Origin of the sequence: Flavobacterium sp. DSR2-3-3, assembly GCF_049896585.1 — a bacterium.
Taxonomy (GTDB): Bacteria; Bacteroidota; Bacteroidia; order Flavobacteriales; family Flavobacteriaceae; genus Flavobacterium.
On record NZ_JAFCUP010000007.1, the window covers coordinates 1 to 115,343 of the forward strand.

Sequence of the window (115,343 nt, forward strand, 5' to 3'; positions counted from 1 at the left end):
ATTGGGTTATTCAAGCTTTTTAAACACTTTTTTTTGACCTTTTCTTAACTTTATCTTTAACTAACTGATATCATGTTTTTTGAAAGAACAAGTTTTTTAAACAAATCTACAATCAAATACACCTTAAACTCGTTTTCTTGTCAAAATAGCCAATTTCACTAATGAAAGATTACCTTCATAAGCATTTCTTGGTTCAGCAAATCTTGATGAATTTAAACATTATTGCATTATTTGTAGCTCATCACTACGCTTTGCTTCATCAGATGTTACTTCAGTGCTATTATTCAAGCACAAAATTAAACTAACAAAGGGTTTTGTCCCATACATTATATTGTACTATTACTTTTTTAGTCCTATATATAAGGTAACATAATATATCGTGTGGAAGTAATTTTAAAACTAATGGCGTTCGTGGCAATCAATCTTAATCTTAAAAAAATAGTCGAATATATCTCTTTAAATCCTTATCATCAACTATTTTTTTACTCTATGGAATATCATCGTGAAAGCCACTATTGCTTTATTATTTTTTTACTGATTACACCTTTATCAGTAAATATTTTTACTATGTAAACACCACTTTGTACATTGAAAGGAATTTCCACTGTATTACCATTTGGCACCTTTTTAAGAATACTTAGCTGTTGACCGACGATATTGTAAATTGAAACTTCTATAATATCTACTGATTGATTTTTACTAATAACTAATTTCTTTTTGATTTCATTATTGTAAACAATTATCATTGATTCAGGAAATTCATTCTCGCCTGTTCCAAGTGCTTTATCTATTTGAAAAGTTAATTCAAAACGAGAATTATATGTTCCTGCGGATAAATTAACAGCTGCAGGTTCTTTAGTAATATCATAGTAAATTGAAGTTTCCTTATCGTGAATATATACATTTTGATTTGCGGGTAAAAATTCCGCAGTATCAATGACAAATTGAACATTACCTGTTATATCTGTTTTTACTCCTAGTAGATACGATTTAGTAACATCGAATGAACCAACACCTTGAATAGTATATTCGGCATTATCAATCAAAAAATATACATCATTTTTTTGTGTGTCAATCTGATAACCATCATAACCTCTATCCACTCCATCAGTCGCCAGATCATTCATGAATCCGATTAATAACTGTCTGTGATAATTATTTGCTGTGTTAAAACCTAACCTGATTTTTGTATTATAGTTATTATAAATTACATCATTACTATTGTCTTTAAAGTGGTCAATTATAGCTGTTTTATCTTTCTTTTTTGGCACCATTTTAAATAATGTATTGGAAATTGGCAGAGACAAATCGTCAACATCATTTTCCTTTACAAAAGCCCGTTGATTATTATTAAAAATAATTGGTACAGCTCCAACAATCCCTAGTTTTCCTGCTACAAAAAATCCTTGACCAACCGGGATATGTTGGTATGATAATTTAGTACTTACCCCTACACCTGCAATTCCTGCTGGAAAAACTGGAGGCGTTCCTCCGGTTAAAGTCAATGTAGCATAACCACCAGTATATCCTCCGACTACGTGAGTATTGTTGTCCGGAGAATGTTGCCAAAAATAAAGTTCTCCAGAAATAATGCCATCGATCGGGCCATCAATAGTGTTAATATTATCATTTATAAATTTATAGGCGTCTAAAGCCGACGGATAAGGATTACCTACCAAAAATAAGTTATCCGCCAAAACAGAATTACCTGTAATAAGGCCGTTGTAGGGTTTTCCTATAAATGTATAATTTTGAGTTAAAGAACTATTGGCATTTACAGCTCCTGCTCCTTTTAAAGTAAATCCTTGAGAAGGTAGAATTGTAGCGGTGCTTTCATCAAAATGTACCCAATCGGAATATTGTGTACCATTTTGAAATTTATACAACCAATATCTCGCCAGGCTTAAAGGTGCGGTACTTCCATCATATCCACTTACCCAATTAATATTTGCAGGAGTTGTTGTAGACCCATCTTTAAACACAGCATTTACGGTATATGCATTGTTGTTAGTAGTGGCATTTATTGGCCCTACGGGAGATGACCAATAATTATAATTATATTTATTAACAGTACCTTGTTGGTCTCTTTTTATAAAACCTTTACTGGTAGCATCCAGTTCACTATTTAGCGTCTGCACTAATTGAGAACGTCCTTTTAAATCAAGTAAACCATCTAATTTTAAATAATGTGAAACTTGAACCTTAGTATCATTATTTGCTGATAGCGTTTTATAAGTTGTGGCATCAGTACCTTCTACAAATAATCCTAAAACAGTTTTGTTTCCTATTGAAGTCACATTGTTTTTAATTTTAACGATATTTCCATTTACTGTCAAATCACCAGGAACTATAGAAACAGCATTGGGAATAGTTTGAATAGCACCATTTTTCCACATTGCTGAATTAGTTCCATTCCACTCTCCGTCAGCAACAGTTTCGTAAGGCAACGGTGCTGTTTGGGCATTTAAAAGCTGCTTGTTTTTATTTAAATATTTAATTCGAAGAAAATTGCGCTCATCTGTCAATCCCTCAACAGTTGTACCATAGAAAGCATTAAAATCATAGTATGCTTTTAGTGTCTTCCAAGTGATTGCTTTTATTTCATTGCTAGATATATTTTGAGGCAATACTTTTCCATTGGCGTTAAGACCAAATTTTTCAATTTCCTGATTCATTAAATAATTTATCTGATTGGCCGATAATGCCATATCCCATATGTTGATTTCGTCTATTTCTCCCCTAAATGGATTAATTATATTATTCTTATCAATATAAAGTGAACCAACGGAAAATCTGGAAAAATTAGGTGATGGATTTTGAAGGTTAAATTTAGAAAATTCTATCACACCATCTATGTAAAAGTCTGCTGCTCCTGCATAATACACTGCAACAATGTTATGCCATTTTCCATCAGCAATCGCAGTATTTGATTCAAATCTTAAAACGCCATCCCAATATGCTTCTACTTTATGTTGTGCATTTAAACGTAATTCTAAATTAACACCTTTGCTAATTATAGTCCTATTAGCAGTACTGCTCCCATCATTTCTTAACCAACAACCTATTGTAAATGAACCGCTGTTAAGGTTTAATGCATATTCTCCCACCAAAAAATCTTTATCAATTGTATTGGCAGTGCTGTTTACTAATTGTTTAGCTTCCTTTTTAAGTGCCTTCCCAAAAGTAAAATACTTAATACCATCAAAATCATACCATGTTTGATACGTTTCGCTTCCCTCTTTGTTTAATATTGCAACTCCAGCTGCAGTCTCATTCCTTTTTAAGGGAATTATATCAATGATATCACCATCTCTAAAAAGAGGATTATCACTTACAATTAAAGCATATTCTTCAGTTACAAGTCTTGGAAATGCACCAAAACTACTAAATGCATTACCCGGAATACTTATAAATACATTTTCAACATCGCCGTTAACGTCACTTTTAGTTTCAACAATTTTCCATTTTTTATTGATTCGAGTTGTCGAGGTAGTTAGTTCTGCTGCTAATGTTGTTACATTGGGAAATGCCACTGCTGTATAAGCACCTCCATCAGACCCCCAAGCTAAAAAATCGCGATCTTTTTTAAACTCATTTATATTAGCATTGTTAGTTGTCGCAATAACTCCTAAACCTATAGTTACTTCATTGGGATCATTACTGCTTTTAGACTGCTTTTGATACAAATCAGAAGCAACATCCTTACCAATTCCGGTAATGTTATAGTTGTAACCGCTATTAGCATTAACGTCCCAAATAATAGTTCCCCCTGAATCGAGATAATTTTTACTGGTTCCGTTTACTCCTAAAGTGATACCATATTTTATGGCAAGGTAGGTTTCAATCTTAGGACGATTGGCATCAAGCACACGTGAAGCGTATGATATTATCTCCGCCACTCGGCCGTTAAGGGTTCCATTAACAGTGCCGCTATTTATATTTTTTCCAATATTATAAGGAGTTCCTTTCCAAATATTAGGTGTTACGCTCGTATCGTTGTAACCCAAATTAGAATAGGACAAACTGCTTGTTACAGATCCTATAGCATTAGTATTAAACAATAAATCAACACCATCTGAAGCTGTAGTCGATTTATTTCGTGTATTAATAATCCCTGCTTTAGAATAATTTCCAACATTGTCTGCTACACTATAGAAACTTCCACTATTATTTTGCCATTGACTGAACCATAATCTTTCATTTGCAAAACGTGTTGTAAAATCACCAAAACCAATCCCCGTGTGCTCGTTTGCAATAATTGGATAATTAGGATTTGAAGCAGAAGTACCAGAAATAATAGTCATTGGCAAAGTTGTTCCGTCGACAGCAACATCCGGTTCCATGACTATAAAAGTTTCATGAGTATAATATCCGTTGTCTGTGTTATACATAAATTGATTGCGTGATGCGGTATTTTCGAACTTTACAACAGGATTAAAATTAATGTTAGCACTTTCCGCATCAACATAAGTCGGTTGATTAGCAACGGTAGTTTGTGCAGCATCTTTCCCCATTGATCCCAAATCTCTCCATAGTGGAACACTGTAATTAGTACTCAAACCTATAGGCAAAGTAATTCCTCTGGTAGATTTAAGCCACAACCTAAAGTCTGGATTTCCTCCTCCTGGCCCGGTTACGCTTGGATTAAATCCTTCGCCACTTATGACAAAAGTATAAGGACTTTTTGTAGCATCATTACTAGGAATTGAAATTATAGCCGATTTAATTCCTGGAGATTGCGGCTGAAAAAGCACCACAAAATATGATGCTCCACCAGGCATAATAACATTAGAAGCAGCCGTACCAACAGCCGAAGGATAAGGCGTTGGTTGAACTATTATCATAAAATTAGTTGAAGGCAATCCCGTTGCAGGATTATACCCAAAACATGTTAATGGATTAAGTGTTAATGGACAAGTACCTGTATTAGTAATTAAAAAATTTCGCGTTGTGTTTGCACCAACTGTTACTGTGCCAAACAAAGTACCATTAGACGATGTGGAAACAGTTTGTCCATTGGGAACAGGTTGCGTCGGCGTACCTCCCAAAACAGAAATGGAAGGAGCATTCGTATAGGTTATTATAAAATTAAAAATTGGATAAATTTTAGAATTAGAATTAATAGTAACTACAGTTGACTGAGGCGAAGAATTACAGGCAAAATTATTTTTTCTTATTTTAAATACGCTTTTTTCACCTCTTTTTATATTGAATTGCGAAGCATTAGAAGATATTATAAAATTGGAATTGCTTAAAGTAACTCCCGGGTTTGACAATACCATTGAAGGATTCCCGTTTCCATCAGGCACGTTAGTAATTGTAAATTCAATTTCAGTAGAGGAACCAAAACTAACCGTGGAGTTATAAGCGATATTAATAGCCGGATTTCCATAACTCACATTAATCACTTGATTCCCTTGAGAAAAAAGTAACAAAGACGAGAAAAGTGCAAATGCAACTAATAAATTTTTAAGGTAATTTTTTCTCACTGTGGTATTTATTTATTTGTACAATTATTAATTATTTTGTGCCCTAAATTAAAAATTTCATTACAAAAAACAAAAATAAAAACAAAAATAAATCGACCATCGGCAATATTTATCGATTAAGTACAATAATTTGGTGCTTTTTAGTTGGAAATCAAATATTTTAACTATTTATTTACAAGTTTACATTCGGTTGATAGTTTAGTTATCAGGCATTTACGCAAAAAAAATTTTTTATCCTCCGTATTTAGGCTATTTTTTATATAATTTGGAAAAATTTAAGTCAATTTCTTTTAATATTCACTTGGAGTGATTTTAACATATAAAAGATGTCAAAAGAGAGCAGCAAACAGCTTTGTAAATCAATCAATTCTAGTTACATCGCTCTAAAATTTCATCAAATTGGTATGAAGAAGTTTGATAATGACAATTTGAATTAAAGCTTTTCAAATTAAAGAATCTTTTAATATTAAGAAATTTCGCAGGTACTTTATTGCCTAAATATATTCGGGATCTTTTTCCACAGAATTTTATGCAATGGAAAATTCCGAGCATTATTTGTATGTTTTTGACTGTGGTGTATTGGTTTTACCTAACTATGATTCGGCTGCCAAGAGTGAATTGATACGTTTATAAAAATTACGCGAAGAATTGGGTGAATTTATATTTATTCGAAGAATACCAAATTGACACTGATGATAGATTGTAAAAAATAATTATATGATTATTTCCCAAATTGACTCTATCTGTATTATCTATTGTGATGCGCAATATTGGTCAATCTGTAGCATTATATTAATACGAAGTTCTGACTAATACATTAATTACATCGTCAAAACACTATATTCTAAAATTGGAACGACGCGGAAAACTTGGTATTTCAAAAACCAATTTACTTAAAGACATTGGTAAAGTTCTAAATGTAAAAAATAGTATAGAAGAAAATTTATACATTCTGGATCTCCCCAATTTAGTGAGGGAGAGCGAGGAACTGAATCTCTTTAAACGACATCTGAAGGTCAATTTTGATAGTGTTACCAGATTTAAAGACTTGGATAGCCGTCTATAAATCGTAGAAAAAATATTTCCCTTTTTACGGATGTATTTAATGTGAGGGAAAGTTCCCGTCTGGAATAGGTTGTAATTATATTAATTGCACTTAAACTTGCAATCACCTCATTTTTTTATTAACATTTAACTATCATTTTAGAAATTATTTATCAAAAGCCTCCAAAGTCAAATTAGAAATCACCGATTTATTTTCTTCTAAAATATCGCTTTCAACAGCAAACTCATCCTTTTTCTTTATCAAAAGCCAAGTACTTTCCTGTTTGGTTTTTAATTTTACCAGCGCAAATTCCCCTTTTAATTTTTTTCCCTTAAGAATAAAACTAAGGTGTCCCTTTTGTAAATGAGATTTTAAAATAGTTTCAATTTTATGTTCATTTTGTTCATCAGCCAAAGTATATGTTCCGTTATCCCAAACGATAACCTTTCCTGCTCCATAATTCCCCTCTGGAATAGTCCCTTCAAAATCCTTGTAATTGTAGGGATGATCTTCTACCATAATCGCAAGCCTTTTGTCAGCGGGATTCATAGAAGGCCCTTTAGGTATCGCCCAACTTTTTAACACACCATTTATTTCCAATCGAAAATCATAGTGCAAATGGGAAGCTGCATGTTTTTGCACCACAAAAACAAGTTCCTTTTTAGATTTTTCAATTTTCCCTTCAGGTTCAGTTGTAGAATCAAAATTGCGCTTTAGGTTATATTTATGCAAAGTCATACTAGATGATTGAATTGAATGGAAATTTATGCTACTCATATTCTGTAACAATTTATAAAAGCGACATTTTAAAAAATTAGCTTTTAAACGGTTTTAACTTTTTTTCCCATCATTCTCATCCAGATTACTATGATTATCCCCTCCAATCCCGTAATGGTTGTTTTCTTCATCCTCACTTCCTACATCCTCAAGATCATCGTCTAATTCAGAGCCCGGAATGTCTAAATCACCACCCGAAACATCCTGTTCAAAATCTTTTTCATTCAGTTCACTGACATTATCGATTTCAACGGGCACTTTATTTTTCGATATATCTTCCGGGTCGATATCCGATTCTTTTTTCAATTGGTTATAAATATCCTCGCTTGGCGGATACAAAAGAAAACCCGGTACTTTATTTTTATCTTCGTTTTCCAGTTTTTCTTTAGCAGAACCTGATTTGTCGTTACTTTTTTCCATTTTACTGTTTTATTTAATTGATTTACAACACACTAAGTTAATCATTTTTTAATAAATATCCTTTTATAAATAGTAAAAAACATGAAATTACAGAAGAATTTTACAGAAAGAAAAGAGATTTTGAAAACCTTATTGAATTAGAAAAAACTATGAAGAATCAATAATTTAATATTAAAAATCATTCTGATAAAAGATTATAACAAACTATAGCCATCTTTTTAATTACCCCAAATTCTATTTTTGAAAACGTCAAACGTTTTCCTTAAATGCTGATTAAGCAGCAGAAAAATAACGACAATAAGCATAAAATAACCCATGGTGGTAAAAATTTCCATATTGGACAATAATATCGATTGTTTTGAAACCGAACTTATAATTTGTTTCATCGCTAATTTATTGGAATCATCCAGCGTATATCCTTTAGCTACGAAATTCTTGGTGAGTTGTTCGACACGCCTTTGTGTCTCCGGACTTTCGGGAAGAACAAACTGTCGGAATTTTGTAAAATGCGTACTTTGCAAAAACCATCCTGTGTTTTGAATAATCGCAAATCCCATTATACTTCCCCAAAAACGGCCTGCGACTCCTACAATTCCGGCAAAAGGAGCATAATGTTTAGGAACAGCCGATACGGTGAACAATACTAACGGAACAAATATTATCCCGACCGCGACTCCCTGCAACATATAAGGAATAGCGATATCCGCCAACGCGGCATCAGGCACAAAAAGAAAGGTAAACCAGAAATGAAATACGGCAAAGAGTGAAAATCCCAATATAAAAATATATCGCGAAGCTAAAGATTTAGCCAGAAATATTCCCGTAAGAATCATTCCGGTTACAACTCCTATCATATTCAGATACTGCACATGTGCTACTCTGGCAGGCTCCCAGTTCCAAACCACATACATTGTACTGTGACAAATATTTAAGGTCGATCTGACAATATAAAAGACTACGGACAATAACAATCCGGTTCGTAAATTTGCATACTGAAAAACTTTCATGTCAAAAGTAGGGCGGGTAACCAGCATTTGTCGGGCGATAAAAAAACCTCCTGTGATTAAGGCGACAATAAGCGCAACTATAATTTGGGATGATTCAAACCAATATTTTTTTTGACCATAAACCACAAAATAACTGCCACATATGATGGCGGTAAGCACAAGAATAAAACTGGCCCAATCTATTTGATACAACGGAATTTTTTTATAATATCGATTGTTATTGAACGTAATCATAACCAAAGCCACGCACACAATTTGAAAAAAAGCCGAACCTAAAGCCATATATTTCCAATCGTAATTTTCAAGCAACCAAACCGCAATATTCATTATAAAAGTTGAAGCCAGCATCAAAGCTCCATAATTAAGGGAAAAACCAATAATCACGGCATTTTTTGACTTAAATCTTGAAATCAAAAATAATCGCAAAGGCAAAACAGGCAACGCCATCAAAATCCCTTCGACCATTCTTAGAATAATAAACAAAGAAAAATTTTCCGTGTAAGCTGTTAAAATAAAGGTTAAGGCTGCCAGACCGTAAATGACTAGGAAATATTTTTTGGTTGGGAAAAACTTAAAAAACCTACTTTCAATGAGTAATGTAGCCAAAAAAGTCCCGTAAGTAACACACATAGAAAACTGCAAATCTTCGACTTCCACATCCAAAAAACTCGCTGCATACGTTACATTAGAAGTGTATACTCCCAATAAAACCATGGAATGCAGCATGCAAAAAAATATAATAGCAATAATAGCCCAATTTGGAACCCAGGATTTAAAAATACTTACTTCTGACATCTGATTATTTGTGTTCGGCTATAACCGTAACATTCATACCGGCTCTAAGAAAGTCCGTTTGTGCATCACTTACTTTTAATTTTATTCTAACCGGGATTCTTTGTTCTATTTTTATAAAATTACCCGTAGCATTATCAGGAGGTAAGAGCGAAAAACGTGCACCACTGGCAGGAGATAGTGACTCAATAATCCCGGTAAATTTTCTTTCTCTAATTGCATCTGCTTTCATTGTAACTTCTTGTCCAACAGATAAAAACTGCAGCTGCGTTTCCTTGAAATTAGCTGTAATCCACTTTTCCTTGCTAACGATAGAAACTAAGGTCTGTCCTTCTTTTATCATTTGTCCCGGCTGAATCATTTTTTTTCCCACCCAACCATCATACGGAGCGGTAATTATGGTGTAAGAAAGAAACAAAGTGGCATTGTCAGCAACCGCTTGTTTGGACTGAATTACCGACTGAGCCGCTGGGATTTTAGCGGAAGCTTCAGTAGTATTTAATGCCGCCGATTGAATGGTGTTTGCTATTTCCTGATAATGTGCCTGTGCCAATTCATAATCCGCTTTTACTTTTTCAAGCTGTTGTTCTGTAGCCGCGTCCTGGCCTACTAATTCTTTGTAGCGATTGTATTCCAATTTTGTTTTCCAAACTTCCGTTTTTGCAGCTTGCAACTGAGCCTGTCTAACTGAAATTGTATTAAAAGTTGTTGCAACATTTTTTTCGATCACCATGCTATTGCTTTTTGCGTTTTCAAGATCTGCCAGTGCCATGTCTAAATGCGCTTTGTATTCCCTGTTGTCAATTACCAGCAGCGTATCACCTTTATGAACAAATTGGTTTTCATTATAGCGCACTTCTTTAATAAAACCCGTAATTCGGGCCATAATTGGTGTTACAAATTGATCTACTTGAGCATCATTAGTTTCTTCGTGATTTTTATTAAAAATATAAAACCAAATTCCTAAAACAATTCCCCCCACAACCAAAATACTGGCAATCAAGGTGATTAATCTATGAAATGATCGATGAGCTCTTGACGAATTCTGTACTTTTACCATATAAATTGGAAACTAAATTATATTAAATTGAAATTATTATTTATTAAGTAATCCTGCCGTATGGAGCAATTCATAATGTTTCATAGCAGCATCTATTCTAGTGGAAATTTTGTTGAATTTTGCCTGAAGCAGCGCGTTATCAGCGTCGACCATTTCCGTAATCAAGACCAATTGGTTCAGGTATTTTACTTTTACAATGCGATAATTTTCATTGGCTAAATCCAATGCTTTGTCCGTAACCGGCAGCTTATCCAGTATTTCCTGATATTGAGTATGATTTTTAAATACTTTATCCACCATTTCATTTTTTACAAGCTCTAAATCATTTTCTTGCAATTCCACTTTTAAATTGGCAACCTGAACTCTCGCTTTATTTTTATACAAACCAGATAAATTATAAGTAGCTTCCACTCCAATTTGTCCAATGGTGTAGAGATAGGGACGATTCAAAGTAAATAACATATAGTCGGGATATTTCAGATTATAATTTCCAAAGAAACTCACCTTAGGATAATAATTGCCTTTCACCATTTTTAACTCTGTTTTTTTTACGTCTACTTTCCTACTAGAAATACGCATTTCTTCGTTTTGAAGGGTTTCTTCAAAATAGAAATCATAGTCTTTCAATGGAGCTGTATCGAGTAATCCTGTTGTATCGATAGTAATTTCAGCCTCTTCTGGTAACTGCAAAAGAGTTTTTAAATCTTGAAGTGCAATCCTAATATTTTTTTTATTGGTTAATGAATTGAGTTCTCTGTCAGACAATTGCAGTTCAGAACGCAACACTTCATTTTTAGTAACGGTTCCAAAGGTTTTAAAAGCCTTCACTTCTTTTAATCGTTCCAGTTCTTCTTTTATACTTTCGTTAATGATTTTCTGGAGTTCCATCATTTTATAAATGCCCAAAAAAGTAGCGGTAACTTGCAACTGAATGTCATTTTGTGTTTTCTCTTCCTTGATTTTGGCAATTTCATTTTCCTCTTTCGACTTTTTAATCGCATTATTGATTCTGTTACCTGCATAAATCGGCATATCAAAATTTGTGACCGCATCATATATTACAGTTCCAGGTTGTGGAGTATAGGTATGTTTATCCGAGAAAAAACTGCCTTCGTATTCCGTCAGATCTGATAATCGGGAATACATTGCATTAAAATTAAGTTCCGGTAAACGAAGATCTTTTGTTACGGCAATTTCTTGTTCTGAAATACGCTGTTCTATATGAGATTTCTGAATGGTCTTATTATTTTCTTTAGCGATTTTTAAAGCATCATTTAAAGAAATAGCAGTAGTTGATTGCGCTTGCACTGACATTATTCCTTGAAAGAAGAGGAATAACAACAAGGCATTTTTTGAAAAATTAATTTTTGTTTGGCTCCAAAGAACCCTTTTTTTAAGAAACATAATATAGATAAAGGAATAGGTTGCAAAGTTCCCTAATTTAATCCATGCCTCAAAATCAACTATAGCCAACTATTTATCAATTTCAGACAAATACAAGTCTATGAAATTATTAGAACGATTGCAGAAAATGAAGGTTAAAAAAAATTACTTTTTTAATATTTCGATCCCTTTTAAATAATCAGAAGGGCGTTGTCCTAAAATCTTAAAAAATGTATTACTAAAGGTTGGAACACTATTGTAACCTACTGCCTGCGAAACTTCATTAACAGATAATTTTTTTTCAAGTAACAATTCAATTGCTTTTAAAATTCTTCGAATGGTAAAATATTGAATAAAGGACATGCCTAAATCTTTTTGGAACAAGCGATACAAAGAGCGCTCACTAAACCCAAATCGGTTGGCCAAATCAGAAAACATAATAGTTTCTCCCAAATTTTTATCTAAATAGATAATGATTTTATGGAGACGAATATCCTTTGGCAAAGGCAACGATAATGGTAAATTCGTAAGACATATTTCAGGCAGAATGGCTTTTATCGCGTTGGCAATAGTAAAATTTCTAGTTCCCTTTTTCAGGTTTCCATTCCATCGATTTGTGAAAAGCATCATTTGCAACAACAAATCGTTAATGGGATAAATACCTTCTTTTTCATAAAAAGAGTCTTCATCTAAACCTATTGGAAAATACAGATTGCGCATCATAACATCCTCAGAGTTGGGTTGAATACTATGTTTTACGCCTCCCGGAATCCAAATAAAATGACGTGCCGGAAGAAAATAAGTTTTGGTTTCCGTAGTAACGTGAACAATACCACCTTCAGAGTAAAGCATTTGTGCTTTTTCATGCTTATGGGTTGGAATCATTAATTCGCCCATTAAATCATGGTGGCAATAAATACTTTTTTTTTCGGTATCGACCTCTTTAATATAATATTTTTCTTCTAAAGCTTCAGATGAACCCATTGTGACTGAAATGAATATTTTTATGACTTATTAGGATATTTGTCCAATTCTTAATATTACTAAAATTGTATATGATTTAAACTAAAATATAATTATTGTTTTAAATCATTATCAAAACATCAATTTTTGGTTATTTTTTTATTAAAAACACATAATTATGCAGATGGACAGAATTAGATTTCAAAGTTACAAAGACAAAGTTATTTCTGCGGAAGAAGCGGCTTTATTTTTTAAAGACAAAATGACTATTGGAACCAGTGGATTTACAAAAGCTGGTGACAGTAAAGCTGTTCTACCTGCTTTTGCCGAAAGAGCAAAATTAGAAAATATTGGAATCACATTAATTACCGGTGCTTCTTTAGGTCATACCACAGATGCGGATTTGGCTAACAATAACGCCTTGTACAAGAGAATGCCATTTCAGGTTGACGCCACCTTACGAAAAAAAATAAATGAAGGGAAAGTACTTTTTATTGACCAACATTTAAGTGAAACTGTCGAACTTTTAGAGAACAAACACCTTTCGAAAATTGATATTGCGGTTATTGAAGGCACGTATATCGATGAGAATGGAAATGTAATTCCAACAACCTCAGTGGGAAATTCCGCCACTTTTGCGCATACTGCCGATAAAATTATCATCGAAATAAATACTTCCATACCTCTTGAATTCGCCGGGATTCATGACATTTATATTTCAAAAAGTTATCCCAATCGAGACGTTTTAAACATTACGGCTACTGCTGACAGAATAGGAACTAATTATATCACTATCGATCCTAAAAAGGTCATTGGAATTGTTTTTACGGAAATTCCCGATAGTCCAGCACAAGTAACTTCAATAGACCCGAAAACGGCTGCCATTGCCAATCATTTATTGGCTTTTTTTGAAAATGAAATCAAAGAAGGTCGTTTAACCAATTCCTTAATGCCATTGCAGGCCGGAATTGGAAAAGTGGCAAATGCGGTCATGTCTGGCTTTGCCAAAGGAAATTTTGAAAATTTAGTGATGTATTCCGAAGTATTGCAGGACAGCACGTTTGAACTCCTTGATAGCGGAAAATTAAATTTTGCTTCGGCTTCCTCCATCACCGTTTCTGAAAATTGCTATAAAAACATTCTTGATAATTTCGAAAAGTACAAAGACAAAATTCTCCTTCGCCCGCAAAATATCAGCAATTCAGCGGAAGTGATACGAAGATTGGGAGTTATAGCCATAAATACAGCCATCGAATTTGATATTTATGGGAATGTAAATTCTACCCATATTTCAGGCACTAATATGATGAATGGCATTGGCGGGTCGGGTGATTTTGCCCGGAATGCCTATTTGAGTATTTTTGTCACCCAATCATCTTCAAAAGAATTTAATGCCATTTCGCATGTTTTACCAATGGTGTCTCATGTTGATCATACCGAACATGATGTTGATGTTTTAATCACCGAACAGGGAATTGCCGATCTAAGAGGGCTTGCTCCAAGAGAACGCGCCAAAATTATCATTGAAAATTGCACGCATCCGGAATATAGAAAAGTATTATCAGATTATTTTGATCGTGCTTGTTTGCGCGGTGGCCATACACCACATATTTTAGAAGAAGCTTTTAAACTTCATTCCAGATATATTGAAACCGGCAGCATGAAACAAAACTGTTTAGTTGAATTACTCTAACACTAGCATTCATATCTTTTCTAACATCCCCAAACACTCTTGATTGTTCGGGGATTTTTTTTTTAATCAATCGATTTTTTGCAGCTTAAAATCTGCCTATTTTTCTATTTGATATAACATAAATTACTAACTTTAAGGTGCTTAATGTTTTTTTCTTTATGCTACAAAAACTACATTGCTAATTTCTAAAATAAAAAATGGCGGAATAAACGAGATTGTAATTCCGGAAACATGTTTAAATCGTGAAACCGATATTAAATTAACTCGTTGGGTGTAATTAATAAAAATTTTAATTAATCTTTAATAAAAAATTTGAACCACATAGAAACATAGAAAAAAAAAGTAGAATAGCCTAATTCTTGGGTTCACATAGCTATGGTTTTCTCTGAAAAAGTGAAACGCCTTACATAATTTTAAAATCTATGTTTCTATTTGGTTAAAAAATTAAACAAATTGAATTACACCCAACGGGTTAAGTTAATCTCAAACTATTTAAAAACGTATAAAAAATGGACACTAAAAAATCAATTTATCAGTTACATGAAGAACATAAAACGTGGCTAAACAAACTTTTGTTTTATAAGGATGAGCTTGTAATTATGTCTAAGCGAATTAAGGAAGTGGCGGAAAAGAATACTTCAAAAGAGGTTCGTTCTTTAACGGATCATTTTAACAATCAGCTGATTATTCAAAAGGAACAAATTGATATCTTAAGCCATGATATTAAAAGTCACGAATTGTACCTGGAGTCAGCAGCACGTGGTAATCCTAATGCGGTTGATCATGATAAATTTTCAGATCATAAAAACCACAGAGAAAGTATTGCAACTTTTGAAAAACTATTTAAAGATTTAAGAGAAGAATTGATTGATTTTCTATCAAAATGGATGTAGAAGGGATAATTTACGGAAATTAGAACCATATTTTTTCAAAAAAAAGGTTGAACTCTCTTTCTTAAAAGATTTTTATTATCGGATGTACTAAATTAAAATATGAGCTTTCGACGAAAAATACCAATATAAATAGATCGAAATATTTATTTAAAAAAATGATTTATATCATAGAATTTAACAAGCAAGCAAACGAACTTTCAACCATAATTCCCTTGATTAGGAAATCATTAATTAACACAAAATAGTTATAATTAATTCTAATCTTTTTTTAGATAACAAGATTTAATATACTTAAAGCCTGTCCAATAATGGATAAACAACTCTCAAATAAAAGTAAAATGGTTAAGACTAAAACAATGAAAGCTCTAGTTTATGACGGTCCTGGAAAAATACAATTAAAAGACGTCCCACTACCTAAAATCGAAAAAGAGACCGATGTATTGGTAAAAATACTTAAAACCACGATTTGCGGAACAGACTTGGGAATTTTACATGGAAAAACCCCATCGGTAAAACCAGGAACAACATTGGGACACGAAGGAGTTGGAGTAATTGAAGAAATTGGAACTTCCGTTAGGAATTTTAAAAAAGGAGACCATGTAATTATTTCCTGCATCACTTCTGATGGATCCTGCGAATATTGCAAAAAACAAATGTACGCTCATTGTGAGGATGGTGGCTGGATATTAGGAAACCTTATAAACGGTACTCAGGCAGAATATGTTCGTATTCCTCATGCAGATAATAGTCTCCATCTTATACCAAAAGGCGCTGACGAAGAAGCTTTGGTAATGCTAAGCGATATTTTACCTACAGGACATGAAATCGGCGTGATTAATGGCGGCGTAAAACCCGGAGATACCATTGCAATTGTAGGATCTGGACCTATAGGAATGTCAGCCTTGCTTACTGCCCAGTTTTATTCGCCTTCCAAAATTTACATGATTGATATGGATGAAAATCGTTTGAAAATGGCCGAAAAATTTGGCGCCACAGATACGATCAATTCAGCAAAAGAAGATGTCTTAAAAAGAATATTAGCCGAAACTAAAGATGGCGTTGATGTAGCTATTGAAGCAGTTGGAATTCCCGCTACTTTCGATATATGCCAAAAAATTGTTCGCCCCGGTGGTCACATTGCAAATATTGGAGTACATGGAAAACCGGTAGAACTGCAAATTCAAGATTTGTGGATTCAAAATATTACAATAACAATGGGGTTGGTAAATACAAATACTACTCCAATGCTACTGAAAACAGTTTCCTCTGGAAAATTGGAACCCGCCAAACTAATTACCCATCATTTTAAATTAGACGAAATCCTAAAAGCCTATGAAGTTTTTGGAAACGCCGCGAAAGAAAAAGCGATGAAGGTAATTATTGAACCCTAAAATCTGATTGTGACTTTGTATTTATCATTAACCCGTTGAGTGTAATTAATGAAAATTTCAATTAATCTTAAATAAAAAAATTGAATTACATAGAAACATATAAAAAAAGAGTTAGACAGCCCAATTTTTGGCTTCCATAGCTATGATTTTAACTAAAAAGTAAAACGCCTTACATAATTTTAAAATCGATGATTCTATGTGGTTAAAAAATTAAACAAATTGAATTACGCCCAAAGGGTTCATCATTATATATTATGTGAGCAAATCGCACCTTAATTTTAAGATCATTCAAAACTAAAAGGTAATGCGATTGGGATTTAATTTTAATCACTCCTACTCGATTGCATTGCTTTTTAATTTTAAATTAACGTCAAAAAATTTGCTGTTGATTTTTATTAACGTAATATTGCAATATAAATATATAACGATGGGAATTACTAAATCAGAGCATTTCACAGATGAGCAAAACGAATTGGCAATATTGGCGAAAGCTATTGGTCATCCTGCCCGAATTGCCATAATCCAACATCTAATAAAAGTAAACAGTTGTGTGTGCGGTGATATTGTAAACGAGCTGCCACTAGCCCAACCTACAGTTTCGCAGCACTTGAAAGAACTAAAAAATGCCGGACTCATAAAAGGCAATTTTGAAGGGGCTTCCATTTGCTACTGCCTAAATGAAGAGGGCTTCGAGAAAATCAAAGGATTTTTTAAAAACATCAATGACTATTTAGAAAATAAGAAAAATCAATGTTGTTAATTTTTAAATTACAAGAATCATGAAATTATCAGAAATTAAAAAACAATTGAGCAGCTTGGACAACGTTGCTTTTGTATTGCCGAACGGAACTTATGTTCCAGAACATTTTCATGTAACTGAAGTGGGTTTAATCACTAAAAACTTTATTGATTGCGGTGAAAAAGTTCGAAAAGAAACCGTTGTTAACTTTCAATTATGGGACGCCAATGATTTCGAACACCGCTTAAAACCGCAAAAATTATTGGATATAATTGAATTATCTGAAAAAATTTTAGGTATCGAAGATTATGAAGTAGAAGTAGAATTTCAAGCAGAAACGATTGGTAAATACGATATTGGTTTTAACGGAACAGCATTCACTTTGTTAAACAAACAAACAGCTTGTTTGGCCCAGGATCAATGTGGCATTCCAATCGAAAAACAAAAAGTGAAGTTATCCGAAATCGCTAGTCAAACCAACAGCTGCATTCCAGGTGGAGGTTGTTGTTAATTTTAAAACGGTAAAATGGAACAAACCAAAACCATCCTATTCCCAGAAATAGAAAAAGTAATCGGTACTTTGGATTTTGAAACAATAACAGCAGCACGTAAAATCGTTTTGCAACCGCTTATTGATTTTATTCAAGATAAAGTAACGAACGAACAAGAAATTCGGCTGAACTTAATCTGCACCCACAATTCCAGAAGAAGTCATTTGTCTCAGGTTTGGGCACAAACTGCAGCGGCACATTTCAATATAAAAAATGTATTTTGTTATTCTGGTGGCACCGAAGCAACTGCTTTATTTCCTGTGGTTACCAAAACATTGGAACAATCAGGATTTAAAATTAAAACCATCGCAGCAGGGAATAATCCGATTTATGCCATAAAATATGGAGAAAATGAACATCCAATTATTGGTTTTTCCAAAACGTATGATGACGATTTTAATCCACAAATTGAATTTGCAGCGATTATGACTTGTTCACAAGCGGATGGTGGTTGCCCATTTATTGCAGGTGCCGAAAAGCGTATTCCAATCACTTTTGAAGATCCAAAAGCATTTGACAATACGCCACAACAAGAAGAAAAATATAAGGAACGCAGTTTACAAATTGCAACCGAAATGTTTTATGTTTTTTCTAAAATAAAATCATACTAATGAAAGTACATAAAAAAAGATTAAACTTTCTCGACAGTTACTTGACACTTTGGATATTTTTGGCAATGGCAATAGGAGTTTCCATTGGATACTTTATACCTTCCAGCAGTGGTTTTATCAATTCCTTTTCCAGCGGAACAACGAATATTCCACTGGCAATTGGATTAATATTAATGATGTATCCCCCATTGACTAAAATTGATTTTTCAAAAATTTCATTAATGCTTGAAAAACCAAAATTACTGACTGCTTCTTTTTTTATAACCTGGATTGTTGGTCCATTTTTAATGTTCTCATTGGCAACATTCTTTTTGAAAGATTACCCGGAATACATGATGGGTTTAATCATAATTGGGATTGCGCCTTGCATTGCGATGGTAATTGTTTGGAATGAATTAGCCGAAGGAAACAGAGAATTAACCGCTGGACTAATTGGAATTAACAGTTTGCTTCAAGTGTTGTTTTTTAGTTTGTATGCCTATTTCTATTTGGAAATCATGCTGCCATTAATTGGAATAAAAGGGTTAGAATTAAATATTACGATTGCTGAAATTGCTACTACAGTTGGAATTTATTTAGGGATTCCATTTGCATTAGCAGTAATCAGCCGTTATACCATCAAGAAATTCATTGGAGACAAATGGTTCAATCAAAAGTTTATTCCTTTTGTTTCTCCAATTACGTTGATTGCGTTGCTTTTTACGATCATCATTATGTTCAGTTTAAAAGGTGAAATGATAGTCGACTTGCCACTAGATGTGATTAGAATTGCCATTCCACTTGTCATTTTTTTTACCATTATGTTTTTCCTGATGTTCTTTGTTTCCAAAAAAATTGGAGCAAATTATAGAGACGCCGTTGCGCTTTCATTCACGGCATCCGGAAATAATTTTGAGTTAGCAATTGCAGTTTCCATTGGTGTTTTTGGAATCAACAGCGGACAAGCGTTTGCCGGAGTTATTGGACCGCTTGTAGAAGTTCCCGCCTTGATAATTCTGGTTAATGTTTCTTTTTGGTTAAGAAAAAAATATTACGCTACAACAAACGTAAAGTAACGTTATTATGCAAGAAATACTGGATGTTATTGTTATTGGTAGCGGACAAAGCGGATTGGCTTGCGGGTATTATTTACGACGCCATAAACTCAACTTTCTAATCTTGGATAAAGAAGAAAAATGTGGTGGTGCTTGGCTTCATGCTTGGGACAGTTTGACGCTTTTTTCTCCTTCTGAACACAGTTCTTTGCCGGGCTGGTTGATGCCAAAATCTAAAAATCTATTTCCTTTAAAACAAGAAGTAATTGATTATTTGTGCCAATATGAAAAGCGTTATGAACTGCCAATAGAGCGCTCCGTTACTGTAGAAAACATAACTTCTGAAAATAAAGTATTCAAAGTTTACACCAAGAAAGGAATCTATTTTTCAAAAGCAATTATTGCTGCGGCGGGAACTTGGAACAATCCTTTTATTCCAAAGATTAAAGGAATAGATACTTTCAAAGGAATTCAAATCCATTCCGCCCATTACAAAAATGCAGAGCAGTTTAGGAATTTAAACGTACTGGTAGTTGGCGAAGGTAATTCAGGAGCACAAATTGTAGCCGAAGTTTCTAAAGTCACCTCCGTGAAATGGTCAACCAGAAAACCACCACAATATTTACCGGATGAAGTGGACGGGTTTTATCTTTTCAACGTGGCAACCGCCAAATACAACGCTGAAAAAGAAGGAAAACCATTCAATGCGGCCAATTATGATTTGGGAAATATTGTAATGGTCCCGCCAGTTCAGGAAGCTCGATCCAGAGGAGTACTTATTTCAAGTGGCAGTTTTGAAAACATTTATGAAAACGGTGTGATTTGGTCTGACGGATCCAAAGAAGATTTTGATGCGATAATCTGGTGTACCGGTTTTGGTTATGCGACCTCTTTTTTGAAAAATATTGTTTCAACAGATGAAAGAGGCATCATAAAAACTGAAGAAAGCAAAGCAACTGAACTTCCCGGATTGTGGCTTGCTGGATACGGCAGTTGGACTGGTTATGCATCCGCAACACTCATTGGAATAAACAGAAATGCCAAACAAACCTGTAACGAAATTACTGAATATTTACAGAAAAACTAAATCTGTTTATTTGAAAATAAAATCAATACCGAGATTTAATCTCTTTATTGCCTATGATACATTTCAACAACCTCCGTTTTGAATTTATTTTTGAGCCATGCAGTCAACTTTTGTTTTTCGGTGGTATTTAGATCTTTTTTACTTTCATAAAGTACTACAGTAATCACTTTTTTAGTATTCTTATCTTCATTAAAGACATGATTCGCAGTAGCAATATTTTCAATTTCAGGAAACAGTATTTTTGTTTCATTTAAAACAGCATTATTATCAAATTTTAAAGAAGTAATTTGACTTTGAAGCTAGAAAATAATCAAATCTTTTTCGCTCGCGGTTTTAGTGTTAAAAGTGATTTCATTTAAAATATCCTGCTTTAAATCGCTTGTGTCTTGAATAATATTTAATATCATGTTATTCAATTCATACGATTTCAATTTTTCATTCAGTCCTTTTATTTCGACCTTATCCAACCTTTTTCGTAAAAAAGCAATATCTATTTTTTTGGGGTTGAAGTGAACTGCTTTTTTTTGTAAAGCACTGTATCTCTTTTATCTAAAAACTCCACTTTCAAAAATTGTTCTACCTTTTGTTTGTATTTTTTTTCTTTAAAAAGCTGATATGCAAAACAAATACGGGGTACTATCAGTGCTAAAGTCAAAAAAGAAATTATTTACCGAACTCGCTTTTCTGTCTTAAAATTGGTTTGTTTAACACGTGGGTATTTCAAATATTTAACAATTATAAAGGTTGCAATACAAATGAAAACACAATTAATAGTGTACAAATACATCGCACCAAAAAAAAATCTAAAATTCCCAAAGCTAAGCCATAACCCGCAGTACTCAAAGGAGGCATTAATGCAGTTGCGATGGCAACTCATGGAATAGGATTTTCTTTTTCTACCTTTGTAATGGCTATCACTCCAACGAGCCCTCCAAAAAAAAGCAAAAAAATATCTTAAATTTTGGGTCATGTTCTTGTTAAAAATACTAATTATGTGTCTTTTAAAGGACTCAAATAAAAGTAAATTTTAGAAACCACCAAACTCATTATTGTGGCGATAGGTAAGTTTTAAATGATCTTTTACATCAATTAAAATCATAAATTATCAAACCAAAACCGGCTTCAGTAATTGGTCCCATAAAATGTTAAATGATCAGGTCATAAGTAATAACAGCCGTTAAATTCACATTCAAACAGATAAAAGCCACTACCGCATAGGCCAAAATCTATAAAGATGATCCTTGAAAAGAGATGTTTGAAGTGACATTATCCAATACTTTCTTTTTGTATTCTTAAACGCTAGGTAAGTCAAAAAAATTTACAACTTTATTTACGCTTCCATGTTTATTTGTTACTAAAATAAGATTCGAAAATTAAGAATTAATCTTTACAATCATCCGTGAGAACATCAAGATGAACATTTTTGAACTAAATGAAAATTTTCTCATTTATCTGAAACGTGACTAATTAAGTAAAATATATGATGTAGAGTCTGTTTACTACTTCAATAAATATGTTGTGCCAGTAAATTTCTTAACAAGTCTATTCAAGAGTTTCCAAATGCTTTTTAATTTGATTTTTGTTACTCATAACTGTTACACTGCCTACAGCGAGTCAAAATTTAATTTGTTGATAAGATATTTTTATGAATTCTGTTTTTTTATTCAATAAAAATTAAATTTTCAATAATAAAACAACATACAAACATTTTTATTAAGTATAATGAAATATAATTAACATTTTATTTGGATATTTGACTCAATTAATCTTAAACCAAACCAAAATGAAAATGAAATTCAAACAATTTTTGAGTTTACTAATTGTACTGTCCGTGCAATTGACATTTGCTCAAGAAAGTACCTTGTCCGGTAAAGTGACTGACATGGGCGGACTACCAGTACCCGGCGCTAACATTATTGTTAAGGGAACAACAATTAGTGCACAAACTAATTTCGATGGAGATTTTACCATAAATGCAAAAAAGGGACAAATTTTAATCGTCAGTTTCGTGGGGATGAAAACTGTAGAAATTTCAGGATCTTCTTCTATGCTGATAAAGCTTGGTGACGCGTCAAATCAATTAGAAACAGTCGTTGTTGTGGGTTATGGAACCCAAAGCAAAAAGAAATTAACGGATAATATTGCTCGTGTAACAGCTAAAGATATCCAACAGATTCCGGTATCGAATGTGCAAAATGCTTTAGTTGGTAAATTGGCTGGAGTTCAAATCACACAAACCAACGGTAAAGTGGATGGAGGCATAAACATTCGTGTACGTGGTGCCGCCAGTATCAGTGCCGGGACACAACCATTGTATGTTTTGGATGGAATTCCTTTGGTAACAACAAATGAATCCAGTAATGGCGCACCAACCAACCCATTATTAACCTTGAGCCCAAACGAGATTGAATCTATTGATGTGCTAAAAGATGCATCATCAGCCGCAATTTATGGTGCCAGAGGAGCAAATGGTGTGGTATTGATAACTACTAAAAGAGGAAAAGAAGGCAAAGGAACGTTTTCGATCAATCTTTCACAAGGAGTTAGTCAGGCTACAAACAAAAGAAAATTCCTGAACGCGGATCAATACATCGAACTTTTTACAGAAGCTTCTATCAATGGACTTGGCGATGCTGTTGAAGCCGAAGATACTTTCGATTTCTTGGCACAAGGTACAGATTGGAGAAATAGAGAAGTAGACACTGATTGGCAGAATACTGCGTTTCAAGACGGATTTAATACCGATGCTGATTTCTCAGTATCAGGGGGAGATGCAAATACCAGATATTTCTTCTCTGGCGCATACAACAATACAACAGGAATTATAAATAGCAATGCATTAGAACGAATTACCGCTCGTACAAATGTTTCCCACAAAGTTTCAGACCGCTTTACTGCTGGGATGAATTTAAGTTTCTCTAGATCAGAAATTGATCGTATTCAGGATGATAACTCTTTCACGACTCCATTACAAGCCGTAGCACAATCACCATTGTCTCCAGATCGTTTTGAGGACGGTACTGCTAATCCAAATACTTTATATGCGAATTATTTATTAGCGATTGACAATTCATTTTGGAAAACATTAATGAGAAGAGTTACAGGAAAAGTGTATGGAGAATTTAAGATTATCCCTTCTTTAAAAGTAAATTCTGATTTTTCTTATGACCTTTTGTCGCAGACAGAAGATGCTTGGTATGGGAAAGATTCTCCTTTTATGGCTACTGATGGTGAAGCTTTCGCCACTTCTGTAAATAACGAGACGTACATTTACAGTAATTATTTAACCTTTGACAAAACTTTTGGCGAGAAACATGATATTAATGCCGTTGCCGGTGTGGAGTTCAATAAATTTAATCGCAGGTTTCAAAGTGTAACTAGTATTTATTTTCCAAATGACTCTTTTCAAACTGTAGACGGTGGAGCAGAAGTTTCTGCAGGATCAGGTAATGAAACAGATTACACTTTTGTTTCTCAGTTTGGTAGAATCACCTATTCATTTGATGACAAATACATTTTCAAAGCAAGTATTCGTCGTGATGGTTCTTCTCGATTTGGTAAAAACGAAAGATTTGGTACTTTTCCAGCTTTTTCAGCTGGTTGGATTATTTCAGAAGAAAGTTTCTTAAAAGACAATACTACTTTAACTTTTTTAAAATTAAAAGGAAGTTGGGGTAAATTAGGAAATGCAGAATTAGGCAATTTTGCTTCCCGCCAATTATACGGCTCAAATCCTTATAACTTAAAATCAGGACTTTCTTTTTCTCAAGCAGGAAATGATAATCTTACTTGGGAAAAGTCTACTCAAATCGATTTTGGTGTTGAATTTGGTTTAGTAAACCGAATCAGTGTCGAAGCTGATTACTACAAAAAAAATACCAATGGATTACTGTTTAGTGTACCATTAGCATTAAGCTCTGGTGCGACATCTATCAATCAAAACATTGGTGAAGTACAAAGTAGCGGAGTTGAATTTACTTTAAATACAAAAAACATTGAGTCGGCGAATCTTAAATGGAATACCAGCTTTAACATTACAACTAATGAATCTGAAGTAGTGTCCATGCCAAACAATAATAAAGATATCATTGGTGCATTTACGATTAACAGAGTTGGAGAAAATATATCTTCCTTTTTCTTGGCAGAATATGCTGGAGTTGATCCTGCTAACGGTGATGCATTGTATGTAAAAAATACCCGTAATGATGATGGATCTTTGGATAAATCAACAACTAATGATTATGCTGAGGCTTCAAGAGTTGTTTCCGGAAATCCTTTCCCAACATTGATGACTGGTATGACCAACACCATAAACTATAAAGGAATTGACTTGTCTTTCACTTTCCAAGGAGAATGGGGAGCTAGCATTTACAACTCAGCAGGAAAATATCAATCGGTTGCTGCTGATTATTTTGACAACCAAACGATTGATCAATTGGATCGTTGGCAAAATCCTGGCGATATTACTAATGTTCCGCAAGCCAGATTGTACGGAAGTAACGGAACTGGAGAATCAACACGATTTTTGGACAAATCTGATTTTGTTCGTTTAAGAAATCTAACAATAGGATATTCTTTATCAGGAAGTGCTATAAAAGAACTCGGAATGAGCAGCGTACGCCTTTACGCAACGGGTGTCAACTTGCTTACATTCACAAACTATTCTGGTTATGACCCAGAAGCAAGAAGAGATGATGCGGGTATTGGAGAAGAATTTTATTCGGCACCACCTGCAAGAACAATTGCTTTAGGAGTAAATATTAATTTTTAAAAATTAAAAAAAATGAAATCAAATAAATTAATCTTATTTATTCTTTTCGCTACTTTTTTTGCAAGTTGTGATAATGAATTAGAAATTGATCCGAAACAAAATGAAGATGCAACAGTAACATTAAGCACTGAAACCGGTATTACTAACATACTAACAGGCACTTATGCTACCGCGGCTGACGGCGATGTTTATGGAGGCAGAATATTGACTTCTGCTGATTTATTGGCACAAACTGGTATAACTGCAACTACTGACTTTAGATGGAGAGGTACTTTTGGCGAATGCCGACAAATGTATTCTAAAAGTATTCTTGTAAACAACGCTTTTGTTCAACAAATTTATGCCAGAAACTATCAAATAATAAATGCGGCCAATACTGTTATTGAAAATATAGATAAAGTACCAGATCCGGAAAAAAAGGCGACAATGGTTGCTGAAGCCAATTTCTTAAGGTCAATGGCGTACTTTGATTTGGTTCGTTTCTTTGCAAAACCATACGAAGCAGGTCAGACAAATACACAATTGGGTGTAGTTATCCGACCAAATGCAATCTATGATTTCACTGTTGATTTAGCAAAAGAAAGAAGCACTGTTGCCGAAGTGTACGCGGTAATAATCTCAGGTTTGAATCTGGCTTACAATGACCTTCCGGAAAACAATAGTTTTTATGCTGATAAATATGCTGCGAAAGCTTTATTAGCAAGAGTCTACCTTCAACAAGGGAATTATATAGCTGCCAGAGATGCGGCTGATGATGTAATAAAAAACAGCGGACGCTCATTATCTACAAAATATGCCAACGCTTTCAACCACGATGTAAACCAAAGTGAGGATATTTTTGCAATCCAAATCACAAAACAAACTGGAGAAAATGAAATGACAATTTTATATGCTTCTGAAAACAATGGTGGACGTGGAGGCGATATCGAAATCAGATCTACTTATTTAGCTAAATTTACAGATCCTGCTGACGAAAGACGAAACTTTAATTACATCAATCCAGACAATGGAAGAAGATTGACTTCTAAATATACCAATCAATTTGGCGATGTTCCCTTAATTCGTTTGGCTGAAATGTACCTGATTCGAGCAGAATCCAATTTCAGAGCTGGAACTTTTGTTGGAAATACACCATTAGCTGACGTTAATTTACTGAGAACTCGTGCAAATGCTACAAATTTTCTAACCATTTCCTTAGCTACTATTTTAAGAGAACGCCAATTAGAATTAGCCATGGAAGGTTTTGCCATTCACGATTTAAAAAGAACAAAGGCTTCAATTGATGTTTTTGCAGACGGAACGAAATTGATTCCATATAATGACAACTTATTGGTATTTCCTATTCCGCTAAGAGAGATGGATACAAATAGTAAAATCAGTCAAAATCCTGGTTACGGAGGCTAATACAATTCCATACTATTAGAAAAAACCATTAATTAAAAAGCCCGAAATCAATTTTGATTTCGGGCTTTTTTATAAATTCTAAAAAAACTATTCAACAGGATTAACAAGTTCTGAAGTTATGGACTCTAAAACTTCAAATGCAGTTTCTGCCATTTTATTTCCTTTGGTGTCCAATAATGGATTAACCTCCACAAATTCGATACAAACCACTTTTTTGGTTTGGATAATCTGATTGATGATTGCTATAATTTCATATTGATCAAAACCTTTAGGAACCGGCGTTCCTGTTCCACAAGAAATCATATCACAATCCATGGAATCCACATCAAAAGAAATATATAATACCTCACAGTGCGATAATTTAGACAACGCTTCAGCGACACATTTCTGCAAACCTCGATACCTTACTTCATCAACTTTATAATTTTTGATATGCAATTTTTCAATTTGCTTGTCCTCCTCTTCTTCAGTATCACGCACACCAAAATAAATCAGATTTTCAGCCAAAACTTTTGGTCCTTTAAAGCCAATATTTTTCATATCCTCCCAATGCTGTTGTGTTTCAGAGGGAACTTCGTTATTCTGACAACTCAAATTATCATCGCCAAGGGCAGCAGACAATGGCATTCCATGAATATTTCCAGATGGTGAAGTGTAAGGCGAATGCAAATCGGCATGCGCATCAATCCAAAATACGCCAATATTTTGCTCAGGATACGCCGCTTTGATTCCGCTTAACGTTCCTAATGCCGAAGAATGATCTCCCGATAATACAATTGGAAAATAATTCCCTTCAATATTTTTCTTTACCGCATTACAAACCCTAGTGCATTGCTCCACAACGTGCTCAATTCTTTTAGCTGAAGAACTTCGATTTTTATCATATATGGATTCATTATGCGTTTTAACATCTTCAAACTCAAATTGATTAAAATAATCACTGTTCTTATTAATTGCTGCAATCTCTATAGCATCAATCCCTAAGTCAGATCCTCGCGTACCTGCACCAATATCAGATCGGTTCTTTATTAATTTTATCGTTTTTCCCATTATCTGAAATCGTTTAAAGCTCTTTCAATAATAGCCAAACATTCGTGTATTTGAGATTCCGTAATTACTAATGGCGGAGCAAATCTAATTTTGTTTCCGTGTGTTGGCTTTGCCAATAACCCATAATCTCTAAATTTCATACAAATATCCCAAGCTAAATCGGATTCTTCATCACTGTTGATAACTATGGCATTCAATAATCCTTTTCCTCTAACCAATGTAATTAAAGGATTTCTGGAGGCGATCTCGTTAAGTCCAGTTCTTAAAACTTCACCTAAGTAAGCGGCATTTTGCGCCAAATTTTCCTCTTTTACCACTTCAAGCGCTGCAATGGCAACAGCAGCAGCAATAGGATTTCCTCCAAAAGTAGATCCGTGTTGTCCCGGCTTAATTACGTTCATAATATGATCATTCGCTAAAACTGCCGAAACTGGGTAAACACCACCTGAAATAGCTTTACCTAAAATAAGAATATCCGGTTTTACTTCCGGATTGTTTTCACAACCTTTTTTGCATTCACAATTTCCACAAGTTGCCAATAATCTTCCGGTTCTCGCGATTCCCGTTTGTACTTCATCTGCAATAAATAAAACATTATGTGCCTCACAAAGCGCTTTCGTTTTTGCTAAATATCCTTCAGAGGGAACATACACTCCAGCTTCACCTTGAATAGGCTCGACTAAAAATCCTGCAATATTTGAAGTTGATTTCAATACGTCCTCCAATGCTTCAACATCATCATATGGGATTTTAATAAATCCTTCTGTGAATGGTCCAAAGCTTTTACGTGCATTTTCATCATTCGAAAATGAAATGATAGTTGTTGTTCTTCCGTGGAAATTGTTTTCACAAACGATAATTTGTGCTTGATTTTCAGGAATTCCTTTTACCTCATACGCCCATTTTCGACATAATTTCAAAGCGGTTTCCACAGCTTCTGCACCAGTATTCATTGGCAATACTTTATCAAAATCAAAATACTTGGTTACATATTCTTCAAAAGGTCCTAATTGATCATTATGAAAAGCACGTGAAGTCAAGGTCAATGTTTGTGCTTGTTTTATCATAGCACCAACAATTTTCGGATGACAATGCCCTTGATTAACGGCGGAATATGCTGATAGAAAATCAAAATATTTCTTTCCATCGACATCCCAGACATAAACGCCTTCGCCTTTTTCTAAAACCACAGGTAATGGATGGTAATTGTGCGCACCGTATTGATTCTCTTTTGCTATCAACGCTTCAGATTTTGAAGACAGGTTTTGCTCTGTATGTGTCATGATATTTCGAATTTACTATTTGAAAAAACAAAATTACTGTTTTTTTTTAATTTACCAATAAAATAAATATTTTGACTTTTAAAAAGATCTTATGTAAAAATATTTATTTAATTTAGATTAAAATAAGTCATTTAAGAATTCTGGAACCAATTTAAAGACATATTCCGAATTAAATAAAAATAAGTACTTTTATACAAACATAAGAGCATTATTTATAATTAAACCAACATGGACATAGTAGACGAATTTGATATCAATATTATTAAAGAATTAGAAAAAGATGGAAGAATGGCATATTCAGCCATTGCAGCCAATCTAAAAATATCAAATACCATGGTGCATCAACGCATCCACAGATTGATGGAACAAGGAATACTTACAGGGATAAAACCAGTAATCAATGAAAAAAAAGTGGGGTATGATTGGGGATCTTTTACGGGAATTACGTTAAATAAAGATCAGGACTCTGATAGAATTATTGAAGAACTGAAAAAAATTCCGGAAATAACAGAATGTTACTATATTACCGGATCTTTTACCCTTTACATAAAAATCATAGCCAAAGATCACGAACACATGCGAAAAGTCCTGTACGAAAAAATAGACAATATTCCCGGTATTGCCAAAACCGATTCCATAATTGAATTGGGCTGCGCTTTTAAAAGAAACGTTTCTCTCTAATTATTATTCAAATGCCGACTTAATCTCCAAAAAATAATTCATGAAGGAACCGACTCACTCCCTACTCTATTTTAAATTTGTTATTGGCACGCTTTTATTTCTATCTTTTGGAACTTTGCAAGCTCAAAAATTGAAGGGAAAATTATTCATCATTGGAGGAGGACAACGTTCTGATGCAATGATGACACAATTAGTAAACCTATCTGAATTGCAAAAAAACGATTATATTGTCGTGTTACCAATGTCGAGCGAGGAACCGGACAGTGCTTACATTTATTTCAAAAAACAATTCGAAAAACTGACCACGAATCCAATTATTATGCTGAATTTCGACAAAACAACAGCTACAAATAAAGTATTGAACGATTCGTTGCAAAATGCCAAACTAATTTTCATCAGCGGAGGCGATCAATCTCGCTTCATGAACGTAGTGAAAAACACTCCTTTATATACAGCAATTCACCGTGCGTACGAAAATGGAAGTACAATTGCCGGAACAAGTGCAGGAGCCGCAGTTATGTGTGAACACATGATTACAGGAAATCAAAAATTAGAATCCAAATATAGCGAAACTTTTAACAATATTCGATATGACAATTTGGAAACAACTACAGGCTTGGGACTTGTCAAAAACGTAATTATCGATCAGCATTTTCTAAAAAGAAGCCGATATAATCGCTTACTGTCTGCTTTAGTTGAATTTCCAACTCATATCGGAATTGGCGTTGACGAAAGTACCGCCTTGATTGTTCGCAATAAAGAAATCGAAATTGTTGGCTCAAGCGAAGTTATTGTCGTTAAAAAACCAAAAGGAATCGCCAAATCTAAAAAAGAAAATTTAGTAAGTATCAAAAGCCTTGAAATGGCTGTTTACACTGAAGGTCAAAAATTTAAAATTCAATAAAATGAAATATTACAAGAATGATTTGCCATTAACAATTTTAGTTATTTGTTTTAGTTTTTCCATGTTTGCACAAAAGATATCAAATCAAGAAATAGAAAGACTAAAAAAACTATCGCAAAAAGTAACAATTATCAGAGACAACTGGGGAATTGCGCATGTATATGGCAAAACCGATGCAGATGCAGTTTTTGGAATGCTGTACGCGCAATGTGAAGATGATTTCAAACGGGTAGAAATGAATTATATCGAAAAACTGGGACGCCTTTCCGAAATCAAAGGACAGTCGGTTTTATATAATGATTTGGAAATAAAACTTTTGATTGATACCGAAGAAGCCAAAGCCGATTATAAAAAAGCAGCACCTTGGTTAAAAAAATTATTAAGCAGTTACGCGGACGGAATCAACTTTTACCTACACAATCACCCCGAAGTAAAACCCGCTTTGCTGACTCATTTCGAACCTTGGTTTCCATTACTTTGGACCGATGGAAGTATTGGAGCCATTAGTACCGCTGATCTTTCTACCGGAGAATTGAAAGCTTTTTACTCCGGAAACACCGATAAAGTGTCGTACATAGAACGTGAAAAAGATGTGCAAACAGGTTCTAACGGATTTGCAATTGCTCCATCAAAAACGGCGTCTGGAAATGCAATTTTATACATTAATCCGCATACCACTTTTTATTTTAGACCAGAAATACAAATGAGTAGCGAAGAAGGATTGAACGCCTATGGAGCAGTGACTTGGGGGCAATTTTTCATTTACCAAGGATTTAACGAAAATTGCGGTTGGATGCATACCTCGTCAAATGTGGATGTTGCGGATATATATGCTGAGAAAATAGTGACTAATAACAACAAACTATTTTACGAATACGACAACAAATTAGTTCCAGTTATCGAAAAAAAAATAATTATCAAGTATCTGGAAAACGGGAAACTCATTCCCAAAACATTCAATACGTATTATACCAATCACGGTCCAATCATGGCCAAAAGAGACGGAAAATGGATAAGCTTAAGATCGAATAATCGTTCGATGAAAGGACTGGAACAAAGTTGGGTGAGAACTAAATCGAAAAGTTTTGAAGATTATAAAAAGGCAATGGATTTGAAAGCCAATACATCAAACAACACCGTTTATGCCGATAAAGAAGGAAATATTGCATACTGGCATGGGAATTTTGTCCCAATTCGGGACAAAAAACTTAATTGGTCAAAAGTGATGGACGGCACAACACCAGCAACACAATGGAAAGGCTTACACGAAGTTTCAGAAACGGTTCATTCCTACAATCCCATAAACGGCTGGTTGCAAAACTGCAACTCTACACCATATACCGTGGCGGGTGATAACAGTCCAAAAGAAGAAAACTATTTACCGTACATGGCCCCGGACGGAGAAAGTTTTAGAGGACTAAATGCTGTTCGATTATTGAGTAAAGGCAATCAGTATACATTAGACAAAGTAATTACTGATGGTTACGACACGAAACTGACGGCTTTCGAATTTTTAATTCCATCGTTGATTTCCAGTTTTGAGAAAAATATCACTGCCGCAGATCCGCTTTACGCAGCACTATTAGAACCGATAACCCTTTTGAAAAATTGGGATTATTACAGCAGGGAAAATTCTGTCGCAACAACCTTAGCTGTGGAATGGGCTTATAAATTAGATCCAATTATTCAAAAAGTATACACTAATGAAGGAGAATTGGACCAAGTAGAGAACACCCGTAATTTTGCGAAAAATGCTTTTCCAAATCAATTGATTCCGCAATTGCAAATGGTGGTAAACGAAATGAAAATTAAATTTGGAACTTGGCAAATTCCTTGGGGAGAAATCAACCGTTTCCAGAGAACTTCCGGTGAAATAACAATGGTTTGTGACGATGCTTTGGAAAGTTTACCTATCGGATACGGACCGGCGCTTTGGGGAAGTTTACCCGCTTTTAAAAGCAACTATCAAAAAAATACTAAAAAACGCTACGGAACTAACGGCAACAGTTTTGTGTGCGCAGTCGAATTTGGATCTAAAATAATAGCTAAGTCTTTACTGGCAGGTGGAAACAGCGGTGATTTAAAATCAAAACATTTTTACGATCAGGCTGAAATGTACCAAAAAGGACAATTTAAAAACATATTATTCTATAAAGAAGACGTGCAAAAAAATGCCGAAAAGACCTACCATCCGGGAGAATAATTGCTGTACTCTTGATAATAAGAATTAAAAATACTGTCATAAGATAAAAAAATCAAAGTCTTAATTTTAGGACAAATTAATTGAGACATTTGTAAAAATAAAAAATACAATATGAAAAATATTTTCTTTACCTTTTTAGGGTTATTATTATTTTCCAGTAGTGCATTTGCACAATTAAAAGCCGTAAAATACACGGATGGAAATCAAAAATTAAATGGACTTTCAACTGGTCCCAAAAAAGGAAGCAAAACCAAACCCGGAATTTTAATCATTCCCGCTTGGAAAGGAATCGATACGCATTCCAAACAATCAGCAGAAAAACTGTCAAAAATGGGCTACTATGCGTTTGTGGCAGATATCTATGGTGAAGGAAACTACCCAACTAACACACAAGAGGCTGCTAAACAAGCTGGTTTTTACAAAAGTAATATAGCGAATTATCAACTACGCATACAATTGGCTTTGGATCAGTTAGTGAAAGCGGGTGCTAACCCAGACAATATTGTAGTGATTGGATACTGTTTTGGGGGAACAGGAGCACTTGAAGCGGCGAGAGCAGGAATGAAAATTCAAGGTGCAGTTTCTTTTCACGGAGGTTTAGGTCGTGATGCTTCCCGAATAAACAATCCAATAACTGCAGAGATATTAGTATTACACGGCGCAGATGATACGTATGTTCCAGCTGCAGAAGTAGCCGCATTTCAAAAAGAAATGAGAGATAGTAAAGCAGACTGGGAAATGATTTATTACGCAAATTCAGTACATGCCTTTACTGAAATAGAAGCTGGAAACGATAATTCAAAAGGTGCCGCTTATAACGAAAAAGCTGCTAAACGTTCGTGGGAGCGTATGAATTCTTTCCTAAAAGAAGTTTTAAAATAACGCAGAAAATATAAGTTTTTAAAAACAGTATAAGTTCGGTTTTTTTGTTAGATTTATAAATTAAAATGTAACAAAAAATCTGGAATTTATACTGTTTGTTTATGTCTAAAAGTAAAATCCGAAACGACAAAACCTGCCTTAACTGCAGATACTTAGTAGAAAATAAATTCTGTCCAAATTGTGGACAAGAAAACACTGATACCCGAAAGACGTTTTACCATCTCTTTATTCACTTTTTTGAGGATTTAACACATTATGAAAACGCTTTTTGGCGCACCATAAAAAATCTTTTATTCAAACCTGCCGCACTAACTAAAGAATACCTTTCGGGAAAACGATTGTCTTATTTGGCTCCAGTTCGATTGTATATCTTTATAAGCTTTATCACTTTTTTATTGATTACCATTTTCCCAAGTGAGATCAATTCCTCCGAAAATACGGGCGAAAAGGTTTCTAGCATTACCACTAAAAATAAATCATTTCAAAATATTTTATCTAAAAATGATTCCATTAAAAAGAACCAAACGGATTCAGAAGAAGAAGATCACTTATTTAATTTTGGATACGCCTCCGTGGAACAACTGGACTCTATCCAAAAAAATGCTCCGGAATCAGAAAAGCTATCTGATTTCAGTTATTGGATAATTAAAAAATTCCAATTAGTTAAAGAGAAAAACACACAAAGCGAAATTATTGAAAAATTCGTTCGCACCTTCACCCATAATTTACCCAAAGTTCTGTTTGTATTCATGCCAATATTTGCTTTTTTTCTATGGCTTTTCCATAATAAAAAACGCTGGTATTACTTTGATCACGGTATTTTTACCTTACATTACTTTTCCTTTTTACTACTAATTTTTTTGTTACTGTTCCTCATTAACAAAGGACTGACACCAATTTCAGAATCGAGTTTCATTTCTCTAATTCGGTTTCTGGTTAATTTTATTGGTATCGGATGGATGATATATTATTTCTATCCCGCGCATCATCGTTTTTATGGTGAAACCCGCTTAATATCTTTCTTAAAAAGCAGTTTGTTATTTTTTATTAACTTCGTGCTGATTATTATCATATTATCAATCTTTGTTATTTACACCTTTATTAATTTACATTAAAAAATGAAAAAAATCCCTTTATTAGGTTTCATGGTCGCATTAACCATAAGCTGTACTACTCAAAAAATAAGTATTACTCAAAAAGTAAGTACCACTCATGTTGACCCAACAAATTACATGAATACAATTACCGCTGAAGAACTAAAAACACACCTGTACATCGTAGCTTCAGACGAAATGGAAGGCCGCGAAACTGGTTCAGCAGGTCAGAAAAAAGCGGGCGTTTACCTTGTCAATCAATACAAAAAAAACGATATCAGCTTCCCTACCGGAGCTTCTGACTTCTACCAAAAAATTCCGGCTGCTTTTCTGAACGGTAAGCGCAATGAAAATTTACCGGATTCAGAAAACGTTTGGGCTTACATTGAAGGTTCTGAAAAACCAAATGAAGTCGTGGTAGTTTCAGCCCATTACGATCACGTGGGTACAAAAAACGGAGAAATTTATAACGGTGCCGATGATGATGGTTCTGGGACTGTTGCATTGTTAGAAATTGCGCAAGCCTTCCAAATGGCTAAAAAAGCAGGACATGGTCCAAAACGTTCTATCCTTTTTCTTCATGTTACCGGCGAGGAACACGGGTTACATGGTTCCCGTTACTATTCTGAAAATCCGTTGTTTCCGTTAGCAAACACCATTACTGACATCAATATTGATATGATAGGCCGTCGTGATGAAGCCCACGCCGACAGCAATAATTATGTTTATGTAATTGGCGCAAACCGATTATCAACTGATTTACACAACATTTGCACCATCGCAAACACTAAATACACGCAACTTAATTTAGATTATAAATACAACAATCCTAAAGATCCAAACCATTTTTATGAGCGTTCGGACCACTACAACTTTGCTAAAAATGGTGTTCCATCTGTATTCCTTTTCAACGGAGTTCATGCTGATTACCACAAACCAACGGACAGCGCGGACAAAATTGAATACGATGCGTTAACCAAAAGAGCTCAATTTGCGTTTGTAACCGCCTGGGAACTGGCAAACCGCGCCGAAAGACCTATTGTGGACAAAAAATAGATTGAATATTTGGGCACATCTGCGCTTTCACTAACGTTACAGCGTGGTCGGGCTATACGTTACAATCTTTATTGTCTCGTTAAAAAACAAGACAATAAAGGATTTCCACTGATATCCCTTGTGCATAACCCATAAAAAAAGAGCTTTGAAGTGATTCAAAGCTCTTTTTTTATAAACTAATAAAACTAAACTTACGCGTCAAATTCTATTTTATCCGCACTGTCAATTTTATACAAAGATTCCTCAATAGGCAATGTAAAATAAAATGAAGTCCCGTTTCCTTCAACACTTTCAACCCATATTTTACCGTCATTTCGCTCTAAAAATCCCTTGACCAATAAAAGTCCAATTCCGGCACCTTTGTTATCTTTCCTTGCTTTAGATAGCGTACTCATTTGGGGAGTAAAAAGTTTCTCTTGCACCTCTTTAGACATTCCCGTTCCGGAATCCTTTATTTGAATTATGGCAATTTCAGCCTCAATTTTCGCCAAAATGATAATTTCCCCGTCAGGTAACGAATGCTTAATAGCATTAGAAACAATATTTTGAAAAACAGAAAAAAGCATTTTCCCATCTGCAAAAACAGTGGTATTAGCTTCAATTTCATTAATAAGATGTATGTTGTTTAAAGATGCCGATTCCTTCAAAGATTTAAAAACTTTTTGTACATAATCAAAGAGATTAATTTTTGACGGAGAAAATACTTCCGAGGCATATTTTATTCTGGCCCATTCCACTAGATTGTCTAGCATGTTTAATTCATCTACCGCGGTTTTGTGAAGCAAATTAAGCATTTCTTTTGCCTTGGTGGTTTCTAATCGGTCTAGGTTTGTTTTCAAATATTCTGCCGTTCCAATAATTCCAGACAACGGACTTCTTAAATCATGGGAAACAATTGCAAGAACGTTCTCTTTGTGCGAGTTAAGATCTTCCAGTTCTTTTATATATTTTTTTATGGCATCCTCAGATTTCTTTCTCTCAGTCAAATCCCGCAGGATTTTTACGTAACCTAACATCTCACCATCGATTCCAATCAGCGGGAAAACCAAACCATTAGCATAAAATTCACTTCTGTCCTTACATATATGCCACCTGTTATCAGTAGCTCTTCCCTCTATTAATGCCGCTTTAATTTCTGTTTGCGGAATACCATTTTTTATATCTTCATCAGTAAAAATAATATCAAAATGCTGTCCTATAACTTGGTCTGGCTCATAACCAAATATTTTGGTCGAACCGGAACTCCAGCTATTAATTATAAAGTCATTGTCAAGAGTAAAAATCGAGTAATCATGTAAACTATCTATTATTTGGCTATAAAATTCGGCAGTCGGAACGTAATTGGTTTTAAGAATTTTAGTATTGATTTTCTCGTTTTTCATTAAATTATGTAAATAATATTTAAAATTTTGAAAGTATATATTCGTTTGATTTAACTACGTAATGTGCCCAAAGATACACAAAAGAAAACACGTTTTATGTAAAACAACTATTATAACCCGAAACAAGAATGTCTGCCCGGAAAACTACAACGGCACCGGGGTTACTGGTGAAATCGTAAGTAGTATATTTAAGTGCAATGCCGTCTTCATTCCCTTTTACAATATTCACGCCAATAAAATAATTGCTATACTTTCACGAAACTTTATCCCACAAAAAAAGCCCCGAATTTCTTCGAAGCTTTTGCTTTCTGGGTGGAAGACGGGGCTCGAACCCGCGACCCTCGGTACCACAAACCGATGCTCTAACCAACTGAGCTACAACCACCATTTGCTTAGCGGTGGCAAATATACGACATAAGTTTACTTCTGCAAATATTTTTTTTGTAAAATTACATGAAATTTACATTAAATCTCCTAAGCTATTGACTGCCAAATATCTTTCTACAGTAAATCCTTCCGCATGATCTACTCCGGTGAGCCTTCCTAAATCTCTGGATCGGTAATTCAGGCTTTCCAGGAAGTTTTTACTCGAAATTGGTGACTCCGGTTCATTAGAATTTGCATCATAAAACTGTGAACCGTAAGCCAAAATCGACTCAATTTTTTTATCGGTGAAACCAGTAATATCAACAACGAAATCTGGCTCTATGTTTTTCCATTGTATGTAATGATACACTAATTTTGGTCGCCAGGCCTTTTGCTGCTCTCCTTCCAATGAAGTTTCAATCTTTATTAATCCAGACAAGAAGCAGGCATTCGAAACCAATTTGCTTCCCTTTGCATGATCGATATGACGATCATCTATCGCATTGCACAAAACAATTTCCGGTTGATACTTGCGAATCATTTTTATAATTTCCAATTGGTGCTTTTCGTCATTGACAAAAAAACCATCGCGCATTTCTAAATTTTCACGCGCTGAAACACCAAGGATTTTTGCAGCAGCATTTGCTTCCTGATCTCTTATTTCAGCTGAACCGCGAGTTCCTAATTCTCCACGGGTCAAATCAATAATTCCAACCGTTTTCCCTAAAGAGATTTCTTTCAAAATGGTTCCTGCACAACCCAATTCAACATCATCAGGATGCGCACCAAAAGCAAGTATATCTAATTTCATCTAAAATTTATTTAATATTTTTTACTTAAAGGTTAAAGACGCAAATGAACTGCGACCTTTAACTCTTTATTTTGTCGCTTCTGCAACAAAGATTAATTACTGCAAATTCAATATTTTTTTCATTGTGACAGATTTATTGACACTTTCTTTCCACTCTTTTTCAGGAATACTGTCCTTTGTAATACCACAGCCCATATACAAATGTGCTTGATTGTCTTTAATTTGCATGCATCGCAAATTGACAAACAAATCGGACTTTAATTCTTTATTATTATATCCTTGCTTGTTTAATTCCCCTAAAAAACCGGTGTAATATTCTCTATCGTAGCCTTCATTTTCAATAATAAAATCTTTGGCAGACTCTTTTGGCAATCCGCATACGGCGGGTGTTGGATGTAAAACGGAAACGACTTGTTTCAAATTTGAATTCTCATTCATCACCCCTTCAATATCTGTTTTAATATGAGCTAAAGTTCCCGCTTGTGCGGTGTAAGGGCTTGAAACGGAAACTTCTGAAGTTAGATCTTTAAGATTATTTAAAATAAAATCGGTTACAAACTGCTGTTCCTCCATTTCCTTTTTCTCCCAAACTACTTCTTTCGCACCTTGAATTTTTTGCGTTCCCGCTAATGACATTGTTTCGAAATTATTATTATTGGACTTCAATAATCGCTCTGGCGTAGCGCCCATCCATAATCCTATTTTAGGATGAAACCAACAATAGCAAAAAGCAGTTGGATAGCTTTGAATTAATTTTTCGAAAATTAAAACTAAATCAAAATTTAACAAATCAACTGTTTCTTTCCTTGATACAACCACCTTTTTTAGAGTTCCTTCTGCGATTGCATCAATCCCTTTTTGAACAAGGTTTTCAAAATTTTCTTTAGCTTGACTATCTTCTGAATCTGTAAAATTTGAGTCTTGATTTTCTTCCAAAAAAGTAATCAATTCTTCCCATTTTACAGATTGATTTTTAGGTATGAGTATTCTTTGACTGCCTTCAAAAGGAGCAAAAACAAAACCAGTTTCTTCAAAATTTTCAGCAAAATATAAATGGTCATTGTTCTGAAAAAAACCTACTAGTTTAATATCATTTGGTTTTCTGTACAACACAAACGGCAAATTCTGAGCTTTTTGTTGCTTTACTTTTATAAAAAAATCAATCATCTTTAATTTATTAAAATATAAAATTCATTAAAACTCTAAGTGTTATTATTTGCTTGATTTTTTAAAAAATTACAGTAGTCAAGTTTTCCCAAAGCTGTTTTTTTGGGTTTAGCTTCATTTGCTTTCATTACTTATCTCCGTTTTTTCTTTTTGGCAAAACCATGTTCGTCAACTTACAAAGTGAGATTAAATTATTGTTTTCATCAGTAATTCGTATTTCCCAAAGATGAATGCTTCGTCCCTTGTGAACAATCGTAGCGGTTGCCGTTACAATTCCGTCCCGTTTTGCTTTCAAATGATTGGCTGAAATTTCGATACCGCGAATTTCACTTAGCTCGGAATTAACATATAGCATTGAGGCGGCACTGCCTACACTCTCTGCTAAAGCCACTGAAGCCCCGCCATGCAACAATCCCATTGGTTGATGCACGGACGAATTCACGGGCATTGTGGCAACTAAAAAATCTTCTCCTGCATCAGTATATTCAATATTCAATGTTTGCATTAAGGTATTTTTAGAAACGCGATTGCAATATTGAAGTATTTTTTCTTTGTCGAATGTCATGTTATTGGCTTTTAAAATGTAAAATTAAATAAAAGATAAGTCACAAAATAGTAATTACAATTGTTATTCTAATTCCGAAATAGATTTTTCCTATTTTTACAAAAAATCTAACGAAATGCGTCCTATCCCATTACTACTTTTTATTGGAATAATGCTTTCAATTTTTTCCTGTCGTTCCGATTTTGAGACTGTAACAAGTACTGGCGATTTGAAATTTTCGAAAGACACTATTTATTTAGATACCGTTTTCTCTAATATTGGTTCCAGCACGTACCGACTTAAAGTGTACAACAATAGCAAGAATGACATCACTATTCCAAGTATAAAATTAGGAAAAGGATTAAACTCAAAATACAGAATTACCGTTGATGGATTGCAAGGGACAAATGGCAAAATTTTCAGTAATGTGGATCTTTTAGCCAAAGACAGTTTATATATTTTCATTGAAACTACCGCTAATATCGCCGATGCTAACCCAAACGATTTTTTATACACCGATAAAATTCAGTTTGACAGTGGCGAAAATCTTCAAAATGTAGAATTGGTCACGCTGATTCAAGATGCTGTTTTCTTGTATCCAAAACGTTTTGCCGATGGAACGACTGAAACACTCCCACTAGATACCGAAAAAATTGAGGGATTTTACCTTGATGAAAATGATCCTGTAAATGGAAATGAATTGCAGTTTACCAATGATAAACCGTATGTGATTTATGGTTATGCTGCGGTTCCTTCTAACAAAACAGCCACTTTTGAAGCAGGAACCCGAGTTCATTTCCATGCAAATTCCGGACTCATTGTAGCCAATAATGCTTCCATAAATATTAATGGAACTCTGTCAATAACGGATAAACTAGAAAACGAAGTTATATTTGAAGGCGACCGTTTAGAACCGGATTTTTCGGATGTGCCAGGACAATGGGGAACTATTTGGCTTTCTGATGGTTGTACCAATAATACTTTTAATCATCTCACCATTAAAAATGCTACCATTGGTTTATTGATTCAAAACAATGACGGCACTACAGTTTCTGTCAAAAATACCCAAATTTACAACAGCAGCAACTACGGAATTTTGGCGCAGACCGCAAAAATTAAAGGTGAAAATATAGTCATCAATAATGCAGGATTAGCCAGTTTAGCCTGCACTTACGGAGGAAATTATTCATTTATACATTCTACCTTTAATAATAACTGGAACAGCTCTCAACAAGTGGCGGTTTTAGTGAGCAATTATATTTTGGGAGCAGTTCCAGAAGTGAAAAATTTAACCGCTGCGACGTTTAACAACTGCATTATTTATGGTTCATATTCAAACGAAATGAGTTTAACCAAAAAAACCGGAGCCGCTTTTGAATACCAATTCAACAATTGCCTGATTAAATTTGATAATGTTGCCAACCAATTCATGACAAATCCCGATTATCAATTCAATACGGATACGGCGCATTACAATGCGATACTTTTGAACAAGGATCCCAAATTCTTCAATATTTCAAGAAACAAATTTAATATTGACGAAACTTCTGCCGCTTTCGCAAAAGGGAATTCGGCGTATTTAATTTCTTTGGATATTATAGGAAAAACGAGAACTTTCCCGCCGGATTTAGGTGCGTACCAAAACAAAGCTTTTCCAAAATAAATCACTTTGAATGCCGATATGTCACGTCAGTAAACAGTTTATTGCAAAACTAAAAATTGAATTACGACCGCACAAAATGGTACTAATTATGTTAAAAAATTCACAAGTATCTTGATAATTCCTTAACATAAACCACTTAAAAAGTTATAAATTTGCATGTCTTCACTATTTTAAAATTTGAAAATCAAGTTTTACAATCGGAAACTAACCCCAATAACCTAAAACAGTTTTAATTTATGAAAAAAATCTACTCAGTCTTATTATTCCTCATCGTTACAGTTAGTATAGCCCAGATACCAAGTGGCTATTACACGACCGCTACCGGAACTAGTTACACCTTAAAAACACAATTGTACAACATCATCAAAGGCCATACAGATAATGGGTATGCGGGATTATATACTATTTATCAAACCTCAGACAGAGATTATTATTATGAAAATGATGCTACGATATTAGACATGTATTCTGAAAATCCATCAGGAACAGATCCTTACACTTATTCCGCCGGCACCACTCAAAGATGCGGCACCTACAGCGTAGAAGGCGATTGCTATAATAGAGAACACATTATTCCGCAGTCTATTTTTGGTTCAGCAGCTCCGATGGTTTCAGATGCCCATTTTATCACACCAACAGACGGTAAAGTAAACGGTCAACGTTCTAATTACCCACACGGACCAGTGACTTCTCCAACGTGGACCTCCAGAAACGGCAGTAAACTTGGATCCAGCACAACTGCTGGTTATTCCGGACCTATTTTCGAACCTATCAATGAATTTAAAGGTGATATTGCCCGAATGTACTTTTATTTTGCCACACGATATGAGAATACTGTTGCTGGTTATTCTTACGCGATGTTCAATGGCACTAGCAATCAGGTTTTTACCACTTCATTTTTAAACTTATTGATCACTTGGCACAATCAAGATCCGGTTAGCACAAGAGAAATTGCCCGCAATGACGCTATATATAGTTCCCAAAACAATAGAAATCCATATATTGACCATCCGGAATATGTACAATCCATTTGGAACCCAACCGCTGATGCACAAGTCCCTACAACTCCAGCAAATTTAGTAGCTAGCGGAACAACATCAAATTCAGTTACATTAAGCTGGACAGCTTCCACTGACAATATAGGAGTGAGTGGCTATAATGTATACATGAACAATGCTTTAAAAACAACTGTAACAAATACAACAACAACTATTACTGGACTACCCGCTTCTACTGCCTTCTCTTTCTTTGTAAAAGCTAAAGATGCCGCAGGAAATATCTCTGGCGCAAGTAACACGGTAAATGTGACAACTGCTGCAGCAAGCAGTGCAATTGCAACCGATTTATTATTTTCAGAATATATTGAAGGTTCCTCAAACAACAAAGCGTTGGAAATTTCGAATGCAACTGGCGCAGCGATCAACTTATCGATTTATACCGTCAAAAAACAAACAAACGGTGCCGGTGCCTGGAGTACAGGGTTAAGTCTAACAGGAACTTTGATTACCGGAAGTAAATTCACTATTGTAAATAATTTAATGGCGTCCAGTTGTTATCCTACCTCATCTGCAAACCTTTCTACAGCGGCAACTGAAATGACTTTTAATGGAAATGATGCTTTAGGCTTATTCAAAAACGGAATCTTAATTGATATCATTGGAACTTTTAACGGTGGAACGGCAAACTTTGCTGCGGATCAAACAATAAGAAGAAAATCTACCGTTACAGCACCAACGACTACTTTCAACAAAACGACCCAATGGGATTCTTACACTTCTGATACCTGTAACAATTTAGGAAGCCGCATGGCCGAAAACGCGCCAAAAACCAGTATTGCTTTGGATATAAATGATATCGCCCTCTATCCAAATCCATCCAATGGAAATTTTTCTATAAACAATTCGAATAAAATATACTCCATCGAAGTTTATTCGATAACCGGTCAGAAGATTTTCGAAGAAAAAAACAGCACTAAAGCAGAAATTACACTGCCCAATAGTGCGAAAGGAACGTACTTAGTTCGGGTTACTGTGGATTCAAATTCAGTCATTAAGAAATTAATAATCAATTAATAAAAAAAGCGGCAAATTGCCGCTTTTTTTTGTTCTAATTATAAAAAAATTTGTTTTTATTTTAAAAAAAAGATGCCTTGACTCTGTATTTCAAAATCGCTTTTAGGTTTCTTTTCTTTTATTATAATCTATAAGAAGACTATGACTGCGGTATTTGAAATGTTTTGAAGTGTTCATTTACTTACTTATTGTAATATATTGATCTAAAACTTTTTGAGTGTTCTTCATTCTGTTAATGTGTAATTCACATCTGTTTTAATTGTAAATTGACCTGTCAATTCGGTAACTAAACCCGTCTAAATATACTTTTTATAAGCCCAAGAAAAAGTACTTCTCAACCAAGATTTTTACTTGATGAATTATAGTATTTAATTCTTTTGAAGATTTTCCTTTGTCACTTTTTATCTGTTTCAAAATAAACCCTTTTTTTAACGGATTATTTCCAGTCTATTTGTCTCTTTTTATTGTCGCAGATTTAGATATATATTTATCAAATATTTTATGTAATTCTTTGCATGAATAATCTTCAAGTAGGTTAAATATACTTTTTTGATTTCGCCAGTATGATTTGTTTCAACGGCGATTATCAACATCTTTTTTTTTGAATCATTACTTCTTTATTGCTTGCGCTCTTCTTTTCCACCCAAAACAAATTAATCAGTAAAAACCTGATAAATCACTGGTTGTGGAACACTACTTACCTTACTAATTGTAACTTTTTTAATGAAATTAGTAGCCGAAGTGTTACTGATTTTTAATCGTTTTTTCGTTTGTTTCGTCGAGAAATCTTTTGTGGTTGCACTCCTCTCAAAAACAATTGTAAATGCTTTTCATAAACCAAATCGAACTCTGTGAAAAATAGTATTTCCAATTGGACTTTCAATATGATGGCACGCGTTACGTTCTCTGGCAAAATTCTTCAAAAAAACAGTAAATTTTGTGCGATTGCATTTTACGGATATAACCTTTATTTCAAATTTATCTATGCCAAATATTTTAAACGATCAAAATTTGGTTTGAACATTTGGGTATATTTTAAAATACATTTTTCTACACATTTTTTGTTACTTTAAACATAAATCAAACAATAAGTAATTATCTCAATACCTCCAAATAATTTAAATTGTAACAAAATTTTGAATATTATAATTTATTTAATAAATTATATAACACTCTAACAATCAGTTATATATATCTTTGTTAAATGTAAAAAATTAACGAAACAAATACAAATGGAAACGTCTACTCATACCTCCGAGTTCGAAGATGGAACTGTAACTTCTGGAACTAATCTTTCATATTGGTTTTCTTCCAATATAAAGACGCTAACTTTTGAGAAATTAAGCCAAAATATTGATACAGATATTTTAGTGATAGGAGGCGGCATTGCAGGACTGACTACTGCATACTGTCTTGCAAAGTCGGGACGTAAAGTAATTTTAGTGGAAGACGGATACATCGGAAGCGGTGAAACTGGAAGAACTACCGCTCACCTTACTTGTGCGCTTGACGATCGCTATTTTGAATTGGAAGAAAATTTCGATGTACAAGCTGCAAAATTAATAGCTAATAGTCATATGGCTGCAATTGAATGGATAGCCAATACTGTAGAGGATCATAATATTGATTGTCATTTTAAAAGAGTGGATGGTTATTTGTTTTTAAGTTCTTCTGACACAGTAGAAACTTTGGAAAAAGAATATGAAGCAACAAAACGTGCAGGACTAACTACAGAGATGTTGAATTATATCCCATCTGTAGTTTCGGAAAACAGCAATTTGTGTATCAAATTTTCTGATCAAGCACAATTCCACATACTGCTTTATCTTACCGGTTTGGCAGAAGCTTTTATAAGCTTAGGAGGAAAAATATATACACAAACAAAAGCAGAAAACATTACGGATCAGGGCGCTACTGCAAACGGTTTTACAGTAAAAGCAAATCACATTGTAGTTGCAACCAACACGCCAATTAACTACTGGATAACTATGCATACTAAACAATGGCCTTATCGGTCCTATGTTATAGGTATCAAAATTCTGAAAGGAAAACTCCCTTACGCATTATGGTGGGATACTGGCGATATGAGTTCAAAATGGATCGTAAAACCTTACCATTATGTCCGTTTAGAAGAATATGACGAACAGTATGACTTGTTGATTGCCGGTGGTGAAGACCATCGCACGGGGCAGGCAGATGACGAAAACATTAACGAAGAAGACCGCTATGCGAAATTGGAAAATTGGACGAAAAAACATTTTCCTGTAACTGGAGCTGTTGAATTCAAATGGTCAGGTCAGGTGATGGAACCTCTTGATTCGTTGGCATACATTGGCAAAAATCCCGGGGAAGATAACATTTACATTATCACCGGCGATTCCGGTAACGGTATGACACATGGAACACTTGGGGGAATAATTATTAACGATATAATTACCGGAAAAGAAAATCCTTGGATTGAAATATATAGCCCCTCTCGCATTAGCCTAAAAAAAACTGGTGATTACCTGCACGAGGTTGGAAACATGGTTGCGCAATTTGCTGACTGGGTTGTTCCGGAAGATATAAAGGAAGTAACCGATTTAAAACCAGGAGAAGGAGGGATAATTTCAGTAGGGTTAAAAAAAATAACGGCCTATCGTGATGAACAAAATAATCTTCATACCTGTTCTGCAGTATGTCCTCATTTAGGTGCTATACTGCAATGGAATGCCGATGAAAAAACATTTGATTGTCCAATGCACGGCTCCCGTTTCACAAAATTAGGTAATGTGATAAATGGACCGGCATCATCAGATTTAAAAAAAATTACACATAATGAGCCTAAAATCTAAAAATTATAATTTACGATTCGTTAGAAAGACTCCATTGATAATACTGGAGTAAGTGGAGACTATGTGTACGTAAACAGTGCTTTAAAAACAACTGTAATCACTCCATCAACAACTATCAATTTACTAACTGGTTCTACTTCCTTAACCGTTGAGTGTAATTAAATTTGTTTAATTTTTTAACCACATAGAAAAATAGATTTTAAAATTATTTAAGGCGTTTCACTTTTTTAGAGAAAATCATAGTTATGTGAATCCAAAAATTGGGCTGTCCAACTCTTTTTTTTTATGTTTCTATGTGGTTCAATTTTTTTATTTAAGATTAATTGAAATTTTCAATAATTACACCCAACGGGTACTTCCTTCTCTTTTTTTATAAAAGCTAAAGATGCCGCCGGAACTATCCCTCTAGAAAGTAACATAGTAAATTTAACAACTTCTGCAGTGGGCGGTTCAACTGCAACGGACTTATTATTTTCTGAAAATATTGAAGGTTCCTCAAACAATAAAGCGTTGGAAATTTCGAATGCAACTGGCCCAGCGATCGACTTATCAATTTATAGCATCTAAAAACAAACGAACGGTTTCTCCGCTCGGATTATAGGGTTATATTTAACAGGAACTTTGAATAACGGGAGTAAATTCACTATTGTAAATAGTTTAATGGCCTCCATTTATTATCCTTTATCCTCTGCAAACCTTTTTACAGCTGAAACTGCAATGACTTTTAACAGAAATGATGCCGTAGATTTATTCAAAAACGAAGATTTAATTGATATCACAGGAACTTTTAACGGCGGAACGACAAACTTCGCAGCGGATCAAACCATCAGAAGGAAATTTTCCGTTACTTCTCCAACTACTACTTTTAATAAAACAACGCAGTGGGATTCTTACACTTCTGATACGTGTAACAATTTAGGACGTCGCATGGCCGAAAACGTGCCAAAAACCAATAGTGCATTGAATATAAACGATATCGCACTCCACCCAATGGAACTTTCTTTATCAATAATTCGAATAAAATATATGCTATCGAAATTTATTCTATTATTGGTTAGAAAATTTTCAGCGTAGAACACAGTATCAAATTAGGAATTACTTTACCAAATAGTGTAAAACGAACGTACTTGGTTCGAGTTAGCATCGGTGCGCATTCGGTAATAAAGAAATCAATAATTAAATAATTGGGAAAGCGACAAATTTGCCGCTTTTTTTATACCCAAAATTTAATCTTAATTGACTAAATTTGCACCGCAATACAACAAACTACACAACAATGATCCATTTCTTTGAAAACCAAAGCAAAACTGTTTTTGCAGTACAAACGCAAAACGAAATTTCGGCTCAAGACATTTCAAAACTCAACTGGCTTTTTGCCGATTCAAATAAAATAGAAAAATCCGTACTGACGGATTTTTTTGTTGGTCCTCGCGCCACAATGATAACGCCCTGGAGCACTAATGCTGTGGAAATCACGCAAAATATGGGGGTTTCGGGAATCATCAGAATTGAAGAATTTCACAAAGCAACCGCTGATTTCTTTGATTTTGACCCAATGCTTTCGCAAAAATACGCCGAGTTGAATCAAGACATTTTTACTATCAATGTTTTGCCGGAAGCTATTTTGGATATCGACGATATTGCTGCTTACAACAAAAAAGAAGGATTGTCTTTAAGTCCGGAAGAAGTAGCATATTTGGATACTTTAGCGATTAAATTAGGACGAAAATTAACGGATTCTGAAATTTTTGGTTTCTCACAAGCCAATTCAGAACACTGTCGCCATAAAATCTTCAACGGAAAATTCATCATTGATGGTGAAGAAAAAGAGTCGTCTTTATTCAAATTAATCAAGAAAACATCACAGGAAAATCCGAATAATATTGTTTCGGCTTACAAAGACAACGTTGCTTTTGTAAAAGGGCCTCGGGTACAACAGTTTGCTCCGAAAAGCGCTGATAAACCTGATTTTTACGAAATAAAAGAATTTGATTCGGTTATTTCATTAAAAGCAGAGACACATAATTTCCCGACAACCGTTGAGCCTTTCAACGGAGCTGCAACGGGTTCTGGTGGCGAAATTCGGGATCGTTTAGCAGGTGGACAAGGTTCTTTGCCAATGGCGGGAACAGCAGTCTACATGACATCATATTCTCGTTTAGAAGAAAACAGACCGTGGGAAAACGGTATGACCGAAAGAAAATGGTTGTATCAAACCCCAATGGATATTTTGATTAAAGCTTCCAACGGAGCTTCTGATTTTGGAAATAAATTTGGACAACCGTTAATTACAGGTTCTATCCTGACTTTCGAACACGAAGAAGACGCACGCAAACTAGGTTTCGACAAAGTAATTATGCAAGCGGGTGGAATTGGTTACGGAAAATTAGACCAAGCAATTAAGAAAAAACCACAAACAGGGGATAAAATTGTTATTCTTGGTGGGGAAAATTATAGAATTGGGATGGGTGGAGCTGCAGTTTCTTCAGCAGATACGGGCGCTTTCAGTTCAGGAATTGAATTGAACGCGATTCAACGTTCGAACCCAGAAATGCAAAAACGTGCTGCCAATGCCATTCGTGGTTTGGTAGAAAGCGATATCAATCCAATTGTTTCTATTCACGATCACGGCGCTGGCGGACATTTAAACTGTCTTTCAGAATTAGTGGAAGATACTGGTGGATTAATTGATTTAGACAAATTGCCTGTGGGAGATCCTACCCTTTCGGCAAAAGAAATCATTGGTAACGAATCTCAGGAAAGAATGGGACTGGTTATTTCGAAGGAAAACATCGATTTATTGCAAAAAATTGCCGACCGCGAACGTTCTCCGATGTATCAAGTGGGAGACGTAACTGGAGATCACCGTTTTACTTTCGAATCAAAATCAACAGGTGCCAAACCAATGGATTTCGCTTTGGAAGACTTTTTTGGAAGTTCCCCAAAAGTGGTAATGACGGACAACACAATCAAAAGAAATTATACTGATTTAGTATACGATAAAAAGAACATCACCACGTATTTAGAGCAAGTCCTTCAACTGGAAGCAGTGGCTTGTAAAGACTGGTTGACCAATAAAGTGGACCGTTGTGTAGGTGGTAAAGTGGCTAAACAGCAATGCGCAGGACCTTTGCAATTGCCATTGAACAATTGTGGTGTAATGGCCTTGGATTACCAGGGAATAGAAGGAGTTGCCACTTCATTAGGTCACTCTCCTGTTGCAGCATTGATTGATCCCGTTGCCGGGAGCAGAACTGCGATTGCAGAAGCATTGTCTAACATCGTTTGGGCTCCAATAAAAGATGGTTTAGACGGAATTTCACTTTCGGCGAACTGGATGTGGGCTTGTAAAAACGAAGGGGAAGATGCGCGTTTATATGCAGCAGTTCAAGGTTGTTCTGATTTTGCAATTGAATTGGGAATCAATATTCCAACAGGAAAAGATTCACTTTCAATGAAACAAAAATATCCAAATGAAGAAGTAATCGCACCGGGAACGGTAATTATTTCAGCAGGTGGAAATTGTACCGATATTAGAAAAGTAGTAGAACCCGTTTTACAAAGAGACGGCGGTTCTATTTATTATATCAATTTGTCACAAGATGATTTCAAATTAGGTGGTTCTTCGTTTGCGCAAACGTTGAATACTATTGGAAAAGAAGTACCAACGATTAAAGACGCTGCATTTTTTAAAAGAGCGTTCAATACAATACAAGAATTAATTTTAGACAACAATATTCTTGCAGGACACGACATTGGAAGTGGTGGTTTGATTACTACTTTACTGGAAATGTGTTTTGCCGATGTGAATTTGGGAGCTACAATAGACTTCTCCGTTTTCGAAGAAAAAGACATCATCAAATACCTTTTTGCTGAAAATATCGGAATTGTTTTCCAAGCAAAATCAGATGCTGAAGTGGAATCTAAATTAAACGCCAATAACGTTTCTTATTACAAATTAGGAACAGCTACAAATGAAGCGACTTTAGATTTTGGTCCTTATACATTAGACATCGCTAAATACAGAGATGTTTGGTTCAAAACTTCGTTTTTATTAGACCAAAAACAATCAAAAAACGGGGCGGCTCAGGCACGTTTTGACAATTATAAAAACCAAGCGTTACAGTATACTTTTCCAACATATTTTACAGGAAAAAAACCAGTTATCGACAATTCTAAACCGCGTCCTAAAGCAGCTATTATCCGTGAAAAAGGAAGTAATTCGGAACGCGAAATGGCAAACGCGATGTACTTAGCCGGTTTTGATGTAAAAGATGTTCACATGACCGATTTGATTTCAGGTCGTGAAACTTTGGAAGACATTCAATTTATTGGTGCTGTTGGTGGATTCTCTAATTCTGATGTTTTAGGTTCTGCCAAAGGTTGGGCCGGAGCATTTTTATACAATGAAAAAGCAAAAACAGCTTTAGATAATTTCTTTAAAAGAGACGACACCTTAACTGTTGGAATTTGTAATGGTTGCCAATTGTTCATGGAATTGGAGGTAATTAATCCGGAGCATGAAATTCACGGAAAAATGTTGCACAACGAAAGTAATAAACACGAAAGTATTTTTACATCGGTAACAGTGCAGGAAAACAATTCGGTGATGCTTTCTTCATTAGCAGGAACCACGCTTGGAGTTTGGGTTTCGCATGGTGAGGGTAAATTCAATTTGCCAATGGGCGAAGAAAACTATAATATTGTTTCTAAATATGCCTATGAAGGTTATCCTGCTAATCCAAACGGCTCTCATTTTGATGTTGCCATGCTTTGCGACAAAACGGGACGTCATTTGGTCATGATGCCGCACATTGAGCGTTCTACGTTCCAATGGAACTGGGCACATTACCCAAAAAATAGAAATGATGAAGTTTCACCTTGGCATGAAGCTTTTGTTAATGCCAGAAAATGGATGGACAAAAAATAAGTGGAAAAATAGATTTCACAAAAGCGTTCCTGGATAAGGAGCGCTTTTTTATTACCAAACAATCTTAAAATTTGATATAAAGGAAACAACTGCATTGCACAGCAACAATGCGTTCACGAACTTTAAATTATAATTTTATTTTTTTTTAAATCACCTTCTACACTTCTCATTTTCAACGAAAACATCCATTTAAATCAGAGGCTTGATTACGTACTTTGCAACGTAGATTTTTAAAAATAAATTTTTGGACTATTCAAAAAAATACGAAAAGATCGAAAAAGCTGCGCCTAGTTTAAACGAATAAGCCAGAGCTCTTTGCACACGAGCGTCAAAGAAAATAATATTGTATAAGCCATAAATACAAAACTTCGGCTCTAAGTACTAATGCAAGCTTGTATACATCAGTTTGGGGACTTACAATGTATAAGTGAACTTAAATTTTACAGCATTCAAATTACCAATAGCTGTGCCAGATATATGATTAAATAAATTCATTGCCAAGCTTCACCTATTTAACACTTGCACTATTTTAATTCAAAAACAATTACTTAAATCCAATTGTGCTATCTGATTTACCATGCTAAGTGATTTATTTGCTTACAGCAGAATTACAAATGCGCCATATAAAAAAACATAAATTTGTTTAATGTAAATCATTACAAACATTGATAATAATTTATGAAAAAAAAATACCACTTTTGTAACTAGTTAATTAAAACAATCGCTCAGCTGAACAAAAGAATAATTAAGTATTTAATGAGTGGGTTAAAAAAAATTGTTGATGGAATTGCTGTATGTCTTAACGTGCTAAAAATTTGCACTGTATTATTTTGCTTTTCTAATATTTTGAATTAGTAAACAAATAGTAGAACATTAACGATGAAGACAGATGCCTATTGTATTCGCTTAACTTTTAAACAACTAAAAGTTGAGCGGAGCAATTCCTTTTCCTCCATCAATGCCAAAATTTATGAATTAATAAATACAAAAATACTACATACACGGCTTGTGGCTGTTTTATAGTTTTTTAATTAATTTGCTAAATTCACAGCTTGTAAAAAAACTTGACAAGAGAATTATTTTTAAATTACTTTAGGTTGTTTTATGCTTACAATCATCTACGAAGTACATTTTCATTATTCCTCTATTTTTTACTTCAATTTCTCCTCTATAATTACAATCAAAGGCATCTTTGATCAACTGATAGGTATTCTCAGATATATTAATTTTCCCTGGTTGTGAATTAGATTCCATGCGCGACGCTATGTTCACCGTGTCTCCCCAAATATCGTACGCAAATTTCTTAGTTCCAACTACTCCCGCCACGACCGGACCGGAATTAATTCCGATACGAATTTCAAAACGGGTATCATTCAGAGGATTATTCTTTTTAGAATCCGCAACAAATTCGGCAATTTCAAATGCGGCATGCACCATTTTACATGCATGATCTGCTGTTGGAAACGGTAATCCTGACGCGCACATGTAACAATCACCAACTGTTTTGATTTTTTCTAATTTATATTTTTCCATAATTTCATCAAATTTCGAAAAATAGTAATCTACACTTTCTACTAATCTTTCTGGCGATAGCTTTTCTGCATAATTTGTAAATCCCTCGAAATCTGTAAATAATACGGTAACCGATTCAAATTTTTTGGCTAGTACTTTTCCGTTTTGTTTTAATTCATTAGCTGTTTCTTCCGGTAGAATATTAAGAAGTAGGTGATCTGATCGATTCTTTTCCTCTTCAATAATAACATTGGTTTTCTTTATAAATTTATAGCGTCTGTACATTCCAAAAGCAAGTAAAAAAACGAGTGCCGCTGAAACAGCAGAAGAAATCGCCATAATCTGACTCATTTTTTTTCCTTGGTTTAGCAAGTCGACTTCCGATTGTTTCTGAGAAACTTCATAATCTGTTCGCAAATCAGCCATTTGTTGAACTGATTTGAGGTTAGTGACACTATCCCTGTATGCAATGTGATTCTTATAATATTTAAAAGATTCAGCCGTATTTCCTGCTTTTTGATACAGTTTTGAAAGTTTAAGATTGGAATTACTGATTTGATCTTTCAGCCCATATCTTTGGGCTAACTCCAGACTTCTGCGGGCATAGTTGAGTGCAGTAGTCCAGTCATTTTGTTTTAAATAAATATCAGACATGTAAGTCAGGTAATCTGAAATCGCATAGTAATCTTTGAGTTCTTCAAGCATTTTTATGGCTTCACTAATATACTTCTTTGCCAAAGCATCCCTTCCCTGCTCCGCATACACCATCCCTATATTTCCTAAATTGTAGGCAGTACCGCTCAAGTAATTAGCTTTTTTAAAAATCTCACCTGACTCTTTAAAATAGCGCAATGCTAAATCATATTTCTTGTTTTTTGAATATTCGTCTCCTGCGTTGAGTAACGCCGTTGCTAAGCCAACAGGATTATCCGCTTTTCTTAATAACTTGATTGCTTCACCGTAATACTTTTGGGCATTTGTAGAATTTCCCATCACTGAATATACATCTGCAATAGAAGAATATGCGGTTCCTTGGCCAATAACGTATTGGACCTTAGTTGCTGCTTCTTCACTTTTAAAAAAAGCGTCCAAAGATTTATTCAACTCTCCTGTTAATCTGAGTTTATTCCCCTTTTGAAAATAACCCCTATGCAGGTATAAATAGTTTTTTTCTAATTTTGAAAGTGTGATAAGTTCCTCCGCATATTTTAAAGACAATTTGAGGTTGTTGACTTCGTTAAAAGACAAATTCCGAAGTAATTCTAATTTTTCATAATTTGAAAGATTCCCTTTCTGATAAATTTTCACAAGGCTATCCGCGACTTTTTGCTCTTGTGCTAAAATACTCACCTGAAAAAAAAACACAAAAAGAGAAATTCTAAAAGAATATTTTAAAAAGTGTAATTCCATTATGGATTTATGGCTAATTTTGGATCAATACTAAAACTTTTTAACGAATTACCGGAATTATAAACACTAAAATTGATTGTGTAAATATCTAACTGGCCCCTCAAATTAGTATTATTTTTGACATTGGCGGATGCGTTTCCGGATCTTCCACCTGTTCCACTAATGGTAGTATTATCGAAGAAATTTACATCACTGATCTCCGATTTGTAAACAATACTGTCGATTGCCACTGAATAGGCACGATCATTTGAAACAGCAACCCACCTTACGTTATAATCGATAAACACAAATGATTTAAAATCTTCTAAAGTTCCATTTGAAGATTTTCCAGAATTATCATCCGATAATGCGCAACAGCTGTCAACTTGATTTTTCGATGGAGCATTCATTCCAAAAAGATTAGCGGTTTGCACCGTCAATGTGATAACTACAGGCTTTGCCATGATTGCTATATTTAAAGGTTAGGAAATTCTATTTTAAAAAACTATCGGTTTAAAAATGGTTGGGGAAACCAAAGAATAAAAAATGCGGTAACTATCTAATTATTAGACAAATATAATAATATATTCTCTAAAATTAAGTAGTACATTTAAAGGATTATAATTCAAATTCATGATTATGAATATTGACCAACAACCAATAGACTGGAAGGAAATATTTCATCCCAAAAATATTGTTTTAAATTTAGTGGGTGTTGCATTTATTACATTGGCACTTAAGGGATTTATGATACCCAATAAATTTTTGGATGGAGGGATTATAGGTATTTCAATATTAATTCATGAAATCACACAAATGCCATTTGGAATTCTTGTGTTAGGCCTAAATATACCCTTCTTGTTCTTAGGGAAAACACTGTTGGGAAAAACGTTTGCGATACAAAGTTTGATCACTTTTTTATTGATTGCAGCAAGTATGACTTTTATTAATATCGATGCCGTCACTACGGATCGCCTTTTAATTGCCTTATTTGGTGGTTGTCTGATTGGGATCGGGATGGGATTGTGCATTCGAAGCGGTTCAACGGCTGACGGTGTTGAAATTCTGGCTTTACTGACTACCCGAAAAATCGGGCTTAATGTATCAGAAGTAATCTTTGCGATGAATACCTTATTGTTTCTGGCGGCTGCTTGGTCTTTTGGTATCGTGACTGCATTATATTCAATAGTTACGTATTTCTCTGCCATAAAATCACTCGATTATATCGCTCACGGTTTAGAACAATACACTTCATTAAATATCATTTCATCCAAAAGTGAAGCCATTAAAACTTTAATAGTAAAAAAATTTGGAAAAGGAATTACAATAATTAAAGGAGAACGGGGTTATTTACCGCATACTTTCGATATTAAAACCGACTGCGATATCATTGTAACTATAGTTACACGGCTCGAATTACTTCGGATAAAAGATGAAATAAGAAAATTAGATCCGCATGCTTTTATGTTTATCCAGTATATCAAAGAAGCGAGCGGCGGAATTTTAAGAAACAAACAGAAACATTAATTTATAAAACAGCTATGATAGAGATTCACTACCGAAGAAACGTCTCATTGCAATAAAATATTTCTAAATTTAAAAGCTTTTACAAATGAAAAACTGGAATCTATTGTACAATAATGTAATGGATTGTTTGAAATCGCGATTGTCTCCCTTTCTTATTTATCATGACTGGAGACATACACAGTATGTGGTAAAAATGGCAGAATATATTGCATTGCAAGAGCAAATAAATGAGGATGATATACTGCTTATAAAAACTGCCGCACTGTTTCACGATGGGGGATTTATTAATACTCGCAGTGAGAGACACGAAGAAGAAAGCATTCGTTTTGCAAAAAACAAATTACCGCAATTTGGATACACTAAAAAAGAAATTGCAATCATTGTTGGTATAATAAGAGCCACAATAATAACTCAAAAACCAAAAACTAAATTAGAGTGCATTCTTGTGGACGCTGATCTTGAATATCTAGGGACTGATCAATTTGAGCATTTAGGGAATAAACTCTATTTAGAATTGAAGCATTATAATCCTAATCTCAGCTCGGAGGAATGGAACACGATGCAAATTAATTTTCTTCAATCGCACTTTTATCACACCGCCTTTTGCATTCAAAATAGAGCCGAAGTAAAAGAAAAGAATTTGAAGGGTTTGATTGAGCGACAAAAAAGTATATCAAGACAAAAATCAAGCTGATTTTTAGTTAACCTATTTTAAAACATGGCTAAAAGCAATTTTGAACGGATGTTACAACTGGCTGATGAAGTTTTTGCTGTTAAAAATGATCCAGCCCAACTTGATATAAATCAGGAAGTGCTCGAGCGATTAATGAGAATACATCCCGCGACAGTTCAAGAATATAATTATGGGAATGGTCCTGTAGCTTGGGTTTTACTAATTCCTACCACGCTGGAAATAATGCAACAGTTCCTGGATGATACGATATCGGAAAAAGAACTCTTCGAGCAGACACCATTAGCTACAAAATACGAAGCACTATATCTTTGTTCCGCTTTGGTTTTACAAGAATACAGAAGAAAAGGAATTGCAAAGCAACTGACATTACAAGCAATTGAAAGCATAGGAAAAGACCATCCTTTAAAAGCGTTATTTGTGTGGACCTTCAGTAAAGAAGGGGATTTAGGTGCCGAAGCGCTGGCCCATAGCACTGCACTGACAGTACACAAACGATCAAAATAATGAAAAGTTGTGTCAAAACTCGTTGTTTAGTCATAAAAAAAAGACAACGCCTATCTTATAAAATCGATATAAAAGCCATTTGGAATAATTTAGTTAGCTGGAAAATTTACTTCCGGTAGTAACAACAAAATCAAAAGCCGAAACAAACTGTTTCGGCTTTGTGATTTATAAAGAATGAGTTTTTAATATGTAGCCTTTATTTTTCCATAAGTTTTCACTGAAGAAGGCAGTTTCATCAACAATCAATCCTGATCATTGAAAATGTTAATAAAAAGTATCGGCATCACTATTTTTTTAATATCCGATTTTCTGTCCATATTAAAATTCCACCACGATTGTACTACTTTTTGATCTTCCATTTCATAGTTTAAATAATCAGGGTAGCCAACTACATCAATATTTGTGCTATCAAATTGTGCCATTAATTTTTTATCGTTAGCTTTTATCTGATCTAAATTCTTGCTATTTTGAACTGAAAACATATTAATAGTGCCATTCGCTTTTTTTGCGCGCAAGTGATGAAAGTAAAAACAACCACCACAGTTAGTAATGCTTTTTTCATTTTTAATACTGTTTTACGTTAATACTGCTTTAAATTTAAATTATTGATAATGAATTATATAAAAAGTTAATTTTATTTAAATAAATTTCAATACTATCTGATAAAATGATTGAGAAATTATTTTTAAAAAAAACAGGAATTATCATGATAAGAAATTACTGTGGGTGCCTTCTATTGGTGTTTTTTATTAATAAATTTTAGTCGAAAACCCTGTTTAAAGAAATCGATTTCGGCAAACCGCTTAATTTTTACAATTAATTTTTGAAAAACAAAATTTATCGCTAATTTTTTTTTAATTTGCGAGCAAATCCAATATTTCCATAATGATAAATATCACCCGCCTCTTTGATTTTCCCTATTATCAGCAAGAAAAATACAATTCCATTCCGGATGCTTTAGTAAGCAAACAGAACGGTGTCTGGATAAAAACATCGACCCAAGAATATATAGCTAAAGCGAACGCCATATCTAGAGCATTACTTCGATTGGGTATTCAAAAAGACGATAAAATTGCCATCATTTCATCTAATAACAGAACAGAATGGAATGTTATGGACATCGGTATACTGCAAACCGGAGCACAGACTGTTCCCATTTACCCAACTATTTCCGAAGAAGATTACGAATATATCCTGAACCATTCCGGTTCCATTTATTGTTTCGTTTCGGATGCCGAAGTACTTCGAAAAGTAAACCTAATCAAACACAAAGTCACTACGCTAAAAGAAGTATACTCTTTCAACGAAATAGAAGGCTGCACCAACTGGAATGATTTGTTGGTTCTTGGTGTAGACACCGGAAACCAAGATGAAGTGGAACAACGCAAAAACAACGTAAAAACCGAAGATTTAGCAACTATTATTTATACTTCCGGAACAACAGGTAGACCAAAAGGCGTTATGCTTTCGCACAAAAACATTGTATCGAATGTATTGGACAGCGCTCCGAGAATTCCTTTTCTAGCCGGAAAAAGCCGTGCTTTAAGTTTCCTACCTATCTGTCATATTTTTGAGAGAATGATTTTGTATTTATACCAATATTATGGTGTTTCGATTTATTTTGGAGAATCCATTGAAAAAATCAGTGATAACATTAAGGAAGTGAAACCAACTGTAATCACAGCCGTTCCGCGACTTCTGGAGAAAGTATATGATAAAATCTACGCCAAAGGAACAGAATTAACCGGCATCAAAAAGAAATTATTCTTTTGGGCAATTGACTTAGGTTTAATTTATGAGCCGTATGGCAAAAATGGATTTTGGTATGAGTTCCAACTTAAAATTGCCCGCAAACTGATTTTCAGCAAATGGAAAGAAGGTTTGGGTGGAAATTTAGATTTAATGGTTTCTGGAAGCGCTGCTTTGCAACCGCGATTAGCCCGAATTTTTGCCGCTGCTGAAATCCCGGTTATGGAAGGATATGGATTGACTGAAACCTCTCCAGTAATCTCGGTAAATGACATTAGAAATGGTGGTTTTAGAGTGGGAACTGTAGGTAAAGTAATCGACAATGTGCAAGTTATTATTGCCGAGGACGGTGAAATCCTTTGCAAAGGACCTAACGTAATGCTGGGTTATTACAAAGACGAAAAATTAACAAACGAAGTAATTACAAACGGGTTTTTCCACACGGGAGATATTGGGATTTTTGACGAAGACGGATTCTTGAAAATCACCGATAGAAAGAAAGAAATGTTTAAAACCTCCGGAGGAAAATATATAGCACCACAATTAATCGAAAATACAATGAAACAATCGCGTTTCATTGAACAAATCATGGTTATTGGCGACGGACAAAAAATGCCGGCAGCCTTTATTCAGCCAAGTTTTGACTTTATTAAAGAATGGGCCATTATTCACGGAATCGACATTGGAAAAAGCAATGAAGAAATAATTGCCAACGAAAAAGTAATCGAAAGAATTCAGGTGGAAATTGACAACCTGAATGAAAAATTCGGAAATTGGGAAAAGATAAAACGTTTTGAGCTCACACCAGATTTATGGTCTGTGGAAGGCGGACAGTTAACGCCTACATTGAAACTGAAACGAAAAATAGTAATGGAAAAATACATTGATTTATTCCATAAAATATACAACTAGCCGTTATAAAACCGATCGTTATGAAACTAAAAGTCTTGATTTGCTCCTTTATTAGTGTATTCATTTTTTCTAATTGTCAGGAAAAATCAAAGGAAGATTCCGTAAAAGCAAATTATTTAGACTTTTCTAAACGGGACGACCAACTCACTGGCGGCATCAAAATGATTCCGATAAAAACGCCAAAAGGCACGTTTAAAGTTTGGACCAAACGAGTGGGCAACAATCCTAAAATTAAAGTGTTGTTGCTGCACGGCGGTCCCGGTTTGACACATGAATTATACGAGGCATTTGACGGTTATTTCCCCAACGAAAGTATTGAATACATTTATTACGACCAGTTAGGATCCTATTACAGCGACCAACCCAATGACAACAGTCTGTGGACTAACGATCGTTTTGTTGAGGAAGTCGAGCAAGTACGCATTGCGTTAGGATTGGACAGTTCCAATTTTTATCTGATGGGACAATCTTGGGGTGGAATACTAGCAATGGAATACGCTTTGAAATATCAAAAAAACCTGAAAGGCTTGATTATTTCGAATATGATGGCCAGCGCACCTGCTTACAACAAATATGCAGAAGAAGTACTGGGTCCAAAACTTCCAAAAGCAGTTTTTAATCAAATAAAAACATTTGAAAAAAATAAAGATTACACCAATCCAAAATACACCGAACTGCTTTTTAAATATTATTACACGGAACACATTTTAAGAATGCCTGTTGATCAATGGCCAGAATCCATAAACAGAACTTTCAAACACATCAACCCAAATGTGTATGTTTATATGCAAGGGCCAAGTGAATTTGGAATTACAGGAAATGCTTCTTTAAAGAATTGGGATGTCACCGCCAGACTCAAAACAATTAGCGTTCCCACTCTGGTTATTGGCGCCAAATATGACACTATGGATCCCAAACACATGGAATGGATGTCTAAAGAAGTACAAAACGGAAGTTTCTTATTTTGCCCTAACGGAAGCCATCTTTCGCAATACGACGACCCAAAAACCTATTTCCCAGGAGTTATTAAATTCTTGAAAGATGTGGATAATGGTGAGTTAAAGAAGTCTTAGAAAAAATATTTAGTATATAAAAAACCACGAATTGATTTTCGTGGTTTTGTATTATTATTAGTATAGGTATTAATTAATCCTCCTTTAGATCTTAAACAGAAATAGTCACCTGATTCAATACTGGTGTATATAAATCGACATCTATTTCTTCAGTCTCTAAGCTAACAATTAAACTATAGCGTACTTTTTTATTAAATTTATTTTGTCTTTTTAAATTTTTGTACCAACCATTTCTAGGGTAAACAGCTAAAATATTTCTTTCTGATATTTCACGACCAGTTGCTATAATAAAATCCTTTCTTAAAGATCCTTTTGAACTTATTGTATTACCTATTTCCCAACTAACACCTGTTCTAGAAGGTTTATTTTCTTTTTTTTCATCTTCTGGTTTTGAAATTCTTATTTGAAAATCTTCGATAAATTCATTTCGTTTAATTAATTCAAAATCTAACTGATGTGAATGATACGAATAATGTGTAGCTAGTCTTCTACTTCCTGGATTTGGCTCAATAAAATAAGATAAAGTAACAATCATCTTAACTGATTTTTCTTCTAAACTTTCTAAAGCTTCAATTGGCCATGGTAGATTGAATAAATGATATTCATTATATTTACCTCTTGAATTTTCGTATTTATATGGTTGAATTTCTCTTTCTGCAATTAATGTCAAAGAATTTTCGACACTATGCATTGCTTTTTCGATATTTGGCACACCATAACCAACTGTTCTTAAACGATTTTTTTTAAGAATGTTTCGTTTCATTGTGTCTGTCCAATCAGCAGAATGCACCATCAAACCTCGTATAGTCTCGACCCAATAATTTGGATACAATGTCCTTAATTCAGCAGCCATTTTTGAAGCCAAAGCTGCCGCTCCACTAGTGTCTCCAAAAGGCATAAACATATCATTTGCAAAATCTGCATCGGTAGTTAACAATCTTAATTCTGAATGGTCAGAAGTATAAAATCCATCTGTAGATCTATTTCCTCCTTCAAAAACTAAATCGGGTTTATTTGGCCAAGTTTTGTCAAATAAAAGTGAAGTTGAATTACTTGGAGACATACCACCATTCTCAGCTAGTGGTCTATATCCAGTTGAAATATCAATTTTATCTTTTCTTGTATAAGTACCAATTGTTAAAGCATTGTATGCTTGAGCAGGATCATGAATACATTCTGTTTCATTAATTGTTGGGTAATCACTATGTTTTTTTATTACAACATTCCCGCCACTTATGATAAACAATTGCTGTCCTAATTCATTACCATAACAAATATTATCAACCGCAGATGACCATGACGAAGGGCGACCATTAAATCTTGTATTGATATCTGTAATTGTCATACAGAATACTCTTAAATTCGATGGTTTATAAATTTGAGGCGTACTTACACCACTTTCTGTAATTGCACCATATAATTCAGGATCATTTTTACTTTTGGAAGTAATTATTTTAAAAGATTCCAAACCATGAAAAAGTTGTATAGTATTCGAAGTACTTAATGCATCCGTTAAATCACCATACAATGTCAATCCAGCCACACCAGTACCATGATTAATATCGTCTTGTTTTCCCCATGACTCATTAAAAGTATAGAGATTTTCATCCGGAATAAAATCTTTCAATAAAGAATGCATATTATTTACCCCAGAATCTAGTAAACATATTAATACACTATTTTCGTCAAGATTATTAACAGTCCTACTTATTAAGTCATCTAAATATTCTTTCTTTGTTTCGAAATTAACATCTTTATGTGTAATGAAGCTTGAAATTTCTTGAGGTTTTCTCAATTCGGCTAAATTATCAAGTAATAATAAGGAAGCAGAAAGTTGTTTTGAAGTGCCCTTGACTAATTTGACAATATATTCGGCTAATTCTATTTGTGATTGACCTATTTGACAACCTATTATTTCCAAATTATTATATACATCTTTTAATTTATCTTCATTCTTTTCTGATTTTCTAAACCAAACTTCCCACCAAATATTTTCATTCTTAGTAGGAAAAGGTATTTGAGACTCATCAACCCAAAAAGATTTTAAAGTAGCTATTTCGATTCGGCTAATATTGTTTAATAAAGCTTGGTTTTTAAAATTCCCTTTTTCAGAATCTTTAGTTGGATCAAGAAATTGTTTTATTTTTTTTATGAATTCAGAAATTCCATTTTCATTTACAACAACTACCAAGGAATACCTATATTCTTTGTTAGTATCAATTTCTCGTTCTTCAATTTCAATTTTTAGGAGTTGGAAAAGGACTTTATTACTTCTTATTCCATCTTTGTCAAATTTATCAAACTCAAATTTTGTTCCCCATTCAGAAATGAATTCGATATATACTGCATTATCAATAATTAAATCCGTATTTTCAATTACATGAATATCAAATATTTTCTTTATTTTCTCAATTTCACCCAGTAGATAGTTCCCATGTGACCTATCTCTTGTTATTGGAAGAGGAGAAATAGGTGCTAATTTTGGAGTTTTATAAGGGTTTTTATTGTAATTACCTTCAAATGAAATATGTGGTTTATTTTTCATTTACAACATTTCTCAATTTTAATAATTTTTTTAATGTTGCTATTTCCAATTTATCCAAGTCATTAAGAATCATCTCCTTAATTGTATCGTTACATATTCTCACAATTTCAGAATAATTTAGACCTAAAGCTAATCTTGAAAGGATTTTATAATCAACTTTTGTCGAAAAAGAATATGCTTTTGTATTTTTTTTGATTATTTCAATTATGTTGTTTTCGTCTGGTAAAGGATACTCTAAGATTTCGTCAAATCTTCTAAAAAGGGCTTTATCTAGTGATTCCGGCAAATTAGTTGCAGCAATTATAATACTATTACTTTGATCCTTTTCAATATTTATTAAGAATGAATTTAAAACTCTTTTTATTTCTCCAACATCTTGATTTTGATTCCTATGCGACCCTATAGAATCAAATTCATCAAAAAGATAAACTGCTCTTTGGTCATTCATAGCATCAAAAATCAATCTTAGTTTGGCTATAGATTCCCCTAAATATTTAGACATTAATCCATCTAATCTTATTATAAAAACAGTAATCCCTAATTCCCCAGCGATTGCTTGTGCAGTCATTGTTTTACCAGTTCCAGGCGCGCCTGTCAACAATAATTTACGTTTTGGTTCTAGATTATGAGCTTTTAAAAGTTGCCACTTTTCTTGTTCTTTAATTACTTTGTAAAGTGTCTCCTTAATATTCTCATCCAAAACCATATCACTTAAATTAATTTTTGGTTGAAAAACCTCTATCAATTCTTGTAACTCTCTTTTTGGTAAATTTAATGGAAGAGCTTTTTGCTGAATTATATTTACAGACCTTTCTTTTTTTGCTTGGTCAATTAATTTCTTTAATTCTTGAGCAAATGTAGTATGGCCTTGCTTGGCTTCGGTAGCAGCAATTTGCAAAGCAATTGAAAAGAAACGACTTTCATCATCATCTCCAAAAGACTTAATCAAAGATTTTATTTGGTCTGCTGCTGCCATTACTATTTTTTATTGAACAAAAATATAATAAATCATTTGAATATTCTAAAGCTCTAGGCAATCATTCCTTAAAAAAACAATTGTTCATATGTTAAATCGACAATTCAATTAATTATTTTTACATTCCTATTAAATATGGTCGCTTTTATTCCCTCAAATATAACTATAATAAACTACTTACAATTACGTAGACCCATAATCCACCAATTTAACTGCAATCCCCAATCATTCTCCTTAGCAGAATTCGCGTAAGGGATGGAAGTGGCATCCTTTTATAAATCCCCATCCCGAAGCCTCGGGATTGGGAATTTATAAAAGATACAACGCACAGCCCGACCCGCAGGGATACGCCCCAAAAATTTAATTACTCTTAATAAACGGTATAATCTCCTCTTTTTCAGCGGGGATTTTTTATATTTAATGCTTTTTAACAAAAAAATATTTTAATATATTATGCATGCATAGTATTTTTTATTATATTTGAAATCGATATAGTTACTTATGAAAGATAAAACGATAGATTATATTTTACGTGCCACCTGGCAAGCAGTGGCCAGAATGTATAATGAAGAAGCGTCGAAATACGATGCGAGCATGGCTACTGGTTTCGCTTTATTGAGTATTGATAAGGAAGGTGGAACGCCATCGACCTCTTTAGGTCCAAAAATGGGAATGGAAGCTACTAGCCTGACCAGAACCCTGAAATCTATGGAGGAAAAAGGATTAATCATTCGCAAGAAAAACCCTGTGGATGGCCGTGGCGTTTTGATTTACCTGACGGATTTTGGTAAAGAAAAAAGAGAATTATCAAAAAATACCGTGTTGAAATTTAATGAAACGGTGAAACAAACTATTTCGGCAGAGAAACTGCAGCACTTTATAGAAGTAGCGGAAACCATCAATGAATTAATTCAAGACAAAAATATATTTACACATACGAGCGTCAGCGAACTGGCGGAACAAACTGAAAAAACGGAGAATGATACCGCTAAAATTGATTCCCATCAATAAAATAGCGCTGTTGTTTTCTAATGTAAAACAAATATTATTTATATGAAACGCACAATTAAAAAAGTTGCAGTAATTGGATCCGGAATTATGGGTTCAGGAATTGCCTGTCATTTTGCTAACATTGGAGTTGAAGTCTTACTGTTGGACATTGTTCCAAGAGAACTTACCGACGCAGAAGCCAAAAAAGGACTTACTTTAGAAAGCAAAATTGTAAGAAACCGATTAGTGAACGAGCATTTGGCTAACTCATTAAAATCGAAGCCCTCTCCTATCTACAATCAGAAATTTGCCAGCAGAATTTCCACTGGAAATACAAGTGATGACATGGCGAAAATCGCTACTGCCGATTGGATTATTGAGGTTGTGGTGGAACGTTTGGATATCAAAAAAATGGTTTTTGAACAAATAGAAAAATTTAGGAAACCAGGAACTTTAGTAACCTCCAACACGTCTGGAATTCCAATTCATTTTATGAGTGAAGGACGAAGCGAGGATTTTCAAAAGCATTTCTGTGGAACACACTTTTTTAACCCTGCGCGTTATTTAAAATTATTCGAAATCATTCCTGGCCCGCAAACGGCAACGGAAGTTTTAGATTTCCTTACGGATTACGGTTCTAAATTCCTGGGGAAAACTTCGGTCGTGGCCAAAGATACTCCAGCATTTATTGGGAACCGCATTGGGATTTATGGTATTCAAAGTTTGTTTCATCTGGTTAAAGAAATGGGGCTAACGATTGAAGAGGTCGATAAATTGACTGGTCCGGTTATTGGAAGACCAAAATCGGCTACTTTTAGAACGGTAGATGTTGTTGGATTGGATACTTTGGTGCATGTTGCCAACGGAATCTATGAAAACTGCCCTAATGACGAACAACACGAATTGTTCAAGCTTCCTGATTTCGTCAACAAAATGATGGAAAACAAATGGTTGGGCAGCAAAACTGGTCAAGGTTTTTATAAAAAAGTAGACAAGGATATTTTGTCTTTGGATTTAGACACTTTAGAATACCGTCCGGCTAAAAGAGCTTCTTTTGCCACTTTGGAACTGACAAAAACGATTGATAAACCTATTGACCGTTTTAAAGTTCTGGTGAAAGGCAAAGACAAAGCAGGAGAATTCTACAGAAAAAGTTTTGCTGGAATGTTTGCTTATGTTTCGAACAGAATTCCTGAAATCTCAGATGAATTATATAAAATTGACGATGCGATGAAAGCCGGTTTCGGATGGGAAAATGGTCCATTCGAAATTTGGGATGCCATAGGTGTCGAAAAAGGAATCGAAATCATGAAAGTAGAAGGTCTTGAACCGGCTGCTTGGGTAAATGAAATGTTGGCTTCCGGAAGTTCTAGTTTTTATTCTATTAAAGAAGGAGCAACTTTTTTCTACAATATCCCAACAAAATCACAAGTTAAAGTTCCGGGTCAGGATGCCTTTATTATCCTGAACAACATACGCGAAAGCAAAAAAGTGTGGAGCAACAGCGGTGCAATTATACAAGACTTGGGAGACGGAATCTTGAATTTAGAATTCCAATCTAAAATGAATACAATCGGTGGTGATGTTTTGGCCGCTATCAATAAAGCAATTGATTTATCTGAAAAAGAATATCAGGGTTTGGTAATTGGAAATCAAGCAGCAAATTTCTCTGTTGGTGCTAATATTGGAATGATTTTTATGATGGCGGTTGAGCAAGAGTATGATGAGTTGAATATGGCTATCAAAATGTTCCAAGACACGATGATGCGCGTGAGATACTCTGGAATTCCAGTTGTGGTTGCGCCACACGGAATGACTTTTGGCGGTGGTTGCGAAATGAGTTTGCATGCCGATAAAGTAGTTGCGGCAGCGGAAACGTATATGGGATTAGTGGAATTTGGTGTTGGAGTAATTCCCGGTGGTGGCGGATCGAAAGAAATGGCATTGCGTGCAGCAGATTTATTCCATAAAAATGATGTGGAATTGAATGTATTGCAAGAATATTTCTTGACTATCGCTATGGCAAAAGTGTCTACTTCAGGTTACGAAGCTTTTGATACCGGACTATTACAACAAGGGAAAGATATTATTGTAGTGAATAAAGACCGTCAGATTGCCGAAGCAAAAAAACACGCACTACTGATGGCCGAAGCAGGTTACACACAACCAATTCGCAGAAGCGATGTAAAAGTTCTTGGAAAACAAGCGTTAGGAATGTTCTTAGTGGGAACTGATCAAATGGAAGCCGGAAAATACATCTCGGAACACGACAAAAAAATCGCTAACAAACTGGCTTATGTTATGGCTGGTGGTGATTTGTCCGAACCAACTTTAGTAACCGAACAATATTTATTGGATTTGGAACGTGAAGCTTTCTTGTCACTTTGTACAGAAAGAAAAACATTGGAGAGAATCCAATTTATGTTAACCAAAGGGAAACCGTTGAGAAATTAATTTTAAAGTAAAAATTAGGAATTATAAATTAGGAATGAGCTTCATCAAAAGTTTATAATTCAAAATTCAAAATAATAGTTATGAAAACAGCCTATATAGTAAAAGCATACAGAACAGCAGTGGGGAAAGCCCCAAAAGGTGTGTTTAGATTTAAACGTCCTGATGAATTGGCAGCAGAAACGATTCAGTTTATGATGAATGAGTTGCCTGATTTCGACAAAAAGCGTATTGACGACGTGATGGTAGGAAATGCGATGCCGGAAGCGGAACAAGGACTAAACGTGGGACGATTGATCTCTTTGATGGGATTAAAAATCGAAGATGTTCCCGGTGTTACTGTTAACCGTTATTGCGCGTCAGGATTAGAGACAATCGGGATGGCTACAGCCAAAATCCAGTCTGGAATGGCAGATTGTATTATTGCTGGTGGTGCTGAAAGCATGAGTTTTATTCCGATGGGAGGCTACAAACCGACTCCGGATTATGCTGTTGCAAAAGCTGGAAACGAAGATTACTATTGGGGAATGGGATTAACCGCAGAAGCGGTTGCCAAACAATATAATGTATCTCGTGCCGACCAAGATGAGTTTGCTTATAACTCACACATGAAAGCCTTGAAAGCGCAAGCCGACGGTAAATTTGACAAACAAATTGTTCCTATTACGGTAGAACAAACATTTATCAACGAGAACGGTAAAAAAGAAACAAAATCTTACATCGTAAATAAAGACGAAGGTCCCAGAGCAGGAACTTCTGTAGAAGCTTTGGCAGGTTTAAAACCAGTTTTTGAAGCTAATGGAAGTGTAACTGCTGGAAACTCTTCTCAAATGAGTGATGGAGCAGCATTTGTTCTAATCATGAGCGAAGAAATGGTAAAAGAATTGAACCTTACTCCTATCGCCCGTTTGGTAAACTTCGCTTCGGCTGGAGTGGAACCAAGAATTATGGGAATTGGACCTGTAAAAGCGATTCCAAAAGCATTAAAACAAGCCGGATTAACATTGAATGATATTGATTTAATCGAATTGAATGAAGCTTTTGCATCACAAGCATTGGCCGTAACGAGAGAACTAAACCTAAACCCGGATATTATCAATGTCAATGGTGGCGCGATTGCGTTAGGACACCCACTAGGTTGTACCGGAGCAAAATTATCTGTTCAATTATTTGATGAGATGCAACGCAGAGGCAGCAAATACGGAATTGTGAGTATGTGCGTTGGAACTGGACAAGGAAGTGCGGGGATTTATGAGCTGCTGTAATTTTATTTTAAATGATGAATTTTAAATTTTAAAATAATGAAAGAAAATATAATTGCTAGCAAAACATTTGATTTTGCATTGTCAATTGTAAATCTTTTCACTCAGCTTAAAAAAGAAAATGAATTCATTATTTAAAAACAAATATTAAGATCTGTAACAAGTATTGGAGCTAATGCGGAAGAAGCTACAGCAGCCCAGTCAAGAAAAGATTTTATTCATAAAATAGCAATAGCTGCTAAAGAAGCGAGAGAAACTGAATATTGGTTGCGTTACTTAGACAGATTTACCATGACAACAATTTCGGTATCAAATTATTTAATTGAAATTGAACACATATTAAATATAATCACAAAAATTATTAAAACTTCTCAGGAAGACACTATAAAATAATTTAAAATTTAAAATTCAAAATTCAAAATTTAAAATAACAAAGTCATGAGCGACAAAACAAGAGGAGGTCAATTCCTAGTTAAAGAAACAAAGTGCGAAGATATCTTCACTCCAGAGGATTTTTCAGAAGAGCAATTAATGATGCGTGACTCTGTAACAGAGTTTGTAGACAAAGAATTGTGGGCGCACAAAGATCGTTTTGAGAAAAAGGATTATGCGTACACACAAGAAACCATGAAAAAAGCAGGGGATTTAGGACTTTTAGGAGTTGCTGTTCCTGAAGCGTATGGTGGATTAGGAATGGGTTTTGTGTCGACGATGTTGGTTTGTGATTATATTTCGGGGGCAACGGGCTCATTCTCAACTGCTTTTGGAGCACATACCGGAATTGGGACTATGCCAATCACTTTATACGGAACAGAAGAACAAAAACAAAAATACGTTCCTAAATTAGCTTCTGGTGAATGGTTTGGAGCGTATTGCTTGACAGAACCAGGCGCAGGATCTGATGCTAATTCCGGAAAAACAAAAGCCGTTTTATCTGAAGATGGAACACATTACAAAATCACAGGACAAAAAATGTGGATTTCGAATGCTGGATTTTGTTCTTTATTTATTGTTTTTGCCCGTATTGGTGATGATAAAAATATTACTGGTTTTATCCTTGAAAATACTCCTGATAACGGAATTTCAATGGGTGAAGAAGAGCATAAATTAGGAATTCGTGCTTCTTCTACGCGTCAGGTTTTCTTTAATGAAACAAAAGTTCCTGTTGAAAACATGTTGTCAGAAAGAGGAAACGGTTTCAAAATTGCAATGAATGCTTTGAATGTGGGTCGTATCAAATTGGCAGCAGCTTGTTTGGACGCACAAAGAAGAGTGATTACAAGTTCGGTACAGTATGCTAATGAAAGAATTCAGTTTAATACAGCTATTTCTCAGTTTGGTGCGATTCGTTCAAAATTAGCAGAAATGGCTACCAGTTGTTATGCTGGAGAAAGTGCTTCTTATCGTGCTGCCAAAGATATTGAAGATCGAATCGCAGCTCGTGAAGCTGAAGGTGTTTCACATCAAGAAGCAGAATTGAAAGGTGTTGAAGAATATGCTATTGAATGCTCAATACTGAAAGTGGCTGTTTCTGAAGATATTCAAAACTGTGCTGATGAAGGAATCCAAATCTTTGGTGGAATGGGATTCTCTGAAGACACTCCGATGGAAAGCGCTTGGAGAGATGCGCGTATCGCACGTATTTATGAAGGAACTAACGAAATCAACAGAATGCTTTCTGTAGGGATGCTAATTAAAAAAGCCATGAAAGGTCATGTTGATTTACTTGGACCTGCATCAAAAGTACAAGAAGAATTAATGGGAATTCCATCTTTTGATACTCCTGATTATTCTGAATTATTTGCAGAAGAAAAAGAAATGATTGGAAAATTGAAGAAAGCATTCTTAATGGTTGCAGGCGGAGCAGTTCAAAAATACGGTCCGGATTTAGATGCACACCAACAGTTATTGATGGCAGCTTCAGATATTTTAATCGAAATCTACATGGCTGAAAGTACTATTCTTAGAACGGAGAAATTAGCCAAAAAAGAGGGCGAATCCAAAGTACAAGAGCAAATTGCAATGGCAAAATTATACTTATATAAAGCGGTGGATATCGTTACTCAAAAAGGAAAAGAAAGTGTTATTTCCTTTGCTGAAGGCGATGAACAACGTATGATGTTAATGGGATTACGTCGTTTTACTAAATACGCGAATATGCCAAATGTTGTAGGATTAAGAGAAACAATAACCACAAAATTAGTAGCAGAAAATAAATATTGTTTCTAATAAAATTAGTTTTTAGTTTTTTTTTAACCGCCTCGTTCCTGAAAACAAGGCGGTTTTTTATTTCCTTAAAATACTACTATTTATTTATTTTTAAAACGCATCGTTATTACATCTCCCCCAATAAAATTTAAAGTTTTACCATCTTCTGAAATAAAGTAAGAATCTATCTTTTCCAGTGTATTCATGTAAATATTCTCGCCTTCGCCTGGACAAAACATTTTAGTAACTGTCATAGGCCCTTTGAAACTAATTTTATTTTTATCAACATTCAATGTTCCAGAATAACTGTTGCAGCTGTTTTTTCCAAAAACCCTATTTTCTTTCAAATCGAAAGTAATAGTTGGCTTATCATTTGGATACAATTTAGAAAAGTCTTTCCGTGGTCCTGATATATAGTATAATTCCCAAGCACCCTGTAATACAGCTTTTTCAGTATTAGCAGTTTTTACGGAATTACAAGAAACAAGCATAGAACAAAAAATGGTCAGTGACAAAATTATTTTTTTCATTAGTTTTACTTGATATTTATATAGAACTCGTTTTACATACTAGAAATATATTTATTATTTTTCTCCGTCAGGAATGACGTCAGTCTTTTTCTTTTTGATTTCTGTAACCTCTACTTTTATTCCAACAGCATAAGCATTTGGAATAATTTTTTTGCCATGGGCATTGGCATACACTTTGGTGAATTCGGCTCCAAAATATAAGATTATAGCTGAATAGTAAACCCAGATCAAAATAATGATTACTGAGCCCGCTGCACCATAAACAGTGGCAACGGTTGAGCTTCCTAAATAAAAACCAATGGCAAATTTACCAATCATAAAAAAAAAAGAAGTAAAACTGGAGCCTATTAGGGCATCTTTCCAAGCAATATGGCCATCAGGCAAGGTTTTGAAAATAATAGCAAACAAAATAGTCGTTGTTACAAATAATATTAAAATATTAAAAACATAAAATATGTAAACCGTTGTATCTGGAAAATAAATCAGCAATCGCGTATTGACTACATCCATTACGGTATTAACCATTAAACTCACCATTAATAAAAACCCAACCGAAGCAATCATAGAAAACGACATTAGTCTGTTTTGGACAAATTTCACAATTCCTTTGTTCGGTTTTGCTTTTAATCCCCAAATAGAATTAATCGAGCTTTGTATTTCGGCAAATACACCAGAAGCTCCTACCAATAGCATAATTCCTCCAATTATTGTTGCAAATGTAACGCTATCAGACAATTCAATATTTTTGATTGTTTCCTGAATTTGGATAGCAGCTTCGTTTCCAACCATTCCATTAATTTGTCCAAAAAATCTTCCGGTAACGGCTTCTCTTCCAAAGAAAAAACTAAAAATCGACAAGATGATAATTAATAGCGGAGGCAATGAAAAGATGGTATAATAGGATAGTGACGCACTTAACTTAAACCCGTTATCATCATCAAATTCATTGTAAGTTCGCTTTAGTAAACCCCAACTTAAAACTGCTATTTCTTTGTGTTTCATTTTTGTAACTATTTTATTATTTTTTTTAATCAAAAAACTACATCTAATCCTTCTTTTTATTGATTAAAAGTATTGTAGAAACATGGTATTATTTTCTATGCCATTGCTTTCAAAATTACAAAGATATTATTTACCAAATAGAAATAGATTTTATAAAATTCCCATACCATTTGTTTCTTTTTACAAGATTGCAAACAAAAAACTAAGCAAATTTTAAGTCTTTATTAACCCATACCTATCATTTAATGTTTAAATTTATGTTCTATTTTAATAACCTTTTTAGGATAAATTTTAAACCGATGGAAAATAACAATACACGAAGAAATTTTTTAAAACAAACAGCAATACTTTCAACAGGAACAATTATAGGTTCTAGCCTATTTAATTCAGTATTAGCGGCTGAAAACACGTTGAAAACTGATAACCAAGTCATAGAATCAGAAACTGACAGCTTTCAAGGAATATACAGCCTTCCAAAATTACCTTATGCTTATGATGCTTTAGAGCCACATATTGATAAAGCCACAATGGAAATTCATCATGGTAAACATCATCAAGCCTATGTGACGAATTTGAATAAAGCCATAGAAACCTTGGACAAAAACTTAGTGGAACATTCTAAATCATTGGAAAGTATCTTTGAAAAAATGTCGAAATTTCCTGAAGCGATTCGTAATAATGGTGGCGGGCATTACAATCATAGTTTATTTTGGAGTTTAATGACACCAAATGGCGGTGGTGCTCCAAAAGGGAAATTAGGGGATGCGATAGTGACTGATTTTGGTTCTTTTGATGAATTCAAAAAGCAATTTAGTGATGCTTCAATGAAACGATTTGGTTCCGGTTGGGCTTGGTTAGTGGTTCAAGATGGAAAATTAGTTATAGGTTCAACAGCAAACCAAGACAATCCTTTGATGCGATTGCGAGGAAAAGGACTGAAAGGGAAACCGGTTTTAGCGTTAGATGTATGGGAACATGCTTATTATCTTAAAAATCAAAATCGAAGAGCGGATTATATTGCTTCTTTTTGGAATGTAGTCAATTGGGAAGCCGCTGAAACTTTATTCAATTCTTAAATACTTATCAAAGCCCTGTTTATTCATAATTCAGGGCTTTGTCCTTTATTGCACCTTTTAGATGTCAAGATATCATTTTTACAATAAGAAATTTTCATTACTTACTCTAAAATATAGTAACCGACTGCAAGTGTTTTTAATCAAAAATGATAACAATTTAATTTATCCAGTATAAAACCAGAAAAACAATGCTAATTAATTGTAGTATCTGTGTTAAACAAGAATACTCCAGTTAAAACTACCATAAAAAAACATAGCTTTGTAACTTCAAATTAAAGCAATGATTAACCCTTCGGCATCAGGTTGGATAGACAAATTTTTTAGTGAACAAAAATTTTCAAAAGGAACAGTTTCTAAAACTGCCGATACATTTTATCAAAAGGTAAGAAATACTGGTTTTATTTACGGTCATATCATAGGATTTGATACTGTGACAGCTATAGAAACGAAAGGTTGGTTCAAAGAAGAGATTTCAAAAGTCGCACTTTTAAATACTTTATACCAAGTTTTTTGTTTGACTAACGAAGATATCAGTCCTGAGAATTTCATCAAACAAGCAAATACTTTTTACAATCAAATGAATCCTCAGGGATTTAATTTATTTAAAAAAATTCTTCCAAAATATTCCCCTGCTTTAAATTTAGAAAAAATAATTGATGAACGTGTTCAAACCAATGACAGCATCATAAGCAAAAGTTTCTCCCATTTGGTGACTAACGCATTATTATTCATTGACGTGCTTGCTTTTCGCCAATATTTGGTACATGGAATAATTCCGGAAAAATATCTGAAAAAAATTGAAGAAACGGTTGTCAATATTGTGACACTTGCGTTAAAAATCAAGTTAGAAAAATCACAATACGATGATTTGTTAATTAAACTTTTTGAAGCCTCGATACGCTACAGCAAATTCTCCAAAGTTTCTGTTCAGAGTCTAGAAACGTTACAATTGGCTTACTTTACAAATGAATTAGAGCAATATTATTTGATAGATATTGCTGGAATGGCTTTGTGGAGCGATGGAAAAATAGAAAACGACGAGAAATATTTTTTGCATTCGTTAGCTGAGATTTTATCTGTCCCAGATTCTTTTGTTGGCGAAAGTATTTTCACTACCAACGAATTCATTTCTAAACATAAAAAAGAAATACCGTATTTTAATTATTCAAATCCTGTAAAACATTTTTACGACCAAACCACTCAAAGCGTTGTTACACTAATAAGCCGAAATAAAAAACGACTAATCAAGGAAATTGAGCAAAGCAAGGAATTAATGGTGTTACTAGCCTACTCTACCAGACGAGATTTGGACGAAAAAGAAAAGAAAAAAGTCAAAAAACAACTATTGGAAATTTGCAAAACCATTCCTTCTTTGACTATATTTTTACTTCCCGGCGGTAGTTTATTATTGCCTATTTTAATCAAATTCATCCCTACGCTACTTCCCTCCGCTTTTAATGAAAATCTGGATAATGAATGAAAGAAGTACGTAACAAAAAAGAAAGAATAAATACATCATTTCATAATAAACTTATAACGAGACGTTCAATAGCTTACTAGTAAAAGAATTTAAACTGGTCTTTTACAAAACTGAACTCTACTGATGATACAGTATTCATGGAAATAATTATCTAGATCATTGGTTATAAAGACGTGAACTTGCTTAAAATGATAAACTAAAAATCTGAAGATTTGGGAAAGATTCTTACTATCAAAGCATTCAAAAATTAGGAGAAGAGATCAAAATGTATTACTTCATTATTAAGCAACTTAGAACAAAGCACATCAATAAAATTAAACTCAAAATAGTAAAAAAAAATAAATCGGAACAGAATTAATTCTGTTCCGATTTGTTTTTTATCCCGTTAAATCTTTGGCAACTTTACTCTTTTATTAATCATTCATCGAGATTAAAAACTCTTCATTATTCTTCGTCTTTTTGAAACGATCATTAATGAAATCCATAGCTTCTACCGGATTCATATCCGAAAGGTATTTTCTCATAATCCACATTCTTTGCAATGTTTTTTGATCCAATAACATATCGTCACGTCGTGTACTTGAAGAAGTCAAATCGATTGCTGGGAAAATACGTTTGTTGGCAATTTTTCTATCCAATTGTAATTCCATGTTACCGGTTCCTTTAAATTCTTCGAAAATAACTTCGTCCATTTTTGAACCTGTTTCAGTTAATGCAGTAGCAATAATACTTAATGAACCACCATTTTCAACATTACGGGCAGCTCCAAAGAAACGTTTTGGTTTTTGCAATGCATTGGCATCCACACCACCACTCAATACTTTACCTGAAGCAGGCTGAACTGTATTATATGCTCTGGCCAAACGTGTGATAGAATCTAAAAGAATTACTACATCGTGACCACATTCTACCAATCGTTTTGCTTTTTCCAGAACGATATTTGCAATTTTTACATGCTCTTGCGGTTCTCTGTCAAAAGTGGACGCGATTACTTCTCCACGCACACTTCGTTGCATGTCCGTAACCTCTTCCGGGCGCTCGTCTATCAATAAAACAATCAAATATACTTCAGGGTGATTTGCCGCAATCGCATTGGCAATTTCCTTAAGCAACATCGTTTTACCGGTTTTGGGTTGTGCCACAATCATTCCACGTTGTCCTTTTCCTATTGGTGAAAACAAATCGATTATTCGTGTTGAAATCGTGCTTTGTTTTTCTGCCAACTTGAATTTTTCTGATGGAAAAACGGGCGTTAAATGTTCGAATGAAACTCTGTCACGAACTACTTGAGGATCATGTCCGTTTATTTTTAAAACGCGTACTAATGGGAAAAATTTCTCTCCTTCTTTTGGTGGACGAACCACCCCTTTTACAGTATCTCCGGTTTTAAGACCAAACAATCTGATTTGAGAAGTTGATAAATAAATATCATCTGGCGAAGCCAAATAATTGTAATCTGAAGAACGCAGGAAACCATATCCATCAGGCATCATTTCCAAAACGCCTTCACTTTCTATAATGCCGTCAAATTCAAAATCGGAAGCAGCAAAATTACTTTTCTTATTTTTAAAATTCGGATTTTGATTCCCATTCCCATTTCCGTTTGGATTTGCGATGGTATTTTGTTTGTGTAATTGATTTGGGTTTATCTTCTTTGCAGGAGCAGAAGCAGCTTCTTCTTTATCTTCAATTGCTGTTTCTGATACTAACTCATTCACTGTGTTTGCGTCTTTTACCTCTTCTTTATCCTTTTTTAAAGCAATTTTTTTCTCGTAAGCTGATTTATTGAACTTAATTACCTTACCTACTTTTTTCTCATTTCCTTCAGATTCTTGTTTTGCATCCTGTTCTTCTGTTAAAACAACTTCGGTCGGAAGATTATTTTCATCATTGGCACTCGTTTCTGCAATTTCTTCCGTTTCAAAAAGAGAATTCTTTACCGTTTTTTGAATGGCTGTTTTTTTAACAGGAACGATTCTAACTCTTTTAGGTTTGTCGTCTTCAAGATCGCCTTCCATTTTAGTATCTGGTAAAGCGTCAACATCAGCAACTTGAGAATCCAAAATCTGACTGATTAAAGTATCTTTTTTTACGCCGTTAAATTTTATGGTTTTAGCTGCTTTAGCTATTTCTTGAAGCTCAGAAAGCTTCATTTCTTTTAATGCAGAAATATCAAACATGAATGTTCTATGAGTTTAATTAATTTTTGGAAATAATGTAAAAGATAGGTAGTAAACTTTAAATTGAATCAACCGCAGTATGAAGTGCTTACGGAATTATGATGCAATAATACGAATAAAATTTAATCAGACAATAGTATTTTTAAAAAAGAAAATATATTTTTGTAAAACATATTTAACAAATGATACAGCGAATTCAGACTATTTATTTACTACTTGCTTTTGTAGTTACAGGCATCTTACTATTTTTTATTCCGTTATGGACAATGAGTGATAGTAAGGAGTATTATTTCATGCAAAGCCAAGTATATACGATACTATTAGGATTGAGTACTACTCTGTCTTTGTTAAGTATTGTTTCGTATAAAAAAAGACAAAATCAGTTTGTCATAGGCAGATTGAATATCATATTAAATTTGATTTTATTAGGATTGTTTGTATATCGTTCACTAAATCTATCTGGAGAAACACCTGCTGTTTCGGAGAAAGGTATTGGGATGTTTCTACCTGTAGTTGCTGTCGTGTTATTAGTCTTGGCTAATAAGGCCATCAAAAAGGATGAAGATCTTGTAAAATCTGTGGACAGATTGAGGTAAACCTATAAACTTTAGTTTATTAGTGCGAAGGAAACCCGAATGTAACAGTTCGGGTTTTTTTGTACCGCTATTTTTTATACTTTTTAAATATTTTCTTGACATTTAAAGAAGAATTCGTACATCATCCAACGAAATTGGTTTTAGATACGATATTGCTTATTCATAGAAATAAATAATAATATTAACAACAAAGGTCTAAAAAATAAAGAATCTGTTGTTTTTTTTTATAAATTTGGCAATAACAACTACGATATGTTAAACAAAATACGAATTCATCTTGCTGATGACCATCAAATTCTTATTGATGGAATCAAAACTTTACTACATACCAATCCTAGATTTGAAGTAGTTGGGTTTTCAGTCAACGGAAATAGTGTATATGAAGAAGTAATCCAAAACAAATCAGACATCCTTATTTTAGACATTAATATGCCCGAAAAAGATGGAATTGAAGTCATAAAAGAATTTGCTTTAAAAGGTTTTCCCTGTAAGATTATTATTTTATCCAGTCACGACGATTTAAGACTAATCAAAGAAGTAATGAAACTAGGCAGTAGCGGTTACTTGACAAAAAAATGTGCCGGAGAAAATATTGTTGAAGCGATTCAGTCTGTTTATAATGGGGAGGAATATTTTTGTAAAGCTGTTCGAGAGAAAATATTCAACACTGCTACTAAAGATAATCCAAAATTAAACAAATCTTATCTACCAGGAAACTTATCATTGACCGAAAGAGAGTTGGAAATCATCACTTTGATATCACTTGAATTCAGTGGTAAAGAAATTAGCGACCAATTATTTATAAGCGTAAATACGGTGGAAACTCATCGAAAAAATATTATGAAAAAATTGGATGCCAAAAACTCAATAAGTTTGGTAAAATATGCAATCAAACACCAATTGATTAAATCCTAAGTTGGCAATCCAAAATAACATTCACTTCTACACGATTCCCTCAACAAAGTAACATATCCAAAAAAAATCAAAGTATCTATGTCATACCGACAAATAATTATAGTATTGTTTTTATTACTTAATTTTTCAAGAAATACCCTTTTTGCACAAAAAAATATACCTACAAAAAAAGAAGTTACTTTGGTTTCCAATGAAGCCATACTGCTGATGAAAGAAGGCAATTACGAAAAGTCATTCGTACTTTCAAGACTGGCTTTAGGCAAAGCAATCCAACTCAAAGATAACAATTTAATTGCGGGTGCTTACAACACTATTGCTGCAAATTTTGATCAGTTATCTGAATATGACAAAGCTTTTTTCTATTACCATAAAAGCTTAACGTATGCCAACAAAACCGATAACGATGTTTTAAAAAACTGGATCAACAATAATTTAGGTAACATTTATTGTTTTGATAAGAAGCAATATGAAAAAGGAATTTATTACTATAAAAAATCGTTACAATACAGCACCAGAATAAAAGACTCAGCCCAAATAGTGTTTACGAAACTCAATTTGACATGGGCTTATTTTGACATTGGCCGTTATAATGAAGGACTACCTTATCTAAAGTATATCAACAAACACCATAAAAAACATGGCGACATCTCTACTGTTGTTGCACTAAACATGCTTAACGGGATGTATTATAATTATAAAAATGACACTGAAAAAGCACAATTTTTTTTCAAAAATGCGATAGAATTAGGAAATAAAGGAAATGAAAAATCAGACTTATCTTATTCACATCATGAGTATTCTAAGTTTTTATTAAAAAATGGTGATTATAAAAACGCCTACGAAAATCTGTCTCTTTTCAATGATATTACCGAAGAATTAAACAATCAAGAACGACTAAATAAAGCCAATGTTGCCGGAATAAATCTTGAAATTGACGAATATAAAAGAGAAATTGATAAAATAGAAAGCGAGTTTAAAACCAAGGAATATGTTTTATTACAAAAGCAATCCAGAAATAAAAAAATTGTAATTTTAGTAATTCTAATTTTACTATTCGTATTCATCGTTTTTTACATTTCATCAGAAAACGCTAAACTAAAGCAGAAAAATAAACTAAAAGACCTCCGAAGTAAAGCTCAGGAAAACATGATCAATGCGTCCATAAACGGGCAGGAATTAGAACGAAAAAAAATAGCTTCATTTCTGCACGACAACATTAGCGCATTGCTTTCCTCGGCCGGATTACATCTTCATGCTTATACGTCTCAAAATCAATCTTCATCGGAAGAAATTATAAAAACCAAAGCCATTCTCGAGGAAGCGCACAATCAAGTTCGGGATTTATCGCACGAATTGATGCCTTCACTTTTGGCAAGATTTGGCTTATTTGATGCATTGGACGATTTATGCGAAAAAAATTCCAATTCGATTCTTCATTTTAATTACTCCAGTTCTGTAGACAGAAAAACGCGTTATGATGAAGATTTCGAAATGAAAATTTATTTCATCATCATGGAACTTCTTAATAACACCTTAAAACACAGCCATGCGCATCAGGCAAAATTAAACATTCATGAAAACAACGATTTTCTGGATATCGATATTATGGATGACGGAAAGGGATTTGAATCCAGTAAATTTGATGTTCTGGAAGGTTTTGGCCTCAACCAAATCAGAGCGCGAATTAATAATCTCAAAGGAACTATTACTATAGATTCCAAATTAGATTCTGGCACAGGCATAAAAATAATGGTACCTATTACGTATCAGAAAAAAATAATCAGACCCGTTTTTCAATCTCAATAATTTCCATATCCTTGATTTTGTCTCCTTCAATCACAAAACGTAACATCGTGCGTATTTGATGAAAACCACTTTTTCCGGCAGCTCCGGGATTCATGTGCAATAGATTATGCTTTTTATCAAATATGACTTTTAGAATATGCGAATGTCCACAAATAAACAATTTTGGAGGATTCGATTCCATTTCTGCTTTTATATTTGGATTGTACTTCCCCGGATAACCGCCAATATGCGTCATCCAAACATCGACTTCTTCACACATAAATCGGTTGTGCAACGGAAATTCCATTCTGGCTGCGGCATCGTCAATATTACCATACACACAACGCAATGGTTTTAGCTTTTTTATCGCATCCGTTACAGCCAAATTCCCTATATCGCCGGCATGCCAAACCTCGTCAGCCTGTGCGACATATTTCAAAATCGTATCATCAATGTGACTGTGCGTATCAGAAAGCAGGAGTATTTTTTTCAAAGTAATTTTTTTAAGAGCAATTTGCTTCGCCAGTTCGCTTCGCTCGTGTCCCGCTATCCGTTTCAATCTTTATTATTTTTAAAGAAAAAATAATAAAGGATTTCCACTGCAAATGTTTACATTCACTGAACTCCTATGAAAATAAAAGTTTAGTGAAGTAATCTGGGCTAGGATTTTGTCGTAAAAATAAACATTCGATTTCTAAATAAAAAATCAAATCGAAACTTAACAAACTTTGCGACTTAGCGACTTCGTGGCAAAAAAATTAATAAGTATCTTTGTGGCTTCAAAAAAATTCACTTGAGATATTTCATCAAATTAGCATACAACGGAACCCATTATCACGGCTGGCAATGCCAACCGAATGCTGCTTCTATTCAGGAGACGTTAAACAAAGCGTTTTCGGTGTTATTAAACACAGCTGTTAATCTTATGGGAGCCGGACGAACGGACACCGGTGTTCATGCTAAAGAGATGTATGCTCATTTTGATTTTGAAAACCTCTTTGACATTCCGAGTTTAGTACACAAACTCAACTCTTACTTGCCAAAAGACATTGTTATTTATGACATTATTCCTGTTCATGATGAGGCGCATACTCGTTTTGATGCCACAAAAAGAACTTACGAATACCATATCAATACGTTTAAAGATGTTTTTTCGCAGGAACAAAGTTGGTATTTCCATCAAAAATTAGATATTGATTTGATGAATGAAGCGGCGCAATTACTACTAAATCATATTGATTTTCAATGTTTTTCAAAAGTAAATACGGATGTGAATACGTTTGACTGCACTGTTTTTGAGGCCTATTGGACTCGAGGCACAGCCGAACAGGGCATAGAAAAACAAAAAAACGGTACCTTAATTTTTACCATTTCGGCCAACCGTTTTTTACGGAATATGGTGCGTGCCATAGTGGGAACATTAGTAAACATAGGATTACACAAAATTACGTTGGCTGATTTTACTGCCATTATAGAAAGTAAAAACCGAGATAAAGCGGGTTTTTCGGTTCCGGCACACGGTTTATATTTAACCAAAATAGAATACGATTACATTACGCAATAGCCCTGATAGCAGTGAAAATCCTTTTATGTTTTTTCTTTAAAAACATAAAAGATTGCAACGAATAGCAGGAACAGCTCCAAAAGATATGAAAGCAAAAGCATTTGATACCCGATTATTCAAACGAATATTAAAATTTACCAAACCCTATCAATGGCGTTTTAATGGTGTGATTATTTTCGCCATTTCGCTATCGGTATTTGCGGCATTGCGTCCGTATTTATTGAAACAAACCGTTGATGGTTACATTTCGACCCAAGACCAACAAGGATTATTGATGTATGTAATCCTGATGGGAATCGTACTTTTACTAGAGGTATTTTCTCAATTTTACTTTGTGTATTGGGCGAACTGGCTAGGCCAGGACATCGTAAAAGACATTCGAACAAAATTATTTCGCCATATTTTGAGTTTCCGAATGAAATATTTTGATCACGTTCCTGTGGGCCAACTCGTGACGCGTTCGGTTTCGGATATTGAATCGATTGCCCGAATTTTTAGTCAAGGATTATTTATGATTATCAGTGACTTGATGAAAATGGTTGTAGTACTGGCTTTTATGTTCTACATGAACTGGAAACTGACTTGGATTGTGATTGTGGCAATGCCAATTCTGGTTTTCTTCACGCGAATATTCCAAAAGAAAATGCAAGTCGCTTTCGAGGAAGTGCGTACCCAAATTGCCAATATGAATTCCTTTGTGCAGGAACGCGTAACGGGAATGAAGATTGTCCAACTTTTTAATCGTGAAAAAATTGAGTACGGCAAATTTAAAAGCATCAATGACAAACACAAAAAAGCCTGGATAAAAACCATTCTTTACAACTCCATCTTCTTCCCCATTGCGGATATTATTTCGTCTTTAACACTTGGTTTTATTGTATTGTATGGCGGAATCAAAATATTAAATGGAGATAACTTTACCACTTTTGGCGATTTATTTTCGTACACAATGTTCATCGGAATGTTATTCAATCCGTTGCGTCAAATTGCGGATAAATTCAACGAGATGCAACTGGGAATGATTGCGGCGAATCGTGTTTTTGACATTTTGGATACCGAAGACCAAATTCAGGATACCGGAATTATTGAAGCGCCAATCTTTAAGGGAGACATTGAATTTAAAAAAGTTCATTTCGGGTATATTCCAGATGAAGAAGTGATTAAAGGAATTAATTTACAGGTGAATGCCGGACAAACGATTGCTATTGTAGGATCTACAGGTGCCGGAAAATCAACTATAATTAACTTACTGAATCGTTTTTACGAAATCAACAGCGGTTCCATTTATATTGACAATCATAATATTGAAAATTACTCATTGAGTTCCTTGCGAAAACAAATTGCGGTTGTATTGCAGGATGTTTTCCTTTTTGCAGATACTATTTTCAATAATATCACCTTAAACAATCCTGAGATTAGTCGCGAACAAGTTTTGGCCGCAGCCAAAAAAATTGGCGTACATGACTTCATTATGAGCTTACCGGATAATTATGATTTTGATGTGAAGGAACGCGGCGTTATGTTATCGTCAGGACAACGCCAATTGATTGCTTTTTTGAGAGCGTACGTGAGCAATCCAAGTATTCTAATTTTGGACGAAGCCACGTCATCGATAGACACATATTCTGAAGAATTGATTCAGCGTGCTACTGAAACAATTACAAAAGGCAGAACCTCTATTGTGATTGCGCATCGCTTGGCAACGATTGTCAATGCTGATAAAATTGTGGTCATGGATAAAGGACTGATTGTAGAACAAGGAACGCACCAGGAATTAATCAACCGCGAAAGTGGGTATTACAAGAATTTATATGATTCACAGTTTTCGGTAGCAAATTAGTTTTTGCTGCAAAGGAAATAGAAGGAACAGAGGAACAAAGGTACCGATAAGCAAAGCTTTCAAGTTTAAAATCAGTGTTAATCCGAGTCATCCGCGTTCCATTTTTCAACAATGAAACTAAGAGAGTAAATCGTGAAATCTGTTGAATCCATGTCCATAAATTTCACTTTACTTTTTTATAAAGATTTAGCAGTTAAATAAACAAATCTGGATTTACACTTTTGCAATTTGTTTAAAACAAAAGTATTTTTCTGAAAATTTGTTTGTTTCTTACTTTATTACTTTGAAACTTTCTCAAAACAGAATAAATCCTTAAATTCGCCCAATCAATTAAATAAGAAAAACACACAAATTGAAATGAGTTTTTACGAATTCATTTCACCAATAAAAAACAAATAAAAAACTTTGAAATGAAATACGATATTATAGTTTTAGGAAGTGGTCCAGGTGGTTATGTTACGGCTATTAGAGCATCACAATTAGGCTTTAAAGTAGCCATAATAGAAAAAGAAAACTTAGGCGGAGTATGCTTGAACTGGGGTTGCATCCCTACAAAAGCATTACTAAAATCAGCTCAGGTTTTTGATTATCTAAAACACGCTTCTGATTATGGATTGACTGTTTCATCATTTGACAAAGATTTCCCTGCTGTTGTGCAACGCAGTCGTACTGTAGCTGACGGTATGAGCAAAGGGGTTCAATTCTTGATGAAAAAAAATAAGATTGACGTGATTGATGGTTTTGGAAAACTTAAACCAGGAAAAAAAGTTGATGTTACTGACAAAGAAAATAAAGTTACGGAATACAGTGCGGATCACATCATTGTGGCCACTGGAGCACGTTCTCGTGAGTTGCCAAACTTGCCTCAAGATGGTGTAAAAGTAATTGGTTACAGACAAGCAATGACATTAGCAACACAACCAAAATCAATGATTATTGTTGGTTCCGGAGCCATTGGAGTTGAATTTGCACATTTCTACAACTCTATGGGAACTGAAGTTACCATCGTAGAATTTATGCCAAATGTAGTTCCTGTTGAAGACGAAGACATTTCGAAACAAATGGAGCGTTCTTTGAAAAAAGCAGGTATTAAAATCATGACGAACTCATCAGTAGAAAGAATTGATACTACCGGAGCTGGTGTTAAAGCATTTGTAAAAACAGCAAAAGGAGAAGAAGTTGTGGAAGCAGAGATTTTACTTTCGGCTGTTGGAATCAAAACCAACATTGAAAATATCGGATTAGAAGAAGTGGGAATTGCTACTGACAAAGATAAAATTTTGGTAAATGCTTATAACCAAACGAACATACCAGGTTATTACGCCATTGGTGATGTTACGCCAGGACAAGCGTTAGCGCACGTAGCTTCGGCTGAAGGAATCAATTGTGTGGAAAAAATTGCAGGACTTCATGTAGAGCCTATCGATTACGGAAACGTACCGGGTTGTACTTATGCAACTCCAGAAATTGCCTCTGTAGGTTTGACTGAAAAACAAGCTAAAGAAAAAGGTTACGAACTGAAAATTGGAAAATTCCCATTCTCAGCTTCAGGAAAAGCGAAAGCTTCCGGAACTCCGGATGGTTTTGTAAAAGTAATTTTTGATGCCAAATATGGCGAATGGTTAGGATGTCACATGATTGGAGCAGGTGTTACTGATATGATTGCTGAGGCGGTTGTTGCGCGCAAACTTGAAACTACAGGACACGAAATCCTAAAATCAATTCACCCACACCCAACAATGAGCGAAGCAGTTATGGAAGCGGTTGCTGATGCGTATGGCGAAGTAATCCACTTGTAAATAAATAAAACAACGCAGAGACGCACTGCAATGCACCGCTACATGATGTTTTGAAAAATGAATATAAAATCCGATTTGTGCAAGCAAATCGGATTTTTTTATAGGATGGATACATTGTAAAAATGCAACGCCAAACACAAGAATTATGAAAGTTTTAAACAGAATTACATAACTAAAATTGCAACGCTTATTCCGTAATTTGGATACGTTAAAATAGTTAATTAATCGAAATCCATTTTCTTTTTTATAATTATTTAAATAGATGTCTAATGAAAAATATATATCTGAATACCGGTACAATAAATGAAGTTTTTTATGACTTGCAAACTTCTTGTGATGGCGTTTTAAATTCAAACAACAACGAATTTAAATTAGTATTAGATACAGATTTGATTAAGGGAAATATTGATGCGATAACCTTTATAAATGGTATTACTTCTATCATGGTTAACTTAACATTTTCTGATGATGTAACGCTAAGTATGGAATCATTAAGCACATCTTCAATTGTATTTGTCTATTGCACGGAGGGAACTTTCAAACACAGCTTTGGTATATCGGGCCACCAATCAACGCTTAGAAAACATCATTCAGCTGTTGTAACCAGCAAGAGAAGTATAAATACTCTATTACATTTTAAAAAAAATACAGCTGTTCAATTTTCGATTATAAAAGTGGAAACCGCTGGCTTAGCAAATACCACCAATGATTCTTTAATTTTGAATTTGAAGAAAACCTTTTTAGACAAACAACAAAATTATAGTTATCAAGGCATTCAAAATTTGAGAATTGCAGAAAAGTTCCATCAGCTTAATGCTGTAACAGAGCAAGGAATGGTGGGGCATATCATGAAAAAAGATATTGTTCTATCTATAGTGGCGATGGAGATTGATGACAATACCGACACCATAATTAAAATGTCGCACGTTATCAAACGCTCGACTTTGCATCAAATCAATGAATTAAAAAAGATATCCGATTTCATTAAACATCACACTTTTGATGCCGTTTACAATAAAGTTATTAGTTCAAAAAACAGAATTTTTATCAAGTAACTTTTAGCGAAATCTCATTAGAGAATTACCACTGTCTTAAAATTTTTTATCATTTCAAAAAGCCACACAATTTATTTTTGATGTTAAAAACATTAAACCGATTGGCAAAAGTCAATCGGTTTTTTACACGGTAGCATTCATAACACAAAGCATCCATTTTGTGGGAATTTAACATATTAACATTTATTTACACAGCAAGGTTATGAACCTATTCAATTCTGCTTTATATTTGTATTTCGAGTCTTTTTTCTCGTTTAATTCTGATTTTATTCTATTATAAATGAGTACTGAAACCAACCGTTTTTCGAATACACTGCATGAAAACCAAAATAAAAATTGGGTAAGAGCCATCGATTCATCTAAAATTATCAATTGGATTGATGATTTATTCAAAATATTATTTCCGGAGAAAGCCTTGGAAACCATCCAAATCGAAATGCTTTTAGACCAAAACAAAGCTAATTTTATTGCTATTTTATCTGAAATTGTAAAAGATAAAACGGCCAATGAAATTCTTGATGATGCCGAAGCTTTTTACACCGGACTCCCGGAATTGTATCATTCGATGCAAAAAGACGCACAAGCTATTCTGGATACGGATCCCGCTGCCGATTGTATTCAGGAAATAATCAATTCTTATCCCGGATTTTTTGCCATAGAGGTCTATCGCATTGCTAATGCAATTGCTTCCCGAACTTCTTGCCTGCTTCCGCGAATTCTTACCGAATATGCGCACAGCAAAACGGGAATCGACATTCATCCCAGTGCTACTATAGACGTTCCTTTTATGATTGATCATGGAACCGGAATCGTCATTGGCGAGACCACAATAATAGGGAAATATGTCAGCATTTATCAAGGAGTAACTTTAGGAGCGTTGCAAGTCGAGAAAAGCATGCAAGAAAAAAAACGCCATCCAACCGTAGAAGATCATGTAATTATTTATGCTAATGCCACTATTTTGGGTGGAAGTACCATTATAGGAAACCACAGTATCGTGGGAGGAAACACGTTTATTACCAAGAGTGTAAATCCGTATTCGTTTGTCATGCAATCCAATAAAAATACTGTTTTGAATCAACAGGAAATAAAAGATATTAATTTTTTCTCCATATAAATATTATGAAATACAACAATATACTCGAAACAATAGGCAACACGCCACACGTAAAAATCAATCGTTTGTTCGGCGCTAACTACAACGTCTGGATCAAATTAGAGCGTGCAAATCCCGGAGCCAGCATCAAGGACAGAATCGCTCTTGCTATGATTGAAGATGCAGAAGCTAAAGGATTATTAAAAACGGGAGGAACCATAATTGAAGCCACTTCCGGAAATACAGGAATTGGACTTGCGATGGTTGCAGCCGTAAAAGGCTATAAATTAGTGTTAGTCATGCCAGAATCGATGTCTATAGAAAGACGCCGACTCATGAGTCTTTATGGTTCCGAATTTGTATTGACGCCTCGTGAAAAAGGAATGAAAGGAGCACTGGAAAAAGCAAAGGAATTAGTATCCGAAATACCTAATTCTTGGTCACCGCTTCAATTTGATAATCCTGCCAATATTGAAATTCATAAAACAACCACCGCTCAGGAAATTATAAAAGCATTCCCTGACGGACTGGATTACTTGATAACTGGTGTAGGAACCGGAGGTCACATCACGGGTTGTGCCGAAATACTAAAACAACATTTTCCCAACCTGAAAGTATACGCCGTAGAACCGGAAGCTTCACCTGTTATCAGCGGAGGCGCAGCTGCTCCCCATCCTATTCAAGGAATTGGAGCAGGATTTATCCCCACAAACTTACATACCGATTTACTGGACGGAACCATACAAGTAAGCAAAGATGAAGCATTTGCCTATACCCAAAGAGCGGCAAAAGAAGAAGGAATGTTCGTAGGAATTTCATCGGGAGCATCATTGGCGGCAGTAGCCAAAAAGCTTCTCGAAATTCCCGAAAACGCAACAGTGCTAACTTTTTGTTACGACACCGGCGAACATTATTTAAGCATCGAAGGCTTATTTGTATAAACAAAAATATACTTTAAATACGAACCGATTTGTGAAAACAAGTCGGTTTTTTTATGACGTTTATTTTTTTGTGGCGTGTCCTTGTTGCAGTGCTATTGTATAAATTACTTTATTTGTCTGGCAACAAGGTCAGGCTGTATGTTGCAATCTTTTATTGCGCTACGCTTCATAAAAGGATTTTCACTACCATCCTTCACGCAAAACCGATTAATAAAAAGCTTCTAAACTTATAGGAAGCACCTCACAAATACCAAAGCTCTTTCAATAATTTGTAAATAATTATTTATATATTTGGGAAACATAAAACGAAACAAAACTTTATCATTCACTTTTTAATAGATTGACTGCAGTTTTTTTTGGAGTAAATCGGCATTACTTGTAAATAATAAGAAAACCAAATAACAAAAAAAAATTTAACAATGAAGAGTGAATGGATTGCAAAATACGAAGAAACCGTCATTAAGATAACTAATAATTGGTTCAGTGGGGAAAACCTTTATGTAAATAATGAACTGCAAGATGAACAACTAAATTTTATTACCCCCAGTAATTTATCAGGTAATCTAATAAACAAAGAGGGACAAAAGTTAGATATTAAAACAAATATTTCAGGTTTTTTTACAGTAAGCTGCAGATTATTTATTGACAATAAAAAAGTAGAATTAAAACAAACTAAATAGATCATGAACAACTGAATCAAAAGTTGATTGAAATGAACATCTAAGTAAAGTGCTCTTCCGTAGAATAATCTTGCTCTTGAAAGCACTAATAAATCACGATCGTTAGCGCAACTCATATTGTAAAACTTAAACTAACTAAACATGAAAAAATTCAAATTCTTCCTCCCTATTTTTATGATGGTTTTTGTTTCTTGCTCAACAGATAACTCAACAACAAATATTAATGAAAAAATTATCGGTTTCTGGAATTTAACAAATATCACGCAGAAGAAAAATAATGAACTAAAAGTTTTACAAAATGGAAATTCTACATTTGAGTTTAAATCAAATAGTGTCAATATTAATGGAAATACCTATTTAAACGAAACTGGTAACTATTCATACATAATTAGTATTGAAAATTATTTTAACCCTGATTTATTAGAACCAAAAAACAATGTTTTAAAAATCGGAAATAATAAGTTCGTTGTAGAGATAGATTATGACGGTCAAAATATGATTTTAACTAATTATTCAGACGGACGAATTATCTATTATTTATCCAAATAAAAATTTGACAATAGCCAGAGTTTCGTTAAATACTGTAAACGAACAATGCAACCTATATTTAACGAACAATAATCGCATTGCAAAAATTACCACACTAATAAAATATGAAAAACTCATTAGTATTATTTACAATCTTCTTTTTAAGTTGCTCACCAAATAAGGAAGAAGAAATTCTGATTTTGGAGCAAAAACCTGCCAATAAAGTAGAATTAAAAATTAATGGAGAGAAAATTACTGATGAAATAATCGATGTTAGTTCTTTTTATATCTGCGATGAAAAAATAAATGTAAGTGTAAAGTCAAAAAAAGGTACTGTTACCTCTGAATTATTCACCATTGAAATATTACGAAATGGAGAATTATCTTATGCGAAATTTGTTAACAAAAAATCTTTTTCTAATGAGGAATTTTCAACGCCTGATTATATACCATCTTCAACTATTCGTATTGAAGAATTTGAATTCGTTGCGAATAAGAAGCTGAAAATTAAATTTAGTGGCACTTTATTAAAAAGAATTTACAATTTAAAAAGCAATTCCGAATCCATAGAAATAAATGGTATTATTGAAATTAATGAATTTGGAACGAGCACTTGTAATACTTTTAATGATTACATAAAATTAAATGATCAAATCCAATTTTCTGATATAACTAGAACTGAACAAGAATCTTCGGCAAATTTATCAGTTAGGTATGAATCAAATTCTTTAAATGGATACAACATTCAATTCAAAAACTTCACAAAATTCCTGACCAAGATGCCACTTGGCACTTATTATTTCGACGATTTAAGTAACACCGAAAAACTAGAATTTAGAAAATACATTGGAATTCCAAAATGTTTTGGCACGCACACCATCATAGCTGAAGACTGGAAATTATATTCAACAAATGGAAGTTTTACAATTGTTGAAAAAACAATGATTGATGGCCGTTTAGTCGTAAAACTTAAGTTAAATTTCACAGCAACTTACAACGGAATTGAAGAATATAATTTCACAAATGCAGCATTTGAAACAACATTGTAAAAAAATATCTGCAAAAATAAAAGTGTAACAACTTAATTAGCAACGATAAATAAATTCTTGTTGAACGGAACAGATTTTAAGTACTTTAATAATATGGCACTTTTGCGATGTTTTTCAACTTAGATATTTCATGTTTTTTTTCACATCTGAACTTTCTTCATCCATTCTATATTGTTAAAATTACCGCAAGCATTGCTTCAAAAAAACCGGTACTTTTTTATTTGTTAAATTTATTAAAAAAATAATAAAAATGTGTATATTTGAGTATCTTAATTTAATTTAAACTTAAAACATTGATTATGAAATTAGTAACAACAATTAGTGCATTTGTATTAATAGGAGTAATCGCTACTTCTTGTGGAAAGAAAAAACAAGCTGATACAACAGAAATGGCTGATACAACAGTCGTGGCAGTAGACACAATGGCCGTTGCTGAAACACCAAACATTGTAGGTGTAGCTTCAGGAAATACTGAGTTCTCAACGCTTGTTACAGCAGTAAAAGCAGCGGGATTAGTAGAAACATTAAGTGGGGATGGTCCTTTTACCGTTTTTGCACCAAATAATGCAGCATTTAATAAGCTTCCTGCAGGAACTTTAGATAGTCTATTGAAACCAGAAAGTCTTGATAAACTGAAAGCAATTTTAACGTATCATGTTGTTTCTGGAAAATTTGATGCTGCAACAGTAACTGATGCAATCAACAAAAATAACGGAAAATATACCGTTACAACTGTTCAAGGTGGCACAATAGTTTTAAGCTTGAAAGACGGAAAAGTGATGTTGACAGATGCTAAAGGCGGAACTGCAACAGTCGTCCTTGCTGATGTAGCTGCATCTAACGGTATCATTCATGCAATTGATACTGTAGTTATGCCTAAATAAGGTTCTCAACTTATTCTTTTACAAACCGTTGCAACAATGCAGCGGTTTTTTTATGCGATTTCACAAACAAATAATAGTCCTTTTTTTGTTACAAACTAATGCTTTGACTAACTTAGAAACGGAAACATATTTAACTATAATTTCAAACATCAATCATTTGTTGCGAATGTGCGTTTTAAAACAAAAGTTACTGTACCCGAATGCCAGAAAAAGTCAAGCACAAATTATACTGTTTTTTTAAAAATAAAATAAGAATTCGTGGCTGCAATAATAAATTGGTAATCCGCTAGATTCTTATAATTTAAAAAATTATTTCGAAAATTAAAGAATTAAGCTAAATACATATTATGAAATACTTTACTATTTTACTTCTGCTTTCCGCGATCCTAATCGGTTGCAAAAACAAAGACAATAATTCATCACTGAGTCCAGTAACCAATGATACGCAAACCACAGTTACCATTGTTAAAGAAAGCAAGGAAAAGATTCCAGATAATGCAGCAACTGTTGAAACTAAAAGCACTCACGGATTGATTCTGACCTCTAATGCGTTGCAAGTTGTAAATAAAAATACTGGTTCAACCTCTGAAATTCCTTTTGGCAAACCATTGGACCAAATGATTGAAGTCGTAAATAACGTTCTCCAATCCAAACCAAAATCTATGGGAGTAAATAGTGAATGCGGAGCCGGACCTTTAAATATGGCAACATGGAATAATGGCTTAACAATAGTATTTGTGAAAAAAGAATCTAAATCAAAAACAGCAGAAACCGAATGGTACTTTGCGGGTTGGTTCCTGGGCGGTGATTCAGCGATTATTCCAAAGATTGCTACAATGGCAGGAATTAGCATTGGATCAACTAGGGCTGAAATGGAAAGTGCGTATGTGATCAAGGTTTCCAAAACCAGTTTAGGACACGAATTTTCGACTTCATCGGGATTATTTGGTATTTTTGATGGGCCAGATAAACAAGCAAAGATTACAAATTTATGGAGTGGTGTTAGTTGTAATTTTAGATAAGTTAAATACGGTTCAACACATGGATTTAGAAACTTAAAATTATAAATAATAGTAGTCTAAAATAAAATTTATTTACAATAAAATAAAATTTACATTAACAGTGACTATTTTTTTTACGTAAAGTCCTTTTAAAAAATAATATAATCTATAACCATTAACCACATTAATACTATGGAACGAAAATTATCCTTTTTTCTGCTTTTGATGATACCATTTTTAGCATACAGCCAAAAAACTGACGAATCGGCCAAAATTATCAGCCTTTTAGAAAAAGAATCTGCAACATGGCGCGCTGGAGACGGGAAAGGACATGCCGAATGCTGGCACATTCAACCGTACAGCCGCATCTTGATTTCAACGGCAACCGGAACAACAATCGATGTCCCTCCCGCTTTAATGACAAATACTGACACAAAAAACATGGGCAACGGCGGCTCTTCCGTAAATACAAATTACAAAATGAGCATCAACAAAAATAATGCATGGGTAAGCCATAACGAAGTATCAACGGCTAAAGACGGTACAAAAAGCTACTCTTATGAAATTAGAATATTAGAGAAAATTAAAGGAAAATGGAAATTAGTAGGACAGTCCATTCATGTTTACAAATCAGAATAATTTATTTTTAACTAGTTGAGTAAAGTTACTCATCATTAAGAATTTCAGAAAAAACATAAAAACAAACGCATTTTGACGTCGCTCAGTGCAAACTTCGCAAACGGAAAAAGGATTAATAAAGCCTAATTTTTGAGTTTACGAAGCTTCGATTTACGATAATAAAACGAAATGTCTCAATAGAAATATACAAAACTATGTCATTATGTAGAAAAAAAAAACTACTCCAATTCTTATTTTTGTAGCAAAAGTCGTTTTACTCTCACCGACAATTCATTCGGACTGAAAGGCTTTGTTATGAAATCATCTGCTCCCAATTTAAAAGCCTGCAGAACTGTTTTTTCCAATCCCACAGCCGAAAGTATAATGATTGGGATATTTAGTTTGAGTTCTATTTTTACTTTATTTACGATATCCAATCCCGATATGAAAGGCATCATAATGTCGGAAATGATTAAATCAGGATTTTCTGCAACTATTTTGTCTAAAGCAACTTGTCCGTTTGGACATAAAATCACATGATATCCTTCTTTTACCAATCTGAATTCCATGGTTTTCAACATCATTTCATCATCCTCGGCAATTAATATTTTCTTCATACAAAATTTTTCTACGTTTATAGTTTAAACGATTTTAGTTATTATTTAATTCTCCATTATTAGCAAATATTTCTAATTAAGCTTTTGGTACTACCTAATAAAAATACACTTTTTACAATAATAATATAAAGTTCACTTAAGAAATTTAATATTCCTCCACCAACTCTAGTTCTTTGATGGCTAATTGACAAATTTCATTTAAATGAATAACTTCCTCTTTTCTTTTTAGTCCCAAAGGATTTATTTCAAGTTCTTTTTCAATACTATTTACACTTTCAGAAGCCTTGATTATACCCAATAAACTGATGGAAGATTTTAGTTTATGAATTTCTTCTTTTAAAGTTTTGATATCATCATTTTTGTTCGATTCAAGGATTAAAGCCATAGTTTGAGGCGTTTTTTCTAAAAAAATGGAAACCATATCTTTTATGAAAGTGTCATCTCCATCTGCGAAATCCTTTAAATATTTGAAATTAATGAGTTTTTCCATTGTCATTTCTTGTGTTGTTAAATCGGGAGGTAGTATCAAATTCCCTTTATTTTCAATCAAATTCAGATGTAATTTCTCCAATAACACATTAAAATCATACGGTTTCGACAAGTAATCGTTCATTCCGTTATGCAAACATCTTTTCTCTTCTTCTACTGTAGCGTGGGCGGTCAAGGCGATAATAGGAATCATAGATTTGTCCCCCATTTTGGTTCGAATGAAACGTGTCAGCTCATTTCCATCCATTTCCGGCATTTGGATGTCCATCAAAATAATATTATAATCATTATTCGTTATCTTTTCAATCGCAATTTTTCCATTAGCGGCGATATCAATTTCTTTGTTCCATTTTCCAAAAACTTTCATTGCAAGAAGCTGATTCAATTCATTATCCTCCACTAAAAGTATTTTTTTGTCTTTTAAAAAATCGGGAGCGATTACTGTATTTTTTAATTTAGTGTTGCTGGCAGTTCCTTTCTGAGTCTTTTTAAATTTTAATGAAAAAGAGAATTCACTTCCTTTAGAAACAACACTTTCAACAGTAATCTTTCCGCCCTGCAACTCAACTAGTTTTCGAGTAATAGTAAGACCAAGTCCGGTTCCTCCATATTTTCTGGTTGTTTCGTTTGAAGCCTGGTTAAAACTTTCAAATATAGAATCGATTTTATCTTCTGGAATACCAATTCCGGTGTCGATTACTGAAAATTTGATTAGCGAATCTGATTCGGTTTCCAGCATTTCAGTAACTACCATTTCCACATATCCTTTTTCGGTAAATTTTAATGCATTCCCAACCAGATTCATTAAAATTTGAGACAGTTTTGTAGGATCTCCAATTAAATTATCGTTTATATTCGGATCAATATTGGATAACAATTTTATTTTTTTCTCTTTTGCATTTAAAAATAGCAACTCAATCACATAATTGACTGTTTTTGACAAAGAAAAATTTACGGCTTCAAAAGTCATTTTATTAGCTTCAATTTTCGAGAAGTCAAGAATATCATTGATAATAAACATCAAATTATGACTGGCTTTTTTTATCGCTTCCACACTCTGTTTCTGGTCATTGTCTAAATTTGTACTTTCGAGAATTCTGGCAAATCCTATGATTCCATTCATCGGGGTCCGAATTTCATGACTCATATTGGTAAGGAACTGTTCTTTTATAACGACCGCATTTTCCGCTAATTCTTTTGCTTTTATTAATTCTGCTTCCGTACGTTTTTGTTCACTGATATCTTGAATGGTTCCCAAAATTTTACAAGGTTTACCATTTCCGTCATTCAAACACTTGATGAATACATTGATATATTTTAACGTCCCTTTTTTACTGGTGATGCTGTGCTGGAACTGTACCTCTGCATTTGTATTTTTGACATGATCAAGATTATTTTCATAAAGAGCTAGATCTTTGGCATCAGTAAAAAATGATTTAAAAAAATCAACAGAAGCAATCGCCTGATTTTCTACTTCAAAAATAGTAAAGAATTCATCTGAAAAATAGGCTTCATTGTTGCTTAAATTGATTTCCCAACTTCCTATTTTAGCCAGCTTTTGCGCTTCCAGTAGTCGGTTAGCATTTACCTTTAAAGCTAACTCTGTATCTTTTCGGAGTTTTATACTGTCATGTAAATTAATGGCATTTCTGATACTTTGGGAAATTCCATCAGGAGTCAATAAGGTTTTCGGAATATAATCCGAAGCACCGCTTAATATCGCCTGGCTGGCAATTTTTTCGTCTCCTTGTGAGGTTACAAAAATGATCGGGGTTTCAATTCCGGACTCTCTTACTTTTTTCAAAAAAGAAATTCCATCCGTATCCGGCATCATATAATCTAAAAAAATTAAGTCATACTTCAATGATTGAATCTTTTCTATACCTTCATCTGCTGAAAACACACTGTCTACCTCAGCAATAATTCCGGATTTAGATATGGAACGGCTGATGGTAATGGAATCGATTTTGTCATCATCGATTATTAATATTTTTAATACGACGGCCATAGGGTGCTATTATTTTTGATTGGAAAATTCAATGATATTCCAATAGTCATTCAATACCGAGAAAAAATGATTTAATTGTTCCCTTTCGAATGAGAGCGGAATGTATCCGGCAATATTTAAGTCTAAAGCTGCTGTTTTATTTTTACCGTGCTCTGAGTCCGTAATTACGAACACCAAAATCGATTTTAAATGCGGATGATTCCGTATTGCATTTAATAAATTTATTCCTTTGTTCTTTGTTCTATTCACATCAATCAGTAAAATTTTAGGAACAGGTGTCAGTTTATGGGTGCCATTTAACATTAACCATGCCTCATTTTCGTTTTTTGCTGAAAATAAAGTATGTTTGATATTGACCTCTGAAAAAGACTTTTTAATATTTTCAATAGTGGTTTTCCTATTATCAACCAGCAAGATGTTTGTGTGTCCCAAAATCAAAACAAATTAAATAAATTACATTTCACATAACTGCCAGAAATTTTTTAGCGTTGCGACTGAGGTCAGAAATTTTTCAAAAGAAAGCGGTTTAAGAATGTAACCGGCAACGTTCAAATTATACGCATTGATCTTGTCACTATCTTCGTTTGAAGTGGTCAGAACAAAAACCGAAATATTTTTAAGCTTCTCATTTTCCCTTATAATTTTAAGAAACTCGATTCCATTCATTTTTGGCATATTAATATCCAAAATAATGATTTTAGGTAAAGGAATAATTTTGTCATCCAGCATTTCGAGTGCTTCCACTCCATTTCCGGCTACAAAAAGCGGATTCATAATCTTGTTTTTAGAAAATGCTCTTTTTACATTCATTACATCTACCTCATCGTCTTCGACTAATAAAATATTTACCAATTTTTGGTTCATAATTTTAATTTTTTAATGTTATTATTTTGGGCCAATTTATTGTAAAAACCGAACCGCTCTCTAAACCAGAAGAATATTCTATTTTCCCTCCCACTAATTTCATGATTTTATAACTGATAGCTAATCCTGCTCCAGTTGTATCCACAATATCTTTAGAATTAACGGTGTAGAAAATAGAGAAAATTTTATGAATGACCTGTTCTGGTATTCCGGGTCCGTTATCGCTTATTTTTATTTCGTAATCATTGTCATTTTCTACGATGCCAATGAATACCTTCCTATTTTTTTCATGATGAAAGCGAACGGCATTATCAAGGACACTCATTACTACTTTTTGCATTTTCACACCTAAAGTAACACAATTTTCATTAACGATATTAGCCTTATAATGAAAGTCGACATTTAATTCGCGGTCAAATAAATCAATACAATTCGCAATCATTTTAGGAATATTTAATTCGTAAAATTCTAATTCTGTTCTGTCAACACGGGAAAGTTCCAGCAATGCATTCATCATATTTTCAAGACGGTATACTCTGTTTTTCAACAATCCTAAGTTAGTCAAAACGTCTTGATTTACAACACTTCGTAAATCTTCCTCAATCCAGGTTGTTATATTTGTTATTGCTCTCATTGGCGACTTAATATCGTGTGAGACAATATAAATAAACTCTTCAAATTCTTTTTTAAGAGCTACCAATTCTTCTTGGCACTTCTTTTCATATTCCTCCATTTGTATTTATTTTGGTACGGTGAAAATGAAACTACACCCTTTATTTTGTTCGGATTCAATATAAATTGTTCCTCCTTTTTCTTCAATAATTTTCTTGACAATAGACAATCCTATTCCGGTGCTCTCTTTAACATCGCGTGCCTCAATAGTTTGAAAAACTTTAAATACTTTTTTATGATATTCTTCCGCAATTCCGGGACCATTATCTTTGATACTAAATTGGTGAAAACCAGATACCGATTGATAATGACATTCAATTTTCCCCAAAGCTTTATTATTGTGTTTTACTGCATTGCTAATCAAGTTACTAAACACCTGTTGCAGCAATATTCGTTCAGATATAATAATCGGAAAGTTGTCGTCAACTGCGATTTCGAAACCTTCAGCCGGAACTATCGAATCAATCACCTGGTTAAGCATCAGTTTCAAATCAATGGTTTCTTTCTCAATTTCAACCCGACCAATACGGGAATATTCTAAAACTCCGTTAATCAAGTTTTCCATTCGTAACACACGCCCGCGCAATAAATCAAAGTTTGCGCTTGCCTCTTTTGGCATATCCGGCATATCTTCAACAATCCATTCCGAAAGATTATTTATTGCCCTGAGCGGAGCTTTCAAATCATGAGAAACTACGTAAGCAAACTGATCGAGTTCTTTATTCTTCTTTTCAAGATTCAGCAACGCATAATTTAAATTTTCCTCTGCGTTTTTTTGATCCGTTATATCCGTACTTATTGAAATATATTGATAGGGTTTATTTTTTTCATCCAAAAAAGGAACGATTGTGGCTTTCTCCCAGTAGTACGAACCGTCTTTGGCTAAATTGCGTATTTCCCCTTTCCAAATAGTATCCTTAACAATGGTTCGCAATGCGGTTTTAGTCGATTCTTTAGGAAAATGCCCAGTTATACTGCGCTGATCTTTGCCTATAAGTTCGTTCTTGTAATATTTAGAAATAGTACAGAAATTATCGTTCACGTACGTAAGCAGTCCTGATTGATCTGAAATAGATACAATTGCGGATTCATCAAGAGCCGATCGGATGTCTTGTATTTCTTTCGATTTTTGAATGATTTTTTGTTCGGCGATCGTTATCGCGGTGATGTCCTGAACAATACCTTTTAATACGGTCGCCTCACCATTTTCATTTTTAAAAGGCTGACCAATCTCTAATATATGTTTAACTCGTTGATCCGGAAATACTATTCGGTATTTGATTTTGAAATCTTTTCCAGTTTTGTTCACATTTTCACTGACTTTATCCAGCTTTGCTAAATCATCCTTATGAATTCTGCTTCTGTATGCTTTATACAATTGATCCGTAGGCAACTTGTCAATTTCAAAAATACGATAATGACCTTCCGACCAAATTAGGTCATTAGTAACCAAATCAAATTTCCAGCTGCCAATTTTTGCAATACTTTGCGATTCATCCAGTAATCTGTTCCCATCAATTAAGCTTTGTTCTGCTTCTTTCTCTTTTGTCATATTTCGGGCAATACAATATAGATTTCCAGTAGCAGGATCTGGAGAAGTATTCCAGCTCAAGACAACATATTTCCCGTTTTTACATCTATACCTGTTCTCAAAGCTAATGGTCAATTCCCCTTTAGAAAGTTTTTCAACTTCGTGGTACGTGGAAGCCAAATCATCGGGATGAACAAAGTTGACAAAAGGACTTCCTTCCAGTTCTTCTTTGGAATACCCTAAAACAGCTGTAAATGCTGGATTTACTTTATAAAATAATCCATCTACATTTGCAATACAAACCAAATCTTTAGAGAGGTTTATAAAATTTTGCAACTCTCTCTGCGATTTATTAAGGTCTATATTTTTCTTCCGCGAATTTAGTAGCAAAACAACCTGATCGGCCAATAATTGCAATGCGTTTTTTTGTTCTTCAGTAAGCATTTTGGGTTTTGTATCCATAACACAAAGTGATCCTAAATTAAAACCATTTGCATCCTGAAGAGGTGCTCCAGCATAAAATCGGATATTGGGAGCTCCCGTTACGAAAGGATTATCAGCAAATATTTCATTTTCCAAAGCGTCACTTACCTCGAAAACACCATCACCCATGATGGTATATTGGCAAAAAGAATCGTCTCTGGAACTTTCGATAACATCTATTCCAACGGTAGATTTAAGCCACTGCCGTTGATTATCAATTAAACTTACAAGTGCGATGGGAGTTTCACAAATGTAGGAAGCAAGCTGGGTGATGGAATTATATTCTTTTTCTGGTAATGAATCTAGTACCGAATATTCTTTCAGAGCTTTCAGTCTTTCTAATTCATTCTCCGGTTTTGGATGTATTTTCATCAATATGAGACTTTTCTTTAATGGTACTAATAAAAATTAATAATTTCTGGCGGTTGCATTATTGTTTTTTTCAATGTTCACAAACAACCTTTCCATCCTTTTATCACAGTAGTAATATGTTTCATTACAAAAATAAAATTAATTTTGAATTAAACAGAAAATTCACAACATAAAATTACGTCCTATCGTAAAGATTAAACTAGGGTTTAAAATCCAAATGATAAAGCATCACAAGTACTTGAATGGCAAATTAAAAACCAATTGAAATAAAAATTATCCGTTCTTTATACTAACTTCTTATTAAAAAAACGTCCCTCAATCACCGCCTCTTGCCAAAAATAATAATATTTTAAAAATACCGGTTAAAAGACACATTAATTTGATTTACAACAACTTAAATACTAAAATAAATACTATTTTTTAACATTAGAAAAAATATTTAATTAAATTTACAGTATTAGTTTTTGCAAGAAGAATATCCTACTTCACGTTTCTTTCAAACTGTAAGTCTCCTGTAAATTTTAAACCTACCGCTAAATTTCAAAATTTATAATCGGATTAATTTAAAGCCCCTTCCTGTTTTTTAATACTATTATTTTAACAGCCTCCAAAGAAAGCTTGTTTTTATTTAAAAAAAATGAAATGGAAAAGTACAAATACATCCTGTTTTTCAATCAAATTGGTATTGAATCCCTTAGCAAAGTTGGGGGCAAAAACGCTTCTCTTGGCGAAATGTACAATCAGCTAAACCCAATTGGCATCGCCATTCCAGACGGATTTGCAGTTACCGCCGAAGCATACCGATTATTCCGCAAAGAAAATAATCTGGAACAGCCGCTTCAAGAGTTGCTGAAGTCACTGGATACTAAAGACTATTCAAATCTTTCTTCCATTGGAGAAAAAGCCAGAAATCTTATTTTATCAGCCACTATTCCGGGGGAGATTTGTACTGAAATTGAGGTCGCTTACCAATCGCTTGGCGAACAATGCGGCACAAGCAATCTAGATGTGGCGGTTCGAAGCAGCGCTACTTCGGAGGATTTACCGACCGCCAGTTTTGCCGGAAGAATGGAGTCATTTTTGAATATTAACGGAGCACAACAATTGCTCGAAGCCATTCGCCGGTGCTATGCATCCTTATTTACGGACCGCGCCATAAAATACCGTTATGATATGGATTTTGCCAAATTAGACATTGCAATTTCCGTTGGTGTGCAACAAATGGTGCGGAGTGATAAAGCATCTTCAGGAGTTGCCTTTACCATAGATCCAGACAGCGGATTCCAAAATACTGTTATTATAAATGGATGCTGGGGATTGGGTGAAAATATTGTTCAGGGAACCGTCACGCCAGATGAATGGATGATTTTTAAGCCTACTTTAGAAAACCCGGATCTAAATCCAATGCTGAAAAAACAATGTGGCAGAAAAGAATTCACGATGATTTATTCCGATACATCAAAAAGTAGCTCAGCAGAAAACACAATTGTAAATACCGAAACGACTTTGGAAAAACAAAATCAATTTTCCTTAATCGATGAAGAAGTCATCCAACTATCCCGATGGTGCGTTAAAATTGAAAAACATTATCAGAAACCAATGGATATTGAATGGGCGAAAGACGGTTTGAATAACCAATTGTTCATTGTTCAGGCACGCCCAGAAACCGTTCACGGAAAAAAAAATAAGCAGGTTCGGGAGATATACACATTAAAAGAAAAAAGCACGCTTCTGAGTAAAGGAATAGCTCTTGGCGATAAGATTGCTTCGGGTAAAGCCCGAATTCTGAACAATCCGCAAGAAGGTGCTTTGTTGCAAAACGGAGAGATCATAGTCACTGATTTGACTAATCCGGACTGGGATCCCATTATGAAAAGAGCTTCGGCGATTATTACTAACAAAGGCGGACGCACCAGCCATGCCGCCATTGTCGCCCGTGAATTGGGAACTGTTGCGGTGGTGGGTTGTGGAGATGCAACCACAACAATACGGAACGGACAGGAAATTACGGTATCCTGTTCAGAGGGCAAAGTAGGCAATATTTATGACGGGAAATTGAAATGGGAAATAACAGAACAGAATTTCAGTAAACTTGAAATGCCTAAAACAGATCCGATGCTAATTCTTGCTGATCCAGAAAGAGCCTTTGAATTAAGCCATTACCCCAATCAGGGTGTGGGTTTGATGCGGATGGAATTTGCGATTTCGAATACTATCAAAATTCATCCCCTGGCGTTGTGCGAACCTGAAAAAATACAGGATGAGAATGTAAAATTGGAAATAGCGGCATTGACAATCGGCTATGAAGATCCTAAAAAATATTTCGTTGACAAACTCGCCGAAGCAGTAGCTATTGTGGCCGCTGCTTTCTATCCAAAAGAGGTTATTGTGCGAATGAGTGATTTTAAAAGCAACGAATACGCCAACCTCATCGGAGGGAAATATTTTGAGCCTGATGAAGAAAATCCAATGATTGGCTTTCGGGGCGCATCGCGTTATTATAGTGATTTCTATCGAAAAGGTTTTGCCTTGGAGTGCGAGGCGATGAAAAAAGTACGTAACGAAATGGGACTTCACAATGTAAAACTGATGATTCCATTTTGCCGCACGGTCGAAGAAGGTGAACGTGTATTGGCCGAAATGGCTAAAAATGGTTTGATACAAGGCATCAACGGATTGCAAGTTTATGTTATGATTGAAATCCCAAGCAATGTATTGATGGCGGATGATTTTGCAAAACTCTTTGATGGTTTTTCTATTGGTTCCAATGATTTAACCCAACTCACTCTCGGGCTAGATCGCGATTCGGCATTAGTGAGTTACTTGTTCAGCGAAGAAAATTCTGCTGTCAAAGCGTTAATAAAAGAGACCATAAGAGTGGCGAAGCGTTATGAAATAAAAGTGGGGCTATGCGGACAAGCACCCAGCGACATCCCTGAATTCGCCACGTTTTTAGTAAATGAAGGCATTGACAGTATCTCTTTTAACCCAGATGCTTTGATAAAAGGAATCGAAAATATTTTGGAAGCAGAACAAAAAACAAAAAGAAAAATCATAGTCTAAAAAAACCAAATCATGGAAACAATATTTAAGAACAAAGTAGCATTAGTGACAGGTGGTTGCTCGGGAATTGGTAGAGGCACTGCACTTGCTTTCGCCAAAAAAAGCCAAAGTAGCCGTAGCAGACTGGAAAGAAAATGATAAAATGGTAGACCTTATCAAAGAATTAGTTAGTGAAGCCATTTTTCTTGAATGGGACGTCTCAAAAACCGATGAAAGGAAAGCAATGGTTGCACAAACGATTGCCGCATTTGGCCGATTGGATTATGCGTTCAACAATTCCGGAATCGAGGATGCGTCTGCTTCTACCCAAGATTGTTCGGAAGAAAATTGGGGTAAAATTATTGGCCTAAATCTAAAAGCTATTTGGCTCTGCATTAAATATTAAATTCCCGAAATACGCGAACAAGTCAAAGGGGCAATTATCAACTGTGCCTCTGTAGCCGGAACGATTTGTTTTGTTGAGTTAAAGGCTTGTGTGGCTTATAAACATGGCATTGTGAGACTTACAAAAACGACTGCTTTAGAATGTGTTATTCAAAGAATCTGAGTAAATGTAATGTGTCTTGGCGTTATTCAAAGACCAATAATTGATTGACTGACCGGAAAAACCAAAGAAAGAATTGAGCGATTTTAAGGTTTTGAACCCATTGGGCGTTTTGGTCTTCCGGAAGAAATAGCCAATGCAGTGGTCTGGATGTGCTCAAATGAAGCGTCTGTTGTAACCAGACATGTGCTGGTAGCAGACAGCGCATTTACATAACAGTAATTTGAAATGGTATCCAAAAACATTCCAAAATGAAAAGTATAAGTCTTTGTTATTACTGCTTATCCTTATCTAATAAATAAATTAAAAACCAAAACTGAGTCCCTTTTGCGATAACAAAAATTTAGTTCTTATAAGCCCATCGACAATCTAATGTACACCCAAAATAAATTAGACACTACATAAAGAAAAAAAGCTAACTATTTAAATCAACCCACGTGGAAAACACACCTTTTTATTGTCAAAGTTGCGGAATGCCACTGACTACAGAAGACACCAAAGGAACCGAAAATAACGGTCAGAAAACAAATGACTATTGTAAATATTGCTATGAAAACAGTCATTTCAAAAACCCGGATATGAACTTGGAACAAATGAAAAATACCGTAAAAATGCACATGAAGAAAAAAAATCTTCCGAATTATATGATACAAAAAGCACTAAATATTTTACCGGTTTTGAAACGCTGGAAAAACATACAATTTTTAATTTAAATCCCAATCGCTATGCATCGCGGACAAAAGTGTTAGGTAATTAATGTAAAAACATCGGAAGATTTATTTAAAAAAAGTTTTGTAAAGCAATGAAAATACTGAAAGCATTATCTCGATGAGCAAAAATTTGAATTAGAAAATGAGAATACCGGATCTAAGAAAAAATGGGTAAATAAGCAGTTGAATACCTTAAAAAAATAAATCAAAATTCCGCAAGAACATTATGGTTCAATCGCCAAATTACCAAAACTGACGGCTCACATTAAAAATAAAAAACCATAAAATGAAAGTATAAGTCTATCGCAACTTCGGATTTGATAAGTTATTTATGGAAAAAGCAGCACATGGAAATCATGTATTGGTTTTTACGGAGCAACATTTGAATGAAAATACGGTTTTGCAAAAACTCTCTATATGCGGTGTTAAACATATTGGGCTGCGGGCAATACAGTCAGATTTTATTGATATTCCAAGGGCAAAAGCTATGGCAATGAGGGTAGCAAATGTCTCCATGTATTCACCCTATTCTGCTGCTGAACAAGCTGTTGTTTTCGTATTGGCACTGAACAAGAAATTCATTTTAGGGTAGATATTATTGGATATTGAAGATTACCGAATGGATCATTGAGTCGGTTTTGATTTACATCGAAAAACAGTAGAAAATATTGGAACCGGAAAAATAGGTACTGCTTTTCCACGAATTATGCATGGCTTTGGTTGTGAAATTATAGCTTATAAAACCGAAGAAAATCAGGGGTTACTGCATGAAATCCTTATATCCTGCAAGACTTTGGACGACGTTTGCGCAGTTTCAAGTGTGTTATCGGTACAATCTACATGAAAAAAATCATCCTATCATTTGTTTGACAAAACTACCTTTTCAATATTCAAAAAAGGCATGATCTTTATTAATACGGCACATGGGAAATTCGTAAATATCGAAGATTTAATAGACGCGATAAGCAACAAAATCATTGCTGCTGTCTTTTTAGACGGTTATCAAAAAGGAAGATTCTATATTTTGTAAGGATCATACCAAAGCTCCTATTACAGATATCTTATTTTTGAAAATCCGCTCCTATCCCAACGTCATAATTACCGGACATCAGTGATTTTTGACCAATGAAACGCTGGCTGGAACTGCACATACTACGATTTTCAATTTAAATGCTTGGGCTTACAATGGCATTTCTGAAAACGAAATTAATTGATGAAATATGTTGTTTGTTTTTCAAAGAGAATACTCGAAACTGATCGTTAATTATTTTTCAAATTATAATCTTAAAAACGCACCAAATGAAAGGCTCCTTTAAACTCGGAAAAATAGCAAACATAGGTATTTTTGTTCACTGGACATTCTCGTTACTTATTCTGTTTATCGTTTACATTAATTATCGATCAGGTCAAAATGCAACTCAAATTGTATGGTCAGTTGTATTTGTTTTGAGTGTTTTCATAACTGTCGTATTGCATGAATTAGGACATGCTTTGGCAGCAAAAAGGTATCATATAATTACAAAAGATATCACACTATTGCCCATTGGTGGTTTAGCCCGACTCGAAAAAATTCCTGAAAAACCAATTGAGGAACTAATCGTGGCTGTCGCAGGCCTTTTGTCAACATCGCTTTGGCATTTATTACCGGACTTTTCATCACCATTCCCAATACTTCAGAACAATTGATGGCAGAATTATCTAATGGTGTCAATGCCAATAATTTTTTTCTGAATTTCTTTTTGGTCAATTTCTGGTTGGCGCTTTTTAACTTAATTCCAGCGTTTCCGATGGATGGCGGCCGCATTTTACGCGCTTTATTATCCTTCCAAATGCAGCGCCATGTAGCTACCAGAATATGGGCACGGATTGGTCAATTTCTAGCTTTGGGATTTATACTTTTTGGTTTTTTTATCTCACCTATTTTAATTTTTATTGGTATTTTTGTAATTATTGGGGCTCAGATGGAAGCGGATTATACCGAATCGAAATTCATGCTAAAAGGATTTAAAGTCCACGATGTAGTGATGAAAGACTATCCAAAAATTGATGCCAATGCAACCATAAAATCTGCCGTAGCATTAGTTTTGGACAGCCAAAACAAGAATTTTTTAATCATGGAAAAAGGGACACCAGTAGGAACACTAAATCGCGATCAAATCATAATGGCACTCTCCAAAAAAAGCGAAGAGGAATTTATTTATAACGTGATGGATCGGAATTTGATTTTTCTTGATGCAAATTCGCTTCTGGAAAATGTTTTTGAACTGATACAACTCAATAAATCAAGGTTAATGCTCGTTATCGAAAATAATAAAATCGTCGGAACTTTGGACATCGAAAATCTAATGGAATTTATTTTGATAAATGAGATTACAATAAATAAAGTGCATGATAAAAACTAACGATAGCTTTAATGTTCCTAATAATCTGGAGCTGGTGTACAGTGGCGAAGATTATTTTTCCCGTTTAGAAGTTATCATCTTGGAAGCACAATCTCAAATACACCTGCAAATGTATCTTTTTGAAAATGATGCAACGGGAAAAAGAATAGTCAACGCACTAAAAGAAGCCGCGCTCCGGAACGTTGAAATTTACATACTTTTGGACGGTTTGGGCTCATTATCTTTTCCGGCAGAACTGCTGGAGGATCTGAAATATAGCGGCGTTAACATTCGTTTTTTTGCCCCTTTATTTTCGACATATACTTTTTACCTCGGACGAAGATTGCATCGCAAAGTGATTGTTGCTGATGCAAAAGTTGCGCTGGTTGGTGGCATAAATATCGCTGATAAATACCACGGTTCCACCACAGAAAAACCTTGGCTGGACTATGCCGTCCAATTAAACGGAGAAATTGCCCAACCACTGCAACAGCTTTGTCATGATCTTTATTTTAAAAAAAGAAACCTGAGAAACAAAAAAATTAGATCTGCATTTAATATCCAACAACATACTACCGTTCGCATCCTCCAAAATGACTGGTTAAAAGGGAAAAATGAAATTTGTGATGGTTATATCAAATCCATTCGGCATGCTAAAAAGGAAATCATCATTGTAGGCAGTTATTTTCTTCCTGGAATCCGGATTATTCGAGCTTTAAAAAAAGCGTCTAAAAATAAAGTAGTCATCAAATTGATTCTCTCAGGAAAATCAGATCTTCCGCTGACAAGACGGGCAACTTGCTTCTTGTACAGCAAACTTCTGGGTTATAACATTGAATTATTCGAATGGAATGAATCCGTTTTACACGGAAAAGTTGCCGTTGTGGACGGCAATTGGTCGACAATTGGTTCCTTTAACCTGAATAATTTGAGTTCCTACGGAAGTCTGGAAATGAATGTCGAAATCCTTTCGGAATGTTTTTCAGCAATGTTTCAGAAGCACCTCAACGAAATTATTTCGCAATGCCAAAGCATCACTCCGGAATCATTAAAAACCAAAACCACTATAATGACAAAGTTCGTTAACTTGATAGCGTATGTTGTCACCAGAATCGTAGAAGTAGTTGTTACTTACACTCCCTATAAACGGTTTTATAATTAAAAAAGAACAATCCATTCTTGCGTTTTTAATTTTAAAAACGGGTGTAAAAGGCAATTTAAAATTAAAACTAATTTTTTTGACAAATCACGCGGTCAATTCATTTTTTTTGTAACTTTATATTTGTAATGTATTGTATATTAAAACATTGCAAAAATTAAATGTTGATTTTAATTTTTAAAAAATGAAACCGTACCGATTTAAAACCCAAAAAAAAGAGGATTGGATCCAAAAGGATTTTGAAAGACAAATCCCTAAATTGGACTGTAAAAAAATATTTGTCCCCAATCAGGATGAACTGTTTTTTTAATTCATTTTTAAAAAGCAAATTTGTTATCCAAGGTTACCAACGGAGCCGTGAGTCACTGTTCTGTAATTGAATGTTCTTTCAAGCACCAGGTTTAAAAGATTCTCCGCAGAGCTCCGAACTTTTAACCCGGTTTTCTTAATTGGGTTTAGGGACATAAATGTCCCTTCCCCATTAATGACCTAACCTTATGGATTTTACACATTACAAAGAAGCTTTTTTAAAGGAATCCCGGAAATTAGGCTTTTCGCTTCCTAACAGTCAGCGTTGTCTGGATTATGCCGAAGTTTTATATTCGCATCAGGTTCCGGTGATTTACAATACTACACATCTGTCGGCTCTTGTGGGTTACAAAAAAGAATACCTAAAAAAAGCATCACTGTTTACCAACCATTTTTACAGAGATTTTGAAGTTGCAAAAAAAAATGGAAGCAAACGACTTATATCTGAGCCACTCCCCAGTTTGAAAGAAATTCAAATGTGGATTCTCAGAAACATACTATATAAAGTTCCCATCAGCGCTTTTGCGAAAGCATACAGACCAACCGTATCATTATTGGAGAACCTGAGATTTCATAAAAACCAACCCAAAGTTTTCACGCTAGATTTAGAAAATTTCTTTCCGTCAATACGCGTTGAAGCTGTAGAAAATGAATTTCTGGAATTGGGCTATTCCAGAATAATATCAAAACTTCTGTCCAGATTATGCACCAGAGATGGCAGTTTGCCTCAAGGAGCGCCCACGAGTCCCTATCTTTCAAATATTGTTTTTAAAGTGGCCGATGCTGCAATTGCAGCGTATTGCAAAGAACATAAAATTCGCTATACCCGTTATGCGGACGACATGAGTTTTTCTGGCGATTTTGATGAGAATAAATTACTTCAAATTGTGACAGAAATTTTAGAGAAAATGGGGCTTCGCATCAATTCCAAAAAAACCAAACTGATGACGCCCGATATGCGACAAATAGTTACTGGTGTTGTAGTTAATCAAAAACCGCAGGTGATTTTCCATAAACGCAATCAGTTGCGACAGGCCTTATATTACATTCAGAAGTTTGGTTTTGAGGAACACCGCGAATACAAAGAAATTACTCAGAAGAATTATATGGAACATTTGTTAGGAAAAATAAATTTTGTGCTCCAAATAAATCCAAAAGATGCAGAATTTATAAAGTACAAAGCGCTACTTTTTGACTTGAAACACAAACAAGATTTAAAGACAATAGAAAACGAATTGTTTTCGATATAAAAATAAAAAAATCCATTTTAAAAGCTCCATTTTAGGAACTCTAAATTTTTATAACTAACTATAATAAAACGCTTTATTGCTATTGTATCATCTAATAAATGATTAAATTTGATAGACAATTTTTTTGGAAATAATGATTTTAGATGTCAGAATAAATTCGATTTGAAATTCCTTAACTGCTTTATAGCATGTCTAAATTAAAAAAATAAGTCATAAAAAAAATAGTAACAATTATCACCACATTATTTTTATGCACTTTTCTTTTTGCCCAAACAACTTGGAAAGCTGATCCAATGCATTCTAAATTAACTTTTAGCACGGTACACAATGGTATCTCTGATATTTCCGGATTGTTCAAAATATTTGATATTACCGCAATTACTACTAAAACTGATTTCAGTGATGCTGTTTTTGAACTTTCAACAACTGTAGCGTCAATCAATACCGAAGTGGAAATGCGTGACAATCATTTACGAAGTGATGAATTTTTTGATGTTGAAAAATATCCAAAAATGACTTTCAAAAGCACATCAATACAAAAAACAGAGAAAGACAAATACGAACTAACGGGCCAACTCACATTGCACGGAATAACTAAACCGGTAATGATTACTATGTGGTACAGAGGAACTATTGAAAATCCCCAATCTAAAGCGCCAACTGCTGGTTTTAAATTTAGCACTGTCATAAAACGTTCTGATTTAAATATTGGTCCAAAATTCCCTGCGCCAATGATTAGTGATGAAGTAAAAATTAAAGCCGACAGTGAATTTATAAAACAATAAGTTTCAAAAAAACATTTTTTTTGTCTCCAAATGCTGCAAACGTAACCCAATTACCACAACATAAAAATAATCGCAATGGCATTCATAGACTATTACAAGATTCTTGAAGTGGACAAAAAAGCAACCGAAGCCGAGATTAAAAAGGCTTACCGCAAACTTGCGCGTAAATATCATCCCGACCTTAATCCCAACGATAAGGAAGCTGAAAAGAAATTCAAGGACATCAATGAAGCGAATGAAGTGTTGAGCCATGCTGAAAATCGTAAGAATTACGATAACTATGGCGAAAACTGGCAGCATGCGGAAGAGTTTGAAAAATCAAAACAGCAACGACAATACCATGGAAATGGACGACAAGGTGGTTTTGAAGGAGGATTTGGCGGAGGTGGTGATTTCTCTGATTTTTTTGAATCTATGTTTGGTGGTCCTGCCTCTGGTGGCGGTGGACGCGGAAGTGCGCAGTTTAAAGGACAGGATTTTAATGCTGAACTGCATCTGGAACTCAAAGACGTGTACACGACGCACAAACGCACGCTGACCATTAATGGCAAAAACATTCGCATTACTATTCCTGCCGGGGTTGAAAACGGGCAGCAAATAAAAATAAGCGGTATGGGTGGCGAAGTTTCTGGTGGTGGTCCCAAAGGCAATTTGTACATTACGTTCACGGTAGAAAATCACACAAAGTTTAAACGTGATAAAAATAATCTTTATGCAACAGTGAATCTAGATTTGTATACCGCATTATTGGGCGGCGAGATTACCTCAGATACTTTCGACGGAAAAGTAAAACTGACCGTGAAACCCGGAACTCAAAATGGAACTAAGGTCAAATTACAAGAAAAAGGGTTTCCGCTATATAAAAAAGAAGGAGAATTTGGTGATTTGTACTTAACCTATCAAATACAAATGCCTACTAATCTTTCTGAAAAAGAAAAAGAATTATTTACGGAACTCGCTACATTAAGAACCGCATAAACATGGAAAACCTGATCCCGATACCAGTATTATGTGATTATTACGAAGTAAAACTGTCTTTTTTTACAAACCTCAGCGACATGGGTTTATTGGAAATAAAAACTATAGAAACCAGCCAATATATTGATTCCGATGCAGTTTATGAAATCGAAAAAATGGTTCGCATGCATCAGGAACTGAACGTTAACATAGAAGGAATTGATATTGTTTTTAATTTGCTACAAAAGATTGATGCTTTACAGAATGAATTAACCGCTCTCAAAAACAGATTGCGTTTGTACGAAAGTTGAAATATGTCCCTATTGAATCTAACCTGACTAAATTTGTTTTTTACTATTTTAAAAATAGAAAAATTCTAATGCCGTTCATATAAACTAAAATTATATAATAGTCATGTCCATCTATTTAAGCAAGCAACAACCAATAAATAAAAAGTAGCTATTATAAACGACCGCTAAAAATAATTTTTACAGCTATGAAAACAATACTTGTGCCAACAGATTTCTCGATTCCGGCAGATTCCGCTATTCATTATGCTGTAAAATTAGCAGTACTTTGGGACGCTTCACTCATTTTGTATCACAGTTTCATTCCGTATGAAAGCGGTTTTTACCTTCTTGCTCTAAACGAAAAAGAAAATATGGAAGCCCATAAAAAAGTAACAAACAGGCTTACTGCCATGAGTAATTCTATTGTAAAAAAAAATCCTAATCTTTCTATTTCAATTCATGTCGATCAGGGTCCGGAAGGTATAAAGATTATTGATTTTTGCAAAAAAAGCAAAGCCGATTTAATTGTAATGGGGACCAAAGGTGCTAGTGGTTTGAAAGAAAAACTCATAGGAAGTTTTACCGCCGAAGTAATCATCAACGCTCCTTGTCCGGTATTAGCCATCCCAAATAAGTATAAATTTAAAGTGCCCGAAAAAATTACATATGCAACCAATTATTCCAAAAAAGATAGGAAGATGCTTCAATCGTTATTGGAATTTAACCGGACTTTCAATGCTGAAATTAACATTTTACATGTTGATTGGGGAATAACGTTATTTACAGCAGATGAAGATTATGATAGGTATAAAAAAACAATCCAAAATCACTTTAAAGATTTTGAATTTACTTATCATCATACTGTTGGAAAAGACATTTCAAAAACCATTTTAGAGGAAACGCTGATTGATAAAACCGACATGATTGTGATGAATCCTTTGAAAAGAAAAGGAATTTGGAATCGTATTTTTCACAAAAGTGTAACTAAAAAAACGGTTTATCATGTTCCCATTCCGTTGCTGACTATCCCAATTAAATAATTCTGCTTTACACTTTAAACAATAGAAAAGTTGTCACTAAAAGCAGCCTCTACTTTAGTAAATTAATTTATTTAAACCCGGGTATTATCGTTGACCAAAGCAGTCATGCAAGGAAACTAAAGACGCTAAGAAAGTAATTACAGCGATACGAATGCTTAATATCTGAATTGTATCGGGTTTCTGATTGCAGAAACAGGGAGTGTAACAACGGGTTCGAAACTTTCTAAATACGTTAATATTATGGTCGTTATGATGGGTTGTGGAAAATGTTAATAGTTATTATTTTTATAATTTTACCTTGTAACGATTGGGGTTATTTTTCTTTATGATAAGAAAGAAAATAATCATCGGGACGTGAAGAAAAATACCTATTCGCTCATCTTACAACAGGTAGTTGTTCCTAATTCAACGAATGCTAATGTTTTAATGGCAGTTGCCATGCTATTGCCTTATTTTGGAAAACGTCTTGCGGAACCAAGCTATTTGGGACAGAGTTTTTGTGGTACTTTACTCATTGCAGCTTCCACTTTACTTTCCGAAATGGTAGTGTCCAAAGCCGCAATCCGGATTAGAACTATCGATCCGGTAATTGAAACTATTTTTAGAAGTACTTTTATAATATTGCAATTCTAACTCTTGACGATATGTTAAACACAAAAGGTCATACTTTTCAATTTACAAATCCCAATCATATTGTACCCGTTCTTGACACCATTATCATTACGGCAATGGCATTATCGAAATTGTTTTTACAGAAGAAAAAAAGTAAAAAATTGCCATTGATATTAAATTAATTGCTGCAGCTTATGCAGTCATGATGGGATTCTTGTATCATAAGAAATAAATAAAAGCTATAAACTAGCATATACTCCGACAATCAGAAATAACGAAGTTGTTGAATACAACTCCAAGCGGGCTAGATGAAATAATGGTATCAAACCACTTTTACAAACATGGGGAAAACCAAAGAGAAGATACAAAAGAGAAGACTGTTTTACAGATGATTCTTTCTCAAGTATCTGATTTCATAATTCTGATTCTGATTGCAGCGGCAATTATATCGGGTACGGTGATGTAACGGATACGATAATAATTCTTGCTATCATTGTCAGTAATAATACTGTAAGATTTATTCAGGACTATCGAGCCGAAAAAGTAATTAAGGCACTAAAAAATATGGCTGCACGTCAAGCTCGAATTTTACGTGAAGGAAAAAAAATGGACATTCCAACTATAGATTTGGTTCCTGCAGATTCTGTGGTTCTGGAAGCCCGCAATGTTATTCCAGCTGACATTCCGTTTTTTGAAAGCCATCAGACAAAAGTGGACGAATCAACACTTTCCTGCGAGTCCAATAATGTAAAAAAAGTACCAAG

Annotated in this window: 96 protein-coding genes, 1 tRNA gene and 1 pseudogene (1 of these 98 running past the window's edge); 67 read left to right on the forward strand and 31 right to left on the reverse strand. The window is 34.3% G+C overall.

The genetic code is table 11. The features are described from left to right. Window positions 1-512: 512 nt before the first annotated feature. Complete coding sequence (locus ACP7AQ_RS10600) at window positions 513-5,489, reverse strand: LamG-like jellyroll fold domain-containing protein (RefSeq protein WP_426095425.1); 4,977 nt, start codon at window positions 5,487-5,489, stop codon at window positions 513-515. Between the two features lie 805 nt (window positions 5,490-6,294). Here ACP7AQ_RS10600 and ACP7AQ_RS10605 point away from each other — a divergent pair. Further along, entirely contained in the window at window positions 6,295-6,555 is a 261-nt protein-coding gene (locus tag ACP7AQ_RS10605) for an RMD1 family protein (protein ID WP_426095551.1), read from the forward strand. Between the two features lie 144 nt (window positions 6,556-6,699). Here ACP7AQ_RS10605 and ACP7AQ_RS10610 read toward each other — a convergent pair whose 3' ends face one another. The 6 genes from ACP7AQ_RS10610 to ACP7AQ_RS10635 form a co-directional block, all read right to left on the reverse strand. Continuing rightward, on the reverse strand, window positions 6,700-7,311 hold the full coding sequence (locus ACP7AQ_RS10610) for a DNA polymerase ligase N-terminal domain-containing protein (RefSeq protein ID WP_426095426.1): 612 nt from the start codon (window positions 7,309-7,311) through the stop codon (window positions 6,700-6,702). A gap of 54 nt (window positions 7,312-7,365) precedes the next feature. After that, on the reverse strand, window positions 7,366-7,731 hold the full coding sequence (locus ACP7AQ_RS10615) for a hypothetical protein (RefSeq protein WP_426095427.1): 366 nt from the start codon (window positions 7,729-7,731) through the stop codon (window positions 7,366-7,368). Window positions 7,732-7,949: 218 nt separating this feature from the next. After that, on the reverse strand, window positions 7,950-9,533 hold the full coding sequence (locus ACP7AQ_RS10620; protein ID WP_426095428.1) for an MFS transporter: 1,584 nt from the start codon (window positions 9,531-9,533) through the stop codon (window positions 7,950-7,952). 4 nt (window positions 9,534-9,537) lie between these two features. Then, window positions 9,538-10,590 carry an HlyD family secretion protein gene (locus ACP7AQ_RS10625; RefSeq protein ID WP_426095429.1) on the reverse strand — a complete coding sequence of 351 codons (1,053 nt, stop codon included), beginning with the start codon at window positions 10,588-10,590 and terminating at the stop codon, window positions 9,538-9,540. 36 nt (window positions 10,591-10,626) lie between these two features. Further along, the gene (locus ACP7AQ_RS10630; RefSeq protein WP_426095430.1) at window positions 10,627-12,063 is read right to left on the reverse strand and encodes a TolC family protein; all 1,437 of its coding nucleotides are present in this window, start codon (window positions 12,061-12,063) and stop codon (window positions 10,627-10,629) included. Between the two features lie 75 nt (window positions 12,064-12,138). Then, window positions 12,139-12,957: a helix-turn-helix domain-containing protein gene (locus ACP7AQ_RS10635; RefSeq protein ID WP_426095431.1), complete on the reverse strand. Its 819-nt coding sequence runs from the start codon at window positions 12,955-12,957 to the stop codon at window positions 12,139-12,141. 157 nt (window positions 12,958-13,114) lie between these two features. Between ACP7AQ_RS10635 and ACP7AQ_RS10640 the strand changes: the two genes are divergently transcribed. The 8 genes from ACP7AQ_RS10640 (at window position 13,115) to ACP7AQ_RS10675 (ending at window position 20,935) form a co-directional block, all read left to right on the forward strand. Continuing rightward, entirely contained in the window at window positions 13,115-14,629 is a 1,515-nt protein-coding gene (locus ACP7AQ_RS10640; protein ID WP_426095432.1) for a succinate CoA transferase, read from the forward strand. Window positions 14,630-15,138: 509 nt separating this feature from the next. Continuing rightward, window positions 15,139-15,522 carry a hypothetical protein gene (locus ACP7AQ_RS10645; protein ID WP_426065353.1) on the forward strand — a complete coding sequence of 128 codons (384 nt, stop codon included), beginning with the start codon at window positions 15,139-15,141 and terminating at the stop codon, window positions 15,520-15,522. 308 nt (window positions 15,523-15,830) lie between these two features. Further along, window positions 15,831-16,913, forward strand: coding sequence for a zinc-dependent alcohol dehydrogenase family protein (locus ACP7AQ_RS10650; protein ID WP_426095433.1), 1,083 nt, complete (start codon window positions 15,831-15,833; stop codon window positions 16,911-16,913). 427 nt (window positions 16,914-17,340) lie between these two features. Then, entirely contained in the window at window positions 17,341-17,673 is a 333-nt protein-coding gene (locus ACP7AQ_RS10655; protein WP_426095434.1) for an ArsR/SmtB family transcription factor, read from the forward strand. Between the two features lie 19 nt (window positions 17,674-17,692). After that, window positions 17,693-18,163 (forward strand): DUF6428 family protein, encoded by a 471-nt coding sequence (locus ACP7AQ_RS10660; protein ID WP_426095435.1) that lies wholly within the window; start codon window positions 17,693-17,695, stop codon window positions 18,161-18,163. 15 nt (window positions 18,164-18,178) lie between these two features. Further along, entirely contained in the window at window positions 18,179-18,814 is a 636-nt protein-coding gene (locus ACP7AQ_RS10665) for a low molecular weight phosphatase family protein (protein ID WP_426095436.1), read from the forward strand. Further along, window positions 18,814-19,869: an ACR3 family arsenite efflux transporter gene (gene arsB / locus ACP7AQ_RS10670; RefSeq protein WP_426095437.1), complete on the forward strand. Its 1,056-nt coding sequence runs from the start codon at window positions 18,814-18,816 to the stop codon at window positions 19,867-19,869. The genes ACP7AQ_RS10665 and arsB overlap by 1 nt, the downstream gene beginning before the upstream one ends. 7 nt (window positions 19,870-19,876) lie before the next feature. After that, on the forward strand, window positions 19,877-20,935 hold the full coding sequence (locus tag ACP7AQ_RS10675) for an ArsO family NAD(P)H-dependent flavin-containing monooxygenase (protein ID WP_426095438.1): 1,059 nt from the start codon (window positions 19,877-19,879) through the stop codon (window positions 20,933-20,935). A 735-nt stretch (window positions 20,936-21,670) separates the two neighbouring features. Here the strand turns inward: ACP7AQ_RS10675 and ACP7AQ_RS10680 are convergent. Beyond that, window positions 21,671-21,787, reverse strand: a complete 117-nt coding sequence (locus tag ACP7AQ_RS10680) for a hypothetical protein (protein ID WP_426095439.1) — start codon at window positions 21,785-21,787, stop codon at window positions 21,671-21,673. A gap of 931 nt (window positions 21,788-22,718) precedes the next feature. Between ACP7AQ_RS10680 and ACP7AQ_RS10685 the strand changes: the two genes are divergently transcribed. Next, window positions 22,719-25,706, forward strand: a complete 2,988-nt coding sequence (locus tag ACP7AQ_RS10685) for a SusC/RagA family TonB-linked outer membrane protein (protein WP_426095440.1) — start codon at window positions 22,719-22,721, stop codon at window positions 25,704-25,706. Window positions 25,707-25,718: 12 nt separating this feature from the next. Then, entirely contained in the window at window positions 25,719-27,110 is a 1,392-nt protein-coding gene (locus ACP7AQ_RS10690; protein ID WP_426095441.1) for a RagB/SusD family nutrient uptake outer membrane protein, read from the forward strand. A gap of 87 nt (window positions 27,111-27,197) precedes the next feature. On the opposite strand, the gene ACP7AQ_RS10695 is transcribed toward ACP7AQ_RS10690, so the two are convergent. Both ACP7AQ_RS10695 and rocD read right to left on the reverse strand, forming a co-directional pair. Next, the gene (locus ACP7AQ_RS10695) at window positions 27,198-28,160 is read right to left on the reverse strand and encodes an arginase (RefSeq protein ID WP_426095442.1); all 963 of its coding nucleotides are present in this window, start codon (window positions 28,158-28,160) and stop codon (window positions 27,198-27,200) included. Next, window positions 28,160-29,443, reverse strand: a complete 1,284-nt coding sequence (rocD, locus tag ACP7AQ_RS10700; RefSeq protein ID WP_426092735.1) for an ornithine--oxo-acid transaminase — start codon at window positions 29,441-29,443, stop codon at window positions 28,160-28,162. Before rocD ends, ACP7AQ_RS10695 begins: the two co-directional genes overlap by 1 nt. 228 nt (window positions 29,444-29,671) lie before the next feature. Between rocD and ACP7AQ_RS10705 the strand changes: the two genes are divergently transcribed. From ACP7AQ_RS10705 to ACP7AQ_RS10730, 6 genes are all read left to right on the forward strand, one after another. After that, the gene (locus ACP7AQ_RS10705; RefSeq protein WP_426065303.1) at window positions 29,672-30,124 is read left to right on the forward strand and encodes an Lrp/AsnC family transcriptional regulator; all 453 of its coding nucleotides are present in this window, start codon (window positions 29,672-29,674) and stop codon (window positions 30,122-30,124) included. A gap of 40 nt (window positions 30,125-30,164) precedes the next feature. Next, the gene (locus tag ACP7AQ_RS10710) at window positions 30,165-31,028 is read left to right on the forward strand and encodes a cyanophycinase (RefSeq protein WP_426095443.1); all 864 of its coding nucleotides are present in this window, start codon (window positions 30,165-30,167) and stop codon (window positions 31,026-31,028) included. A gap of 1 nt (window position 31,029) precedes the next feature. Further along, window positions 31,030-33,231: a penicillin acylase family protein gene (locus ACP7AQ_RS10715; protein ID WP_426095444.1), complete on the forward strand. Its 2,202-nt coding sequence runs from the start codon at window positions 31,030-31,032 to the stop codon at window positions 33,229-33,231. A gap of 111 nt (window positions 33,232-33,342) precedes the next feature. After that, complete coding sequence (locus tag ACP7AQ_RS10720) at window positions 33,343-34,113, forward strand: dienelactone hydrolase family protein (protein ID WP_426095445.1); 771 nt, start codon at window positions 33,343-33,345, stop codon at window positions 34,111-34,113. A gap of 101 nt (window positions 34,114-34,214) precedes the next feature. Further along, a complete protein-coding gene (locus ACP7AQ_RS10725; protein WP_426095446.1) occupies window positions 34,215-35,228 on the forward strand; it encodes a DUF3667 domain-containing protein in 1,014 nt (337 codons plus the stop codon). 3 nt (window positions 35,229-35,231) lie between these two features. Next, entirely contained in the window at window positions 35,232-36,263 is a 1,032-nt protein-coding gene (locus ACP7AQ_RS10730) for a M28 family metallopeptidase (RefSeq protein WP_426095447.1), read from the forward strand. 191 nt (window positions 36,264-36,454) lie between these two features. On the opposite strand, the gene ACP7AQ_RS10735 is transcribed toward ACP7AQ_RS10730, so the two are convergent. From ACP7AQ_RS10735 to ACP7AQ_RS10755, 5 genes are all read right to left on the reverse strand, one after another. Further along, entirely contained in the window at window positions 36,455-37,645 is a 1,191-nt protein-coding gene (locus ACP7AQ_RS10735) for a PAS domain-containing sensor histidine kinase (protein WP_426065295.1), read from the reverse strand. Between the two features lie 310 nt (window positions 37,646-37,955). Further along, window positions 37,956-38,031 (reverse strand) — tRNA-His (locus tag ACP7AQ_RS10740). Window positions 38,032-38,105: 74 nt separating this feature from the next. Continuing rightward, the gene (bshB1, locus tag ACP7AQ_RS10745; RefSeq protein WP_426092741.1) at window positions 38,106-38,822 is read right to left on the reverse strand and encodes a bacillithiol biosynthesis deacetylase BshB1; all 717 of its coding nucleotides are present in this window, start codon (window positions 38,820-38,822) and stop codon (window positions 38,106-38,108) included. 96 nt (window positions 38,823-38,918) lie between these two features. After that, complete coding sequence (locus tag ACP7AQ_RS10750) at window positions 38,919-39,989, reverse strand: isochorismate synthase (RefSeq protein WP_426095448.1); 1,071 nt, start codon at window positions 39,987-39,989, stop codon at window positions 38,919-38,921. A 127-nt stretch (window positions 39,990-40,116) separates the two neighbouring features. Further along, window positions 40,117-40,554: a PaaI family thioesterase gene (locus ACP7AQ_RS10755; protein WP_426095449.1), complete on the reverse strand. Its 438-nt coding sequence runs from the start codon at window positions 40,552-40,554 to the stop codon at window positions 40,117-40,119. 115 nt (window positions 40,555-40,669) lie between these two features. On the opposite strand from ACP7AQ_RS10755, the gene ACP7AQ_RS10760 reads away from it, so the two are divergent. The 5 genes from ACP7AQ_RS10760 (at window position 40,670) to purL (ending at window position 52,032) form a co-directional block, all read left to right on the forward strand. Next, complete coding sequence (locus tag ACP7AQ_RS10760) at window positions 40,670-42,196, forward strand: hypothetical protein (protein ID WP_426095450.1); 1,527 nt, start codon at window positions 40,670-40,672, stop codon at window positions 42,194-42,196. A 236-nt stretch (window positions 42,197-42,432) separates the two neighbouring features. Then, a complete protein-coding gene (locus ACP7AQ_RS10765) occupies window positions 42,433-44,268 on the forward strand; it encodes an endonuclease (RefSeq protein WP_426095451.1) in 1,836 nt (611 codons plus the stop codon). A gap of 1,232 nt (window positions 44,269-45,500) precedes the next feature. Further along, window positions 45,501-47,102, forward strand: a complete 1,602-nt coding sequence (locus ACP7AQ_RS10770) for an FAD-dependent oxidoreductase (protein ID WP_426095452.1) — start codon at window positions 45,501-45,503, stop codon at window positions 47,100-47,102. A gap of 660 nt (window positions 47,103-47,762) precedes the next feature. Beyond that, on the forward strand, window positions 47,763-48,176 hold the full coding sequence (locus ACP7AQ_RS10775) for a hypothetical protein (protein ID WP_426095453.1): 414 nt from the start codon (window positions 47,763-47,765) through the stop codon (window positions 48,174-48,176). A gap of 202 nt (window positions 48,177-48,378) precedes the next feature. Beyond that, entirely contained in the window at window positions 48,379-52,032 is a 3,654-nt protein-coding gene (gene purL, locus ACP7AQ_RS10780; RefSeq protein ID WP_426095454.1) for a phosphoribosylformylglycinamidine synthase, read from the forward strand. A gap of 1,092 nt (window positions 52,033-53,124) precedes the next feature. On the opposite strand, the gene ACP7AQ_RS10785 is transcribed toward purL, so the two are convergent. Continuing rightward, window positions 53,125-54,954 carry an adenylate/guanylate cyclase domain-containing protein gene (locus ACP7AQ_RS10785; RefSeq protein WP_426095455.1) on the reverse strand — a complete coding sequence of 610 codons (1,830 nt, stop codon included), beginning with the start codon at window positions 54,952-54,954 and terminating at the stop codon, window positions 53,125-53,127. Further along, a complete protein-coding gene (locus ACP7AQ_RS10790) occupies window positions 54,954-55,397 on the reverse strand; it encodes a hypothetical protein (protein ID WP_426065281.1) in 444 nt (147 codons plus the stop codon). The genes ACP7AQ_RS10785 and ACP7AQ_RS10790 overlap by 1 nt, the downstream gene beginning before the upstream one ends. Before the next feature lie 175 nt (window positions 55,398-55,572). On the opposite strand from ACP7AQ_RS10790, the gene ACP7AQ_RS10795 reads away from it, so the two are divergent. The 3 genes from ACP7AQ_RS10795 to ACP7AQ_RS10805 all read left to right on the forward strand — a co-directional run bounded on the left by ACP7AQ_RS10795 (window position 55,573) and on the right by ACP7AQ_RS10805 (window position 57,658). Continuing rightward, the gene (locus ACP7AQ_RS10795; RefSeq protein ID WP_426065280.1) at window positions 55,573-56,460 is read left to right on the forward strand and encodes a YitT family protein; all 888 of its coding nucleotides are present in this window, start codon (window positions 55,573-55,575) and stop codon (window positions 56,458-56,460) included. An 85-nt stretch (window positions 56,461-56,545) separates the two neighbouring features. Then, window positions 56,546-57,154, forward strand: a complete 609-nt coding sequence (locus ACP7AQ_RS10800; protein ID WP_426095456.1) for an HD domain-containing protein — start codon at window positions 56,546-56,548, stop codon at window positions 57,152-57,154. 48 nt (window positions 57,155-57,202) lie between these two features. Beyond that, complete coding sequence (locus ACP7AQ_RS10805) at window positions 57,203-57,658, forward strand: GNAT family N-acetyltransferase (protein WP_426095457.1); 456 nt, start codon at window positions 57,203-57,205, stop codon at window positions 57,656-57,658. A gap of 242 nt (window positions 57,659-57,900) precedes the next feature. Here ACP7AQ_RS10805 and ACP7AQ_RS10810 read toward each other — a convergent pair whose 3' ends face one another. After that, window positions 57,901-58,173 (reverse strand): hypothetical protein, encoded by a 273-nt coding sequence (locus tag ACP7AQ_RS10810; protein ID WP_426095458.1) that lies wholly within the window; start codon window positions 58,171-58,173, stop codon window positions 57,901-57,903. A 370-nt stretch (window positions 58,174-58,543) separates the two neighbouring features. Here ACP7AQ_RS10810 and ACP7AQ_RS10815 point away from each other — a divergent pair, with 370 nt between their 5' ends. Together ACP7AQ_RS10815 and ACP7AQ_RS10820 are read left to right on the forward strand one after the other, a co-directional pair. Then, a complete protein-coding gene (locus tag ACP7AQ_RS10815; RefSeq protein ID WP_426092752.1) occupies window positions 58,544-60,319 on the forward strand; it encodes an AMP-dependent synthetase/ligase in 1,776 nt (591 codons plus the stop codon). Between the two features lie 20 nt (window positions 60,320-60,339). Then, a complete protein-coding gene (locus tag ACP7AQ_RS10820; RefSeq protein WP_426095459.1) occupies window positions 60,340-61,392 on the forward strand; it encodes a proline iminopeptidase-family hydrolase in 1,053 nt (350 codons plus the stop codon). 91 nt (window positions 61,393-61,483) lie between these two features. Here the strand turns inward: ACP7AQ_RS10820 and ACP7AQ_RS10825 are convergent, their stop codons facing one another. Next, the gene (locus ACP7AQ_RS10825) at window positions 61,484-63,937 is read right to left on the reverse strand and encodes a S8 family peptidase (RefSeq protein ID WP_426095460.1); all 2,454 of its coding nucleotides are present in this window, start codon (window positions 63,935-63,937) and stop codon (window positions 61,484-61,486) included. Then, complete coding sequence (locus tag ACP7AQ_RS10830; RefSeq protein WP_426095461.1) at window positions 63,927-64,913, reverse strand: AAA family ATPase; 987 nt, start codon at window positions 64,911-64,913, stop codon at window positions 63,927-63,929. Before ACP7AQ_RS10830 ends, ACP7AQ_RS10825 begins: the two co-directional genes overlap by 11 nt. Window positions 64,914-65,414: 501 nt before the next feature. On the opposite strand from ACP7AQ_RS10830, the gene ACP7AQ_RS10835 reads away from it, so the two are divergent. The 5 genes from ACP7AQ_RS10835 (at window position 65,415) to ACP7AQ_RS10855 (ending at window position 71,845) form a co-directional block, all read left to right on the forward strand. Further along, the gene (locus ACP7AQ_RS10835) at window positions 65,415-65,924 is read left to right on the forward strand and encodes a MarR family winged helix-turn-helix transcriptional regulator (RefSeq protein WP_113667110.1); all 510 of its coding nucleotides are present in this window, start codon (window positions 65,415-65,417) and stop codon (window positions 65,922-65,924) included. A 42-nt stretch (window positions 65,925-65,966) separates the two neighbouring features. Beyond that, window positions 65,967-68,357, forward strand: coding sequence for a 3-hydroxyacyl-CoA dehydrogenase NAD-binding domain-containing protein (locus tag ACP7AQ_RS10840; RefSeq protein WP_426095462.1), 2,391 nt, complete (start codon window positions 65,967-65,969; stop codon window positions 68,355-68,357). An 80-nt stretch (window positions 68,358-68,437) separates the two neighbouring features. Beyond that, window positions 68,438-69,619: an acetyl-CoA C-acyltransferase gene (locus ACP7AQ_RS10845; protein WP_426092759.1), complete on the forward strand. Its 1,182-nt coding sequence runs from the start codon at window positions 68,438-68,440 to the stop codon at window positions 69,617-69,619. A gap of 141 nt (window positions 69,620-69,760) precedes the next feature. Then, on the forward strand, window positions 69,761-70,009 hold the full coding sequence (locus ACP7AQ_RS10850; protein ID WP_426095552.1) for a four helix bundle protein: 249 nt from the start codon (window positions 69,761-69,763) through the stop codon (window positions 70,007-70,009). A 45-nt stretch (window positions 70,010-70,054) separates the two neighbouring features. After that, complete coding sequence (locus tag ACP7AQ_RS10855) at window positions 70,055-71,845, forward strand: acyl-CoA dehydrogenase family protein (protein WP_426092760.1); 1,791 nt, start codon at window positions 70,055-70,057, stop codon at window positions 71,843-71,845. An 80-nt stretch (window positions 71,846-71,925) separates the two neighbouring features. On the opposite strand, the gene ACP7AQ_RS10860 is transcribed toward ACP7AQ_RS10855, so the two are convergent. Next, window positions 71,926-72,354 (reverse strand): META domain-containing protein, encoded by a 429-nt coding sequence (locus tag ACP7AQ_RS10860; protein ID WP_426095463.1) that lies wholly within the window; start codon window positions 72,352-72,354, stop codon window positions 71,926-71,928. Window positions 72,355-72,408: 54 nt separating this feature from the next. Then, window positions 72,409-73,356 carry a YihY/virulence factor BrkB family protein gene (locus ACP7AQ_RS10865; RefSeq protein ID WP_426095464.1) on the reverse strand — a complete coding sequence of 316 codons (948 nt, stop codon included), beginning with the start codon at window positions 73,354-73,356 and terminating at the stop codon, window positions 72,409-72,411. A gap of 461 nt (window positions 73,357-73,817) precedes the next feature. On the opposite strand from ACP7AQ_RS10865, the gene ACP7AQ_RS10870 reads away from it, so the two are divergent. After that, window positions 73,818-74,432 (forward strand): superoxide dismutase, encoded by a 615-nt coding sequence (locus ACP7AQ_RS10870; RefSeq protein ID WP_426064713.1) that lies wholly within the window; start codon window positions 73,818-73,820, stop codon window positions 74,430-74,432. A gap of 280 nt (window positions 74,433-74,712) precedes the next feature. Beyond that, window positions 74,713-75,912 (forward strand): LETM1-related biofilm-associated protein, encoded by a 1,200-nt coding sequence (locus ACP7AQ_RS10875; protein WP_426095465.1) that lies wholly within the window; start codon window positions 74,713-74,715, stop codon window positions 75,910-75,912. A gap of 413 nt (window positions 75,913-76,325) precedes the next feature. Here ACP7AQ_RS10875 and rho read toward each other — a convergent pair whose 3' ends face one another. Then, a complete protein-coding gene (gene rho / locus ACP7AQ_RS10880) occupies window positions 76,326-78,092 on the reverse strand; it encodes a transcription termination factor Rho (protein ID WP_426064702.1) in 1,767 nt (588 codons plus the stop codon). Window positions 78,093-78,274: 182 nt separating this feature from the next. Between rho and ACP7AQ_RS10885 the strand changes: the two genes are divergently transcribed. From ACP7AQ_RS10885 to ACP7AQ_RS10895, 3 genes are all read left to right on the forward strand, one after another. Further along, window positions 78,275-78,688, forward strand: coding sequence for a DUF4293 family protein (locus tag ACP7AQ_RS10885; RefSeq protein ID WP_426064701.1), 414 nt, complete (start codon window positions 78,275-78,277; stop codon window positions 78,686-78,688). Between the two features lie 252 nt (window positions 78,689-78,940). Then, window positions 78,941-79,603: a response regulator gene (locus tag ACP7AQ_RS10890; protein WP_426064700.1), complete on the forward strand. Its 663-nt coding sequence runs from the start codon at window positions 78,941-78,943 to the stop codon at window positions 79,601-79,603. Between the two features lie 78 nt (window positions 79,604-79,681). After that, complete coding sequence (locus tag ACP7AQ_RS10895; protein WP_426095466.1) at window positions 79,682-81,409, forward strand: tetratricopeptide repeat-containing sensor histidine kinase; 1,728 nt, start codon at window positions 79,682-79,684, stop codon at window positions 81,407-81,409. On the opposite strand, the gene ACP7AQ_RS10900 is transcribed toward ACP7AQ_RS10895, so the two are convergent. Beyond that, window positions 81,384-81,881, reverse strand: coding sequence for a metallophosphoesterase family protein (locus ACP7AQ_RS10900; RefSeq protein WP_426095553.1), 498 nt, complete (start codon window positions 81,879-81,881; stop codon window positions 81,384-81,386). The two genes, ACP7AQ_RS10895 and ACP7AQ_RS10900, sit on opposite strands and share 26 nt — an antisense overlap. Window positions 81,882-82,181: 300 nt before the next feature. Between ACP7AQ_RS10900 and truA the strand changes: the two genes are divergently transcribed. From truA to ACP7AQ_RS10960, 12 genes are all read left to right on the forward strand, one after another. Continuing rightward, window positions 82,182-82,952: a tRNA pseudouridine(38-40) synthase TruA gene (truA, locus tag ACP7AQ_RS10905; protein ID WP_426095467.1), complete on the forward strand. Its 771-nt coding sequence runs from the start codon at window positions 82,182-82,184 to the stop codon at window positions 82,950-82,952. A gap of 85 nt (window positions 82,953-83,037) precedes the next feature. After that, window positions 83,038-84,792: an ABC transporter ATP-binding protein gene (locus ACP7AQ_RS10910; protein ID WP_426092581.1), complete on the forward strand. Its 1,755-nt coding sequence runs from the start codon at window positions 83,038-83,040 to the stop codon at window positions 84,790-84,792. Window positions 84,793-85,202: 410 nt separating this feature from the next. Further along, window positions 85,203-86,591 (forward strand): dihydrolipoyl dehydrogenase, encoded by a 1,389-nt coding sequence (gene lpdA / locus ACP7AQ_RS10915; RefSeq protein WP_426095468.1) that lies wholly within the window; start codon window positions 85,203-85,205, stop codon window positions 86,589-86,591. A 269-nt stretch (window positions 86,592-86,860) separates the two neighbouring features. Continuing rightward, window positions 86,861-87,646 carry a hypothetical protein gene (locus ACP7AQ_RS10920; RefSeq protein WP_426095469.1) on the forward strand — a complete coding sequence of 262 codons (786 nt, stop codon included), beginning with the start codon at window positions 86,861-86,863 and terminating at the stop codon, window positions 87,644-87,646. Window positions 87,647-87,926: 280 nt separating this feature from the next. Next, window positions 87,927-88,763, forward strand: coding sequence for a serine O-acetyltransferase (locus ACP7AQ_RS10925; protein ID WP_426092563.1), 837 nt, complete (start codon window positions 87,927-87,929; stop codon window positions 88,761-88,763). A gap of 5 nt (window positions 88,764-88,768) precedes the next feature. Then, the gene (gene cysK / locus ACP7AQ_RS10930; RefSeq protein ID WP_426095470.1) at window positions 88,769-89,683 is read left to right on the forward strand and encodes a cysteine synthase A; all 915 of its coding nucleotides are present in this window, start codon (window positions 88,769-88,771) and stop codon (window positions 89,681-89,683) included. Between the two features lie 419 nt (window positions 89,684-90,102). After that, entirely contained in the window at window positions 90,103-90,363 is a 261-nt protein-coding gene (locus ACP7AQ_RS10935) for a hypothetical protein (protein ID WP_426064691.1), read from the forward strand. A gap of 141 nt (window positions 90,364-90,504) precedes the next feature. Continuing rightward, entirely contained in the window at window positions 90,505-90,912 is a 408-nt protein-coding gene (locus ACP7AQ_RS10940; RefSeq protein ID WP_426095471.1) for a hypothetical protein, read from the forward strand. 104 nt (window positions 90,913-91,016) lie between these two features. Next, window positions 91,017-91,940: a hypothetical protein gene (locus ACP7AQ_RS10945; protein WP_426095472.1), complete on the forward strand. Its 924-nt coding sequence runs from the start codon at window positions 91,017-91,019 to the stop codon at window positions 91,938-91,940. A 299-nt stretch (window positions 91,941-92,239) separates the two neighbouring features. After that, window positions 92,240-92,824, forward strand: coding sequence for a fasciclin domain-containing protein (locus ACP7AQ_RS10950; RefSeq protein WP_426064687.1), 585 nt, complete (start codon window positions 92,240-92,242; stop codon window positions 92,822-92,824). A 347-nt stretch (window positions 92,825-93,171) separates the two neighbouring features. After that, entirely contained in the window at window positions 93,172-93,846 is a 675-nt protein-coding gene (locus ACP7AQ_RS10955; protein WP_426095473.1) for a hypothetical protein, read from the forward strand. A 171-nt stretch (window positions 93,847-94,017) separates the two neighbouring features. Next, window positions 94,018-94,464, forward strand: coding sequence for an endo-arabinase (locus tag ACP7AQ_RS10960; RefSeq protein WP_426095474.1), 447 nt, complete (start codon window positions 94,018-94,020; stop codon window positions 94,462-94,464). 230 nt (window positions 94,465-94,694) lie between these two features. Here ACP7AQ_RS10960 and ACP7AQ_RS10965 read toward each other — a convergent pair whose 3' ends face one another. The 6 genes from ACP7AQ_RS10965 to ACP7AQ_RS10990 all read right to left on the reverse strand — a co-directional run bounded on the left by ACP7AQ_RS10965 (window position 94,695) and on the right by ACP7AQ_RS10990 (window position 101,479). After that, window positions 94,695-95,060 (reverse strand): response regulator transcription factor, encoded by a 366-nt coding sequence (locus tag ACP7AQ_RS10965; protein WP_426064684.1) that lies wholly within the window; start codon window positions 95,058-95,060, stop codon window positions 94,695-94,697. Window positions 95,061-95,205: 145 nt separating this feature from the next. After that, complete coding sequence (locus ACP7AQ_RS10970; RefSeq protein ID WP_426095475.1) at window positions 95,206-97,557, reverse strand: response regulator; 2,352 nt, start codon at window positions 97,555-97,557, stop codon at window positions 95,206-95,208. 9 nt (window positions 97,558-97,566) lie between these two features. Then, entirely contained in the window at window positions 97,567-97,989 is a 423-nt protein-coding gene (locus ACP7AQ_RS10975) for a response regulator (RefSeq protein ID WP_426064682.1), read from the reverse strand. A gap of 21 nt (window positions 97,990-98,010) precedes the next feature. Next, entirely contained in the window at window positions 98,011-98,421 is a 411-nt protein-coding gene (locus ACP7AQ_RS10980) for a response regulator (protein WP_426064681.1), read from the reverse strand. Window positions 98,422-98,425: 4 nt separating this feature from the next. After that, window positions 98,426-99,154, reverse strand: coding sequence for a sensor histidine kinase (locus ACP7AQ_RS10985; protein ID WP_426095476.1), 729 nt, complete (start codon window positions 99,152-99,154; stop codon window positions 98,426-98,428). A gap of 6 nt (window positions 99,155-99,160) precedes the next feature. After that, complete coding sequence (locus ACP7AQ_RS10990; protein ID WP_426095477.1) at window positions 99,161-101,479, reverse strand: PAS domain-containing protein; 2,319 nt, start codon at window positions 101,477-101,479, stop codon at window positions 99,161-99,163. Between the two features lie 642 nt (window positions 101,480-102,121). Here ACP7AQ_RS10990 and ppsA point away from each other — a divergent pair. Genes ppsA through ACP7AQ_RS11005 form a run of 3 tightly spaced genes read left to right on the forward strand, consistent with a single transcriptional unit; the run spans window position 102,122 to window position 104,927 of the window. Further along, on the forward strand, window positions 102,122-104,542 hold the full coding sequence (ppsA, locus tag ACP7AQ_RS10995) for a phosphoenolpyruvate synthase (protein WP_426095478.1): 2,421 nt from the start codon (window positions 102,122-102,124) through the stop codon (window positions 104,540-104,542). Between the two features lie 12 nt (window positions 104,543-104,554). Continuing rightward, window positions 104,555-104,680, forward strand: coding sequence for a hypothetical protein (locus ACP7AQ_RS11000; protein WP_426064677.1), 126 nt, complete (start codon window positions 104,555-104,557; stop codon window positions 104,678-104,680). Window positions 104,681-104,684: 4 nt separating this feature from the next. After that, window positions 104,685-104,927: an SDR family oxidoreductase gene (locus ACP7AQ_RS11005; protein ID WP_426095479.1), complete on the forward strand. Its 243-nt coding sequence runs from the start codon at window positions 104,685-104,687 to the stop codon at window positions 104,925-104,927. Window positions 104,928-105,172: 245 nt separating this feature from the next. Here ACP7AQ_RS11005 and ACP7AQ_RS11010 read toward each other — a convergent pair whose 3' ends face one another. Beyond that, entirely contained in the window at window positions 105,173-105,325 is a 153-nt protein-coding gene (locus ACP7AQ_RS11010) for a hypothetical protein (RefSeq protein ID WP_426095480.1), read from the reverse strand. Between the two features lie 198 nt (window positions 105,326-105,523). Between ACP7AQ_RS11010 and ACP7AQ_RS11015 the strand changes: the two genes are divergently transcribed. The 15 genes and pseudogenes from ACP7AQ_RS11015 to ACP7AQ_RS11085 all read left to right on the forward strand — a co-directional run. Then, a complete protein-coding gene (locus tag ACP7AQ_RS11015) occupies window positions 105,524-105,799 on the forward strand; it encodes a zinc ribbon domain-containing protein (protein ID WP_426064674.1) in 276 nt (91 codons plus the stop codon). A gap of 328 nt (window positions 105,800-106,127) precedes the next feature. Next, window positions 106,128-106,388 (forward strand): hypothetical protein, encoded by a 261-nt coding sequence (locus ACP7AQ_RS11020; RefSeq protein WP_426095481.1) that lies wholly within the window; start codon window positions 106,128-106,130, stop codon window positions 106,386-106,388. Window positions 106,389-106,478: 90 nt separating this feature from the next. Beyond that, window positions 106,479-106,826 (forward strand): annotated as a pseudogene (locus tag ACP7AQ_RS11025) (NAD(P)-dependent oxidoreductase). Between the two features lie 269 nt (window positions 106,827-107,095). Beyond that, complete coding sequence (locus ACP7AQ_RS11030; protein WP_426095482.1) at window positions 107,096-107,482, forward strand: site-2 protease family protein; 387 nt, start codon at window positions 107,096-107,098, stop codon at window positions 107,480-107,482. Further along, window positions 107,428-108,198: a CBS domain-containing protein gene (locus ACP7AQ_RS11035; protein WP_426095483.1), complete on the forward strand. Its 771-nt coding sequence runs from the start codon at window positions 107,428-107,430 to the stop codon at window positions 108,196-108,198. The genes ACP7AQ_RS11030 and ACP7AQ_RS11035 overlap by 55 nt, the downstream gene beginning before the upstream one ends. Then, window positions 108,185-109,339, forward strand: coding sequence for a phospholipase D-like domain-containing protein (locus tag ACP7AQ_RS11040; RefSeq protein WP_426095484.1), 1,155 nt, complete (start codon window positions 108,185-108,187; stop codon window positions 109,337-109,339). Before ACP7AQ_RS11035 ends, ACP7AQ_RS11040 begins: the two co-directional genes overlap by 14 nt. Before the next feature lie 494 nt (window positions 109,340-109,833). After that, window positions 109,834-110,895: a reverse transcriptase domain-containing protein gene (locus ACP7AQ_RS11045; RefSeq protein WP_426095485.1), complete on the forward strand. Its 1,062-nt coding sequence runs from the start codon at window positions 109,834-109,836 to the stop codon at window positions 110,893-110,895. 233 nt (window positions 110,896-111,128) lie between these two features. Beyond that, window positions 111,129-111,680 (forward strand): YceI family protein, encoded by a 552-nt coding sequence (locus ACP7AQ_RS11050; protein ID WP_426095554.1) that lies wholly within the window; start codon window positions 111,129-111,131, stop codon window positions 111,678-111,680. Window positions 111,681-111,755: 75 nt separating this feature from the next. Next, window positions 111,756-112,658: a DnaJ C-terminal domain-containing protein gene (locus ACP7AQ_RS11055; protein ID WP_426095486.1), complete on the forward strand. Its 903-nt coding sequence runs from the start codon at window positions 111,756-111,758 to the stop codon at window positions 112,656-112,658. 2 nt (window positions 112,659-112,660) lie between these two features. Continuing rightward, a complete protein-coding gene (locus ACP7AQ_RS11060) occupies window positions 112,661-112,948 on the forward strand; it encodes a chaperone modulator CbpM (protein ID WP_426064664.1) in 288 nt (95 codons plus the stop codon). Window positions 112,949-113,133: 185 nt separating this feature from the next. Further along, window positions 113,134-113,967 (forward strand): universal stress protein, encoded by an 834-nt coding sequence (locus ACP7AQ_RS11065; RefSeq protein WP_426092542.1) that lies wholly within the window; start codon window positions 113,134-113,136, stop codon window positions 113,965-113,967. 354 nt (window positions 113,968-114,321) lie between these two features. Continuing rightward, window positions 114,322-114,600 (forward strand): hypothetical protein, encoded by a 279-nt coding sequence (locus tag ACP7AQ_RS11070; RefSeq protein WP_426095487.1) that lies wholly within the window; start codon window positions 114,322-114,324, stop codon window positions 114,598-114,600. A gap of 11 nt (window positions 114,601-114,611) precedes the next feature. Next, complete coding sequence (locus ACP7AQ_RS11075) at window positions 114,612-114,761, forward strand: hypothetical protein (protein WP_426095488.1); 150 nt, start codon at window positions 114,612-114,614, stop codon at window positions 114,759-114,761. Between the two features lie 89 nt (window positions 114,762-114,850). Next, window positions 114,851-115,045 carry a cation-transporting P-type ATPase gene (locus ACP7AQ_RS11080; protein ID WP_426095555.1) on the forward strand — a complete coding sequence of 65 codons (195 nt, stop codon included), beginning with the start codon at window positions 114,851-114,853 and terminating at the stop codon, window positions 115,043-115,045. Window positions 115,046-115,143: 98 nt separating this feature from the next. Continuing rightward, window positions 115,144-115,343, forward strand: the 5' portion of a protein-coding gene (locus tag ACP7AQ_RS11085) for a hypothetical protein (RefSeq protein WP_426095489.1). The gene runs 85 nt beyond the window's last position; the window shows 200 of its 285 coding nt (coding positions 1-200); the start codon lies at window positions 115,144-115,146; the stop codon falls past the right edge of the window.

Coding starts and splice junctions, on each gene's coding strand:
- arsB (WP_426095437.1), top strand. CDS start 18,814: ATGAAAGTACATAAAAAAAGATTAAACTTTCTCGACAGTTACTTGACA.
- ACP7AQ_RS10925 (WP_426092563.1), top strand. CDS start 87,927: ATGAGTACTGAAACCAACCGTTTTTCGAATACACTGCATGAAAACCAA.
- ACP7AQ_RS10750 (WP_426095448.1), bottom strand. CDS start 39,989: ATGATTGATTTTTTTATAAAAGTAAAGCAACAAAAAGCTCAGAATTTG.
- ACP7AQ_RS11005 (WP_426095479.1), top strand. CDS start 104,685: ATGGTAGACCTTATCAAAGAATTAGTTAGTGAAGCCATTTTTCTTGAA.
- ACP7AQ_RS11030 (WP_426095482.1), top strand. CDS start 107,096: ATGAAAGGCTCCTTTAAACTCGGAAAAATAGCAAACATAGGTATTTTT.
- ACP7AQ_RS10645 (WP_426065353.1), top strand. CDS start 15,139: ATGGACACTAAAAAATCAATTTATCAGTTACATGAAGAACATAAAACG.
- ACP7AQ_RS10715 (WP_426095444.1), top strand. CDS start 31,030: ATGAAATATTACAAGAATGATTTGCCATTAACAATTTTAGTTATTTGT.
- ACP7AQ_RS11000 (WP_426064677.1), top strand. CDS start 104,555: ATGGAAACAATATTTAAGAACAAAGTAGCATTAGTGACAGGTGGTTGC.
- lpdA (WP_426095468.1), top strand. CDS start 85,203: ATGAAATACGATATTATAGTTTTAGGAAGTGGTCCAGGTGGTTATGTT.
- ACP7AQ_RS10755 (WP_426095449.1), bottom strand. CDS start 40,554: ATGACATTCGACAAAGAAAAAATACTTCAATATTGCAATCGCGTTTCT.
- ACP7AQ_RS10960 (WP_426095474.1), top strand. CDS start 94,018: ATGGAACGAAAATTATCCTTTTTTCTGCTTTTGATGATACCATTTTTA.
- ACP7AQ_RS10980 (WP_426064681.1), bottom strand. CDS start 98,421: ATGAACCAAAAATTGGTAAATATTTTATTAGTCGAAGACGATGAGGTA.
- ACP7AQ_RS10840 (WP_426095462.1), top strand. CDS start 65,967: ATGAAACGCACAATTAAAAAAGTTGCAGTAATTGGATCCGGAATTATG.
- ACP7AQ_RS11065 (WP_426092542.1), top strand. CDS start 113,134: ATGAAAACAATACTTGTGCCAACAGATTTCTCGATTCCGGCAGATTCC.
- ACP7AQ_RS10770 (WP_426095452.1), top strand. CDS start 45,501: ATGGAAACGTCTACTCATACCTCCGAGTTCGAAGATGGAACTGTAACT.
- ACP7AQ_RS10935 (WP_426064691.1), top strand. CDS start 90,103: ATGAAGAGTGAATGGATTGCAAAATACGAAGAAACCGTCATTAAGATA.
- ACP7AQ_RS10685 (WP_426095440.1), top strand. CDS start 22,719: ATGAAAATGAAATTCAAACAATTTTTGAGTTTACTAATTGTACTGTCC.
- ACP7AQ_RS11075 (WP_426095488.1), top strand. CDS start 114,612: ATGTTAAACACAAAAGGTCATACTTTTCAATTTACAAATCCCAATCAT.
- ACP7AQ_RS10795 (WP_426065280.1), top strand. CDS start 55,573: ATGAATATTGACCAACAACCAATAGACTGGAAGGAAATATTTCATCCC.
- ACP7AQ_RS10895 (WP_426095466.1), top strand. CDS start 79,682: ATGTCATACCGACAAATAATTATAGTATTGTTTTTATTACTTAATTTT.
- ACP7AQ_RS10650 (WP_426095433.1), top strand. CDS start 15,831: ATGGATAAACAACTCTCAAATAAAAGTAAAATGGTTAAGACTAAAACA.
- ACP7AQ_RS11040 (WP_426095484.1), top strand. CDS start 108,185: ATGATAAAAACTAACGATAGCTTTAATGTTCCTAATAATCTGGAGCTG.
- ACP7AQ_RS10875 (WP_426095465.1), top strand. CDS start 74,713: ATGATTAACCCTTCGGCATCAGGTTGGATAGACAAATTTTTTAGTGAA.
- ACP7AQ_RS10765 (WP_426095451.1), top strand. CDS start 42,433: ATGAAAAAAATCTACTCAGTCTTATTATTCCTCATCGTTACAGTTAGT.
- rocD (WP_426092735.1), bottom strand. CDS start 29,443: ATGACACATACAGAGCAAAACCTGTCTTCAAAATCTGAAGCGTTGATA.
- ACP7AQ_RS10635 (WP_426095431.1), bottom strand. CDS start 12,957: ATGGGTTCATCTGAAGCTTTAGAAGAAAAATATTATATTAAAGAGGTC.
- ACP7AQ_RS10690 (WP_426095441.1), top strand. CDS start 25,719: ATGAAATCAAATAAATTAATCTTATTTATTCTTTTCGCTACTTTTTTT.
- ACP7AQ_RS10885 (WP_426064701.1), top strand. CDS start 78,275: ATGATACAGCGAATTCAGACTATTTATTTACTACTTGCTTTTGTAGTT.
- ACP7AQ_RS10950 (WP_426064687.1), top strand. CDS start 92,240: ATGAAATTAGTAACAACAATTAGTGCATTTGTATTAATAGGAGTAATC.
- ACP7AQ_RS10920 (WP_426095469.1), top strand. CDS start 86,861: ATGAAAAATATATATCTGAATACCGGTACAATAAATGAAGTTTTTTAT.
- ACP7AQ_RS10615 (WP_426095427.1), bottom strand. CDS start 7,731: ATGGAAAAAAGTAACGACAAATCAGGTTCTGCTAAAGAAAAACTGGAA.
- ACP7AQ_RS10890 (WP_426064700.1), top strand. CDS start 78,941: ATGTTAAACAAAATACGAATTCATCTTGCTGATGACCATCAAATTCTT.
- ACP7AQ_RS10820 (WP_426095459.1), top strand. CDS start 60,340: ATGAAACTAAAAGTCTTGATTTGCTCCTTTATTAGTGTATTCATTTTT.
- bshB1 (WP_426092741.1), bottom strand. CDS start 38,822: ATGAAATTAGATATACTTGCTTTTGGTGCGCATCCTGATGATGTTGAA.
- ACP7AQ_RS10965 (WP_426064684.1), bottom strand. CDS start 95,060: ATGAAGAAAATATTAATTGCCGAGGATGATGAAATGATGTTGAAAACC.
- ACP7AQ_RS11060 (WP_426064664.1), top strand. CDS start 112,661: ATGGAAAACCTGATCCCGATACCAGTATTATGTGATTATTACGAAGTA.
- ACP7AQ_RS10865 (WP_426095464.1), bottom strand. CDS start 73,356: ATGAAACACAAAGAAATAGCAGTTTTAAGTTGGGGTTTACTAAAGCGA.
- ACP7AQ_RS10805 (WP_426095457.1), top strand. CDS start 57,203: ATGTTACAACTGGCTGATGAAGTTTTTGCTGTTAAAAATGATCCAGCC.
- ACP7AQ_RS11020 (WP_426095481.1), top strand. CDS start 106,128: ATGGAAAAAGCAGCACATGGAAATCATGTATTGGTTTTTACGGAGCAA.
- ACP7AQ_RS10835 (WP_113667110.1), top strand. CDS start 65,415: ATGAAAGATAAAACGATAGATTATATTTTACGTGCCACCTGGCAAGCA.
- ACP7AQ_RS10695 (WP_426095442.1), bottom strand. CDS start 28,160: ATGGGAAAAACGATAAAATTAATAAAGAACCGATCTGATATTGGTGCA.
- ACP7AQ_RS10760 (WP_426095450.1), top strand. CDS start 40,670: ATGCGTCCTATCCCATTACTACTTTTTATTGGAATAATGCTTTCAATT.
- ACP7AQ_RS10800 (WP_426095456.1), top strand. CDS start 56,546: ATGAAAAACTGGAATCTATTGTACAATAATGTAATGGATTGTTTGAAA.
- rho (WP_426064702.1), bottom strand. CDS start 78,092: ATGTTTGATATTTCTGCATTAAAAGAAATGAAGCTTTCTGAGCTTCAA.
- ACP7AQ_RS10660 (WP_426095435.1), top strand. CDS start 17,693: ATGAAATTATCAGAAATTAAAAAACAATTGAGCAGCTTGGACAACGTT.
- ACP7AQ_RS10735 (WP_426065295.1), bottom strand. CDS start 37,645: ATGAAAAACGAGAAAATCAATACTAAAATTCTTAAAACCAATTACGTT.
- ACP7AQ_RS10725 (WP_426095446.1), top strand. CDS start 34,215: ATGTCTAAAAGTAAAATCCGAAACGACAAAACCTGCCTTAACTGCAGA.
- ACP7AQ_RS10985 (WP_426095476.1), bottom strand. CDS start 99,154: ATGGAGGAATATGAAAAGAAGTGCCAAGAAGAATTGGTAGCTCTTAAA.
- ACP7AQ_RS10775 (WP_426095453.1), top strand. CDS start 47,763: ATGGCCTCCATTTATTATCCTTTATCCTCTGCAAACCTTTTTACAGCT.
- ACP7AQ_RS10730 (WP_426095447.1), top strand. CDS start 35,232: ATGAAAAAAATCCCTTTATTAGGTTTCATGGTCGCATTAACCATAAGC.
- ACP7AQ_RS10990 (WP_426095477.1), bottom strand. CDS start 101,479: ATGAAAATACATCCAAAACCGGAGAATGAATTAGAAAGACTGAAAGCT.
- ACP7AQ_RS10655 (WP_426095434.1), top strand. CDS start 17,341: ATGGGAATTACTAAATCAGAGCATTTCACAGATGAGCAAAACGAATTG.
- ACP7AQ_RS10680 (WP_426095439.1), bottom strand. CDS start 21,787: ATGCCTCCTTTGAGTACTGCGGGTTATGGCTTAGCTTTGGGAATTTTA.
- ACP7AQ_RS10720 (WP_426095445.1), top strand. CDS start 33,343: ATGAAAAATATTTTCTTTACCTTTTTAGGGTTATTATTATTTTCCAGT.
- ACP7AQ_RS10785 (WP_426095455.1), bottom strand. CDS start 54,954: ATGGAATTACACTTTTTAAAATATTCTTTTAGAATTTCTCTTTTTGTG.
- ACP7AQ_RS10910 (WP_426092581.1), top strand. CDS start 83,038: ATGAAAGCAAAAGCATTTGATACCCGATTATTCAAACGAATATTAAAA.
- ACP7AQ_RS10970 (WP_426095475.1), bottom strand. CDS start 97,557: ATGGCCGTCGTATTAAAAATATTAATAATCGATGATGACAAAATCGAT.
- ACP7AQ_RS10790 (WP_426065281.1), bottom strand. CDS start 55,397: ATGGCAAAGCCTGTAGTTATCACATTGACGGTGCAAACCGCTAATCTT.
- ACP7AQ_RS10815 (WP_426092752.1), top strand. CDS start 58,544: ATGATAAATATCACCCGCCTCTTTGATTTTCCCTATTATCAGCAAGAA.
- ACP7AQ_RS10610 (WP_426095426.1), bottom strand. CDS start 7,311: ATGAGTAGCATAAATTTCCATTCAATTCAATCATCTAGTATGACTTTG.
- ACP7AQ_RS10705 (WP_426065303.1), top strand. CDS start 29,672: ATGGACATAGTAGACGAATTTGATATCAATATTATTAAAGAATTAGAA.
- ACP7AQ_RS10710 (WP_426095443.1), top strand. CDS start 30,165: ATGAAGGAACCGACTCACTCCCTACTCTATTTTAAATTTGTTATTGGC.
- purL (WP_426095454.1), top strand. CDS start 48,379: ATGATCCATTTCTTTGAAAACCAAAGCAAAACTGTTTTTGCAGTACAA.
- ACP7AQ_RS11045 (WP_426095485.1), top strand. CDS start 109,834: ATGGATTTTACACATTACAAAGAAGCTTTTTTAAAGGAATCCCGGAAA.
- ACP7AQ_RS10860 (WP_426095463.1), bottom strand. CDS start 72,354: ATGAAAAAAATAATTTTGTCACTGACCATTTTTTGTTCTATGCTTGTT.
- ACP7AQ_RS10940 (WP_426095471.1), top strand. CDS start 90,505: ATGAAAAAATTCAAATTCTTCCTCCCTATTTTTATGATGGTTTTTGTT.
- ACP7AQ_RS10945 (WP_426095472.1), top strand. CDS start 91,017: ATGAAAAACTCATTAGTATTATTTACAATCTTCTTTTTAAGTTGCTCA.
- cysK (WP_426095470.1), top strand. CDS start 88,769: ATGAAATACAACAATATACTCGAAACAATAGGCAACACGCCACACGTA.
- ACP7AQ_RS10640 (WP_426095432.1), top strand. CDS start 13,115: ATGCAGATGGACAGAATTAGATTTCAAAGTTACAAAGACAAAGTTATT.
- ACP7AQ_RS10830 (WP_426095461.1), bottom strand. CDS start 64,913: ATGGCAGCAGCAGACCAAATAAAATCTTTGATTAAGTCTTTTGGAGAT.
- ACP7AQ_RS10855 (WP_426092760.1), top strand. CDS start 70,055: ATGAGCGACAAAACAAGAGGAGGTCAATTCCTAGTTAAAGAAACAAAG.
- ACP7AQ_RS10675 (WP_426095438.1), top strand. CDS start 19,877: ATGCAAGAAATACTGGATGTTATTGTTATTGGTAGCGGACAAAGCGGA.
- ppsA (WP_426095478.1), top strand. CDS start 102,122: ATGGAAAAGTACAAATACATCCTGTTTTTCAATCAAATTGGTATTGAA.
- ACP7AQ_RS10825 (WP_426095460.1), bottom strand. CDS start 63,937: ATGAAAAATAAACCACATATTTCATTTGAAGGTAATTACAATAAAAAC.
- ACP7AQ_RS10625 (WP_426095429.1), bottom strand. CDS start 10,590: ATGGTAAAAGTACAGAATTCGTCAAGAGCTCATCGATCATTTCATAGA.
- ACP7AQ_RS10845 (WP_426092759.1), top strand. CDS start 68,438: ATGAAAACAGCCTATATAGTAAAAGCATACAGAACAGCAGTGGGGAAA.
- ACP7AQ_RS10955 (WP_426095473.1), top strand. CDS start 93,172: ATGAAATACTTTACTATTTTACTTCTGCTTTCCGCGATCCTAATCGGT.
- ACP7AQ_RS10665 (WP_426095436.1), top strand. CDS start 18,179: ATGGAACAAACCAAAACCATCCTATTCCCAGAAATAGAAAAAGTAATC.
- ACP7AQ_RS10620 (WP_426095428.1), bottom strand. CDS start 9,533: ATGTCAGAAGTAAGTATTTTTAAATCCTGGGTTCCAAATTGGGCTATT.
- ACP7AQ_RS11055 (WP_426095486.1), top strand. CDS start 111,756: ATGGCATTCATAGACTATTACAAGATTCTTGAAGTGGACAAAAAAGCA.